The sequence below is a fragment of the Nonomuraea sp. NPDC049141 genome (genome assembly GCF_040648415.1).
Classification (GTDB): Bacteria; Actinomycetota; Actinomycetes; order Streptosporangiales; family Streptosporangiaceae; genus Nonomuraea.
The window spans coordinates 1-111,587 of record NZ_JBEZDR010000029.1 but is presented as its reverse complement, the minus strand read 5'-3'; the positions used below and the strand labels follow the sequence as shown (position 1 = coordinate 111,587).

Annotated in this window: 117 protein-coding genes and 4 pseudogenes (1 of these 121 running past the window's edge); 40 read left to right on the top strand and 81 right to left on the bottom strand. The window is 68.7% G+C overall.

The features are described from left to right. The 3 genes in view from AB0B91_RS55040 to AB0B91_RS55030 are tightly spaced (at most 22 nt apart) and all read left to right on the top strand, a layout consistent with a single transcriptional unit that may run on beyond the window. Positions 1–1,373, top strand: partial view of a serine hydrolase domain-containing protein gene (locus AB0B91_RS55040; protein WP_358339604.1) — the 3' portion only. The gene continues 151 nt to the left of window position 1, outside the view; the window shows 1,373 of its 1,524 coding nt (coding positions 152–1,524); its start codon lies beyond the left edge, outside the window; its stop codon occupies positions 1,371–1,373. A gap of 22 nt (positions 1,374–1,395) precedes the next feature. Then, a complete protein-coding gene (locus tag AB0B91_RS55035) occupies positions 1,396–2,472 on the top strand; it encodes a histidine kinase (RefSeq protein ID WP_358339602.1) in 1,077 nt (358 codons plus the stop codon). Continuing rightward, positions 2,469–3,122 carry a response regulator transcription factor gene (locus AB0B91_RS55030; RefSeq protein WP_358339600.1) on the top strand — a complete coding sequence of 218 codons (654 nt, stop codon included), beginning with the start codon at positions 2,469–2,471 and terminating at the stop codon, positions 3,120–3,122. Before AB0B91_RS55035 ends, AB0B91_RS55030 begins: the two co-directional genes overlap by 4 nt. Before the next feature lie 111 nt (positions 3,123–3,233). Here the strand turns inward: AB0B91_RS55030 and AB0B91_RS55025 are convergent, their stop codons facing one another. The 4 genes from AB0B91_RS55025 to AB0B91_RS55010 form a co-directional block, all read right to left on the bottom strand. Next, positions 3,234–3,539, bottom strand: coding sequence for a hypothetical protein (locus AB0B91_RS55025; RefSeq protein WP_358339599.1), 306 nt, complete (start codon positions 3,537–3,539; stop codon positions 3,234–3,236). Between the two features lie 358 nt (positions 3,540–3,897). Then, on the bottom strand, positions 3,898–4,896 hold the full coding sequence (gene hemC / locus AB0B91_RS55020; protein ID WP_358339597.1) for a hydroxymethylbilane synthase: 999 nt from the start codon (positions 4,894–4,896) through the stop codon (positions 3,898–3,900). Positions 4,897–4,937: 41 nt separating this feature from the next. Then, complete coding sequence (locus tag AB0B91_RS55015; RefSeq protein ID WP_358339595.1) at positions 4,938–5,828, bottom strand: GNAT family N-acetyltransferase; 891 nt, start codon at positions 5,826–5,828, stop codon at positions 4,938–4,940. 134 nt (positions 5,829–5,962) lie between these two features. Beyond that, positions 5,963–6,121 (bottom strand): hypothetical protein, encoded by a 159-nt coding sequence (locus AB0B91_RS55010; protein WP_358339593.1) that lies wholly within the window; start codon positions 6,119–6,121, stop codon positions 5,963–5,965. Positions 6,122–6,294: 173 nt separating this feature from the next. Here AB0B91_RS55010 and AB0B91_RS55005 point away from each other — a divergent pair, with 173 nt between their 5' ends. Further along, the gene (locus AB0B91_RS55005) at positions 6,295–7,542 is read left to right on the top strand and encodes a serine hydrolase domain-containing protein (protein WP_358339591.1); all 1,248 of its coding nucleotides are present in this window, start codon (positions 6,295–6,297) and stop codon (positions 7,540–7,542) included. 249 nt (positions 7,543–7,791) lie between these two features. On the opposite strand, the gene AB0B91_RS55000 is transcribed toward AB0B91_RS55005, so the two are convergent. Then, positions 7,792–8,091, bottom strand: a complete 300-nt coding sequence (locus AB0B91_RS55000) for a helix-turn-helix transcriptional regulator (protein WP_103956704.1) — start codon at positions 8,089–8,091, stop codon at positions 7,792–7,794. Then, positions 8,091–8,327 (bottom strand): type II toxin-antitoxin system RelE/ParE family toxin, encoded by a 237-nt coding sequence (locus AB0B91_RS54995; RefSeq protein WP_358339772.1) that lies wholly within the window; start codon positions 8,325–8,327, stop codon positions 8,091–8,093. The genes AB0B91_RS55000 and AB0B91_RS54995 overlap by 1 nt, the downstream gene beginning before the upstream one ends. Positions 8,328–8,916: 589 nt before the next feature. Here AB0B91_RS54995 and AB0B91_RS54990 point away from each other — a divergent pair. Next, positions 8,917–10,254: a cytochrome b N-terminal domain-containing protein gene (locus AB0B91_RS54990; protein WP_358339589.1), complete on the top strand. Its 1,338-nt coding sequence runs from the start codon at positions 8,917–8,919 to the stop codon at positions 10,252–10,254. A gap of 187 nt (positions 10,255–10,441) precedes the next feature. Here AB0B91_RS54990 and AB0B91_RS54985 read toward each other — a convergent pair whose 3' ends face one another. The 5 genes and pseudogenes from AB0B91_RS54985 to AB0B91_RS54965 form a co-directional block, all read right to left on the bottom strand. Then, a complete protein-coding gene (locus AB0B91_RS54985) occupies positions 10,442–11,791 on the bottom strand; it encodes a nitrilase-related carbon-nitrogen hydrolase (RefSeq protein WP_358339587.1) in 1,350 nt (449 codons plus the stop codon). 36 nt (positions 11,792–11,827) lie between these two features. After that, positions 11,828–12,514 (bottom strand): response regulator transcription factor, encoded by a 687-nt coding sequence (locus AB0B91_RS54980; RefSeq protein WP_358339585.1) that lies wholly within the window; start codon positions 12,512–12,514, stop codon positions 11,828–11,830. 5 nt (positions 12,515–12,519) lie between these two features. Beyond that, the gene (locus AB0B91_RS54975; protein WP_358339583.1) at positions 12,520–13,623 is read right to left on the bottom strand and encodes a histidine kinase; all 1,104 of its coding nucleotides are present in this window, start codon (positions 13,621–13,623) and stop codon (positions 12,520–12,522) included. A gap of 595 nt (positions 13,624–14,218) precedes the next feature. Continuing rightward, positions 14,219–14,689 (bottom strand): hypothetical protein, encoded by a 471-nt coding sequence (locus AB0B91_RS54970; RefSeq protein WP_358339581.1) that lies wholly within the window; start codon positions 14,687–14,689, stop codon positions 14,219–14,221. Between the two features lie 172 nt (positions 14,690–14,861). Continuing rightward, a pseudogene (locus AB0B91_RS54965) lies at positions 14,862–14,957 on the bottom strand (peptide-methionine (S)-S-oxide reductase); the annotation flags it as partial. Positions 14,958–15,250: 293 nt separating this feature from the next. On the opposite strand from AB0B91_RS54965, the gene AB0B91_RS54960 reads away from it, so the two are divergent. Both AB0B91_RS54960 and AB0B91_RS54955 read left to right on the top strand, forming a co-directional pair. Further along, positions 15,251–16,186, top strand: a complete 936-nt coding sequence (locus tag AB0B91_RS54960) for a hypothetical protein (protein ID WP_358339579.1) — start codon at positions 15,251–15,253, stop codon at positions 16,184–16,186. After that, positions 16,164–17,006 carry a hypothetical protein gene (locus AB0B91_RS54955; RefSeq protein WP_358339577.1) on the top strand — a complete coding sequence of 281 codons (843 nt, stop codon included), beginning with the start codon at positions 16,164–16,166 and terminating at the stop codon, positions 17,004–17,006. The genes AB0B91_RS54960 and AB0B91_RS54955 overlap by 23 nt, the downstream gene beginning before the upstream one ends. A 138-nt stretch (positions 17,007–17,144) precedes the next feature. Here AB0B91_RS54955 and AB0B91_RS54950 read toward each other — a convergent pair. The 9 genes and pseudogenes from AB0B91_RS54950 to msrA form a co-directional block, all read right to left on the bottom strand. Further along, positions 17,145–17,252 (bottom strand): annotated as a pseudogene (locus AB0B91_RS54950) (peptide-methionine (S)-S-oxide reductase); the annotation flags it as partial. Between the two features lie 21 nt (positions 17,253–17,273). Next, entirely contained in the window at positions 17,274–17,792 is a 519-nt protein-coding gene (locus AB0B91_RS54945) for a type II toxin-antitoxin system RelE/ParE family toxin (RefSeq protein WP_358339575.1), read from the bottom strand. A gap of 3 nt (positions 17,793–17,795) precedes the next feature. Next, positions 17,796–18,104, bottom strand: coding sequence for a type II toxin-antitoxin system prevent-host-death family antitoxin (locus AB0B91_RS54940; protein ID WP_358339573.1), 309 nt, complete (start codon positions 18,102–18,104; stop codon positions 17,796–17,798). 195 nt (positions 18,105–18,299) lie between these two features. Next, the gene (locus tag AB0B91_RS54935; protein ID WP_358339571.1) at positions 18,300–18,716 is read right to left on the bottom strand and encodes a PIN domain-containing protein; all 417 of its coding nucleotides are present in this window, start codon (positions 18,714–18,716) and stop codon (positions 18,300–18,302) included. Further along, a complete protein-coding gene (locus tag AB0B91_RS54930) occupies positions 18,692–19,003 on the bottom strand; it encodes a hypothetical protein (protein ID WP_358339570.1) in 312 nt (103 codons plus the stop codon). Before AB0B91_RS54930 ends, AB0B91_RS54935 begins: the two co-directional genes overlap by 25 nt. 213 nt (positions 19,004–19,216) lie before the next feature. Further along, complete coding sequence (locus AB0B91_RS54925; protein ID WP_358339568.1) at positions 19,217–19,684, bottom strand: NUDIX domain-containing protein; 468 nt, start codon at positions 19,682–19,684, stop codon at positions 19,217–19,219. A 10-nt stretch (positions 19,685–19,694) separates the two neighbouring features. Next, a complete protein-coding gene (locus AB0B91_RS54920) occupies positions 19,695–20,078 on the bottom strand; it encodes a hypothetical protein (protein WP_358339566.1) in 384 nt (127 codons plus the stop codon). A 39-nt stretch (positions 20,079–20,117) separates the two neighbouring features. Beyond that, positions 20,118–20,480, bottom strand: a complete 363-nt coding sequence (locus tag AB0B91_RS54915; RefSeq protein WP_358339564.1) for a hypothetical protein — start codon at positions 20,478–20,480, stop codon at positions 20,118–20,120. A gap of 119 nt (positions 20,481–20,599) precedes the next feature. After that, entirely contained in the window at positions 20,600–21,265 is a 666-nt protein-coding gene (msrA, locus tag AB0B91_RS54910) for a peptide-methionine (S)-S-oxide reductase MsrA (protein ID WP_358339562.1), read from the bottom strand. Between the two features lie 116 nt (positions 21,266–21,381). On the opposite strand from msrA, the gene rarD reads away from it, so the two are divergent. Beyond that, positions 21,382–22,302, top strand: a complete 921-nt coding sequence (rarD, locus tag AB0B91_RS54905; RefSeq protein WP_358339560.1) for an EamA family transporter RarD — start codon at positions 21,382–21,384, stop codon at positions 22,300–22,302. On the opposite strand, the gene AB0B91_RS54900 is transcribed toward rarD, so the two are convergent. The 17 genes from AB0B91_RS54900 to AB0B91_RS54820 form a co-directional block, all read right to left on the bottom strand. Then, positions 22,270–23,259, bottom strand: coding sequence for a polyprenyl synthetase family protein (locus AB0B91_RS54900; RefSeq protein ID WP_358339559.1), 990 nt, complete (start codon positions 23,257–23,259; stop codon positions 22,270–22,272). The two genes, rarD and AB0B91_RS54900, sit on opposite strands and share 33 nt — an antisense overlap. Before the next feature lie 9 nt (positions 23,260–23,268). Next, positions 23,269–24,855, bottom strand: a complete 1,587-nt coding sequence (gene nuoN, locus AB0B91_RS54895; RefSeq protein WP_358339557.1) for an NADH-quinone oxidoreductase subunit NuoN — start codon at positions 24,853–24,855, stop codon at positions 23,269–23,271. Continuing rightward, positions 24,852–26,411 (bottom strand): NADH-quinone oxidoreductase subunit M, encoded by a 1,560-nt coding sequence (locus AB0B91_RS54890; protein WP_358339555.1) that lies wholly within the window; start codon positions 26,409–26,411, stop codon positions 24,852–24,854. The genes nuoN and AB0B91_RS54890 overlap by 4 nt, the downstream gene beginning before the upstream one ends. After that, complete coding sequence (gene nuoL / locus AB0B91_RS54885; protein ID WP_358339770.1) at positions 26,411–28,288, bottom strand: NADH-quinone oxidoreductase subunit L; 1,878 nt, start codon at positions 28,286–28,288, stop codon at positions 26,411–26,413. Before nuoL ends, AB0B91_RS54890 begins: the two co-directional genes overlap by 1 nt. Before the next feature lie 52 nt (positions 28,289–28,340). After that, a complete protein-coding gene (gene nuoK, locus AB0B91_RS54880; RefSeq protein WP_214640635.1) occupies positions 28,341–28,637 on the bottom strand; it encodes an NADH-quinone oxidoreductase subunit NuoK in 297 nt (98 codons plus the stop codon). Next, entirely contained in the window at positions 28,634–29,434 is an 801-nt protein-coding gene (locus tag AB0B91_RS54875) for an NADH-quinone oxidoreductase subunit J (RefSeq protein ID WP_358339553.1), read from the bottom strand. The genes nuoK and AB0B91_RS54875 overlap by 4 nt, the downstream gene beginning before the upstream one ends. Further along, complete coding sequence (nuoI, locus tag AB0B91_RS54870) at positions 29,427–29,942, bottom strand: NADH-quinone oxidoreductase subunit NuoI (protein ID WP_214640637.1); 516 nt, start codon at positions 29,940–29,942, stop codon at positions 29,427–29,429. The genes AB0B91_RS54875 and nuoI overlap by 8 nt, the downstream gene beginning before the upstream one ends. Then, on the bottom strand, positions 29,929–31,284 hold the full coding sequence (gene nuoH / locus AB0B91_RS54865) for an NADH-quinone oxidoreductase subunit NuoH (RefSeq protein WP_358339552.1): 1,356 nt from the start codon (positions 31,282–31,284) through the stop codon (positions 29,929–29,931). Before nuoH ends, nuoI begins: the two co-directional genes overlap by 14 nt. Continuing rightward, positions 31,281–33,668: an NADH-quinone oxidoreductase subunit G gene (locus tag AB0B91_RS54860; RefSeq protein ID WP_358339550.1), complete on the bottom strand. Its 2,388-nt coding sequence runs from the start codon at positions 33,666–33,668 to the stop codon at positions 31,281–31,283. The genes nuoH and AB0B91_RS54860 overlap by 4 nt, the downstream gene beginning before the upstream one ends. Next, entirely contained in the window at positions 33,665–34,954 is a 1,290-nt protein-coding gene (gene nuoF / locus AB0B91_RS54855) for an NADH-quinone oxidoreductase subunit NuoF (RefSeq protein WP_358339548.1), read from the bottom strand. Before nuoF ends, AB0B91_RS54860 begins: the two co-directional genes overlap by 4 nt. Beyond that, on the bottom strand, positions 34,951–35,607 hold the full coding sequence (gene nuoE / locus AB0B91_RS54850) for an NADH-quinone oxidoreductase subunit NuoE (protein WP_358339546.1): 657 nt from the start codon (positions 35,605–35,607) through the stop codon (positions 34,951–34,953). The genes nuoF and nuoE overlap by 4 nt, the downstream gene beginning before the upstream one ends. Next, on the bottom strand, positions 35,604–36,929 hold the full coding sequence (locus AB0B91_RS54845; RefSeq protein WP_358339544.1) for an NADH-quinone oxidoreductase subunit D: 1,326 nt from the start codon (positions 36,927–36,929) through the stop codon (positions 35,604–35,606). The genes nuoE and AB0B91_RS54845 overlap by 4 nt, the downstream gene beginning before the upstream one ends. 40 nt (positions 36,930–36,969) lie before the next feature. Further along, on the bottom strand, positions 36,970–37,614 hold the full coding sequence (locus tag AB0B91_RS54840; protein ID WP_358339768.1) for an NADH-quinone oxidoreductase subunit C: 645 nt from the start codon (positions 37,612–37,614) through the stop codon (positions 36,970–36,972). A 50-nt stretch (positions 37,615–37,664) separates the two neighbouring features. Next, a complete protein-coding gene (locus AB0B91_RS54835) occupies positions 37,665–38,216 on the bottom strand; it encodes an NADH-quinone oxidoreductase subunit B (protein ID WP_219529166.1) in 552 nt (183 codons plus the stop codon). A gap of 2 nt (positions 38,217–38,218) precedes the next feature. Continuing rightward, the gene (locus tag AB0B91_RS54830; protein WP_214640645.1) at positions 38,219–38,614 is read right to left on the bottom strand and encodes an NADH-quinone oxidoreductase subunit A; all 396 of its coding nucleotides are present in this window, start codon (positions 38,612–38,614) and stop codon (positions 38,219–38,221) included. Between the two features lie 76 nt (positions 38,615–38,690). Beyond that, entirely contained in the window at positions 38,691–39,926 is a 1,236-nt protein-coding gene (locus tag AB0B91_RS54825; RefSeq protein ID WP_358339766.1) for a geranylgeranyl reductase family protein, read from the bottom strand. Positions 39,927–40,412: 486 nt separating this feature from the next. Further along, positions 40,413–41,129, bottom strand: a complete 717-nt coding sequence (locus tag AB0B91_RS54820) for a demethylmenaquinone methyltransferase (protein ID WP_358339542.1) — start codon at positions 41,127–41,129, stop codon at positions 40,413–40,415. 77 nt (positions 41,130–41,206) lie between these two features. On the opposite strand from AB0B91_RS54820, the gene AB0B91_RS54815 reads away from it, so the two are divergent. After that, positions 41,207–42,418, top strand: a complete 1,212-nt coding sequence (locus tag AB0B91_RS54815) for a hypothetical protein (RefSeq protein WP_358339540.1) — start codon at positions 41,207–41,209, stop codon at positions 42,416–42,418. Here AB0B91_RS54815 and AB0B91_RS54810 read toward each other — a convergent pair. Beyond that, the gene (locus AB0B91_RS54810) at positions 42,415–42,633 is read right to left on the bottom strand and encodes a DUF4229 domain-containing protein (RefSeq protein ID WP_219529163.1); all 219 of its coding nucleotides are present in this window, start codon (positions 42,631–42,633) and stop codon (positions 42,415–42,417) included. The two genes, AB0B91_RS54815 and AB0B91_RS54810, sit on opposite strands and share 4 nt — an antisense overlap. A gap of 257 nt (positions 42,634–42,890) precedes the next feature. Between AB0B91_RS54810 and AB0B91_RS54805 the strand changes: the two genes are divergently transcribed. Then, the gene (locus AB0B91_RS54805; RefSeq protein WP_219529162.1) at positions 42,891–43,109 is read left to right on the top strand and encodes a BldC family transcriptional regulator; all 219 of its coding nucleotides are present in this window, start codon (positions 42,891–42,893) and stop codon (positions 43,107–43,109) included. Positions 43,110–43,220: 111 nt separating this feature from the next. Here the strand turns inward: AB0B91_RS54805 and AB0B91_RS54800 are convergent, their stop codons facing one another. After that, positions 43,221–43,463: a hypothetical protein gene (locus AB0B91_RS54800; protein ID WP_219529161.1), complete on the bottom strand. Its 243-nt coding sequence runs from the start codon at positions 43,461–43,463 to the stop codon at positions 43,221–43,223. Between the two features lie 10 nt (positions 43,464–43,473). Next, the gene (locus tag AB0B91_RS54795) at positions 43,474–44,685 is read right to left on the bottom strand and encodes a hypothetical protein (RefSeq protein WP_358339538.1); all 1,212 of its coding nucleotides are present in this window, start codon (positions 44,683–44,685) and stop codon (positions 43,474–43,476) included. 170 nt (positions 44,686–44,855) lie between these two features. Between AB0B91_RS54795 and AB0B91_RS54790 the strand changes: the two genes are divergently transcribed. Next, a complete protein-coding gene (locus tag AB0B91_RS54790) occupies positions 44,856–45,161 on the top strand; it encodes a PLDc N-terminal domain-containing protein (RefSeq protein WP_358339536.1) in 306 nt (101 codons plus the stop codon). Position 45,162: 1 nt separating this feature from the next. Here the strand turns inward: AB0B91_RS54790 and ccsA are convergent, their stop codons facing one another. The 13 genes from ccsA to AB0B91_RS54725 all read right to left on the bottom strand — a co-directional run bounded on the left by ccsA (position 45,163) and on the right by AB0B91_RS54725 (position 58,279). After that, positions 45,163–46,113 (bottom strand): cytochrome c biogenesis protein CcsA, encoded by a 951-nt coding sequence (gene ccsA / locus AB0B91_RS54785; RefSeq protein ID WP_358339534.1) that lies wholly within the window; start codon positions 46,111–46,113, stop codon positions 45,163–45,165. Continuing rightward, positions 46,103–47,644: a cytochrome c biogenesis protein ResB gene (locus AB0B91_RS54780; RefSeq protein ID WP_358339532.1), complete on the bottom strand. Its 1,542-nt coding sequence runs from the start codon at positions 47,642–47,644 to the stop codon at positions 46,103–46,105. Before AB0B91_RS54780 ends, ccsA begins: the two co-directional genes overlap by 11 nt. Continuing rightward, on the bottom strand, positions 47,644–48,366 hold the full coding sequence (locus tag AB0B91_RS54775) for a cytochrome c biogenesis protein CcdA (RefSeq protein ID WP_358339530.1): 723 nt from the start codon (positions 48,364–48,366) through the stop codon (positions 47,644–47,646). Before AB0B91_RS54775 ends, AB0B91_RS54780 begins: the two co-directional genes overlap by 1 nt. Next, on the bottom strand, positions 48,359–48,925 hold the full coding sequence (locus AB0B91_RS54770) for a TlpA disulfide reductase family protein (protein WP_358339528.1): 567 nt from the start codon (positions 48,923–48,925) through the stop codon (positions 48,359–48,361). The genes AB0B91_RS54775 and AB0B91_RS54770 overlap by 8 nt, the downstream gene beginning before the upstream one ends. A 55-nt stretch (positions 48,926–48,980) precedes the next feature. Then, positions 48,981–49,619, bottom strand: a complete 639-nt coding sequence (locus AB0B91_RS54765; RefSeq protein WP_358339526.1) for a histidine phosphatase family protein — start codon at positions 49,617–49,619, stop codon at positions 48,981–48,983. Between the two features lie 84 nt (positions 49,620–49,703). Then, positions 49,704–50,627 (bottom strand): LysR family transcriptional regulator, encoded by a 924-nt coding sequence (locus AB0B91_RS54760; protein ID WP_358339524.1) that lies wholly within the window; start codon positions 50,625–50,627, stop codon positions 49,704–49,706. Between the two features lie 191 nt (positions 50,628–50,818). Continuing rightward, positions 50,819–52,120, bottom strand: a complete 1,302-nt coding sequence (gene hemL / locus AB0B91_RS54755; protein WP_358339522.1) for a glutamate-1-semialdehyde 2,1-aminomutase — start codon at positions 52,118–52,120, stop codon at positions 50,819–50,821. A 31-nt stretch (positions 52,121–52,151) separates the two neighbouring features. After that, positions 52,152–52,781, bottom strand: coding sequence for a bifunctional DNA primase/polymerase (locus tag AB0B91_RS54750; protein WP_358339520.1), 630 nt, complete (start codon positions 52,779–52,781; stop codon positions 52,152–52,154). Between the two features lie 129 nt (positions 52,782–52,910). Beyond that, a complete protein-coding gene (hemB, locus tag AB0B91_RS54745; RefSeq protein WP_358339518.1) occupies positions 52,911–53,894 on the bottom strand; it encodes a porphobilinogen synthase in 984 nt (327 codons plus the stop codon). After that, on the bottom strand, positions 53,891–55,435 hold the full coding sequence (locus AB0B91_RS54740) for a bifunctional uroporphyrinogen-III C-methyltransferase/uroporphyrinogen-III synthase (protein WP_358339516.1): 1,545 nt from the start codon (positions 55,433–55,435) through the stop codon (positions 53,891–53,893). Before AB0B91_RS54740 ends, hemB begins: the two co-directional genes overlap by 4 nt. Beyond that, positions 55,432–56,337 carry a hydroxymethylbilane synthase gene (gene hemC, locus AB0B91_RS54735; RefSeq protein WP_358339514.1) on the bottom strand — a complete coding sequence of 302 codons (906 nt, stop codon included), beginning with the start codon at positions 56,335–56,337 and terminating at the stop codon, positions 55,432–55,434. The genes AB0B91_RS54740 and hemC (AB0B91_RS54735) overlap by 4 nt, the downstream gene beginning before the upstream one ends. Beyond that, the gene (locus tag AB0B91_RS54730) at positions 56,334–57,605 is read right to left on the bottom strand and encodes a glutamyl-tRNA reductase (RefSeq protein ID WP_358339512.1); all 1,272 of its coding nucleotides are present in this window, start codon (positions 57,603–57,605) and stop codon (positions 56,334–56,336) included. Before AB0B91_RS54730 ends, hemC (AB0B91_RS54735) begins: the two co-directional genes overlap by 4 nt. Further along, positions 57,602–58,279: a redox-sensing transcriptional repressor Rex gene (locus AB0B91_RS54725; protein WP_358339510.1), complete on the bottom strand. Its 678-nt coding sequence runs from the start codon at positions 58,277–58,279 to the stop codon at positions 57,602–57,604. Before AB0B91_RS54725 ends, AB0B91_RS54730 begins: the two co-directional genes overlap by 4 nt. A gap of 116 nt (positions 58,280–58,395) precedes the next feature. Between AB0B91_RS54725 and AB0B91_RS54720 the strand changes: the two genes are divergently transcribed. Further along, on the top strand, positions 58,396–58,632 hold the full coding sequence (locus AB0B91_RS54720; RefSeq protein ID WP_358339509.1) for a glutaredoxin family protein: 237 nt from the start codon (positions 58,396–58,398) through the stop codon (positions 58,630–58,632). Here AB0B91_RS54720 and AB0B91_RS54715 read toward each other — a convergent pair. Beyond that, a complete protein-coding gene (locus AB0B91_RS54715) occupies positions 58,629–60,149 on the bottom strand; it encodes an antibiotic biosynthesis monooxygenase (protein ID WP_358339507.1) in 1,521 nt (506 codons plus the stop codon). The two genes, AB0B91_RS54720 and AB0B91_RS54715, sit on opposite strands and share 4 nt — an antisense overlap. A gap of 178 nt (positions 60,150–60,327) precedes the next feature. On the opposite strand from AB0B91_RS54715, the gene AB0B91_RS54710 reads away from it, so the two are divergent. From AB0B91_RS54710 to AB0B91_RS54700, 3 genes are all read left to right on the top strand, one after another. Continuing rightward, the gene (locus AB0B91_RS54710) at positions 60,328–60,966 is read left to right on the top strand and encodes a sigma-70 family RNA polymerase sigma factor (protein ID WP_214640665.1); all 639 of its coding nucleotides are present in this window, start codon (positions 60,328–60,330) and stop codon (positions 60,964–60,966) included. Between the two features lie 71 nt (positions 60,967–61,037). Then, complete coding sequence (locus tag AB0B91_RS54705; protein WP_358339505.1) at positions 61,038–61,694, top strand: DUF5667 domain-containing protein; 657 nt, start codon at positions 61,038–61,040, stop codon at positions 61,692–61,694. A 14-nt stretch (positions 61,695–61,708) separates the two neighbouring features. Continuing rightward, positions 61,709–62,587 (top strand): HAD-IB family hydrolase, encoded by an 879-nt coding sequence (locus tag AB0B91_RS54700; RefSeq protein ID WP_358339503.1) that lies wholly within the window; start codon positions 61,709–61,711, stop codon positions 62,585–62,587. Here the strand turns inward: AB0B91_RS54700 and AB0B91_RS54695 are convergent. The 10 genes from AB0B91_RS54695 to AB0B91_RS54650 all read right to left on the bottom strand — a co-directional run bounded on the left by AB0B91_RS54695 (position 62,584) and on the right by AB0B91_RS54650 (position 70,941). After that, positions 62,584–63,570 (bottom strand): LCP family protein, encoded by a 987-nt coding sequence (locus AB0B91_RS54695; RefSeq protein WP_358339501.1) that lies wholly within the window; start codon positions 63,568–63,570, stop codon positions 62,584–62,586. The genes AB0B91_RS54700 and AB0B91_RS54695 overlap by 4 nt on opposite strands. A gap of 2 nt (positions 63,571–63,572) precedes the next feature. Next, a complete protein-coding gene (locus AB0B91_RS54690; protein WP_358339499.1) occupies positions 63,573–64,154 on the bottom strand; it encodes a sigma-70 family RNA polymerase sigma factor in 582 nt (193 codons plus the stop codon). Positions 64,155–64,224: 70 nt separating this feature from the next. Further along, positions 64,225–65,019, bottom strand: a complete 795-nt coding sequence (locus AB0B91_RS54685; protein WP_358339497.1) for an SDR family NAD(P)-dependent oxidoreductase — start codon at positions 65,017–65,019, stop codon at positions 64,225–64,227. 51 nt (positions 65,020–65,070) lie between these two features. Next, entirely contained in the window at positions 65,071–66,138 is a 1,068-nt protein-coding gene (locus AB0B91_RS54680; RefSeq protein ID WP_358339496.1) for a ThiF family adenylyltransferase, read from the bottom strand. A 147-nt stretch (positions 66,139–66,285) separates the two neighbouring features. Next, positions 66,286–67,155 carry a lysophospholipid acyltransferase family protein gene (locus tag AB0B91_RS54675; protein WP_358339764.1) on the bottom strand — a complete coding sequence of 290 codons (870 nt, stop codon included), beginning with the start codon at positions 67,153–67,155 and terminating at the stop codon, positions 66,286–66,288. Positions 67,156–67,178: 23 nt separating this feature from the next. Beyond that, the gene (locus tag AB0B91_RS54670) at positions 67,179–68,174 is read right to left on the bottom strand and encodes an NAD-dependent epimerase/dehydratase family protein (RefSeq protein WP_358339494.1); all 996 of its coding nucleotides are present in this window, start codon (positions 68,172–68,174) and stop codon (positions 67,179–67,181) included. A 22-nt stretch (positions 68,175–68,196) separates the two neighbouring features. Next, positions 68,197–68,295 carry an AURKAIP1/COX24 domain-containing protein gene (locus AB0B91_RS54665; RefSeq protein ID WP_018654693.1) on the bottom strand — a complete coding sequence of 33 codons (99 nt, stop codon included), beginning with the start codon at positions 68,293–68,295 and terminating at the stop codon, positions 68,197–68,199. A 175-nt stretch (positions 68,296–68,470) separates the two neighbouring features. Further along, positions 68,471–68,674, bottom strand: a complete 204-nt coding sequence (locus AB0B91_RS54660; RefSeq protein WP_026214222.1) for a helix-turn-helix domain-containing protein — start codon at positions 68,672–68,674, stop codon at positions 68,471–68,473. A gap of 312 nt (positions 68,675–68,986) precedes the next feature. Further along, positions 68,987–69,769 (bottom strand): phosphatase, encoded by a 783-nt coding sequence (locus tag AB0B91_RS54655; RefSeq protein ID WP_358339492.1) that lies wholly within the window; start codon positions 69,767–69,769, stop codon positions 68,987–68,989. 8 nt (positions 69,770–69,777) lie between these two features. Next, the gene (locus AB0B91_RS54650) at positions 69,778–70,941 is read right to left on the bottom strand and encodes an acetoin utilization protein AcuC (protein ID WP_358339490.1); all 1,164 of its coding nucleotides are present in this window, start codon (positions 70,939–70,941) and stop codon (positions 69,778–69,780) included. 129 nt (positions 70,942–71,070) lie between these two features. On the opposite strand from AB0B91_RS54650, the gene AB0B91_RS54645 reads away from it, so the two are divergent. From AB0B91_RS54645 to AB0B91_RS54630, 4 genes are all read left to right on the top strand, one after another. After that, positions 71,071–72,330 carry a histidine kinase gene (locus AB0B91_RS54645; protein WP_358339488.1) on the top strand — a complete coding sequence of 420 codons (1,260 nt, stop codon included), beginning with the start codon at positions 71,071–71,073 and terminating at the stop codon, positions 72,328–72,330. Continuing rightward, complete coding sequence (locus AB0B91_RS54640) at positions 72,327–72,986, top strand: response regulator transcription factor (protein ID WP_358339486.1); 660 nt, start codon at positions 72,327–72,329, stop codon at positions 72,984–72,986. Before AB0B91_RS54645 ends, AB0B91_RS54640 begins: the two co-directional genes overlap by 4 nt. Before the next feature lie 80 nt (positions 72,987–73,066). Then, positions 73,067–73,957 carry an ABC transporter ATP-binding protein gene (locus AB0B91_RS54635; RefSeq protein ID WP_358339484.1) on the top strand — a complete coding sequence of 297 codons (891 nt, stop codon included), beginning with the start codon at positions 73,067–73,069 and terminating at the stop codon, positions 73,955–73,957. Next, positions 73,954–74,694: an ABC transporter permease subunit gene (locus AB0B91_RS54630; RefSeq protein ID WP_358339483.1), complete on the top strand. Its 741-nt coding sequence runs from the start codon at positions 73,954–73,956 to the stop codon at positions 74,692–74,694. Before AB0B91_RS54635 ends, AB0B91_RS54630 begins: the two co-directional genes overlap by 4 nt. On the opposite strand, the gene AB0B91_RS54625 is transcribed toward AB0B91_RS54630, so the two are convergent. From AB0B91_RS54625 to AB0B91_RS54605, 5 genes are read right to left on the bottom strand one after another with little or no spacing between them, the layout of a single operon-like run. Next, on the bottom strand, positions 74,695–75,879 hold the full coding sequence (locus tag AB0B91_RS54625) for an ABC transporter permease (protein WP_358339481.1): 1,185 nt from the start codon (positions 75,877–75,879) through the stop codon (positions 74,695–74,697). Next, positions 75,876–76,589 carry an ABC transporter ATP-binding protein gene (locus AB0B91_RS54620; RefSeq protein WP_358339479.1) on the bottom strand — a complete coding sequence of 238 codons (714 nt, stop codon included), beginning with the start codon at positions 76,587–76,589 and terminating at the stop codon, positions 75,876–75,878. The genes AB0B91_RS54625 and AB0B91_RS54620 overlap by 4 nt, the downstream gene beginning before the upstream one ends. Beyond that, positions 76,586–77,953, bottom strand: a complete 1,368-nt coding sequence (locus tag AB0B91_RS54615; RefSeq protein ID WP_358339477.1) for an efflux RND transporter periplasmic adaptor subunit — start codon at positions 77,951–77,953, stop codon at positions 76,586–76,588. Before AB0B91_RS54615 ends, AB0B91_RS54620 begins: the two co-directional genes overlap by 4 nt. Before the next feature lie 51 nt (positions 77,954–78,004). Then, entirely contained in the window at positions 78,005–78,799 is a 795-nt protein-coding gene (gene proC / locus AB0B91_RS54610) for a pyrroline-5-carboxylate reductase (protein ID WP_358339475.1), read from the bottom strand. Between the two features lie 17 nt (positions 78,800–78,816). After that, positions 78,817–79,698 carry a proline dehydrogenase family protein gene (locus AB0B91_RS54605; protein WP_358339473.1) on the bottom strand — a complete coding sequence of 294 codons (882 nt, stop codon included), beginning with the start codon at positions 79,696–79,698 and terminating at the stop codon, positions 78,817–78,819. A gap of 92 nt (positions 79,699–79,790) precedes the next feature. On the opposite strand from AB0B91_RS54605, the gene AB0B91_RS54600 reads away from it, so the two are divergent. From AB0B91_RS54600 to AB0B91_RS54565, 8 genes and pseudogenes are all read left to right on the top strand, one after another. Then, positions 79,791–80,249 (top strand): hypothetical protein, encoded by a 459-nt coding sequence (locus AB0B91_RS54600; protein ID WP_358339471.1) that lies wholly within the window; start codon positions 79,791–79,793, stop codon positions 80,247–80,249. Positions 80,250–80,418: 169 nt separating this feature from the next. Then, on the top strand, positions 80,419–82,290 hold the full coding sequence (gene dnaK / locus AB0B91_RS54595) for a molecular chaperone DnaK (protein WP_358339469.1): 1,872 nt from the start codon (positions 80,419–80,421) through the stop codon (positions 82,288–82,290). Further along, a complete protein-coding gene (gene grpE, locus AB0B91_RS54590) occupies positions 82,290–82,886 on the top strand; it encodes a nucleotide exchange factor GrpE (protein WP_358339467.1) in 597 nt (198 codons plus the stop codon). Before dnaK ends, grpE begins: the two co-directional genes overlap by 1 nt. A gap of 23 nt (positions 82,887–82,909) precedes the next feature. After that, positions 82,910–84,091 (top strand): molecular chaperone DnaJ, encoded by a 1,182-nt coding sequence (gene dnaJ / locus AB0B91_RS54585; RefSeq protein ID WP_358339465.1) that lies wholly within the window; start codon positions 82,910–82,912, stop codon positions 84,089–84,091. Between the two features lie 3 nt (positions 84,092–84,094). Then, positions 84,095–84,397, top strand: a pseudogene (locus AB0B91_RS54580) (helix-turn-helix transcriptional regulator); the annotation flags it as partial. Between the two features lie 54 nt (positions 84,398–84,451). Next, the gene (gene clpB / locus AB0B91_RS54575) at positions 84,452–87,022 is read left to right on the top strand and encodes an ATP-dependent chaperone ClpB (RefSeq protein WP_358339463.1); all 2,571 of its coding nucleotides are present in this window, start codon (positions 84,452–84,454) and stop codon (positions 87,020–87,022) included. 153 nt (positions 87,023–87,175) lie between these two features. Further along, positions 87,176–88,405 (top strand): transposase, encoded by a 1,230-nt coding sequence (locus AB0B91_RS54570; protein WP_358339461.1) that lies wholly within the window; start codon positions 87,176–87,178, stop codon positions 88,403–88,405. Between the two features lie 133 nt (positions 88,406–88,538). Continuing rightward, positions 88,539–89,285, top strand: a complete 747-nt coding sequence (locus tag AB0B91_RS54565; RefSeq protein WP_358339459.1) for a hypothetical protein — start codon at positions 88,539–88,541, stop codon at positions 89,283–89,285. 222 nt (positions 89,286–89,507) lie between these two features. Here AB0B91_RS54565 and AB0B91_RS54560 read toward each other — a convergent pair whose 3' ends face one another. Next, a complete protein-coding gene (locus AB0B91_RS54560) occupies positions 89,508–90,038 on the bottom strand; it encodes a tetratricopeptide repeat protein (RefSeq protein ID WP_358339457.1) in 531 nt (176 codons plus the stop codon). Between the two features lie 170 nt (positions 90,039–90,208). On the opposite strand from AB0B91_RS54560, the gene AB0B91_RS54555 reads away from it, so the two are divergent. Beyond that, entirely contained in the window at positions 90,209–90,559 is a 351-nt protein-coding gene (locus AB0B91_RS54555; protein ID WP_358339455.1) for a hypothetical protein, read from the top strand. A gap of 66 nt (positions 90,560–90,625) precedes the next feature. Here the strand turns inward: AB0B91_RS54555 and AB0B91_RS54550 are convergent, their stop codons facing one another. The 4 genes from AB0B91_RS54550 to AB0B91_RS54535 form a co-directional block, all read right to left on the bottom strand. After that, entirely contained in the window at positions 90,626–91,267 is a 642-nt protein-coding gene (locus AB0B91_RS54550) for a TetR family transcriptional regulator (protein WP_219529509.1), read from the bottom strand. Between the two features lie 43 nt (positions 91,268–91,310). Next, positions 91,311–93,146, bottom strand: a complete 1,836-nt coding sequence (locus AB0B91_RS54545; protein WP_358339453.1) for an SDR family oxidoreductase — start codon at positions 93,144–93,146, stop codon at positions 91,311–91,313. A gap of 41 nt (positions 93,147–93,187) precedes the next feature. Further along, positions 93,188–94,270 carry a CapA family protein gene (locus tag AB0B91_RS54540; protein WP_358339451.1) on the bottom strand — a complete coding sequence of 361 codons (1,083 nt, stop codon included), beginning with the start codon at positions 94,268–94,270 and terminating at the stop codon, positions 93,188–93,190. Between the two features lie 71 nt (positions 94,271–94,341). Next, entirely contained in the window at positions 94,342–95,175 is an 834-nt protein-coding gene (locus tag AB0B91_RS54535) for a helix-turn-helix transcriptional regulator (RefSeq protein ID WP_358339450.1), read from the bottom strand. A 137-nt stretch (positions 95,176–95,312) separates the two neighbouring features. Between AB0B91_RS54535 and AB0B91_RS54530 the strand changes: the two genes are divergently transcribed. Both AB0B91_RS54530 and AB0B91_RS54525 read left to right on the top strand, forming a co-directional pair. Beyond that, positions 95,313–96,689, top strand: a complete 1,377-nt coding sequence (locus AB0B91_RS54530) for an MFS transporter (protein ID WP_358339448.1) — start codon at positions 95,313–95,315, stop codon at positions 96,687–96,689. A gap of 211 nt (positions 96,690–96,900) precedes the next feature. After that, a pseudogene (locus AB0B91_RS54525) lies at positions 96,901–98,341 on the top strand (catalase). 219 nt (positions 98,342–98,560) lie between these two features. On the opposite strand, the gene AB0B91_RS54520 reads toward AB0B91_RS54525, so the two are convergent. Then, positions 98,561–98,788, bottom strand: a complete 228-nt coding sequence (locus tag AB0B91_RS54520; protein ID WP_219529118.1) for a DUF397 domain-containing protein — start codon at positions 98,786–98,788, stop codon at positions 98,561–98,563. Between the two features lie 55 nt (positions 98,789–98,843). Continuing rightward, positions 98,844–99,707 (bottom strand): helix-turn-helix transcriptional regulator, encoded by an 864-nt coding sequence (locus AB0B91_RS54515; protein WP_219529117.1) that lies wholly within the window; start codon positions 99,705–99,707, stop codon positions 98,844–98,846. Positions 99,708–99,990: 283 nt separating this feature from the next. Between AB0B91_RS54515 and AB0B91_RS54510 the strand changes: the two genes are divergently transcribed. The 7 genes from AB0B91_RS54510 to AB0B91_RS54480 all read left to right on the top strand — a co-directional run bounded on the left by AB0B91_RS54510 (position 99,991) and on the right by AB0B91_RS54480 (position 105,996). Beyond that, positions 99,991–100,212 (top strand): hypothetical protein, encoded by a 222-nt coding sequence (locus AB0B91_RS54510; RefSeq protein ID WP_358339446.1) that lies wholly within the window; start codon positions 99,991–99,993, stop codon positions 100,210–100,212. Positions 100,213–100,384: 172 nt separating this feature from the next. Then, entirely contained in the window at positions 100,385–100,600 is a 216-nt protein-coding gene (locus AB0B91_RS54505) for a hypothetical protein (RefSeq protein WP_358339444.1), read from the top strand. A 1-nt stretch (position 100,601) separates the two neighbouring features. Then, positions 100,602–101,243: a hypothetical protein gene (locus AB0B91_RS54500; RefSeq protein WP_358339442.1), complete on the top strand. Its 642-nt coding sequence runs from the start codon at positions 100,602–100,604 to the stop codon at positions 101,241–101,243. Positions 101,244–101,383: 140 nt separating this feature from the next. After that, positions 101,384–103,573, top strand: coding sequence for a molybdopterin-dependent oxidoreductase (locus AB0B91_RS54495; protein ID WP_358339441.1), 2,190 nt, complete (start codon positions 101,384–101,386; stop codon positions 103,571–103,573). A gap of 1 nt (position 103,574) precedes the next feature. After that, a complete protein-coding gene (locus AB0B91_RS54490) occupies positions 103,575–104,186 on the top strand; it encodes an HD domain-containing protein (RefSeq protein WP_358339439.1) in 612 nt (203 codons plus the stop codon). 63 nt (positions 104,187–104,249) lie between these two features. Then, positions 104,250–105,128: a Rieske 2Fe-2S domain-containing protein gene (locus tag AB0B91_RS54485; RefSeq protein WP_358339436.1), complete on the top strand. Its 879-nt coding sequence runs from the start codon at positions 104,250–104,252 to the stop codon at positions 105,126–105,128. A 28-nt stretch (positions 105,129–105,156) separates the two neighbouring features. Then, positions 105,157–105,996, top strand: coding sequence for an NAD(P)H-binding protein (locus AB0B91_RS54480; RefSeq protein WP_358339434.1), 840 nt, complete (start codon positions 105,157–105,159; stop codon positions 105,994–105,996). A gap of 30 nt (positions 105,997–106,026) precedes the next feature. Here AB0B91_RS54480 and AB0B91_RS54475 read toward each other — a convergent pair whose 3' ends face one another. From AB0B91_RS54475 to AB0B91_RS54465, 3 genes are read right to left on the bottom strand one after another with little or no spacing between them, the layout of a single operon-like run. Then, complete coding sequence (locus AB0B91_RS54475; RefSeq protein WP_358339433.1) at positions 106,027–106,245, bottom strand: hypothetical protein; 219 nt, start codon at positions 106,243–106,245, stop codon at positions 106,027–106,029. 30 nt (positions 106,246–106,275) lie between these two features. Then, entirely contained in the window at positions 106,276–107,031 is a 756-nt protein-coding gene (locus AB0B91_RS54470; protein ID WP_358339431.1) for a sulfite exporter TauE/SafE family protein, read from the bottom strand. Between the two features lie 32 nt (positions 107,032–107,063). After that, positions 107,064–107,987 (bottom strand): SPFH domain-containing protein, encoded by a 924-nt coding sequence (locus tag AB0B91_RS54465; protein ID WP_358339430.1) that lies wholly within the window; start codon positions 107,985–107,987, stop codon positions 107,064–107,066. Positions 107,988–108,136: 149 nt separating this feature from the next. On the opposite strand from AB0B91_RS54465, the gene AB0B91_RS54460 reads away from it, so the two are divergent. Together AB0B91_RS54460 and AB0B91_RS54455 are read left to right on the top strand one after the other, a co-directional pair. Next, on the top strand, positions 108,137–108,925 hold the full coding sequence (locus tag AB0B91_RS54460; RefSeq protein WP_358339428.1) for a metalloregulator ArsR/SmtB family transcription factor: 789 nt from the start codon (positions 108,137–108,139) through the stop codon (positions 108,923–108,925). Between the two features lie 30 nt (positions 108,926–108,955). Beyond that, a complete protein-coding gene (locus tag AB0B91_RS54455; protein WP_358339426.1) occupies positions 108,956–109,462 on the top strand; it encodes a hypothetical protein in 507 nt (168 codons plus the stop codon). Here the strand turns inward: AB0B91_RS54455 and AB0B91_RS54450 are convergent. After that, a complete protein-coding gene (locus AB0B91_RS54450; protein WP_358339425.1) occupies positions 109,459–110,247 on the bottom strand; it encodes an ABC transporter ATP-binding protein in 789 nt (262 codons plus the stop codon). The genes AB0B91_RS54455 and AB0B91_RS54450 overlap by 4 nt on opposite strands. A 70-nt stretch (positions 110,248–110,317) precedes the next feature. On the opposite strand from AB0B91_RS54450, the gene AB0B91_RS54445 reads away from it, so the two are divergent. Beyond that, positions 110,318–111,151: a hypothetical protein gene (locus AB0B91_RS54445; RefSeq protein ID WP_358339423.1), complete on the top strand. Its 834-nt coding sequence runs from the start codon at positions 110,318–110,320 to the stop codon at positions 111,149–111,151. A 73-nt stretch (positions 111,152–111,224) separates the two neighbouring features. Here AB0B91_RS54445 and AB0B91_RS54440 read toward each other — a convergent pair whose 3' ends face one another. Further along, a complete protein-coding gene (locus AB0B91_RS54440) occupies positions 111,225–111,419 on the bottom strand; it encodes a DUF397 domain-containing protein (RefSeq protein ID WP_358339421.1) in 195 nt (64 codons plus the stop codon). Positions 111,420–111,587: the final 168 nt, after the last annotated feature.

Genomic DNA, 111,587 nt, shown 5'->3' with positions numbered 1-111,587 from the left:
CCGACAAGACTGGCTACCCGGGCATCGCAGTCGCGATCACCAAGGGCGACAAGGTCCTTTATGCGGGCGGGTACGGTCATGACTCATCCGGCGCCGCCGTGACCGCGACGACGCCGATGCCGGTGGCGTCGGTCAGCAAGTCGTTCACCGCGCTCAGCGTGATGCAGCTCGTCGAGGCGGGGAAGGTCACGCTGGACGCGCCGGTGCGCGACTACCTGCCCGATTTCCGGATCGCCGACCCTCGGGGAACGCGGATCACGGTACGCGAGCTGCTGAACCAGACCTCGGGGATCACCGACGGCACGCTTCCGGAGAAGAGCCTGCCGCAGCCGGATTCGCCGACGGGCGCCGTGGCGCGAGCTCATGCCGCGACGCTGGCCACCGAGCCCGGCACGAGGCACTCCTACACGAACACGAACTACCACCTCGCCGCCCGGCTGGTGGAGGTCGTGTCGGGCGAACCGTTCACGGACTATCTGCGGCAGCACGTGTTCGAGCCCATCGGTATGCGGGCGACCACCGCGATCGGCCAGGCTCCGCGCGATCTACCGCACGACGTACGCGAAGGGCATATCTACGCCTACGGGGCGTCGATTCCCCTCCCCGAGCCGAAACGGTTCGTCAGCGGCTCCGACGGCGTGATCACCACGAGCGCCGACATGGCCCAGTGGCTGATCATTCAGAACAACGCGGGCCGGGCCGCCAACGGCAAGCAGTTGATCTCGGCGGCGAGCATCGCGGCCATGCACACCTCGTCGGACCGGCGGTGGTCGTACGGGATGGGCTGGGACACCGACCAGAAGGGCAGGATCTACCACGGCGGCATCTGGTTCACCTACGCGGCCGAGCAGCTTCTGCTCCCCGGCGGCTACGGAATCGCGGTCGTCGGCAACAGCGGCGTCGGCCTGGGCAACGACGGCATCAGCCCACTGGCGGACGAGCTGGCCGTCCTGGTGACCGGCGGCGGGCCCTCGACCAGCGCCCCACCGCGGCTGCTCATCAACCTGACGCTGGCCGGCCTCACCCTGCTGAGTCTGTTCTTGGGCATCCGCAACCTGCGGCGTACGCGGGCGTGGGCGGACCGGCTCGCCACCCGGCCGCCCTGGTGGCGTGTCCTGCGCCTTCTGCCCAGACTCATCCCCCTCGCCCTGCTCGTGAGCCTTCCGGACCTGGGCGGGCTCGTCGGCGGCGGGCGGGACCTCACCTTCATCCAACTCTGCTACTACTCGGTGGCGCTGGTCACCTGGACGGCGGTCGCGGCCGTGATGAACATCAGCGTCCTGGTCATCCGTGTCGCGGCGTTGGCCCGGCCGCGCCGTTCAGCCGGCAGCCCGTCCGTACGGGACGCGTTCGCTCAGGTCGGCGAGAGATAGTGTCGGCACTGTGAGGAGGCGGTTGACGAGGTGGCCCGCCCCGCCGTGGGCGCTGAGCATACTGGCGCTACTGCTCGCGGTCGTCGCCCTGTCGTACGCCGAGTTACCGGCGTGGGCATGGGCCGGGGCCTTGCTGGCGCCTGTCGCGGCCGTGGCGCTGCTGGCGACGTACCCGGTGATCTCGCTGGGGGTGTGCGCGGCCACGAGCATCATGACGGCGCTGGGCATGGGCGATGCCGTCCCAGTGTGGAGTGTCGCGGTCGTCGCGGCCAGCTTCCTGATCAGCCTGCTGGCCGGCCGCCGGATGCCCCGGCCGGCCCCGGCGCTGAGCGTGTTCGTGGCGGGGGCTGCGCTGAACGTCCCGCTCGGCCTGGTCGCTGGTGATGCTTGGGGCATCGGGCTCCTGTTGCTCGGTCTGACGGTGGTGTTGCCGTGGGTGCTGGGCCGCTCCATCCGCCAACAGACCGAACTGCTCGCGACCGCCGCCGAACGGGCCCGGTTGCAGGAGCGGAACCGCATCGCCCACGACATGCACGACACGCTCGGGCACGAGTTGAGCCTGCTGGCGCTGCGCGCCGGAGCTCTCGAGATGGCACCCGATCTCGATGACCGACATCGGAAGGCCGCGACGGAACTGCGGGCCGGTGCCGGGCTGGCGACCGAACGGCTGGCCGCGATCCTCACCGTGCTGCGCGCCGATGAGCCCCCGCCCCTGCGGCCGGTGCCGGACCGTATCGAGGACCTCGTCGATCGGGCGGCCCGGGCCGGCCTGGCGGCATCGCTGGAGTGGCACGGCGTACGGCATCTTCCGCCGGTGGTCGACCTGGCCGCGCAGCGTGTCGTACAGGAGGCGCTGACCAACGCCGCCAAGCACGCGGCCGGGGCGGCTGTGCGGGTACGGCTGTCCACGGCGGACGGCACCACCGTGATCACCGTGACCAACGCCCTGTCACGGAATGCGCAGCGGGGTACGGGAGGACGCTCTGGTCTGACCGGACTACGGGAGCACGTCCGGCTCGTCGGCGGAACCCTCCACGCCGGGCCACGTGATCAGGAGTTCGAGGTCGTGGTCACGTTGCCACACCTGGAGGAATCATGATCAGAGTCCTGTTGGCCGACGACGAGGTGATGATCCGGGCCGGAGTGCGTGCCATCCTCACCACCGATCCGGACATCGACGTGGTGGCCGAAGCCGGGGACGGGCGGGAGGCCATCGAACTGACCCTTGCGCACCGCCCCGACGTGGCGCTGCTCGACATCCGCATGCCCATCCTCGACGGCCTCGCCGCCGGCGCCGAGATCACCCGCACGGCGCCCACGGTCGCCGTCGCCATCCTCACCACCTTCGGTGAGGATGCCTACCTGGCCCGAGCACTCGACGACGGCGCCCGCGGCTTCCTGCTCAAGTCCGGCGACCCACGCGAGCTGATCGCCGGCGTCCACGCGGTCGCCGGCGGCGGCGCCTATCTGTCCCCGAAAATAGCCGCACGGGTGATCGGCCAACTTCGATCCAGCGGACTCCGCCGCGCCTCAGCAGCACGCGCCGGGGTGGGCGCGCTGACTGACCGGGAACGCGAAGTGCTGGCCCTGCTCGGCGCTGGACTGTCCAACAGCCAGATCGCCAACCGGTTGGGCCTGGTCGAGGGGACGGTCAAGGGCCACGTCAGCGGCATCTTCACCCGGCTCGACCTGCGGAACCGCGTACAAGCGGCCGTCCTCGCCCACGAGGCCGGTCTCATAACGGAGTGACGCTCTCACCACCGTTTCCCACCCGAATGTGGCAGCCGGCGGTGGCACCGTAACCCGATCTCCGCGCTTCGGGCTCATGCCGATACTGCTGGTGATAGCAGTTTGTTTGACCTACCGCGTTTGCGACCGGAAGTCAGCCCACAGATCGACCGCCTCTTCGAGATCGAGAGCGGCAACGTCCTCGCGGGACATTCCAACCGTGTAGATCAACCGGTCCGCGAGCCAGTCAGGGACCGGCTCTCTACGGGACGCTTCAGCCACCTGGATGTGATCAGCCAGGGCGCCGAGGCGCTCGATCACCCGACCGAGCTGGACAACCTCCAGACGATCGCCACCTGCCCCGCGTACCCTCGCCGTCGCCTCCGCGTACACTTCATCGGCTCGCTCACCGACGGCCCACACCTCACAGATCTCCACCGACTTGTGCTCAGTGATCCGGTAGACGACCCGCCAAGTGTTCCGAGACGGGCACCTTCCGGCACGTTGAGCGCCGCATCACCTGGCGCGGCCCCTACGAGGAGATCGACCTGACCGGCGCATCCGTTCGATCCTGGCGGGAACTCGAGCAGTCGGAACGGAAAGAGGTGCGGCCGTACTCGATGTACGTGGCGCTCCTCTGCGTCCATCCCGAGCTCGATGACTTCGAGTTGACGGCGGCGCCGGATGACCTGTATGTCGTGGCCGAACTGCTCGGCCCCGAAAAATGACCGCTACCCCACCATCCGGACTACGACCTCAGGAATGCCGCCCTGGAAGCCATGCCCAGGCCCGCTGCCTATTTCCGAGTCTCGGTGATCAGTTGGTGGGCGCCCTGGTGGAGCAGGTCGGAGGCAACGCGGGAGCCGAGGGTGGCCGGGTCGCCCGGATCGCCCCACAGGTGGGCGCGGACGAACCGGGAGCCGTCGCCGTTGAACACCATCCCGTACAGCGACATCTGCCCGTCCGGCGTGGTGGAGGCGTGTCCGGCGATGGGGCTGTTGCAGTGGCCGCGCAGCATGTGCAGCATCGTGCGTTCGGCCAGGATGTGCGCGGCGGTCGCGGGGTGGTTGAGCTCGTCGAGCAGCCGCATGACGGAGTCGTCGGCGGTGCGGGCCTGGATGCCGATCACGCCTGCGCCGACGGCGGGCACCATGGAGACGATCCCGCTGTCCGCCGGGTGGAACTCCAGCGGCAGAACCTCATAGTGCCGGTCCAGGGCGTCGATCCGGCCGAGGCCGGCGCGGGCGAGGATGAGCGCGGCGTACTTGGTGTCCCCGTCCAGCTTGGCCAGGCGGCTGTTGACGTTGCCTCGGATGGGTTCGGTCCGCAGGTCGGGCCGGTACATGTGGAGTTGGGCATGGCGGCGGACGGAACTCGTGCCGATGATGGAGCCCTGGGGGAATTCCGCGAGGGGCGTGCCGTCGCGGGTGACGACGACATCGTGGACGTCCTCGCGTTCGAGGTAGGCGCCGAACGCGGTCCCTTGAGGCAGCGGCACGTCGCCGGGGACGTCCTTCATGCAGTGCACGGCGATATCGACCTGAGCCGACGTCAGGGAGCGGTCGATCTCCTTGGTGAAGTTGCCCTTCCCGCCCAGTTCGGCCAGGTCGCCGGGCCACAGGTCGGCGCTGGTGGTCATCGCCACCAGCTCGACGTCCAGGCCCGGTACCCGCTGGTGGATCCGGTCGCGTACGTCGTTGGCTTGGTACAGAGCCATGGGTGAACTGCGGGTGCCGACCCGCAACGGCCGGTCGCGGAACGCGTCGTGCAGCAGGTTGATCAAGGCGTCGGTCATGATGATCTTCCGGTCGGTCGAGGTAGACGGCGAGCCAGTCCTTAGGACTGGAGGTCGTTGGAAAGGTTGATCCGGATCTCCGTGTTGCGGTATCCGGCGCGCAGGAACGCGGCCGCCATCGGCGCGTTGCCCACGTCGGTGGTGGCGGTGACGCGCGGCTCTCCGTTGGCCGCGTGCATGCGGGTGATCTCGGCGAGTACCTCGTCCACATATCCGCGCCCCCGGAACTCCGGGACCACCCCGAGATACCCCACGTTCACGCTGTACGGCGTCGCCGAGGGGATCGCCATGCCTGCCACCTCGCCCTCGTGCGTATACGCGATCCGCCACCACTCCCGCTTGCCCGGCGCTCCGAGATAGAAGTCCATCTCTTCGCGCGCGGTCGCGTCCACGCCCTTGGCCGCCACGTTCGTCCGGGTCTGGAAGTCCAGGCTGCCCTCGGCGATTCTCGCGAACACCTCCAGGAACTCCTCATCGGACGCCTCGGCGAACCGCAACGCCCCGGCCGCCGTGGGCACTCCGTCGGCCGGCGCCCACTCGAACTGCAGCCGCTCCACCTCCCGGGTGAGGCCGGCCGCGTGTGCCGCCGCTCGCCGCCATTCCACGGCCGCCGAGATGGCCGGATCGTCACGCCAGCCGCCGGCCGCCTTGATCGCGTACTGCACCGGCCGTGGGAACACCGCCAGCGCGGCCCTGATCAGTTCGGCGGCGACTGCGGTGCGCTCACCCAGCGCGGGATCCACGTCGAGGCAGTCGAGCGCGACCGGGTACGCGCTGTCCCTCGGCCCCCACCACAGCGCCCGCCCCACGACCCGGTCGCCGACCTCGGCGATCCACGTCCACTCCGGCCGGTACATGTTCTCGGCCAGTTCCGCGAGGTAGCGGTCGGCCGGGATCCAGCCGACGGGCTCGGTCACGACCCACGCGGTCACACGGTCGAGCTCCGCAGGGACAATCGCACGGTAGGAAATCACCTGAGGAGGTTAGCGAACCTTTCTTCCCACCCGTGGGCTGAATGTCCGATGCCAGCGGAGCTGACGCCGCGCGTGTCAGGGGGCGCACGCTCCTAGCCGTAGTTCTTCTCCGCCTGCTCATAGCCTCGGAGGATCGGCCGGTTGTCGCGAAGCCAGGCTGGGTCGTTTTCCTTGAGGAACGTCGAGTCCTTGGGCCTGGTCTCCACCTCGTCGACCATCTTGCGGAACTCGGCGAGGCTCGCGTCGGTCACCAGCAGGCTCTTTGATCTGCTTGGGCATCATGCGGTGGACGTCGAGGAACTCGATCGAAAAAATGATAAAATTGTCCCGTTTTGTCCTCATTGGTCGTACCGCATCGCCCTGGCCGCGGTACTGAACCGCCAAGCACGGGGGCGGTGATGTCAGCATGAGGACCGCCCGCCGCATGGCACTGCTGGCAGCGGGCGCAGCCCTGCTGATCGCGAGCTGCGCCTTGCCCTCGGAGGCGAGTCTCACGGCCCTCTCCGACGTGTCGGCCACGCATGAACCGACGGCAAGCGCCACTCCGCCGGCGCTGAAGCCCATCGATCCGGCCGCGTTCCAGTCCACCGTCGAACGTGCGGCGAAGAAGCTCATGGTTCCCGGTGCGCTGGTCCTGCTCCGCACCCCACAGGAAATTTTCCGGGCGACTGTCGGCACAACCGAGCTGGGGACGGCCAAACCGCCCACCACGGGCGACCACTTCCGAATCGCCTCCAACACCAAGACCATGACCTCGGCGCTGATCCTCCTCCTCGCCCAGGACGGCGAACTCCGGCTGAGCGACCCGGTGTCCGCCTACGTTCCCGGAGTGCCCAACGGCGAACACATCACCATCGCCGAGCTGCTGAAGATGCGCAGCGGACTCTACAACTACACCGACGCCCCCGAACTCGCGGCGACCATGGACGCCGACCCGGGCAAGGCCGTGACGCCGCAGGCGATGCTGGACATCGCGTTCCGGCACCCGCCGAACTTCGCACCCGACAGGTCCTACGAGTACAACAACACCAACTACGCGCTGCTGGGCCTCGTCGCCGAGAAGGCGGGCGGCCACCCGCTGGCCCAGCAGTTCCGGGACCGGCTGTTCGCCCCGCTCGGACTGGCCGGGACCTCACTGCCCACCGCCGCCGACCTGTCCCTCCCCACCCCCTATTCACACGGCTACATGTACGGCGGATCGGCCTACGCGCTGGTCGACCGGCCCTACCCCGCCGACGTACAGGCGGCGGCCCGGTCCGGAAAGCTCCTGCCGACGGACTACACCCACCAGAACCCCTCCTACGCCACCGCCGCCGGAGGCGCCATCTCCACCGCGGACGATCTGGCCACCTGGATCCGGGCCCTGGTTACGGGCAAGGTCCTCAACCCCGCCTTCCAGCAGCAGTGGCTCCACAGCCCGCAAGCCGAGGACCCGGCCGCTCCCGGCGGCAAGAAGTACGGGTACGGCATCGCCTACCAGCGTTTCGGTCCGAACGCCTCGATGTACTACCACGGCGGAGAGCTGCCCGGCTTCAACTCCTTCATCGGCCACGACCCGGACAACGAGGTCACGCTCGTCATCTGGACGAACCTGACCCTGTCGCCCGACGGCAAACCCACGGCCCAAGCCCTGCTTCCCACCGCCCTCAACCAGATCTACGCCGGCCTCTGACGGCATCGCTGGTGCGGAACCGGACGTCCCACTCATCATTCAGGGGTGGCACCGTAATCCGATCCCCGCGCTTCGGGCTCAAATCGAAACCTCTACCGCCACTCGTCGCCTTGCGTGCCTCCGCTTAGTGTGCGGGGTCAGCCTTGATCCGCGCGGCTGCCCTCCAGCCCGCCCGGGCAGGCCACGCCCGTGCCGCCGATCCCGCAGTACCCGTTCGGCACCTTGAACAAATCGTGCGATAAATCAGGCTCAGGCTGCGGGAGCACGTGGACTGATTCGCACCTCCAGCTCGGCGTCCAGAGCCCTGGCCAGTCGCTCGAGGACCGGCAGCGTCGGCACGGTGCCTCCTCCTTCGAAACGGGCCACCGCTGACTGCGTCATGTCAGCCGCACGAGCCAGCTCACTCTGGCTCCAACCACGAGATTCCCGCATCTGTCGTACTGCCCGACCGAGTTCGAAGGCGAGACGAGCCGCATCGTATGCCTCGGCCGCCCCGGGCTCGGACAGTCGTCGGTCACGGAGATCAGCCCAATCGGTCCGCTCGGTCATCACCACTCCTCGTCCGCCGAGTGTGCCTTGTCCTTGCAACGGGACAACGCCCGCCGCGCCCGGTCCACTTCTCGATAGCTGATCCGCATTGTCAGATCATCAAGGTAGAACCGCAGCTCGCGCAGCTTGCCATCGAGCTGTCGCGTGTACGGCTCTCCCAGCAACGGGCCTTCCGCCGCCAGCAGATCGATGTAGAAAGCCGCTCGCGCGAACGACTCTGCCGAGAGCTTCTCCAGCCACTCCCGAACTTCCGGTTCCAGCTCTACGCTACCCAGACCATAGCAACGATGCTATGGCGGCAAGATTCCGCGATCAGGTGATCGCAGAAATTTGACCACTCAAAGTGATTTCGCAACTACCTGCAACCACTCCGGCGGACAGAAGAGGCAACGCGAATGCCCTCGAGACTCCGATGGCGGAGAGATGCCCGGCTTCAATTCCTTCATCGGCCAGGACACGGACCATGAAGTCACACTGGCGATCTGGACAAACCTGACTTTGTCGCCCGGCGGCCGGACCACAGCCCAAGCCTTGCTGCCCACCGTCCTCAACCAGGTCTACGCCGACCTCTCGCTCCCCACCGGCGTCGACCAGTCGGTGTCCTTCGGGTACCCAGGCGGGTCTGCGCCATTGCCCCGCGCAACCTGCCGCGCACCTCGCGTCGCCTGGATCCGATGGTAGTGACGCGAATCACCGTCACCGCCGCCCCATTTGGCGTCACACTCCCGGGTCCGATTCCGTCATATGAGTAGGCAAGGTTAGGGGGCCCAAATGCGTTCGCTATTGGCCAAAAACCGCTCGTTTCAGTTCTCTCACTGGTCGTTCATGTTCGCGGAAATCGCCATCTGGTCGTTCGTCGTTCTGGCGGTGACCGGGGCGGTGCTGATGGTGTTCTACAACCCCAGCATGTCCCAGGTGACCTATGACGGCTCGTACGGCCCTCTACGCGGACTCTTCGTCAGCAACGCCTTCGACTCGACCATGCATCTGAGCCTGGAGGTGCGCGGCGGCCTGCTCATCCGCCAGGTCCACCACTGGGCGGCGCTCGTCTTCGTGGCGGCCGTCGTGGTGCAGCTGCTGCGCATGTTCCTCACCGGCGCGTTCCGTCGCCCGCGCACCGGGCAGTGGCTGATCTGGGTGACGCTGCTGGCGCTGGGCATGGCCGCGGGCGAGACCGGTAACGCCCTGCCTGACGACATGCTGTCGGGCGGGAGCCTGTGGCTGATCATGTCGGTTGTGCAGTCCATCCCCGTAGTGGGAACCTGGGCGCTGTCGCTGCTGTTCGGCCCGGGCTTTCCCGGCGACAGGGTCATTCCGGTCATGTACGGGGGGCACCTGCTGATCGCGGTCGTCATGGTCGCGCTGTTGATCGCCCGCAACCTGCTGGTGCGGCGGCACGGCCACTCCCGATTCATCGCCTCGCTGCCGACGCGGCGGAGCGCACGCCCGATGATGGCGCTCGCGACGATCGGCATGCTGATCATTCTCGGGTTCGGGTTCCAGATCGCCCCTATATGGCTGTACGGCCCTGCCAAGCCGACGCAGATCTCGGCGGGCTCGGTTCCCGACTGGTACATGGGGTTCCTCGACGGCGCCCTCCGGATCATGCCCGGGTGGGAACTCACCGTCGGGGACTACACACTCAGCCTCGCGGTCCTCATCCCCACGCTGGTGATACCCGGGGCCTTCTTCACCGCCCTGGCCGCCTACCCCATGGCCGAGCGCTTCCTCCTCTCGCGACGCGGCCGCCGTGACGCGCTGGGCCGGCCCAAGGCCACGAGCCGCATGGCCCGCGAGACGTTCGCGCACGACCTGCTCGATCGCCCACGTGAGACCCCGGTGAAGACAGCCATCGCGGCCGTCGGCGTCACGTTCTACGGCCTGCTGTGGGCAGCCGCGGCCAACGACCAGATCGCCCAGCAGTTCCAGATGAACGTCAATGCTGTGACGATCTTCTTCAGGTTCGCCGTGGTCATCGGCCCCGTCATCGCCTTCGTCCTCACCCGGTGGATCTGCCTCGCACTTCAACAGACGGATCACCACGTGGCCGAGCACGGAGTGGAGACCGGGATCATCACGCGGTCCCCCGACGGCGGATTCCACGAACAGCTGGCGCCGGCGCAGCAAGAGCGCCGAGAGCCGGCGATCGCCTCGGGGAGATGACAGTGACACGCCGACGGCGCTCACGCCATCGTCCTTGAGGTACCCGTGAACCCGCGAGGGAGCTGAGGCGCGATCACGCACGGCCCATGTCGTACATGGCGGCCACGTCGCCGGCAAGCTCCACCCGCCCCCGAAAGACGTCGTCCGTCAGGCCCGCTCGGCACCTCATCCCGGAGATCGTCGCCGCCTACACCGAGCTCGGTGTCGACAGGCTTATCCTGGTCCCGCCGATCGGGCCCTCGCTCACCGAGTTGGAAGACTTCGTACGGGCCAGCACGCCGAGCGCGAGCAGCAGCAACCCGGCCGAGGCCCACGCGGCCCAATCACCCAGGGCGGTGTAGAGGGTGGCCGAGCCGTCCCGAGGCAGGGTGGCCGTGACCGTGGTCATGCCCGTCTTGTCGCTGTAGCGCTCGGTCACGATCCGGCCGCGGTTGTCGCTGACCGTCAGCCATCCCTCGCGTGCGGCACGGGCCACCGCCAGGCCGTTCTCCACGCCGCGCACCACCGCCATGCGGCTGTGCAGCCACGCGTCCTCGTCGAAGTCCCAGGCGGGCGCGAGCAGGGCGGCGACGCCGGCCTTGCCGTACTCCCTGACCAGGCCGGGGAAGTCGAGGTCCTTGCAGATGATGAGGCCGAGCCGATTGCCGTCGAGGAAGGCCAAGCTGGTGCCAGGCCGGAACTCGCGCTCCACCCCGGGGATCATGTGGTGTTTGTCGTAGCGCACGCCGGAGGGGTAGCTCACCGCGCTGTTGGTCTCCATGGCGATCCCCGCGACCACCTCCACGCCCGGGCGGGCGAACGGCAGGTCGGCGGTCTCGAAAACCTTCTCGGGCAGCACCACGATCTCCGCGCCGCGGGCCACCGCGGTGTCGATGGCCTCGCTGTACCGGCGGACAAGATCCTCGGAGTTGTCCGTCGCGACCAGCGCGACCTTCCGTCCTCCGGTGTCGGCGGGCGTCGCGAGCCGTACAAACCCATGGCCGAGCGTGAGCGCGACCAGCACGCCCGAGACCACCGCCGCGCGTGGCCGCAGGACCGCGATCGAGGCGGGCACGAACAGCAGGAGGAAGGTGATGCCCCAGACCCCGGCGACAGAGGCGGTCTGCAGCACGGGCAGGAAGTCGGCCTGCGTGTACGCCAGGCTCCACCAGGCCCCGTGCGGTCCGGCGAGGTTCATGACGTACTCAGTGGTTACCCAGACAGCCGGTACGGCTGCCGCCGCCAGGAGCGGCCTGCCGCGCACGAGCAGGGTGCGGAAGAGCAGCACGCCCAGGCCGTAGCAGAGCGCGGGGCCCGCGATGAGGGCGGCGGCCAGCGCGGGCGGCATCTCGAGGGGCTGGGTGAAGTACGGCCACATCTGCGCCTGGCCGACGAGCCAGACGAGCGTCCCAGCGGCGAAAGCCGTAGCCTTGCCCGCCCGGCGAGCCAGGAACAGGACGGGCAGCGGCGCGAGCCAGGTGAGCCACCAAACGGGGTGGAGACCGGTGCCGAAGTGCATCAGGACGGCGGAGGCGAGGGTGAGAAGGATGCGTTCCATGCCGACGATCGTGCTTCTCCCCACCCTGCCGGCGCGTCAGTCTCGAGTGTGATCTCCGTTGTCACTCTCACCGGCGACCACCAGCCCGGACTCATAGGCCAGCACCACGGCCTGGACGCGGTCCCGCAGGTCCAGCTTGGTGAGCATGCGGCTGACGTGCGTCTTGACCGTGTGCTCGGTTACCACGAGCGAGGCGGCGATCTCCGCGTTCGACAGGCCGCGCGCGACCAGCTTCAGCGTCTCGCGCTCGCGTTCGGTCAGTGCGTCCAGCCTGGCCGCCAGCCGGGGGGCGACGCCGTGGGCGGGCCTGCGTACCAGGTCCTCCAGCAGTCTCCTGGTCGCCGCCGGGGCGAGCAGGGCCTCACCCAAGGCGACGGTACGCACGGCGTGGGCGAGCTCGTCGCGCCGGATGTCTTTCAGCAGGAAACCGCTCGCTCCCGCCCGGACCGCGTCGTAGACGTACTCGTCGAGGTCGAACATGGTCAGCACGAGCACCTTGGCGGCGGTGGTGGCGCAGATCTCCCTGGTCGCCTCGATGCCGTTCTTGCCCGGCATGTGCACGTCCATCAGGACCACGTCCGGCTGGAGCCGCCTGGCCTCGATGATCGCCTCCTCGCCGTCGGCTGCCTCGCCGACCACCTCCATGTCCGGCTGCGCGTCCAGGATCAGCCCGAACCCCGCGCGGAACAGGTCCTGGTCGTCGGCGATGAGCACCCGTAACATGCGGGTTATTCAAGCAGAAATTCCGCTTCCACCAAGAAGCCCCCGTTTCGTCCCGCCCCGGCCCTAAGCGTCCCGCCACATGTCGCCGCCCGTTCCCGCATCCCAGCCAGCCCGTACCCGCCGCCCTCACCCGGCCCCCGCCCGTCGTCGGCGATCTCCACCGTCAGGCTCTCCCGCCAGGTCAGAGTGAGGCGTACGGCACGCGTACCGGCGTGCTTGCGCACGTTGGTCAGCGCCTCCTGAACGATGCGGTAGACGGCGGCCTCAACGCTTTCGGCGACCGGGCGCGGGGTACCGACGGTCGTGCTCACCACATCGAGGCCGCTGCGCTCGACCAGCGCCGGGAGGTTGGCCAGACGGGGCTGAAACAGGGACTCGCCGGCATGGCCCCACGCCGGTACGCCACCTTCCCCCGGGGACCGCAGCGCGGCGAGCACCCCCCGGAGCTCGGCCAGCGCCCCCCTTCCCGTGCCGGCGATCACATCGAAAACCGCCTCGGCCCTGTCTGGGTCGCTGCGCACCACCACCGGCCCGGCTTCGGCCTGAACCACCATCAGCCCAACGGAATGGGTGACGATGTCATGCATGTCGCGCGCGATCCGGGTGCGCTCCTCGGCCACCGCCGCGATGTGCTCCTGCTCCCGCCGCCGCGCCCGCTCGGCCAGCTCGGCAGCTCGCGAGCGGCTCGCCCTGGCACTGGTGCCCAGCGCGTAGGCGGCCACGAAGGCAGTCCCCATCAGCCGGAAGGTCTCGTCGTCCTCCCCCGGCAGCACCAGCGAGATGCCCACAGCCGCGACGATCACCGGAATCGCCGCCAGTCTCTTCCACGTGGGGCTCAGGTCGGCGATCGTGTAGACGGCCAGCAGCGGCCCGAAGGGCAGGAACGGCTTCTCCCACGTCACCATCACCGACATCGCCGCCCCGACCACCACCGCCACCACCATCGGCGCCCGCCTACGCCACCACACCGGCACCGACGCCAACAGCCCCAGTCCGATGATCCACCAAGGTTTGGGATCGGGCAGCAGAAGCGGCCCAACCGTAGCCAGGACCACGCCCACCGCGAGCGCCCCGTCAACCGCCCTACCAACCCGGCCCGCTGCGAACATCCGCCCATTATCAGGACTTATTAGCCCTCTGCCGTCACTCTCTAGAGTGAACATCCCGGGCTCCGCCGCGCCATCCGCCCTCTCCCTGGAGCTCGGGTGCGGATTCATGCTGCGAAACAGCTGCCGACACCCACTCGGACGGGTCACCTAGCTTGACGCTGGTGCCACCGATGCCGCAGTAGCCGTTCGGAACTTTGTGAAGGTACTGCTGGTGGTAGCGCTTCGACCAGGGCATCAATAGCCGCCTAATCGGTGTCCTTCGGGTGTCGAGGCGATGCGTAGACCACCCAGACAGTGCGAGAGACGTCATCTATGACATAGCGGACACGTCCACCGCTGGTGACCTCGAATTCCCACTGCTCCAGGTCCTTGCCATTGTGACGATGAGTCGCGAGATCGCCGCGTAGGCGATGCTGGCGGTCATGGCTTGAGCGTGAACGGGGACCAGCACGCAGGACCTCGAAGCATCGGCGCGTATTGGCCAAGGCATGACGACACAGTTCTTCCCATCCCCTGACCGCGTCGCTGGTACCGAACCGCACGTCCCACTCGTCATCCGGCGGTGGCACCGTAACGCGATCGCCGCGTTTCGGGCTCACGCTGAAACCTCCACCGGCCCGAAGTCACCTACGGTCGGCTTGCGGGCCTCGGCATAGCGTTCAGGGTCAGCCTTGATCCGAGCGGTTGCCCGCCACCCTGCGATGACCTCTTGAGTGGTGACATCAACGTCCAACTCCGCGGCATCGGAGAGCGCCTCAACCAGTTCCAAGGTAAAGGCGCGAAGCTCTTCCGGAGAAAGGTGGCGCACCCAGGGGAAGACCTCAGGCATGGCGAGGACCAATGCACGCGCGGCGGGATCGTGTTTGATCAAGGCAAGAAAGAGCCGGGACGCCGTGGCCAGCGTCTGGTCGCGCTCCTCCTCACGGTCTACCGCCGTGAGGTAGAAGTCGGGGGCGTCCCGATGCGTGACTCGGACACGTCCCAGGCGTGCCGCGCGCTCGGCAACGGCCCGGGGGTTTCTCGACAGGTCGGAGAACGTGACGGCGTCGGCATGGCTGGTGCTCACTCATCCAGGGTAAGTCAGAACACGATCTGAACACAGGCGATCAGGGAACACCGACGAGTCGCGGTGCAGCGCTAGGACGCCGGGGCGTGGGGCCGGAAGGCCCCACCCGGGGGTCTTGGGGGGCTCGGCCCCCCAATCAGGGAGGCCCCGCGCGAAGCGCGGGAATTTGCCTTTAGGTCAGGCCGACCGGGCAGGAAACACCGGTGCCACCGATGCCGCAGTAGCCGTTCGGAACTTTCTGAAGGTACTGCTGGTGGTAGCGCTCCGCCCCAGGCAACAACCCGCCAGGCGCAGGCGACCGGACTTCAGAGCGCCACGCCACAACCGCGTCCAGCGCGACTTGTTCGGGAAATCCTAACTCTCCGCCCACGACGGAGGTAAGGTATTTCCCGAACGCCAAGGGACTGGAGAGCGCTGATGGAGGCGAGGCCACAGCCTCAGAGCGAGGCTGAAGTTCTGACGGCCGGGATGGCTGTGCTAGGTGACCGGTTGCCGACAGGGTGGGACATCCAACCGCTGAGCCACAGACTGCCCAATGCCCGCTTCGACGCCCTCTGGAACGTGACAGCACCGGACGGCACCTCCGTCGTGCTGGTTGTGGAAGCCAAGCGCGTGGTGGAAAGACGTGACACCGCTACGCTGCTTCAGCAACTAGATGCCCAGGCGCAAGAGCTTCCAGGAAGCCGTGGAGTCGTCGTCTCCAGGTACCTGTCGCCACCCGTGCGTAAGCGGCTCTCCGATGTCGGCCTGTCCTACATAGACGCGACAGGCAACATAAACCTGAACGTCCCTCGGCCCGGTCTATATGTTGCAGACCGAGGGGCCGACCGTGATCCATGGCGTGGCCCTGGAAGACCGCGCGGAACGTTGAAGGGCGCTCCCGCAGCGAAGGTCGTGCGTGCGCTGTTGGACCATGACAGATCGTGGGCGATCCGCGAACTGGTTGATGTCGCCGAAGTATCTACCGGGTCGACCTATCGGGTGATCGAGTTCCTCGAAAGCGAGGATCTGGCAACGCGGAACAACTCGGGTGCAGTCGTAGTCTCCAACTGGGTTGCTCTGCTGAGGCGTTGGAGCGAGGACTACGGGTTCGTGCGGAACAGTCGCGTCACACGCTGGATAGCACCGAGAGGTCTATCGAACCTCATGCAGCGGGCGTCTGAAAATCCCACTCAGTACGTCGTAACCGGGACCTTGGCCGCGGCCACCTGGGCCCCCTACGCTCCCGCCCGCTCCGCAATGATCTACACGGCGGACGCTCAGCACAGCGCCCGACTCTGGGATCTTCGCCCTGCCGATGCCGGAGCGAATGTGATGCTGGCCGAGCCGGAAATCGACGTCGTCTTCACTCGCACCCTTACCGACACTTCCGGTCTCACGATCGCAGCACCATCCCAGGTCGCCGTCGATTTGATGACGGGCCCTGGACGCAGCCCTTCTGAAGCCGAAGAACTCATCGAATGGATGACGCGACATGAATCCTCCTGGCGTAGATAGTGGCGACATCCTCGTCCGATCTCGATCTGCGCTTCTTGATGCTTTGGCTGCACTCGATGCCCATCGCGACGCTGTGATCGTGATCGGGGCACAGGCGATTTACCTGCGCACTGCAGGAAGCTCTGTCGCGCTCGCTGAGACGACGAAGGACAGCGATCTCGCACTCGACCCGAGGATCTTGGAGGACGAACCGCTTCTGGAGAAGTCCATGAGCCGCGCGGGCTTCTACCGTGACCCCCTCGACGGACAGCCTGGCGCATGGCTCAACTCCGATGGCATCCCCGTCGACCTGATGGTGCCCGAGGCTCTCGCAGGACCAGGTACGAAGAACACACGGGGAGCTCGCATTCCGCCGCATGATCGCCGTGCAACCCGGCGCGCTCGAGGTCTCGAAGCTGCTGTCATCGACAACACGGTCATGGACGTCACCGCCCTTGACCCGGACGATGCCCGTACGTATCAAGTCAGAGTCGCGGGACCTGCTGCCTTGCTGGTGGCCAAGCTCCATAAGATCGCCGAGCGAGTTTCCGTTCCTCACCGGCTGAACGACAAGGACGCGCATGACACGTACCGCGTATTGATCGACGCCGACACCGCCGAACTCGCCGCCGCATTCAGGGCCCTACGTCGCGAGCCAATCAGCGGTGAGGTCACAAACCAGGCCATCGAATATCTGGCCACACTGTTCGCAGTGGGGCCGGACGCGCTCGGCGCGAGGATGGCCGGACGCGCAGAAGAGGGAATCGGCGAACCAGAGACGGTTGCCTTGGCGACATCCTTCCTCGCCGCTGATCTCGTGCGGGCCTTGGAGCGCGAGTGAGCCCTCCTGACCACGGAGAGGTCAGTCTCCGCCCCTCCGGATACTGGCGACGCTCGCGGTCAGCGGCCTCGCCGATCAGGAGGGACGGGCACTCTCGAACTCCGTGCACGCCAGCGAGATCTTCACCAGGAATCTGATTCACTCACCGGCCGACGCGATACCGACAGGGCAGGAAACACCGGTGCCACCGATGCCGCAGTAACCGTTCGGCACTTTGAACAAATACTGCTGGTGGTAGCGCTTCGCTTCCGGCAATAGATGTGCGACCTAATGAGACCTAGACCGGTACTCCGCCCACAGGTCGACGGCCTCTTGAAGATCAAGAGCGGCAACGTCCTCGCGGGCCATCCCGACCGTGTAGATCAACCGGTCCGCCAGCCAATCCGGAACCGGTTCTCTAGGGGGTGCTTCCTCAATCCGAAGATGATCGGCCAGCGTGCCGAGACGCTCGATCACCTGGCCGAGCTGGACAAGCTCAGGACGGGCAGCACCCGCCTCGCGAACCCTCGCTGTCGCCTCCGCGTACACTTCCGCGTCGGCACGCTCACCGACAGCCCACACCTCGCAGATCTCCACCGACTTGTCCTCAGTGATCCGGTAGACGACACGCCAGGTGTTACGGCCGACCACCAGCTTCCGAAAACCGGTCAGCTCCCCACCGAGCGGGTAACCGGCCTCAGGATTATCCAGCAGGAGAAGGATCTTCTTGAGCACCTTGGGCACCGCATCTGGGCCAATGCGTCGGAGGTCGTCGACCGCCGGCGCCGTGAAGACGACGTCGGACACGACTCACTCATCGTCCGGGATGGCGGCCAGCGACTCGCGAGTTTGCCCGAAGGCGGCAAGCACGTCATCGAGCGAAACCCGCTCCCCCGTGTCACCGACCGACCGAGCGAGCACAAGCGCAAGATCGCGCAGATCAGCCGCGGCCTCCTCCAACTCTTTGAGTCGGCGAATGCTCACCACGGCCGCCACTGGCTGATGCCGACGGGTGACCACCAGATCGGTCCCCTGCTCCGCATCAGCCACCAGGCGGGCAACGCCTCGCTGGGCCGCCTCTGTGACACTCAGCTCAGTAGCGTCGTGCAGAACAGTCATGCATCAACTGTATATCTTTCTGCACAGAACCGCGATCCCTGAGCGAGCACAGGCTCACGCCTCTCCGGATGTCAGACCGACCGGGCAGCTCACGCCCGTCCCGCCGATCCCGCAGTACCCATTAGGCACACTGCTGGTGGTGGAGGTTCGCCTCCCGCAACAGTTCCGGAGATTCCCGCTCGACCGCAAGCAGTCTCAGACACCGACCACCTGCACTGCTTTCCCGCACAGTTTGGTCATGTCGTCCTCGTCAGACGTCAGGACGATTGCAGGGCGCACCGAGCGCAGTGCGGTGGCCGCGACCACAGCGTCGATGGCGTACTTGTGACCGTGCAGGCGGGCATCTCGAAGAAGCTCGATCGCTCGCGACGAGATGTCCTCGGTCACCGGCTCGATCTTCAGCCGGGACAGGTACCACCTGAGACGATCGCTTTTGACGGTGATGTCTTGTGCCTCGATCGGCGTCATGGCGCTGACCACAACCCGAAAGTCGTTGTCCTGCGCCTCCCGCACAAACGCTGTCACCCGCTGGTCGGCCTCGCACCACTGCACGAGCCCCTCGCAATCGAGAACGACGGTGCCCGCGCTCAACCGGCTTCGTGCGCGCGCCATCCATCCTCCTCTTGGAGTTCGGGCGCCGACTTGACGCGGTGGAACAACTCCGCCGCCTCATCACGCAAAGACTGTGGGATCGGCCCACAAGCGGCCTCGTTCGCCTGCAGCGCCTCCTCCAAGAGATCCCGCTCGATCTGGCGCTCCACAGCGGCATCAACATAGGCGGAAAACCCGCGGGCCCCGACCCGCTCGCGGACAGCGCGAATGTTGCCCGCTCTCAGAGACACACTGACCTTGGCGGCCGGGCCGTCTCCCGGGGCGAAGTCTCGCTCTGGCATGCTCATAGGCTCAGTTTACTACTTCAAGTAGCAAAATGCCGGTCCTCGCCTTACCTGAGGACCGGCCGCTACGTATGCCGACGCGTCGCTGGACGTCAGTCCAACCGGACAGGAGACCCCGGGCCGCCGATTCCGCAGTTGGGCACTTTGTAAGGTACTGCTGATTGCAAGGCTTAACTCTATGCAACAATTCATGTGAGGAGGGTTACATGGGCAATGTCAGTCAACGTGGGGGTAGGCGCGTTCTAGGTAGTCGTTGATCTGCCGCCATTGAGTGGGATGGATGTCCAGCGATTGAAGGTCGCCCGGGTCTACCCAGCGGACGTCGCTGGCCTCGTCGTTGGCCCCTGGCCGACCGCCGACCGGACGGGCGATCAGCATCACCTCGTACTCCTGCCGGATCTCGCCGTCGGTGTAGGCCACGATGTGACCGGGGTCGGAGTAGATGCCCAGGATGCCCACCGGCTCGACGCGGACGCCGGTCTCCTCCTCGGTCTCCCGCACGGCGCACTGGGACGGTGTCTCCCCGATCTCCATCTTGCCCATGGGCAGAGCCCACTGACCGGTGTCGCGTCGGCGCTGCATCAGGATGCGCCCCGCGTCGTCCACCGTGACCGTCCCGCAGGCGGGTACCAGGCTGTTCGCCTTCGGTGCGTCCGGGTCGTTCCAGTACTCGACTCGTCCCATGAGCTGCCTTTCAGATCTCCGCACCGGACCACGGCACTGCACCGGCCCAGACGCGCTCGAACGATGACATGTAGTGGTCCGCAATCGTCCCGCCGTCCAGACGGCGGAAGTGGAAGGTCGGGTTGGCCGACGCCGGTTCACCGTACGCGTGCGGGTTGACCAGGACGTCATCGTCGTAGCGAAACAGTGAGACGTAGAGCGTGGTGGAATGTAGCCGCATCTCGCAACCGTCGAGATCGGGCAGTGCCCGGTAGTACGTCAGGGACGATCGGATCTTGGCCGCCAGAGTGCCACCAAGTCCCTCCTCACGGTCTCGCGTCAGGACGGCCTGAGCGTTCGGGTCGCCGAAGCACAGTCTGACCGAGACACCGCGTTGCGCTGTCTCGGTCAGCAATCGTGCGATCTTGGGCTGCGTCTGGGCAGCTACGAGCGACTACCAGCCCGGGGGAAGATCGTTCGGCCTTCGAGTCCACCACCATCGTGTCTCGTTCCCCTCTGCGAGGGGCCGCCAGTACTGCGCAAGCTCAGCGCCGCCGTCTTCGTGCGTCACGGCGCGATAGCGGTCGTCGAGGCGGTTCAGAGTGCTGGTGAGCTTGGTGCGAGCCATCCCTTGCAGAGCCTCGCAGTACTCCTCCAGACCATCCCGAATGGTCAGCTCATTGAGGTACTCGTAGACCGGGTAAAAGTCCTGGCCAGGCCACTCCTCCATGTCGTGGACCAAGTCCTCCCACCACTTGAGTGAGGAAAGAACGCCATAGGTCGGTTCCTCGAACTGCGCCGCACGTTCGGGCGCCATGCCCTCCTTCTCCAGGGCGAGGCGCTGAAGATCGAGGACACGGATCAGCTGACGTTCCTCGGGAGTGAGACTCCCGGCCAGCGCCTCCGTCTCACTCCCTCGCCGCGTACCGCGAATTATCACTCGCCGTCGCTGGTTGTCAGACCAACGGGGCAGGCCACGCCCGTCCCGCCGATTCCGCAGTACCCATTGGGCACTTTGTACAGATATTGCTGGTGATACTCCTCCGCGAAGAAGAACGGCCCCGCCGCAGCCAGCTCCGTGGTGATCTCGCCGTACCCCGCCCCCTTCAGGACCTCCTGGTACGCGTCCCGCGACGCCTCCGCCGCCTTCTGCTGCTCCGGGGAGTGCCAGTAGATCGCCGAGCGGTACTGGGTGCCGGCGTCGTTGCCCTGGCGCATGCCCTGCGTCGGGTCGTGGGCCTCCCAGAAGACGCGCAGCAGCTCCTCGTACGACACCTTCGACGGGTCGTACACCACCCGGACCGCCTCGGTGTGTCCGGTGAGGCCGCTGCAGACCTCTTCGTACGTCGGGTTGGGCGTGTAGCCGCCCTGGTAGCCGACCGCGGTCGTGACAACCCCGGGGGTCTGCCAGAATATGCGCTCGGCGCCCCAGAAGCAGCCCATGCCGAAGTCGGCGATCTCCGTGCCCGGAGGGTACGGCGGGGCCAGGGGCGCGTCCAGGACCGCGTGCCGCGCCGGGACCGGCATCTCCGCGGAACGCCCGGTCAGAGCGTCCGAGGGACCAACCATCGATGTCTTGTTGCCGCCGAACAGCCAACCCATCGTGCCACCTCCTGAGAGCTACGCTACAAGACCCTCAACCATTTAGGAGTCCTACATATTTCCGTACAGCAATACGCATTTGTGTTTAAAGGTGGTAATGCCCGAAAATGGGCTACATGCCTGACCTGAGGCGCGGTGTGCTGTTCGGGGCTGCCGCCTACACGATGTGGGGATTGTTCCCCCTGTACTGGCCGCTGCTCAAGCCGTCAGGAGCCGTCGAGATCCTCGCGCACCGTATGGCCTGGTCGCTGGTCGCCGTCCTCGCGGTGCTGGCCGTGCGGCGTCACTGGTCCTGGGTGAGAGGGCTGCTCAAGGAGCCCAGGAAGCTCGGGCTGCTGACGCTGGCGGCCGTCATCGTCACCGTCAACTGGGGCGTGTACATCTACGCCGTCAACACCGATCACGTGGTCGAGAGTTCCCTGGGGTACTTCATCAACCCGCTGATCAGCGTGCTGTTCGGGGTCGTGCTGCTCAAGGAGCGGCTGCGGCCGCTGCAGTGGGTGGCGGTGGGGTTCGGGACGCTGGCCGTGCTGGTGCTGACCATCGACTACGGCCGGCCGCCGTGGATCGCGATGGCGCTGGCCGTCAGCTTCGGGGTGTACGGGCTGGTGAAGAAGCAGGCGAACGTGGGCGCGGCCGAGAGCCTCACCGTCGAGACCCTGGTGCTGCTCGCCCCCGCGCTGGCCTACATCCTCTTTCTCGGGCAGACCGGGCAGTCCACGTTCGGGAGCGAGGGCCTCGGCCATGCGCTGCTCATGGCGGGGGCAGGGGTGATCACGGCGGTGCCGCTGCTGTGCTTCACCGCCGCCGCGATCAGGGTGCCGCTCAGCACGATCGGTCTGCTTCAGTACATCGCGCCGGTCCTGCAGTTCCTGTGCGGGGTGCTGGTCGCGAAGGAGACCATGCCGGCCAGCCGCTGGATCGGGTTCTCGATCGTGTGGCTGGCCTTGGCCATCTTCACCTACGACAGCATCCGTACGGCTCACGCCGCCCGGATCAGGAAATCACCCAGAACGCTGAGCAACGTAGTCACATAGCGCCAAAAATGCGTTCTTGGCGGGGATGTCTGGAAGGCCGGAAATGTCGGTACGAGCCCGGTCCACCCAGGCATCCAGCTCCGCCCGTGCCTGCCTCATCGCCGGGTGCGCCCGCAGCAGTGTCAGGGCCTCTTCCAGGTCCGACTCCGCCACCGGCCCGGACAGCAGTTCGGCCAGCCGCGACGAAGGCGCCGAGGCCAGCGCGTAGAGCACCGGCAGCGTACGGATGCCCTCCCGCAGATCGGTCCCCGGCGTCTTGCCCGACTCCGTCGAGGTGGAGGCCACGTCGAGCAGATCGTCCCCGAGCTGCCAAGCCACCCCGATCGCCTCACAGGCCCGGCTGAGCCGCTCCTCGACGTCGGTGGGCGCCCCCGACAGCAGCGCCCCGAACCGGCCGGAGGCCGCGATCAGCGACCCGGTCTTGTCCGCCAGCACGCTGATGTAGTGCGCCACCGGGTCCTCGTCACCACGCGGCCCGACGGTCTCACGGATCTGACCCTGTACGAGGCGGGAGAAGGTCTGGGCCTGGATGCGGATGAGCTCCGGCCCGAGGTCCGCCAGGAGGTCCGACGCCTGGGCGAACAGGTAGTCGCCGGTGAGGATGGCCACGGTGTTGTCCCACCGGGCGTTGGCCGACGGGGAGCCCCGGCGTACCGGAGCCTCGTCCATGACGTCGTCGTGGTAGAGCGACCCGAGATGGGTCAGCTCGATGACCACGGCGCCGGGCACGACGCCCGGCGCCGACGGATCCCCGAACTGGGCCGCGAGCAGCAGCATCAGCGTGCGGAAGCGCTTGCCGCCCGCCTCGATGAGGTGCTTGGACGCCTCCGTGACGAAGGCATCCTCACTCTCCACCGACGAGCGCAGTAGCTTCTCGACCGCGGCCAGTCCGTTGGCCACGTCCTGCGCCAACCGTTCGTCCTCAATGGGAAGGTCAACCACGGGAGGCGCGGACATACAGATCCCCTATCTGATGAACAGGCCGGATGCAGCCTGGTTGGCGAGGTCGAGCATGGGCTGCGGGAAGAGCCCCACTCCTACCGTAACCAGCAGCGAGATCGCGATGACGGCCACGGTCCCCATACTGGGCACCGCGATCGAGGGGCCGTCGGCCGCCGGTTCGCTGAAGAACATCAGGACGATGACGCGCACGTAGAAGAACGCGGCGATCGCGGAGGCGATGACGCCCAGCACGACCAGCCCGGTCATCCAGCCCCCGAGCGAGTCACCGGCCTCGGACCCGCTGGCCAGCGCGGCGGCGAACACGGCGTACTTGCCGAAGAAGCCGCTGGTCAGCGGGATGCCGGCGAAGGCCAGCAGGAAGAACGCGAAGATGCCGGCCAGGATCGGCGCGCGCTTGCCCAGCCCGGCCCAGCGGGACAGGTGGCCCGCCTCGCCTCCGGGATCGCGCACCATCGTGACCACCGCGAACGCGCCGACCGTGGTGATGCTGTAGACGAGCAGGTAGAACAGGATCGCCGAGAGCGACTTGGCGTTCTGCAGGCTCTTGTCGAACGTGGCCATGACGCCGATCAGCAGGAAGCCCGCGTGCGCGATCGAGGAGTAGGCCAGCATGCGCTTGATGTCGGTCTGCGTGATCGCCAGGATCGCGCCGACCACCATCGTCAGGGCCGCGACGGCCCACATGACCGGCCGCCAGTCCCAGTCCATGTTGCCCAGCGCCACCCAGAACACCCGCAGCACGGCGCCCACGGCCGCGACCAGCGTGCCGGAGGCCATGAGCGCGGTGATGGGCGTCGGAGCACCCTGGTAGACGTCCGGCTTCCAGGCCTGGAACGGCGCCGCGCCGATCTTGAACAGCAGACCGACACCGAGCAGCGAGAGCCCGAGCAGCAGGATCGGGTCGAGCAGCGAGCCGGTGGCCAGGGCCTTGCTGATGCCGGTGAACGACACCGTCCCGGCGTAGCCGTAGACCATGGCCGTGCCGTACAGGAAGAACGCCGAGGAGAACGCGCCCAGCAGGAAGTACTTCATCGACGCCTCCTGCGACAGCAGGCGGCGACGGCGGGCCAGGCCGCACAGCAGGTACAGCGGCAGCGACATGACCTCAAGGCCGACGAACATGGTCAGCAGGTCATGAGAGGCGGGGAAGAGCAGCATGCCGCCGACCGCGAAGAGCACCAGCGGGTAGACCTCGGTGTGCGAGCCACCGGCGGCCTCGGCCTCCTCCTCGTCGGCGCTGCCGGGCACGGCCGCCGCCGAGGCGACGAAGTGACCCTCGTCGTTGATCATCAGCACGCAGACGAACGACAGGACGAGGATGATGCCCCAGATGAACAGCGAGGGCCCGTCGACCGCGACCGCGCCCATGGCGACCGGGGCCGTCGGCACGGCGCCCTTGACCACCTGCAGGATGACCAGCGCGAACGCACCGGCCAGCGACAGCAGGGTGACGGGCACCTGGATCGACTTACGCAGGTACCGCGGCGCGAACGCCTCTACGAGCACGCCGACGACGGCCGCGCCGAAGACCAGCAGCATCGGCGCCAGCGTGCCGTATTCGATGGTCGGCGCCACGACAGCGTCGTTCACTGGCCGGCCCCCTTCTCAGCGATAGCCGGGTTGTCCACTTTCACGTTGACCAGCGTCTGGGTGACCGTGGGGTTGATCACGTCGAGCAGCGGCTTGGGGAAGAAGCCGAAGCCGATGATCAGCGCGACGAGCGGCGCGAGCACGACGATCTCGCGCACGTTCAGGTCCTTGAACGCCTTGACCGACTCGGCGGTCGGCCCGTTCATCGCCCGCTGCACCATCCACAGGATGTAGACGGCGGCCAGGATCACGGCGAGCGCGGAGACGATCGCCGCGACCGCGAGCGCGCCGGAGCCGAAGGCGGTGCTGGAGTAGGTGCCGATCATCACCATGAACTCGCTGACGAACGACGACAGCCCCGGCAGCGACAGCCCGGCCAGACCGGCGATCAGGAAGAAGCCGGCCAGCAGCGGGGTGACCTTCTGCACGCCTCCGTAGTCGGCGATGTGCGGCGAGCCGCGCCGGGCGATGAGGAACCCGGCGGCCAGGAACAGCGCGCCGGTGGCGAAGCCGTGGTTGACCATGTAGAGCGCGGCGCCGGACTGCGACACCTGCGACATGGCGAACACGCCCATCACGATGAAGCCGAAGTGCGAGATCGACGTGTAGGCGATGAGCCGCTTCATGTCGGTCTGCCCGATGGCCACGATCGCGCCGTAGATGATGCTGATGACCGCGAGCACCACGATCGGCATCGTGAACGCCTTGGCCGCGTCGGGGAACAGCTCCAGGCAGAACCGGAGCATGCCGAACGTACCCACCTTGTCGAGCACGCCCACGAGCAGGACGGCGGCACCCGCCGGAGCCTGCGCGGCCGCGTCGGGCAGCCAGGTGTGCACCGGCCAGAGCGGCGCCTTGATCGCGAAGGCGATGAAGAACCCGGCGAACAGCCACTTCTGCGTCGCGGGGTCCTGGATGGCGCCGACGAGCTCGGGGAACATGAACGTGTTCTTGCCCGCGACCACGTACAGCGCGATGACCGCGACCAGCATGAGCAGGCCGCCGAACAGCGAGTACAGCAGGAACTTGACGGCCGCGTACGACCGCTGCGCACCGCCGTACGACCCGATCATGAAGTACATCGGGATCAGCATGGCTTCGAAGAACACGTAGAACAGGAAGATGTCGGTCGCCGCGAAGACGCCGATCATCATCGCTTCCAGCACCAGCAGCAGCGAGAAGTACGTCTTGACCGACCGCTTCGGGGTGATCAGCGTGCCGTCGGCGCTCTGTGTGCCGTCGGCGTCGTGCCAGGAGGCGAGCACCACGATCGGCACCAGCACCGCCGACAGCGCGATCAGGACGAGCGCGATGCCGTCGACGCCGACCCCGAACTTCACGCCGAAGCTCGGGATCCAGTCGTAGACCGCCTGGAACTGGAACCTGGGGCCGCCGGTCTTGAACTGGACCGCCACCACGAGCGTCAGCGCCAGCACGACCAGGGACACCAGCAGCGTGACCTGCTTGGCCAGCTTGTCACTGCCCTTGGGAAGCAGGGCCACCACGATGGCGCCCAGGACGGGCACCGCCATGAGTATCGGGAGCCAGGGTGACATCAGATGTTCCCAACGAGGAGCAGGGCGCCTGCCAGGAGGGCAGCACCGAACAGGATGGACAGCGCGTAGGTTCTGGCGAAGCCCGTCTGGATCCGCCTGAGACGCCCCGAGGTCCCGCCGATGCCCGCCGCCAGGCCGTTGACCAGCCCGTCGATGCCGCGGTTGTCGAAGTACACCGCGAAGCGGGTCAGCCACTGGCCGGGACGCATGAACAGGGACTCGTTGAGCGCGTCGCCGTACAGGTCGCGGCGGGCGAACGTGGTGAGGAACGAACCGCGCGGCGCCACGGCGGGCACCTCGGCCCTGCCGTACCTGGCCCAGGCGAAGCCAGCCCCGATGGCGACCAGCGCCAGCGTGGCGAGACCGGCCGTGCTGAACGGGTCGAACTCCGGCCTCTCCGACAGCGGGGGCGCACCGACCGCCGGCGCCAGGAAGTCCATCAGCCGGTTGCTGATGATCAGGTAGCCACCCAGGAAGACCGCGCCGATCGACAGGATGATCAGCGGCCACGTCATGACCGCGGGCGACTCGTGCGGGTGCGCGTCCTTCTCCCACCGCTTCTCGCCGAAGAAGGTCATGAAGACCATCCGCGACATGTAGAAGCCGGTGATGCCCGCCCCCAGCACGGCCAGCCAGCCGAGCACCGGCGCGTGATGAACCGCGGTCTCGATAATGCCGTCCTTCGTGAAATATCCGGACAGCAGGGGGAACCCGATGATCGCCAGATAGCCGATGAAGAACGTCGCGAAGGTCGTCCGCATGTACTTGCGCAGCCCGCCGTACTTCCGCATGTCCACTTCATCGTTCATGGCATGCATGACCGACCCGGCCCCGAGGAACAGGTCGGCCTTGAAGAAGCCGTGCGTGATCAAGTGGCCGATCGCGAAGGCGTAACCCACCGGACCGAGGCCCGCGCCGAGCATCATGTACCCGATCTGCGACATCGTAGAGCCCGCCAGGCCCTTCTTGATGTCGTCCTTCGCGCAACCGATGATGGCACCGGCCAGCAGCGTGGCCGCGCCGACGATCGAGACGGCCAGCGCCTGCGGGGACCCCTCCGGGAAGAAGAACGCCCCGGAGCGGACCACCAGGTAGACACCGGCGGTGACCATGGTCGCCGCGTGGATGAGGGCGGAGACCGGGGTCGGGCCCTCCATCGCGTCGAGCAACCACGACTGCAGCGGGAGCTGCGCCGACTTACCGCAGGCCCCGAGGAGCAGCAGCAGGCCGATCGCGGTGACCGCGCCGCCGGACGGCGGGCTCTTGGCGATCTGCGCGCCCAGCTCGCTGAAGGTCAGCGTGTGGAAGGTGACCAGGATGACGAACATCCCGACCAGCAGCCCGAAGTCACCGACCCGGTTGACGATGAACGCCTTCTTGGCCGCGACCGCCGCCGAGGGCTTGAACTGCCAGAACCCGATGAGCAGGTACGACGCCAGACCCACGCCCTCCCAGCCGATGAACAGCCCCACGTAGTTGTGGGCCAGCACCAGCAGGAGCATCGCGGCGACGAAGAGGTTCAGATAGGAGAAGAACCGGCGCCGCTCCGGGTCGTGCGCCATGTAGCCGATCGAGTAGATGTGGATCAGCGATCCGACACCCGTGATCAGCAGCGCGAAGCTGATCGACAGCGGGTCGATCAGCAACCCCATGTCGACCATGCCGGGAATGAACTCATACAGATGTACGGCCTGGCGGCGCTGATCAGCCGGCAGACCGATGAGCTCCAGGAAGGTCAGCACCGCCACGACGAACGAGGCGAGGGACATGGCCACGCCCAGCAGATGGCCCCACCGGTTCGTCATGCGTCCGAGGATCAGCAGGATCGCCGCACCCAGCAACGGGAAGGCGATCATCAGCCAAGAGGCCCCGATCATGCCGCCGGCGGTGTGCTGGACGATCTCAACAGGAGATTCCACCAGTCACCTCTTAGTACTTCAGCAGGTTGGCGTCGTCTACCGACGCGGACCTGCGGGTTCGGAAGATCGTCACGATGATGGCCAGGCCGACCACAACCTCGGCCGCGGCCACCACCATCACGAAGAACGCGATGATCTGACCTTCGAGGTTGCCGTTCTGCCGGGCGAAGGCGACGAAAGCGAGGTTGCACGCGTTGAGCATGAGCTCGACGCACATGAACACCACGATCGCGTTACGCCGGATGAGCACGCCCATCGCGCCGATGGCGAACAGCAGGCCCGACAGGACGAGGTAATGGGTGGTCACTTGGACTCCTCCTCAACCGACTCAATCGACTCAGCCGAATCAGCCGACTCGACGGCGGCCCTGTGCTTGATGGCCTCGGCGAGCTTCGGGTCCTCGGGAAGATGACCCTGCTCGACGTCGTACCGCGCGATGTAGCGGTTGACCGAGCTCTCCGCGACCGAGCCGTCGGGCAGCAGCGCCGGCATGTCGATGGCGTTGTTCCTGGCGTAGGTGCCGGGTCCGGGCAGCGGCGACGGGCGGTCGCCGAGGAACCGGGCGCGGGCCAGGTCCTTCTGCGTGGGCCGTACGGTCAGCCGCTCGCGGTGTGCCAGCACCATCGCGCCGAGCGCGGCGGTGATCAGCAGCGCCGAGGTGATCTCGAAGGCGAAGACGTACTTCGTGAACAGCAGCAGCGCCAGCGCCCGGATGTAGCCGGCCTGCCCGATGGCCGAGGCCAGCCCCGTCTGGTTGGCGAAGACCGCGTTGCCGATGGCCAGGATGACCAGCGCGGCGAACCCGACGGCGGCGAGCGCGGCCCAGACGCGCTGGCCCTTCAGCGTCTCGACCAGCGAGTCGGAGGAGTCGACGCCGACCAGCATGAGCACGAACAGGAAGAGCATCATGACGGCGCCGGTGTAGACGATGATCTGCACCGCGGCCAGGAAGGGCGCGTCCTGCACGGCGTAGAGGACCGCCAGGCAGAGCATCACGGTGCCGAGCATCAGCGCCGAGTAGACGGCCTTGCGGTTGAACACCATGCCGAGCGCAGCGCCGACGGATACGACGGCGAGCACCCAGAACGTAATGGTCTCACCCATTGGTCCGTCCCAGCCGGTAGTAGTCCTCTTCGGTCTCCCCGAGCCGCATGGGGTGCGGAGGCTGCTCCATCCCCTGGGTCAGAGGCGCGAGCAGCATCTCCTTGGTGAAGATGAGGCTCTCGCGGTTGGTGTCGGCCAGCTCGTACTCGTTGGTCATCGTGAGGGCCCGGGTCGGGCACGCCTCGATGCACAAGCCGCAGAGGATGCACCGCAGATAGTTGATCTGGTAGGTGCGGCCGTAACGCTCACCCGGCGAGAAGCGCTCCGCGTCGGTGTTGTCGGCGCCTTCCACGTAGATGGCGTCGGCCGGGCACGCCCACGCGCACAGCTCGCAGCCGACGCACTTCTCCAGCCCGTCGGGCCAGCGGTTGAGCTGGTGCCGCCCGTGGAAGCGCGGCGCTGTCGGCCTCTTCTCCTCCGGGTAGTTGACCGTGACGGGCTTCTTGAACATCGTGTGGAAGGTGACCCCGAAGCCTTTGACGGGGTTCAGCCAATCAGTTAGTCCCACTGGGAATCTCCTTGTGCTGCACCCCGTGGTAGTGCGGCAGGTCGAGCGGCGGCACAGGGAAGCCACCGGCCGTTGGCTCGTCGGACAGCTCCTCGAACTCCGCCTCGACCTCCGCCTTCCTCGCTTCCTTGCGGCGCTGGTTCACGGTGTCGAACCGGGCCCAGATGCCGAGCGCGCCGACGATAACGATCACCGCGACCACCATGACGGGTGCCAGGGTGCCCTCGAAGCCGGCTTCGCCGTTCTTGACGTACATGACGGTCCGGATCGTGGCGACCAGCATGATCCACGCCAGGTTGACCGGGATGAGAACCTTCCACCCCAGCGACATGAGCTGGTCGTAGCGGACGCGCGGCAGCGAGGCCCGCACCCACACCACGAAGCAGAAGACCAGCACGAACTTGACGAAGAACCAGAGCAGCGGCCACCAGCCCTCGTTCGCCCCGGCCCAGAACCACGTGATCGGGAACGGCGCCCGCCACCCGCCGAGGAACAGCGTGATGGCCATCGCCGAGGCGACGAAGGTGTGCAGGTATTCGCCCATCATGATCAGCGCGAACTTCAGCGACGAGGAGTACTCGGTCTGGAAGCCACCGACCAGCTCGCCCTCACCCTCGGGCAGGTCGAACGGGATACGCGCGGCCTCACCGAAAGCGCAGAACACGTAGATCAGGAACGACGGCAGCAGCAGGACGACGTACCAGGAGGGCATCGACATACCCCACAGCTGGCCGCCGGACGCCTGCGACTTGACGATCTCCGACGTCGACAGCGTCCCCGCGAACAGGAACACGCCGACGAACGACAGACCCATCGCGATCTCGTACGAGACCACCTGCGCCGCCGACCGGAGCCCGCCCAGCAGCGCGTACGGCGAGCGCGACGACCACCCGGCCAGCACCACGCCGTAGACCGAGATGGCGCCCATGGCCAGCATGAACAGCACGGCCACCGGCAGGTCGACCAGCTGCAGCGGCGTCCGCACGCCGAACAGGTTGACCATCGGCCCGAACGGGGTGATCGAGAAGGCCAGGAAGGCCGGGATCACCATGATGACCGGGGCCATCAGGTAGAGCACCTTGTCGACGGTCCGCGGGAAGAGGTCTTCCTTCAGGCCCATCTTGATGCCGTCGGCCACCGACTGGAGCAGGCCGAACTTGCCCGCCCGGTTGGGGCCGAAGCGGTTCTGCATCCTGGAGATCAGCTTCCGTTCGAACCAGACGCCGAACAGGATGCAGAGCATCAGGAAAGCGAACAGCATCACGGCCTTGATGATCGTGATCCAGAGCGGATCCTTGCCGAAGTCGGCAAGGGTCGGATCAGTCGCGAGAACAGGGATCATGAGGCGCTCCCGATCGTGACGATGTCGCCGGTCGACGCGCCGAGATCGCGCGTGACCGAGCAGCCGCCGGAGTTCGCCGGCACCCAGACCACCCGGTCCGGCAGGTCGGCGACGCGTACCGGCAGCGTGACAGCGTTGGGACCTTGGCCGCCGACGACCAGCTTGTCGCCGTCGACGACACCGATCTCCGCCGCCGTGCTCTCCGAGACCAGCGCCTCCGCGGCGCGGGCGGTGCCCGCGAGGTACGGCTCGCCGTCCTGCAGGCGGCCTTCGTCGAGCAGCAGGTGCCAGGTCGCCAGCACCGCCTCGCCGGTCCGCGGCGCGGGCTGCGAGCGGGTGGCGGTGCTGGGCGCGGCGACGCGAGTGCCCCGCCAGGAGCCCATCGCGCTCAGCTCGCGCCGGGCGGCCGCGGCGTCGGGCAGGCCCAGGTGGACGTCCATCCGGTCGGCCAGGCTGCCGATCACGGCCAGGTCGCTCCGCAGGCCGGGCACCCGGAGCGGGGCCTCGAACGAGCGGCCCCTGCCCTCCCAGTTGACGAACGTGCCGTCCTTCTCCTGCACGGCGGCGACCGGCAGGACCACGTCGGCCCGGTCGGTGACCGCGCTGGCGCGGATCTCCAGGCTGACGATGAACGGGGTGTGCTCCAGCGCGGCCAGCGCGGCGCCCGGGTCGGCCAGGTCGTAGGGGTCGACACCGGCCACGACCAGCGCGTCGAGCTCCCCCTCCAGGGCCGCGAGCAGCATGCCCGTGGTGTCGCGCCCCGGCGTGTCGGGCAGTGCGCCCACGTTCCACGCCCTGGCGACCTCCGCCCTCGCGACCTCGTCGCCGACCGGGCGGCCGATGGGCAGCAGGTTGGGCAGCGCACCGGCCTCGACCGCGCCCCGCTCGCCGGCCCTGCGCGGGATCCAGGCGAACTTGGCGTCCGAGGCGGCGATGAGCCGTACCAGCGCGGACAGCGCGCCGGGGACCGTGGCGAGCCGCTCGCCGGCGAGCACGATCGTGCCCTCGGCAAGCGAGCCGACCAGGTCGCCGATCGCGTCGGCCTCCGCGCCCGGCGCGGTGCGGATGAGCGTGCCGCCCATCTTGGCCAGGCCGTTGGTGGCGAACGGAGCGATCGCCGTGACCTTGAGCCCCTTCTTCATCCACGCCTTGCGCAGGCGCAGGAAGACGATGGGCGACTCCTCCTCGGGCTCGAACCCGACCAGCAGCACGGCCGGGGCGCTCTCGAGGTCGCTGTAGGAGACCTCGATGCCCTTGCCGGCCACCGCGTGCGCCAGGAACTGCGTCTCCTCCACGGAGTGCGGCCTGGCGCGGAAGTCGATGTCGTTGCTGCCGAGGGCGAGCCGGGCGAACTTGGCGTACGCGTAGGCGTCCTCGACCGTCACCCGGCCGCCGACCAGCACACCGGCCTTGCCGCGCGCGGCGGCCAGGCCCTTGGCCGCGACGCTGAGCGCCTCCGGCCAGGAGGTGGGTTCGAGCACGCCCTCCTCGTTGCGGACCAGCGGCATCTTGAGGCGGTCGGGCTCCGTGGCGTAGGAGAACGCCCAGCGGCCCTTGTCGCAGTTCCACTCCTCGTTGACCTGCGGGTCGTTGCCCGCCAGGCGGCGGGTGACCCGGCCGCGCCGGTGGTCGGTGCGCAGGCTGCAGCCGGAGGCGCAGTGCTCGCACGCGCTCGGCGTGGAGATCAGGTCGAACGGCCTGGCCCGGAACCGGTAGGCGGCGCCGGTCAGCGCGCCGACCGGGCAGATCTGCACCGTGTTGCCGGAGAAGTAGGAGTCGAACGGCTTGCCGTCGGCGACGCCCACCTGCTCCTTGGCCCCGCGCTCGAAGAAGTCGATGAACGGGTCGCCGGCGATCTGGTCGGAGAAGCGGATGCAGCGCGCGCACTGGACGCAGCGCTCGCGGTCGAGCAGCACCTGGGTGGACAGCGGCAGCGGCTTGGGGAAGGTCCGCTTCTGCTCCTGGAACCTGGACTCGCCCTGTCCGTTGGACATCGCCTGGTTCTGCAGGGGGCACTCGCCGCCCTTGTCGCAGACCGGGCAGTCGAGCGGGTGGTTCATGAGCAGCAGCTCCATGGCCCCGCGCTGCGCCTTTTCGGCGACCGGCGAGGTGAGCTGGGTCTGCACCACCATGCCCTCGGCGACGTCGATCGCGCAGGACGGCTGCGGCTTCGGGAAGCCGCGGCCGTTGCCGGCGTCGGGGATGTCGACCAGGCACTGGCGGCAGTTGGCCGCCGGGTCGAGCAGCGGGTGGTCGCAGAAGCGCGGGATCTGGATGCCCAGCAGCTCTGCCGCCCTGATGATCAGGGTGCCCTTCGGGACGCTGATCTGGAACCCGTCGATGGTGAGGGTTACCAGACTGGTCTCTACGGCGGTTGTTGTCACTGGTCACCCCAGAGAGTGGACTTCTTCGCGTCGAACGGGCAGCCGCCGACCTCGAAGTGCTTGAGGTACTCGTCGCGGAAGTACTTCACCGAGGAGTGGATCGGGCTCGTCGCGCCGTCACCGAGCGCGCAGAACGAGCGGCCCAGGATGTTGTCCGCGATGTCGGTGATCGTGGACAGGTCCTCCTCGGTGCCCTGGCCCTTCTCCAGGCGCTTGAGCACCTGCTTGAGCCAGTAGGTGCCCTCGCGGCACGGCGTGCACTTGCCGCACGACTCGTGGGCGTAGAACTCCGTCCAGCGCAGCACCGTACGGACCACGCAGGTCGTCTCGTCGAAGATCTGCAGCGCCCGGGTGCCGAGCATGGAGCCCTTGGCGCCGACGGACTCGAAGTCCAGCGGCACGTCCAGGTGCTCATTGGTGAAGATCGGCGTGGACGAGCCGCCCGGGGTCCAGAACTTGATCTCGTGCCCCTCGCGGATCCCGCCCGCCATGTCGAGCAGCTCGCGCAGCGTGATGCCGAGTGGCGCCTCGTACTGGCCGGGCCGGGTGACGTGGCCGCTCAGCGAGAAGATGCCGAAGCCCTTGGACTTCTCGGTGCCCATCCCGGCGAACCAGTCAGCCCCGTTGGTCACGATTGAGGGAACACTGGCCACAGACTCCACGTTGTTCACAACAGTAGGCGAGGCATAAAGGCCCGCCACGGCCGGGAACGGGGGCTTGAGCCGCGGTTGACCTCTGAAGCCTTCGAGCGAGTCGAGCAGTGCCGTCTCCTCGCCGCAGATGTACGCCCCCGCGCCGCTGTGCACGACGAGTTCGAGGTCGTAGCCGGAGCCGAGGATGTCGCTGCCGAGGTAGCCCTTCTCGTACGCCTCGCGCACGGCCGCGTGCAGCCGGCGGATCACGTGCAGCACCTCGCCCCGCACGTAGATGAAGGCGTGGTTGGCCCGGATCGCGTACGCGGTGATGATGACGCCCTCGACCAGCGAGTGCGGGTTGGCCATCATCAGCGGGATGTCCTTGCAGGTGCCCGGCTCCGACTCGTCGGCGTTGACGACGAGATAGTGCGGCTTGCCGTCACCCTGCGGGATGAAGCCCCACTTCATGCCGGTCGGGAAGCCCGCGCCGCCGCGGCCGCGCAGTCCCGAGTCCTTGACGGCCTGGATGACCGCGTCGGGGTCCATCCCCAGCGCCTTCTTGGCCGCCTCATACTCGCCGTAACCGGCGAGGGTGAAGGAGTTGGCCTGGTCCCAGTTCGCGGTCAGGACCGGGGTGAGAGTCGTGCTCATGCCTCTGGGGCCTTCCATCCGTTGGCCTTGGCGACCTTGAGGCCCTCCAGCGAGGGGCCCGCCGCCGACGGGCCGTCGCCCGCCAGGTCGTCGGGCAGGCCCGCGAGCACTCGCGAGGCCTCCTTGAAGGTACAGAGCTTCTTCGGCCCCCTGGTCGGGCGTACGTCCTTGCCGTCACGCAGGTCGTCGACGAGCTGCTTGGCCGACTCGGGCGTCTGGTTGTCGAAGAACTCCCAGTTGACCATCATGACCGGCGCGAAGTCGCAGGCCGCGTTGCACTCGAGGCGTTCGAGCGAGACCTTGCCGTCGCTGGTCGTCTCCTCGTGGCCGACGCCTACGTGCTCCGACAGCTCTTCCCAGATCTGGTCGCCGCCCATGACGGCGCAGAGCGCGTTGATGCAGACGCCGACGTGGTAGTCGCCGGCCGGCTTGCGCTTGTACATGGTGTAGAACGTCGCGACGCCGACGACCTCGGCCTTGCTGATGCCCAGCAGCTCCGCGCAGAACTCCTGCCCGTCGTCGGAGACGTGACCGTCTTCGGACTGCACGAGATGGAGCAGCGGCAGCAGCGCCGACCGCGTCTTCGGGTAGCGCCCGATGATTTCCTTGGCGTCTCGTTCGAGACGCTCTCGGACTTCCGGTGAGTAAGTCACCGGTCCACACCTCCCATGACGGGGTCGATAGATGCCACCGCGGCGATGACGTCGGCGACCTGGCCGCCCTCCGCCATCGCGGGGAAGCCCTGCAGGTTGCAGAAGGACGGCTCGCGGAAGTGGACGCGGTAGGGGCGGGTGCCGCCGTCGCTCACCACGTGCGCGCCGAGCTCGCCCTTGGGCGACTCGATCGACGCGTACGCCTGCCCGGCCGGCACCCGGAATCCCTCGGTCACCAGCTTGAAGTGGTGAATGAGGGCCTCCATGGAGCTGCCCATGATGTGCGCGATGTGGTCGGGCGAGTTGCCGAACCCGTCGGGGCCCAGCGCGAGCTGCGCGGGCCAGCCGATCTTCTTGTCCTCGATCATCACGGGGTCGCCCTTGAGCGGCCCGGCGATGCGGTCGAGGGCCTGCTCGACGATCTTGAGCGACTCCTCCATCTCCCGCATCCGGACCAGGTAGCGGGAGAACACGTCGCAGCCGCGCTCGGTCGCCACCTCGAACTCGTAGGTCTCGTACCCGCAGTAGGGCTGCGACTTGCGCAGGTCCCACGGCAGGCCCGCGGACCGCAGGATCGGCCCGGTGATGCCCAGGGCCATGCAGCCGGTCAGGTCGAGGTAGCCCACGTCCTTGGTGCGGCGCAGGTAGACCGGGTTCTCGTCGAGCAGCTTGCGGATGTCCTTGATCCGCTGCGGCATGATCTTGAGGAACTCGCCGATCTTGTCGACCGCGCCCGCGGGCAGGTCCACGCTCACGCCACCGGGGCGGACGTAGGCGTGGTTCATGCGCAGCCCGGTGATGTACTCGAACAGGTCCATGATCAGCTCGCGGTCGCGGTAGCCGAACAGGAACGGCGTGGTCGCGCCCAGCTCCATGCCGAACGTGCCCATCGCCACCAGGTGCGAGGAGATCCGGTTGAGCTCCATCATCATCACGCGGATGGCCTGGGCCCGATCGGGGATCCGGTCCTCGATGCCGAGCAGCTTCTCGACGCCCAGGCAGTAGGCGGTCTCGTTGAAGATCGGCGAGAGGTAGTCCATGCGGGTGACGAACGTGGTGCCCTGGGTCCAGGTGCGGTATTCCAGGTTCTTCTCGATGCCGGTGTGCAGGTAGCCGATGACGCTGCGCGCCTCGGTGACCGTCTCACCGTCGAGGGTCAGCACCAGCCGCAGCACCCCGTGCGTGGACGGGTGCTGCGGGCCCATGTTGATGACCAGCCGCTCGTCCTCGGAGTCGCGGACACCGCTGACGACCTCGTCCCAGTCCGCGCCGGTGACCGAGTAGACCTTGCCCTCGGTCGCCTCGTCGTATCCGGTGGTCACGAGTCAACCTCACTTCGTTCGTCAACGCTCAGCTCGATGCTCACGCGTACGACCTCCTCTGGTCGGGCGCGGGAATCGTGGCGCCGCGGTATTCGACCGGGATGCCGCCGAGCGGATAGTCCTTGCGCTGCGGGTGGCCGTCCCAGTCGTCCGGCATCATGATGCGGGTCAGGCCGGGGTGGCCGTCGAAGATGATCCCGAAGAAGTCCCACGCCTCGCGCTCGTGCCAGTCGTGGCCCGGGTAGACGCCGACGGTCGAGGGAATGTGCGGGTCCTCGTCGGGGGCGCTCGTCTCGACGCGGACGCGCCGGTTGTGGGTGATCGAGCAGAGGTGGATGACCGAGTGCAGCTCCTCACCCTTCAGGTGCGGGTAGTGCACACCGGAGACGCCGAGCGAGAGCTCGAACCGCAGGGCGGGCTCGTCGCGGAGCTTCTGGCACACCTCGACGAGCCGCTCCCGCTTCACGTGCAGGGTCAGCTCGCCCCGGTCGACGACCACCCGCTCGATGGCGTCGTCCATGGCCAGCGTGTCGACCAGCTCGTCGAAGTAGCCGCCGTACGGGCGAGGCGTGGAGAGCTGGGGTGCCCGCCGTACGACGAGGCCGCCGTAACCGGAGGTGTCACCCGTGCCGGTCGCGCCGAACATGCCGCGCCGGGCCACGGGCGGCTCGGGGACCGCCGGCACCTCGGGGACCTCGGCGTTGGTGGGGACCTCGGGGAGGTTGTCGGGCGAGGTCACTTCGCGGCCCCCTGGTCGATCAGCGGCAGCGTACGCAGCGCCTGCAGTTCGAGCTCGTCGATCTGCTTGGCGCGGTGGGCGCCGAACTTCATGTTCTGGATCTTGTCGTGCAGCTTCACGATCGCGTCGATCAGCATCTCCGGCCGCGGCGGGCAGCCGGGCAGGTAGATGTCGACCGGGACGATGTGGTCCACGCCCTGCACGATGGCGTAGTTGTTGAACATGCCGCCGCTCGAGGCGCACACGCCCATCGAGATGACCCACTTGGGCTCGGCCATCTGGTCGTAGATCTGCCGCAGGACGGGAGCCATCTTCTGTGACACGCGTCCGGCGACGATCATCAGGTCGGCCTGGCGAGGAGACGCCGAAGCGCGCTCCATGCCGAAGCGCGCCAGGTCGTAGTGGGGGCCACCGGTGGCCATCAGCTCGATGGCGCAACAGGCGAGGCCGAACGTGGCCGGCCATACGGAGTTCTTGCGCGCCCAGCCCGCGGCCTGCTCGACCGTGCTGAGGATGAACCCGCTGGGGAGTTTCTCTTCAAGTCCCATTTCTAGTCCCAGTCCAGACCCTTGCGGCGCCACACGTACGCGTAGGCCACGAGCACGGTGACGATGAACAGCAGCATCTCGACAAGCGCGAACACCCCGAGGCCCGAGGAGAGCACGCTGCCCGCGTCGTTCTTCAGCGGCGCGAAGGAGACAGCCCAGGGGTAAAGGAAAATGATCTCGATGTCGAACACGATGAAGAGCATCGCGGTGATCATGTATTTCAGCGGGAACCGTCCGCCACCGACCGGCTGGGGCGTCGGCTCGATGCCGCATTCGTATGCGTCAAGCTTGGCGCGGTTCCAGCGCTTGGGACCGGTGAAGGGAGCGATGGCGACCGAGAAGATCGCGAAGCCCCCCGCGAGAACGGCGAGCACCAGGATGGGCACGTAAAGGTCCATCGCTACGCCTCCTCTGGAGTCGCCACGCGCGCGGGCGCGCAGCCTGATCTATGACTTTGCCGGGTGAGTGTGAGGTTCATGCTGGTGGCGCGACCTTCGAGAGTGCGTTTATGATCTTGTCCGACGCATCGCCTCGCCGGTCGGTGAGATTACCAAGGAGTTTGAGCGCGAAGCGCATCAGCCTCGGGTGTGGCAACCCGTGCCGCGTTCCGAAGCTCATCACCCCTGGCTTCCCGATCGCCTCGACGAACCACCGGCCAAGCGTGAAATATCCGCCGTAGGCGTCCTTCAACACTTGAGGATAGGTGCGCAGGATCCGTTCCTGCTGCGCGGGGGTGGTCCCGCGCAGCGCCTTGACGATGGTCTCGGCGGCGATCTCGCCGGTCTCCATGGCGTACGCGATGCCCTCGCCGTTGAACGGGTTGATCGCCCCGCCGGAGTCGCCGACGAGCACGAGGCCGCGGGTGTAGTGGGGCTGGCGGTTGAAGGCCATCGGGAGCGCGGCGCCGCGGATCGGGCCCGTCATGTTCTCCTCGGTGAAGCCCCACTCCGCGGGCATCGCCTTGCACCAGCGCTTGAGCAGATCGCGGTAGTCGATGCTCTTGAACTGGTCGCTGGTGTTGAGCAGGCCCAGCCCCACGTTCGCGGTGCCGTCGCCGACGCCGAACACCCAGCCGTAGCCGGGCAGCAGCGTGTCGCCGTCCCACAGCTCCAGCCACGTCTCCAGGTAGTCGTCGTCGTGGCGCGGGCTCTCGAAATAGGTCCGTACGGCCACGCCCATCGGGCGGTCCTCGCGCTTGTGCAGCCCCATGCCCAGGGCCAGCCGGGTGCTGTTGCCGTCGGCGGCCACCACCAGACGGCCGCGGTAGGTCACCCCGTCCTTGGTCGTCACCCCGACCACATGACCGCTGCGGTCGTCGAGCACGGGGCCGGTGACGTTCACGCCCTCCATCAGCCGCACCCCGGCCTTGACGGCGTTGGCGGCGAGGATCTGGTCGAAGTCCTGGCGCGTGCGTACGAGGCCGAAGTCGGGGAAGCGGTCGAGTTTCGGCCAGTCGAGCTCGAACCGGTGCCCGCCACCCACCACCCGCAGGCCCTTGTTCCTGATCCAGCCGGGCGCGTCGATGTCGACACCCATGTTGAGCAACTGCTTGACCGCTCTGGGGGTCAGGCCGTCGCCGCAGACCTTCTCGCGGGGGAACTTCGTCTTCTCCAGGAGCAGCACGTCGAACCCGGCGAGAGCGAGGTAAAAGGCGGTTGCGGAACCGGCGGGACCGGCGCCGACGACGATGACGTCGGCGTCAGCCTGCATGGCTGCTGGCACGGTCACTGGACTGTCCTGTCCTACACGCTCGAAGGCCTCGGGGTGTGGCGCCTTCGTTCTCTTGTGAACCCCTTCACAAACTTGTCGGCCCGCAGTCTAACGCTTTTCCTGGACAAAGTGTCAGCCGGGGGGCGGTCTTCGCACGAACGAAAACCCTCCGTCGGAGACGAAGGGCCCTGGGTGGTCGCCACGGGGAGATCAGACCTCGAACTCGCGGACGTGCACCGGGCGGACTCCTTCGTAGCGTCACGGATATATCGGAGCCTATCGTGCCGAATGTGACGTGCGTTACAACGACGGCGCCGAACACTGTCACACTCCGTAACCGAAACGCTACACCAGCCCGCCCGCGAATTACCTAGAACCATCCCCGTCCGGAGCCGCGTCGGCCCGAACAACGGCTAATTCCCGCGATAAGCGCTATCTCCCGGCGGTGATATCCGCAAGGCCGGCCCGAGAAGCATTAATGGCGACTCAGACGGGCTTGAACCCCCTGTGCACCGCGACGATGCCCATGGTGAGATTGCGCCACGCCACCCGCTCCCAGCCGGCTTCCTGAATGGTGCGCGCGAGCGTCGGCTGGTCGGGCCAGTCCCTGATCGACTCGGCCAGATAGGCATAGGAGTCGTCGTTAGACCCGAAGACCGTGGCCACCCGCGGCAGCAGCTTCATCAGGTATTCGCGGTAGACCAGGTCGAAGGCGCCGACCGTCACGTGCGAGAACTCCAGGATCACCAGCCGGCCGCCCGGCTTCGTCACGCGCAGCATCTCCCGCAACGCCTGCGCGGTGTCGTGCACGTTGCGCAGCGCCACCGAGATCGTCACCGCGTCGAAGGCGTCGTCGGCGAACGGCAGCCGCAGCGCGTCGCCCGCGATGAATGGGACCCCCGCCCCGCTCAGCGCGTTGCCACCGTGCCGGCGCACCCCTGTGCGCAGCATCCCGAGGGAGAAGTCCGAGGCGATCGCGCGGGCGCCGAGCGTGGTGAACGCGTCGGTGGACGTGCCGGTGCCGGCTCCCAGGTCGAGCACGATCTCGCCGGGCCCGGCGTCGACGGCGGCGGCCACCGCCTTGCGCCAGAACCGCACCTGTCCCAGGGAGATCACATCGTTGACCAAGTCATAGCGCCGGGCCGTGCGATCGAACATCGCGGCGACCTGATCCGGCTGCTTGTCCAGTTGAGCACGCGTCATGGCCCAAGCCTATGACCATCGCGACAATCGACGGAAAGTAGCCGCATGATTACCCACCGTCTGCTAGAAATTGCCGAATGTTTGTACGTGTCGCCCTCGCGGCGATCATCGCCACGGCCCCCGTCGCGCACCCGCGCGTCGTGTCGGCCGACCCGGTCGACACCACCCCGCACGTGCTCGACGGGATCGTCAACTCCATCACCCTGGTCGGCGGCACCGTCGTCGTGGGCGGCTCGTTCAGCGAGGTCGCCGACGCCTCGCGGACCCACACCTACACCCGCGACAACGTCTTCGCCTACAGCCTCGCCACGGGACACATCCTGCGCTACTTCGCACCGCAGGTCGACGGGACCGTCTACAGCCTGGCCCCCGGCGACGGCGGCACGGTCTACGTCGGCGGCGACTTCTCCTCGGTCGGCGAGACGCAGGCCACGGCGCTGACCAAGCTCAACCTCATCGACGGGTCGGTCATAAAGGACTTCGCGCCCGGCGTCTCCGGCGGGACGGTGACCACGCTGGCCAGGCGCGGCGGGCAGCTCTACGCGGGCGGCGACTTCACCCGGCCGCGCACGGCCCTGGCCAGGCTCGACGCGTCGAGCGGCGCGGCCGACCCGAGGTTCACGATCACACCGGGGACGCCGCTGGCGCCCAGGGTGAAGGTCTACGCGCTCGCCGTGACCGCCGAACGGCTCGCGGTCGACGGCAACTTCACCACGCTCGACGGGCTGTCGCGACCGCAGCTCGGGCTGATCGACGTACGCGGTGGCGGGGCCAAGGTGGCCGACTGGCGGACCGAGGCGTACGTCCCCAAATGCATGGAGGCCTTCCCCTCCTACGTACGCGGCCTGGATTTCGCGCCCGACGGCAGCTATTTCGCCGTCGTCACCACTGGCGGCCCGATAGGCGGCAAGCGGCTGTGCGACAGCACGGCCAGATTCGAGACGTACGGCAGCGGCGAGCGAATCACACCCACCTGGGTCAACAAGACCGGCGGCGACTCGCTCTACGCGGTGGCGGTGACCGGTGCGGCGATCTACGTCGGCGGGCACCAGCGGTGGCTGAACAATCCACTGGGCCACGACTCAGCCGGGCCGGGAGCGGTGCCCCGCGAGGGCATCGGTGCCATTCATCCGCGCACCGGAATGGCGCTGACTTGGAATCCTGGCAGGGAGCGCGGCATCGGGGTCAAGGCATTTCTGGTGTACAGCGGTGGACTACTCGTTGGTAGTGACACAACTCGACTCGGACGGGAGTACCATGCCCGGATTGGCATGTTCCCCCTGCCCTAGTCGCTCTGTGGCTTGGGTCGGTCGATCTTGTCGCTGATGCGTGTGCTTACGGCGTCACGCTGCTTCGACAGCAAGACGTAGCTGGCTATGCCACTGATCAAGAAAGTCACGATGATCAGCACCAGTGGATTTTGCAGGCCAAGCAGGCGCAGGACACCTAGCGTCACGACAAACAGACCGATCCGCGACGCGGTGTAAACGAGAACGGGATGCACAGGATCGAGGTTACTCGCCCTGTGTGGACGGTCGCTCTTCGCATCGGGCGCGGGCACTGCTAGTGTTCCCAGTTAGGATGTTTCGTAAAGAAACACCCACGAGAGCCCCAAAGAGGCTCTATCATATAACAATCGGGCAGTCAGCTGATAACAACCCGTGATCTTTGTCGAAAACCACGGATAAATCAGGCTTCGCTCGACACACTGGTTACCTGTCCGCCCGCTGGCAGGAAGCGGGATGCGAGGGGGAGAGATTGGTGGAGAGTAGCAGCGAGCGTCTGCTGACCCCAGGAGAGGTTGCCGCCCTCTTCCGGGTAGACCCAAAGACGGTTACACGCTGGGCCGCGGCAGGCCGCATCAGCAGTATCCGCACCCCCGGAGGGCATCGGCGGTTCCGCGAGTCGGAAGTGCACGCCCTTCTTAGAGGCGAGGACGTTCTAACGGCCGAGCGGTCGGCCGAGTCCCCGCGTTTTTGACGTTCCATCAGACGGTGGTCCTGCATGCAGGATCGCCGTCTCCCCCTGCCCAGGAAACGCCGGCTGAGCATCTCCCGGGGCCCTGGCACGGGCTCGGCCGCCGCCACCGCCCTAGGCGTCTTCCTGTTCGGCCTTGAAGGCCAGGAACTCCTGCTCCAGGTCGTCGTTGTCCGTCAGCCAGCGCTCCCGGCGTTCCGCCGCCTCCTCCTCCGTCAGGGACTCCGGTAGCCACGTGTCGTAGTCGGGATCGCCGGGTTCGAGTTCCACGTACGCGTTGCCGATGAGACGCCCGTCTTCGCTGGTCAGGCTCTGCGGCACGCGCAGGGTCCCGTCAGCGAGCCGGATGACGTACATGGCTGATCACCTAGATTCCGTAGCGCCGGTTGAAGAACAGCATGACGTTGAGCGCGGTGCGGGTGTCACCGCCCAGCATGTCGACGAGCGCCGGTCGCTGGCGCGAGGCGATCGCGGCGAACGCGTCGGCGAAGAACTCCTTGCGCCCCAGCCCGCCGCCCTGGCGATGGAAGGCGGAGACCAGGAGCGGCGTGATCTCCTCGTACAGCGTCGCGAACTCCCGGGAGTCGGACACCCAGTCCCCGTAAGCCGAGTCGACGTCGTCGATGGCGTGCCCGACCTCGTGCATCATCACGTCGGGCGTGGGCGAGGGGCGGTCACCCACCACGATCTTCCCGTCGCCGTAGGCTCCGGCGCAGATGTCCCACGAGGCCCGGCCGGACGGCAGCGGGGCGCCGCGCAGGTAACCCATGTCGTCCAGGTCCGGCACCCCGCCCGGGCCGACATAGATGCCTTCGAGGCCCTCGGCGAGCTTCGCCTTCAGCAGGTCGGGCAGCCTGGCCAGGCTCTCCACGGCCCGTACGACCTCCCGCGACGGCGGGCCCTCCCGGGCGTCCCACTGGCGGTGCAGGATGGTCTCCAGCTTGCCGCAGTGCTGCAGGCCGTCGCCGATCGAGGGCGCGTCGGGGCGGTTGGGCTGCGCTCTGGGCGCCACGTCGTCGAGCTCGAAGTCCTGCCAGGTGTACTGCGGGCGGTCGACCACCGCCGCCGACAACCGCTGCTCCCCCGCCTCCCACCGCCGCGGCTCCCCGGCCTCGGCGGCGTCCCACTGCTGGAACTCCCCGCCCTCCTGCCGCCCGCGTCGATCGCGCCCGCCCCAGGACCACCTGTCGGAATCACCGCCGCCGGCCTGGCGCCGCTCCCGGCCCACCCAGCCGAACAACGCGAAACTCCCCTCGCTCCCGATCGAGTCCCGCCCGGCGGGCTCCCGGCCCGGCCATCCGCGTCCCATGTGCCCGTACCGTTCGGACACCGGGCGACCCTTGGCCGCGTCTTTGGCACCGGCCCGCCATGGCCACACCGGCCGCCCGGAGCCGTCCTCACGTGCCCGGTCCCGCCGGTTGACCGGCCGTCCGGCCCTGCCGGGGAACGCGTGCCGGTCGTTCGTCCAGAAAGATCGGTCCGCGTCGGGGGGCGCCTCACCGCGACGGGAGAAGAGATACGAGCCGCGCCGCCACCAACGACCCCGCCGATGGCGGCCCTTGTCGTTAGAAAAGGCCATCGCACCCCTCAACGCCGTGGAACGCCCGCGCGCGAGGCGCCGCGATCGGCGGTCCCAGCGGGCGGACGCCGCTGAATCGTGTCCACCGTACGACGTAGGTCTCGCTGGAGTCATCCGAAATGGGACAACGGAAAAACACGATCACGACGCGAATGGCTTACAGTTCGGACATGGTAGGTGTCGTTATCGGCTTGGCCCTGTTGGCCTTCTGGCTGTACACGTTGTTCGACGTCATCACCACGCCGGAGGAAGAGGTTAGGAACGTACCAAAACCACTCTGGGTGCTCGTCGTCACGCTGGTGCCCCTGGTGGGCGGGGCCGTCTGGATGCTCCGCGGCCGTCCCCAGCCGGACCGAGAGGCCTGGCCGGTGACCCCGCAACCGGGCGCCCGCCGGCGGCCGGTCCCCAAGGGCCCGGACGACGACCCCGAGTTCCTGCGCGACCTCGACCGCCGCATGCGCGGCGAGGACGGTTAGCTCACAGCCCCGAGTAGCTGTGCAGGCCCGAGATGAACATGTTGACGCCCACCAGGTTGAACAGCAGGCAGCCGAACGCCACCAGTTGCACGATCGTCGCCGCGCGGCCACGCCATCCCGCGGTGACCCGGGCGTGAAGGTAGGCCGCGTAGGCCACCCACGTGATGAAGGCCCAGACCTCCTTGGGGTCCCAGCCCCAGTAACGGCCCCATGCCTTGTCGGCCCAGAGGGCGCCGGCGATGACGGCGAAGGTCCATACCGGGAAGGCGAAGACGATCGCGCGGTGGGCCACCCGCTCCAGGTCGGCTCGTGACGGCAGCCGTGACGCCCCGTCGCCGCGGATCAGGTAGAGGATGCCCGAGACCCCGGCCAGGACGAACAGTCCGCTCGCCAGGATCGCCGCCGTCACGTGGATGGCGACCCAGTACGAGTTGAGCGCCGGCACGACCGGCCCCGCCGCCGTGTAGAGGACCTTGACCGCGAAGCCGAGCCCCAGGGCGGCCGTCACCATGACGAAGGCGCCGAGGAAGCGGACGTTGTGCCGGAGCTGGGTGCCGAGGAAGGCGGTGACCGCGGCGAAGCAGATGGCCACCACGAACTCGTACATGTTGCCCCATGGCCACCTGTCCACGGCCAGGCCGCGGGTGACGATGGCGAACAGGTTCGCGGTCCAGCCGAGCCAGCCGAGTGCCATGGCCAGCCACCCGGCCTTGGGCGCCCAGTTCGGTGGCTCGACGGCCACCGGCCCGCCGCCGGGCTCCGCGGAGGCGTCCACAGGGCCGCCCGACGAACCGACTCCCACGGGCTGCCTGGCGCGGACGGCGGGCGATTCGGCGCTGGAGCGCCCGAAGGCCAGCTCCAGCGCGAACCCGATCATGGCGGCCAGGTAGAGCAGGACGGCGGCGACGATGAAGAGGTCGCTCACCCCGGCCAGTTGCTGTTCAGCGGGCATCCTTGCCTCCGGCTGATAGGACCTTGACGATGTCGGCGAACTCCTCGGTGAAGCCCGCCGCGGAGCCTTCGGTACGGGTCAGGCCGCCCACTTCGGCCACGCCGTCCTTGACCCGCACCCACACCCGGCGGCGGCGGATCATCAGCGAGCACACGATGCCGGCGACGGCCGCGGCCGCGGCGATCAGGGCGGGCAGCCGCCCCGGGTCGTAGGCGATCTGGAGCGTCATCCACTCCTTCACCCCGGTGAACTCCAGCTTCCCCGCGCCCTTGGGCAGGTCGAGGGATCCCCCGACCGAGAGGGGCGCGTGGCCGGTGCCCATGACCAGCGGTGTGAGCTTCCGCATCACCTCTGGCGGCGCGAGCTCGTAGACGGACTGCGGCTGGCCGGAGCGTACGCCCAGGTCGCCGGAGAAGGCCCCGAGGAGCTGGACCTGGGGGTTGAGCGCGCCGGGGAAGAGCGAGGCCCCGGCGCCGTCGCTCGTGGGCAGGAAGCGCAGCAGGAACCCGAGCTGCGACGGCTGGGCGTCGGGCACCTTGACCACGCAGCCCGAGGTGAGCGAGGGCTTGTCCTCGATCAGGCACGGCACGGGCCCTTCGAAGGCGACCTGCCCCTTGCCGTCGGTGACCTTGAAGACGGGCGCGTAGCCGTGACCGATGAGGTAGGTCTGGGTGCCGTTGATCTCCAGCGGCTCGTTGACCTTGAGCGTGTAGTCGCGCGCGGGCGACCCCGGCGAGTCGTTGACGCTCAGGAAGGCGGAGTAGTCGAGCTCCTGCCCCCTCTTCTCGCCTTCGACCTGGTAGCTCGCCTGGAAGTCCTTGAGCGTGAACGAGAACGGCTCCAGCGACTCAGCCGACACCTGGGTGCCCGGGATGAACCGGTCGTAGGCGGCGACCGTGTTGGCGAAGCCGTCGCCCTCGGCCACCAGCACGTTGCCGCGGTAGCCGTACAGGGAACCGAACCCGACCGCGACGAGCAGTCCCAGCAGGGAGACGTGGAAGAGCAGGTTGCCCGTCTCGCGTAGATAGCCCTTCTCCGCGGCCACCCAGCCGTCGCCGACGTCGACGCGGAAGCGGAGCCGGCGCAGCCGGCTGGCGGCCTCCTCGACGGTCAGCGGGTCGTCCAGGCGCGAGAAGTAGGGCAGGCGCGACAGGTTGCGCGGCGCGGCCGGTGGACGGCGGCGCAGCTCGCGCACGTAGGTGGCGGTGCGCGGCAGGACACAGCCGATCAGCGAGGTGAACAGCAGCAGGTAGATCGCGGCGAACCAGGCCGAGGTGAAGACGTCGAAGAGCTGGAAGCGGTCGTACCACTCGGCGAGCGCCGGGTCGCTCTGGAAGAGCTGGGCCACCTTGTCGGGATCGACGCTGCGCTGCGGCACCAGCGAGCCGGGCACGGAGGCCAGCGCGAACAGGAAGAGCAGGATCAGCGCCGTCTTCATCGCGGTGAGCGTGCGCCAGGTCCACCGCAGCCAGCCCACGGGCCCCATGCCGGCGGGTCGCTTCTGCTCCTTTTCGAGCTCGTCGACGGTCATCAGATCACCGGCCGGAAAGCGCCGATCAGACCCTGCATGGTGGCGATCATCTCACCCCAGAGGCCGGTCACCAGCAGGATGCCGACGGCCACCATCATGCCGCCGCCGATCCTGGTGATCAGCCGTGAGTGCTTGCGGATGGCGCGGAAGGTGCGCAGCGCCTTGCTGTAGGCGAGGGCGGCGGCCACGAAGGGCAGCCCGAGCCCCAGCGCGTACGCCACGGCGAGCAGCGCGCCGCGCCCGGCGCTGCCCTCGTTCAGCCCGAGCGCGAGCACGACGGCCAGCGTGGGCCCGATGCACGGCGTCCAGCCCAGCCCGAACACCACGCCCAGCAGCGGCGCCCCGGCCAGCCCCGCGGCGGGCAGCTTGTGGATGCGGACGTCGCGCATCAGGCCGGGCAGCACGCCCAGGAAGGCCAGGCCGAGCAGGATCGTCAGCACGCCGAGCACCCGCGTGATCTTCTCCGCGTTGCCCAGCATGACCGAGCCGAGCCCGCCGAACAGCGCGCCGCTGAGCACGAACACCAGCCCGAACCCGGCCACGAACAGCACCGTGCCGAGCACCAGCCGCCCGCGCTTGGGGTCCTCGCTCATGCCCGTCACGTACGACAGGTAGCCCGGGACGAGCGGCAGCACGCACGGCGACAGGAAGGACACCACCCCGGCCAGCACCGCGATGGGCACGGCCAGGAGCAGCGAGCCCGAGGCGACGACGTCATTCATCGCGCACCTTGGTCACCGCGTTCATCAGGTCGGTGTACTTGACCGCGCCCAGCGCCCTGGCGGCGATCTTGCCCTGCTCGTCGATGATCAGCGTGGACGGGATGGCCGCGGGCGGCACCGTGCCCTGGAAGGCCAGCGCGACCTTGCCCGGCTGGTCGAAGATGCTCGGGTAGCCGGTCTGCTCGGTGCGTTCGAACGCCTGCGCGTCGGCCTTGCGGTCCTTGAAGTCGACGCCGAGGAACTCCACGCCGCCCTTGGTCTTGGCGGCGACCTCCTTCAGCACCGGCGCCTCCGCCCGGCACGGCCCGCACCACGACGCCCAGAAGTTGAGCACCACGACCTTGCCCTTGTGCGCGGCGAGTGACGCGGTCGCGCCGTCGAGGGTCTCCCCGCTGATCGCGGGAGCCGCCTTGCGGTCGGCCGCACCGAACACCTGCATCTTCCCGTCGCCCGCGACGAAACGGGTGTCGCCGGCCTGTGGCTGGCCGGACTGGTTGGTGCCCGCGCAGCCCGCGACCAGCACGGCCAACAACAGGAGGGTGGTGGACTTGGCGCGCACGGAGGAAGATCTCCTTGTACTACAACCGGTAGAGCTTGCAACTCTACCGGCGAGGTCAGGCGCCCGGGACGGTGGGGCCGGTCGCCAGTGATCCGGCGGGCTCGCTGTAGCCGACGCTCACCAGGCGGTCGCCGTCGAAGGTGAGCGTGGTGACGCTGGCCAGCCCGCACTGCCTGCGCCGTGGGTCGTGCCAGAGCCGGCGGCCCTCGGCCGCCATCCTGATCGACCAGATCGGCAGCTGGTGGCTGACCAGCAGCGCCTCGTGCCCGCGCGCCTCGGCCCTGGCCTCATCGATGATCGAGCGCATCCGCTTGACGATCACCGGGTACGGCTCACCCCAGGAGGGGCGCAGCGGGTTCCAGAAGTAGCGGTAGTTCTTCGGGTCGCGCAGGATCGCCATCCCCTGGCCGACCTTGCGGCCCTGGAGCATGTTGGCGGCCTCGATCAGCCGGTCGTCGGTGCGTACCGGCAGCTCCAGCAGCGCGGCCAGGGGGGCGACGGTCTCCTGGGCGCGTTCGAGCGGCGAACTGTAGAGGGCGACGATGTCGCGGCCCGCCACCGACTTGGCGACCGTCTCGGCCATCAGCCTGCCGTTCTCGGACAGGTGGTAGTCGGGCAGCCGGCCGTACAGGACGCCTTCGGGATTGTGCACCTCACCGTGGCGCATCAGGTGAACTACGGTGGTTTCAGCCATGGTGTGCCACAGCCTATCCGTTCCGCCTGCTCCGAGATCTCAGGCGGGTCTGTTCGCCGGGTTCCCGCTGGTCATCGGCGCGGCTCAGGCGAGGGCCCAGGCGTTCTCCTGTGTACGGCTGGCGTCGGCGAGCGCCTCGACCGCGGCCCTGATCGCGGGGCGGCGGGCCGCGTCGGTCCGCCAGATCACATAGATGCGGCGTGACTGCCGGGGCCTGAGCGGCACCACGGCCACCCCGTCGGGCACGCAGTCGCGCCCCAGCCGGGGGATGATCGCGCAGCCGAGACCGGCGGCCACCAGCGCCATCTGGGTCGGGTATTCGTCGGCCATGCAGGAGATCTCGGGCTCCAGTTGCGCGCTGCGCAGCGTGTAGACGAGCCAGTCGTGGCAGACGGTGCCGGGCGAGGAGCTGATCCACCGCTCGTTGGCGGGCAGCTCGGACAGCGCTATCTCCCTGCTGCCGGCCAGCGGATGGTCCGCGGGGAGCACGACGTCGGCGATGTCGTCGAGCAGCGTCGTCCTGGACAGCCCCTCGGGCAGGGCCATCGGCCGGTTCAGCCAGTCCTGGATGACGCCCAGGTCGAGCTCGCCCCTGGCCACGTCGCGCACGATGCGCTCCGGCTCGCGCTCGGAGAGCTGGATGTGCAGGTCGGGATGGCGCCGCTTGAGCGCGGTCAGGGCGGCGGGCATCAGCCCGCGGGTCGCCGTCGGGAACGACGACATGTTCAGCCGCCCCACGACCTCGCCGCGCAGCGCCTCGAAGTCCGCCTCCGCGGTCTCCACCAGCGCCAGGATCCGCTCGGCGTGGTCGGCGAGCAGCCCGGCCGCGTCGGTCAGCCGCACCCCGCGCCCGTTGCGCTCCATGAGCCGGGCGCCGGTCTCGCGCTCCAGCTTGGCGATCTGCTGCGACACGGCCGACGGCGTGACCATCAGCGCGTCGGCCGCGGCGCCCACAGATCCGTAGATGTGCACAGCGTGAAGGGCCTTGAGGCGGTTCAAGTCCAACATGTAAGCCAGTCTAAAGGGTTTAGCGTAGAAAGTCTCGCTTGTGCTTGACTCTTTAGCAGGAGAAAATACATGCATGAGAAACAACAAGGCGCAGAAGCAGCAGCAGACCAGCATCTCCTACCTCAAGACCCTCGCCGAGCAGGCCCGTGACCTGCGCGTCCGCTACCAGAAGCCGGCCGCCAAGTAAGCAGCTAGAGGACCGCCGCGGCAGCCTTGGCGGCTGCCGGCAGCGCGTCGGCGACCCGGCCGAGTGCCTCGTCGTCGTGAGAGGCCGACAGGAACCAGGCCTCGTACGCGGAGGGCGGCAGGTAGACCCCGCGATCCAGCATCGCGTGGAAGAAGGCGGTGTAGACCGAGGTGTTCTGGGCCCGAGCGTCGTCGAAGTTCGTCACCGGCGCATCCGTGAAGAACACCGAGAACAGGCTCCCCGCCCGCTGCAACCGGTGCGGCACTCCTGCCGCGGTCAGCGCGTCGGAGGCGGCCTGGCCGACAGCCAGCGCCGCCGCGTCCACCTTGGCGTAGGACTCGGCGTCGAGCGCGCGCAACGTGGCCAGGCCCGCGGCGCAGGCGAGCGGGTTTCCCGACAGCGTGCCCGCCTGGTAGACCGGTCCTTCCGGTGCCAGGCAGGACATCACGTCGGCCCGCCCGCCGAAGGCCGCCGCCGGCAACCCGCCGCCCATGACCTTGCCGAACGTCATCAGGTCGGCGTCGACCGGGTCGAGGCCGTACCAGCCGGCGGGCGAGACGCGGAACCCGGTCAGCACCTCATCCATGATCAGCAGCGCGCCGTTGGCCGTGCAGAGCTCGCGCAGGCGGGCGTTGAAGCCGTCGAGCGGCGGCACCACACCCATGTTGGCCGGGCAGGCCTCTGTGATGACACAGGCGATCCCCCCGGCGTTGTCAGGTGATGTGAACGCCTGCTCCACCGCGTTGATGTCGTTGTACGGCAGCACGATGGTGTCGGCCGCCGACGCCCCCGTCACGCCCGGCGTGTCGGGCAGCCCGAACGTGACCACGCCCGACCCCGCCGAGGCCAGCAGCGCGTCGACATGACCGTGGTAGCACCCGGCGAACTTGACCACCTTGGACCGCCCGGTGAACCCGCGGGCCAGCCGCACCGCGCTCATCGTCGCCTCGGTGCCCGAGCTGACCAGGCGCAGCTTCTCCACGGGCGCCACCCTGGCGACCATCTCCTCGGCCAGCTCCACCTCGCCCGGCGTGGCGGTGCCGTAGGAGAGGCTGTGGGAGAGCGCCGACGAGACGGCGTCGATGACGGCGGGATGGCGGTGGCCGAGGATCATCGGCCCCCACGAGCAGACCAGGTCGACGTAGCGGTTGCCGTCGACGTCGGTGAGGTAGGGGCCCTGTCCTGAGACCATGAAACGCGGGGTGCCGCCGACCGCGCCGAACGCGCGGACCGGGGAGTTGACGCCACCCGGCACGATGGCGCGGGCGCGGGCGAACAGGTCCTCGGAGTTCTGTGTACGGCTCACGCGAACCAGGTTAGTCCTGGAATATGACGGTCTAGTCGGCGAGCCAGTCGAGGATGCGCAGCGGGTCGGGCAGCGGGCGGCCGTCGGGCGGGCGCAGCCAGGAGACGGGCTGACCGGTGGGGAGCGTGGAGGGCGGCGCCAGGACGTAGCTGTCGCGGCAGTGCCAGCGCAGGCCCGGATTGTCCTCGATGGTGCCGGGGTCGCAGTCGAGCTGGCAGGACCACCACTCGTCCTCGTCGTCCGGATTGCCGCGCGTGGCCACATAAAACAGAACCCGGTCGCCGTTGGCGGCGACCGGGCCTGAATGCGCTGCGGCGCCGTCGATCCGGGTGAGGGCCGACAGGCCGGTGTCGAGCGGTACATCGAAGACATCGAACACGCGGCCGGTCGGCAGGATCACGTTGGCGTCGGGATCGGCCTGCCACCAGCGCGTGAGCTGGGTGGCGTCCAACGTGGCCTGCACGTTCCAGGCGGGGGACAAGGGGTGCGCGCCCGGGTCGGGACACCCGAGGCGGTCACAGGAGCAGGAGCGGGCGCCTTCGCGCAGCGGGTGGGCACCCGGCACACTCGGCCATCCGAGAGCGGCGTAGCCCAGCACGGAGTCGATCCGTGTCGGGCGCGACCGTTTTCTGGTACGCCGAGCGAGTGGTACCCCCACCATGGTGTCTCCCGTCGAGTCCAAGTGCCTGAAGAGGTCCCGGCTCCTGGCTGCTAGCACACGCGGGACACACCAGCACTTGTCACCTCAGTCTAACGCACGGGTCCCAGGGGCGACGGGAAACCCTCTGGTTCACAGACGTCGTGCCACCTCAGTGGCCCAATAGGTGAGGATCAGGTCGGCGCCCGCGCGCTTGATCGAGACCAGCGACTCCATGATCATCCGGTCGCGGTCGATCCAGCCGTTGGCCGCCGCGGCCTCGATCATCGCGTACTCGCCGCTCACCTGGTAGGCCGCCACCGGCACGTCGACCTCGTCGCGGAAGCGCCTGATGACGTCCAGGTAGGCCAGCGCCGGCTTGACCATCACGGCGTCGGCGCCCTCGGCGAGGTCGAGCCGCACCTCGCGCAGCGCCTCCTCCAGCGGCCCGGCCGGGTCCTGCTGGTGGGTGCTGCGGTCGCCGAACTGCGGCGCGCACTCGGCGGCCTCGCGGAAGGGGCCGAAGAAGGCGGAGGCGTACTTGGCGGTGTAGGCGAGGATCGGCAGGTCACGGAAGCCGTCGGCGTCGAGCGCCGCCCTGATGGCCCCGACCTGGCCGTCCATCATGCCGCTCGGCGCGATCATCTGGGATCCGGCCCTGGCCTGGGCGACCGCGATCGACGCGTAGCGCTCCAGCGTCGCGTCGTTGTCGACGTCGCCGGAGGCGGTCAGCACGCCGCAGTGACCGTGGTCGGTGAACTCGTCGAGACAGGTGTCGGCCATGACCACCACCGCGTCACCCACCTCCTCGTTCACCTCGCGGAGCGCGACCTGCAGGATGCCCTCGGGGTCGTCGGCCGCCGAGCCACGCGCGTCCTTCACGGCGGGGATGCCGAACAGGATCAGCCCCGACACCCCGGCGTCGGCCGCCTCGTGGGCGGCCTTGCGCAGCGAGTCGCGGGTGTGCTGGACCACGCCGGGCATCGAGGCGACCGGCTGCGGCTGGTCGATGCCCTCCTTGACGAACATCGGCAGGATCAGGTCAGCGGGATGCAGCCTGGTGCCCGCCACCATGCGCCGGACCGCGGGACTGCGGCGGAGCCTGCGCGGGCGGGCGACAGGATATTCGGCACTCACTTGGCTCTCCTTCTGGCGCCTCTGCGGTTCTGCGACGGCCGCCGTGGGCTGTCGCCCGCGGCCAGGGCCGCCTGGCGTTGCTTGGCGCCGTACGCGGCCACCGCGGCGGCCAGGGCGGACGCCGACGGCCTGTCGGCCATGACGTCGACTCGCAGCCCGAACTCCTCGGCGGTCTTCGCGGTCTGCGGCCCGATGACCGCGATCACGGTGACGTTGTGCGGCTTGCCGGCGATGCCCACAAGGTTGCGCACGGTCGAGGAGGAGGTGAAGAGCACCGCGTCGAACCCGCCGCCCTTGATCGCCTCGCGGATCGCGGCGGGGGGCGGTGCGGCTCGTACGGTGCGGTAGGCCGTGACGTCGTCGCACTCCCAGCCTAGCTCGGTGAGTCCGGCGACGAGGGTGTCTGTGGAAATGTCGGCCCGCGGCAGGAGCACCCGGTTGATCGGGTCGAGCATCGAGTCGTACGGCGGCCACTCGGCCACCAGGCCCTCCGACGACTGCTCGCCCGAGGGCAGCAGGTCGGGCTTGACCCCGAACTCGACCAGGGCCCGCGCGGTGGCGTCGCCCACGGCGGCCACCTTCAGCCCGGCGAAGGCGCGGGCGTCGAGGCCGTACTCCTCGAACTTCTCGCGTACGGCCTTGACCGCGTTGGAGCTGGTGAACGCCACCCACTCGTAGCGTCCGGTGACCAGGCCCTTGATCGCGCGGTCCATCTGCTGCGGCGTGCGCGGCGGCTCGACCGAGATGGTCGGCACCTCTTCCGGCACGGCGCCGTAGGAGGCCAGCTGCTCGGACAGGCTCTTGGACTGCTCCTTGGTGCGCGGCACCAGCACCCGCCAGCCGAACAGCGGCTTGGTCTCGAACCACGACAGCTTGTCGCGCTGCCCGACCGCGTCGCCGACGACGATCAGCGCGGGCTCGGTGAAGCCGGCGTGCTTGAGGTCGGCCTGCAGCCTGGCCAGCGTCGAGACGACGGTGTACTGCTCGGTCGTGGTGCCGCTGCCGCTGACCGCGACGGGCGTGCTGTCGGGCTTGCCGCCCGCCACCAGCGCCTTGCCGATCGAGACGGCCCCGGCGATGCCGTTGTAGATGACCAGCGTGCCCTTGCAGGCGGCGTGGGCGGCCCAGTCCTGCTCGAGCGCGGCGTCGACGATCCGGAACTCCGGCAGGCCCGTCGCCGCGGGGATGCCGGCATAGGTGAGCACGGCGGTCGCGGGCGGCACGCCGGGCACGATCTCGAAGTCCACCTCCGCCGCGGCGGCCGCGGCGACCTCCTCGGTGATGGAGGAGAACAGCATCGGGTCGCCCTCGCACAGGCGTACGACGAACTGCCCGGCCTTGGCGCGCTTGACGAGGTCGCCGGAGGTGACCTCCACGCCTTCGCGGCAATGGCGCAGGAACGAGCCGAACAGCTCCTCGTCGAGCGCGACCGCGTCGGCCTTGGCGAGCAGTTCGGCGCCGCGGAGCGTGAGAAGGTTCGGATCGCCGGGGCCCGCGCCCACGAACGCGAGGAACCCGGAGGTTGGACTATCGGAGCTCAACGGGATTGCTCCCCCATCAATCTGTCGGCCCCTTCGGAGATCATCTCGGCCGCGAGGAGCTGGCCGAGATTCACAGACTCGGAAGGAGAGCCGGCGGCGGACTTGCGCACCGCCTCCTGGCCGTCGAGAGAGACGACCACGGCGGTGAGGTTCAGGGTCTGCCCGTCATCGACGGCGAAAGCACCCACGGGGGCCGAGCAGCCGGCCTCGAGAGCGGACAGGACGGCGCGCTCGGCCGTCACCGCGGAGCGCGTCCGCGGGTCGTCGAGCACGCCGAGGAAGGAGATCAGGTCGGCGCGGTCGGAGAGACACTCCACGGCCAGGGCGCCCTGCCCCGGGGCGGGCAGCAGCTCCTCGACCTCGAAGATCTGCGCGATCTCCGCGTCCCTGCCGATCCTGGTCAGGCCCGCCGAGGCGAGCACGACCGCGTCGAGCTCGCCGGCGGTGACCTTGCCGATCCGGGTGTCGGCGTTGCCGCGGATCGGGACGTACTCGAGATCGGGCCGCAGCGCCCTGAGCATGGCGATGCGGCGCGGCGATCCGGTGCCGACCCTGGCCCCGGTGGGCAGGTCGGCGAACTTGGCATGGGCGACCAGCGCGTCGCGGTGGTCGTGCCGGGCGGGGATGGCGGCCAGTGTCACCCGCGGGTCCTGCTTGGTCGGCAGGTCCTTCAGCGAGTGGACGGCGAAGTCGATCTCACCCTCGATCAGCTTGTCACGCAGCGCGCTGACGAACACGCCCGTGCCGCCGAGCTGCGCCAGCTGAGCCTTGGTCACGTCACCGAACGTGGTGACGCCGACCAGCTCGACCGCGCGCCCGGTGCGTTCGGTGTAGGAGTCGGCGACCATCTGCGACTGTGTGGTCGCCATCAGGCTGCGCCGGGTGCCCAAGCGCAGTGTCACAACTCCACCTCCCTGACGGCATCGGGCATCTTCGGATCGAGGTCGAACAGCTCACGCAGCGCTTCGGCATAATGATCGCCTCCCGGGCTGGTGGCGAGCTGTTTGACACGCACAGTGGGCTCGTGAAGCAGCTTGTCGACCACCCGCTGGACGGTCTGCGCCACCTCGTCCCTGGCCTTGCGGTCGAGGTGGGGCATGCGCATCAGAAGCCTGCCCAGCTCGGCCTCGACCACGGTCGCCGCCTTGCTGCGCAGCGCCACCACGGTCGGGGTGACCTTGGCGGCCCGCTCAGCGGTGAGGAACCCGGCCAGCTCCTCGGCGACGAGCCTGCGCACCGAGTCGACCGTGTCGCCCTCCCGCCAGCCTATGCCCGATTCCTGGATGGTCTCCAAGTCGACCAGCGTGACTCCGGGCACCTCGCGTACGGCGGGGTCGATGTCGTGCGGCAGCGCCAGGTCCAGCAGGAACACGCCCCTGCCCGTCATGTGGGCGGCCACGATGTCGGGGGTGACGACGTGCCGCCCGCCGCCCGTGCAGGTGATGACGATGTCGGCCGCCGCCAGTTCTCGGGGAACCGCGGAGAACTCCACCGCCCGGCCGCCGACCGAGGCCGCCAGCCGTACGCCGCGCTCGAAGGTGCGGTTGGCCACCACGATGTCGGTCACGCCCGCGCGGGCCAGCGTGGTGGCGGCGAGCGAGCTCATCGAGCCCGCGCCGACCACCAGCGCCCGGCGCCCGGCCAGGTCGCCCGCCAGCGCCAGACCGGCCGTGACGAGCGAGGCGCCCGCCTGGTCGATGTCCGTGTCGGCGTGGGCGCGCTTGCCGACCCGTAGCGCCTGCTGCACCAGCTCGTTGAGGGTGGCGCCGACCGTGCCCTGCTTCTGCGCCAGCGTGAGCGCCCTGCGGACCTGACCGAGGATCTGGCCCTCGCCGACGACCATGGAGTCGAGGCCGCACGCCATCGAGAACAGGTGCTCGATGGCCTGGTCTTCGTAGTGGACGTACAGGTGCGGTGTCAGCTCCTCCACGGGAACGCCCGAGTGGACGCTCAGCAGCCGGCTGATCCCGGTGAGGGCGCCGTGGAAGCGGTCGACGGCGGCGTAGATCTCGACCCTGTTGCAGGTCGAGACCACCATCGCCTCAGAGACGCACGCGTCCTGCTGAACGTCGTGCAAGAGCTTGACGAGCGCCTCGCCGGATACGGATACGCGCTCGAGCATGGACACCGGAGCTGTCCGGTGGCTGATGCCGACGGTGAGAACACTCATTGACTGTCCACGGCCATAAGTGGCCCCCCTGCTTTGCGCTGCTCGTGGAACGCAAGAATCTGCAGTTCTATTGATAGGTCAACTTTACGGACATCCACGCCATCTGGTACAGAAAGCACTACCGGCGCAAAGTTCAGGATGCTGGTCACCCCGGCCGCCACCACGCGGTCGCAGACTTCCTGCGCCGCCATCGCGGGTGTCGCCAGAACCACGATCGAGACTCCACGCCGTTCGATGACGGTTTCAAGGACGTCGATGTGCTCAACATTCAACCCCGCTATGTCGTCGCCCACGACTTCGGGGTCGGCGTCGAGCAGCCCGGCGACACGGAAGCCCCGGGACACGAAACCGCCGTAGTTGGCCAGTGCCCGGCCCAGGTTGCCGACTCCGACGATGGCGACCGCCCAGTCCTGGGTCAGGCCCAGCTCGCGGGAGATCTGGTAGACGAGGTATTCGACGTCGTAGCCGACGCCTCGTGTGCCGTACGACCCGAGATGGGACAGGTCCTTACGGAGCTTGGCGGAGTTGACTCCGGCGGCCATGGCCAGATCCTCGGAGCTGACGGTCGCGACACCGCGTTCGGCCATCCCGTTCAACGCCCGCAAGTACAACGGGAGCCGGGCGACCGTTGCCTCGGGGATCCCGCGGTCACGGGATTGGGACGGGCTCTTCACGTGCCGGAGCTCCAGGGGACGAGCGGCCTCCCGGCCGCGTGAATGGGATCGAACCGCCTTTCAGGTTAATCCCTTTGTGAAGCGATGCACAAAGTCGGAGCGATACGGTTGCGTGCATGCACCGCATCACGCTGCTCGGCAGGCCGGGCTGCCACCTCTGCGACGACGCGCGTGAGGTCATCTCACGCGTGGCGGGAGACCTTGGCGTGCCGTGGGAGGAGGTCGACATCGACTCCTCCGAGGAGTTGCGGGAGAAATACTGGGAGATGATCCCGGTCACACTTGTCGACGGGGTCCAGCACGACTTCTGGCGGGTCTCCGAAGACCGGCTGCGCGCCGCGCTGAGCGGCTAGTACATCGCGGTCGGGAGCGGCACGACCTTGGCGGCGTTGACGTTCAGCTCGATGATGTTGGTGGCCAGCACCATGGCCTGCCGCTCGTTGACGAACCGCTCGACGTGCGGCTGGCGCTGGTGGTCACGGTAGGCCACCTCGTCGCGGTAGAGCTCGTAGACGATGCGCTGGAGCGGGGCCGACTTGACCGCGTGGCAGGCGTAGATGAGCGTGTCGGGCTCGCCCCTGCGTACGGCCTCGACGGTGAGCTCGGCCAAGCGGTCGAACGCCTCGCCCGAGCCGTCCATGAGGGTGAAGACGGTCAGCATGCCGTAGATGCTGGGTGAGGGCCTGCTGGAGGCCGCCTGCTGCTGGGGCTGGGGCTGGGGCTGCGGCGCCTGTGGGATGTGCTGGGCCTGAGGGGGCTGCTGAGCCTGTGGCGGCTGCTGGGGCGCGCGGGAGCCGGGGGAGAACACATCGGCGCCCGGATATACCGCGCCGGTGGCGGGCATCCCGAAGTCCTGAGGGCCCGTCTGCGGCCCGCCGCCGTGCCTGCCGTTCATGATGTAGCCGGTCGAGGGGCCCTGGTCGGGCGGCGCCATCCGGGCGGCGTAGTCGACCGGCTGGTCGCCCGCCCGGTATTCGGCCACCAGGTCGCCCAGGCCCGACCTGCGAGGCTGGCCGGGGGGCAGCGGCTGCTGCTGCTGTTGCTGGGGCGGCGCCTGCATCGGCGACTCGGCGACGGGCTGGGGGAAGGGATCCTGCTCCCGCATGGCCCGGCGGCCATGGGCGGCCCGCTCGGTGGACCGCTCGGCGGAGCGCTCACCGCGGTGGCTCTCGAACGCGTCGTCCTCGTCGTCGTCCTCGTACGGCGCGAGCGGGCGGAGCACGGCGTACCAGATGCCCGCGGCGGCCACCACGAACAGCGCGGTGGCGAAGACGCCCGGCACCGCGAACCGCATCGCGCCGATGATCGCGATGCCCGAGGGCGCGATGACCATGACGGCGTGCAGGTTGTCGGTGTCGAGTTCGTCACCGTTGCGCCAGCGCAGCCCCGCGATCACCACGGCTGCCAGCATGATCAGCCCGGCGATGGAGTGCGCGCCGTCCAGCAGGTAGCGGGGGATGACGTCCCAGTGCCCCTCGGCCACGGGGAGCACCTTGCCCATCTCGTCGGCCTTGCTGACCGGGTCGAAGATGAGCACCACCGTGGAGACGATGGTGAACGCGATCCCGAACAGCCAGGCGGCGAATTTCGGCGGCACCTTCTCCGACAGGAGTTGGACCAGCCCGATGCCCAGCCAGAAGGGCGCGAGGAGGGATCCGGTCAGTTGGTAGACCTTGAAGGTGGCGACCCCGAACCCCATCAGGTAGCCGACGCCGATCGCGCCGAGCGTCAGGCAGAGCGCGACGGCTGAAACGGTCCAGGCGATCAACCACCCCTCCACCTCCTCGCGCAACCGGCGGACCAGGGCGACTGCGGCGATCGCGGCGAGGAGGGCACCGACAAAGGCTAGGACAGCAACGAGGATCTCCATGGTGACTCCAATGCTGCCGGACTATGCCTCCCAGCCGGTAGCCGAAGAGGGAACGGGTCGGTCCACACGGTATCGGCCGATTACGGCTAGTCATGCCTTCGGGAAGCGGATTGTGGAATTTCCGGTTGATTTCTAGAGTGTTCGAGCACGCCGCACCCCTTACCCCTAGGGATACCGGATGCCTGACTCGTGGCCGTTCGCCGGGCTACTCACACCAGCGGTCGCTGGTCCCGCCCGGACGAGCGAGCTTGCCGTGCGCGAAGAGATTCCCGATGACCTCCGCATGCTCGTGTTACATGCCAAGACCGGAGACACGGATGCCTTTGGCACGCTCTATGACCGCTATGTCGATCTGGTCTATCGCTACATCTACTTCCGCGTCGGTTCCCACCCGCTGGCCGAGGATCTCACCAGCGAGACCTTCTTACGCGCGCTTCGCCGGATCACCGACTTCACTTGGCAGGGCCGTGACTTCGGCGCCTGGCTGGTGACCATCGCCAGGAACCTGGTCGCCGATCACTTCAAGTCCGGCCGCTATCGCTTGGAGATTCCGACCGGAGAGGTGATCGACGTCCCACTCGATGGGCCGCACATTCCGGAGAACGCCGTCGTCACGGCCATCATCAACGACCGGATGCTGCGCGCCGTCCAGGATCTGAATCCCGAGCAGCAGGAATGCGTGGTTCTGCGGTTCCTGCACGGCCTGTCGCTCGCCGAGACCGCGTTGATCATGGGGAAGAAGAGTGGAGCGATCAAAGCGCTGCAATTCCGCGCGATCCGCGCATTGGCCAGGGCACTCAAACACGACTTGGCGTAACCTCCGCCGACCAGGCGTCGTTAGGCAGGTGTCACGACCGGGTCTTTTCTCGGGGGCGTCAGGGAGCTGTCATGGGTAGGGGCCGCAGATCGCGGGAGCGCGTGCTCGGTCACCTCACGGAGCTGCGCAGGCTCCCGCTCGGCGGGGGGCCGGCCGCCGCCTTCCGGGAACGTCTCCGCGCCGAGCTCCTGTCCGCGCACCCCGCCATCCTGTCCGCGCACCCCGCCGCCGATCCCGTACGGCCGGCCCGCCGCTCCCGTCGCCGCCGGGCACGGCGGCTCTCCTGGCTCTCCCAGATCGCCACGTTCGGCCTGACGGCGGCCATGACGCTGTCGGCGTTCGCCACCTACCAGGCACTCCCCGGCGACACTCTCTACCCCCTCAAGCGCGCCGCGGAGAGCACGCTGGTCCGGCTCAGCGCCGACGACGTGCAGCGGGCCGAGCGCGAGCTGATCTCGGCCAAGACCCGGGCGTCCGAGGTCGCCCGGCTGCTCGGCTCGTCCGGCGACGGGCCGCTGGTCACCAAGACGCTCACCGAGATGGAGGAGTCGACCCGCTCGGGCATCAGCAGGCTGGAGCGGGCCGAACCGCGCTCGCCGAAGATCAACCGGTTCGCGCGTGACCAGAAGAACATGGTCGAGCCGATGCTCGAACGGATGGACGGCGACCAACAGGACAAGGCCACCGGATACCTCGACTACATCGACGGGCTCGTGGCACCGAGATAGGTAAGCTGAGGCGCATGTGGCGGCTAATGCGACGACGGCACGAGGTGGAGGCGGAGCTCGCCGGCGAGGCCGCAGCGGCGGCCGCGGTGGCGGTGACCCCTACGGAGCCCGACCAGCGGGCGGCCGCCTTCTTCGACGTCGACAACACGATGATGCGCGGCGCCTCCATCTACCACTTCGCCAGGGGCCTGGCCACCCGTGGCCTGTTCACCACCTCCGACCTGTTCAAGTTCGCCGTCGGCCAGGCGGTGTTCCGGCTGCGCGGCAACGAGAACCCCGAGCACATCGCCGTGGCCCGCGAGACCGCGCTGGCGTTCGTGGCGGGCGCGAAGGTCGACGACGTGATCCGGCTGGGCGAGGAGATCTACGACGAGGTCATGTCCGACCGCATCTGGGGCGGCACCAGGGCGCTCGCGCAGAGCCACCTCGACCGCGGCCAGCGCGTCTGGCTGGTCACGGCCACGCCGGTCGAGCTGGCCCGGGTCATCGCCCAGCGCCTCGGCCTGACCGGCGCGCTCGGCACCGTGGCCGAGACCAGCAACGGCATCTACACCGGGCGGCTGGTCGGTGACCTGCTGCACGGCCCGGCCAAGGCCGAGGCGATGCGGGCACTGGCCCGCAGGGAGGGCCTCGACCTCACCCGGTGCACCGCCTACAGCGACTCGGCCAACGACCTGCCCATGCTGTCGCTGGTCGGGCAGCCGGTGGCCATCAACCCCGACAGCGAGCTGCGTGAGCACGCCAGGAAGCACAACTGGCCGATCAAGGACTTCCGCACCGGCAGGAAGGCGACGCTGACCGCCCTGCCGATCGCCGCGGGCGTCGGAGCGGTGGCCGGCGGCATCGCCGCCGGCATCGCGCTGCGCAGGCACTACCGCTCGACACAGGACTAGCGCAGGGTGGCGAAGAGCTGATTCGCATCCGGCTGCTTCCACACGAGCCGGTTCTTGTCCTCCGGATCAGGTAGCCAGGGCACCATGACGAAGCGCACCTTGCTCTTGTCCAGCGTGCCGGCGATGCCGAGCATGGTGTCGAGGTCGAACTCCGCGTCTGTCTTGATCGACTTGCTGGCCGTGGCGAGGAAGTCGCGCATGGCAGCCGGATCCTTCAGCCGCTGCTTGGCCTTCTTCAGCATCGACATCATGAGCACCTGCTGGCGCTTGATGCGGTGGATGTCGGACCCGTCGCCGTAGCGACGCAGCCGGAGATAGCCCAGCGCCTGCTCGCCATTGAGCACGTGCTTGCCCGCGCTGAGCTTCAGCTTCGTGTTCCTGTCGTCCACCGCCTCCGGCAGCGTGACCTCGACGCCGCCGAGGGCCTCCACGACGGCCTCGACCCCGGAGAACTCGAGCTCCATCATGTGGTCGACGCGGACCTTCGTCAGAGACTCGACCGTCTTCACCGAACAGGCGAGACCGCCGACGTTGTACGCCGAGTTGATCATGCCTCTCCTGGCCGCCTGCGACCCGCACGCGGGGATCTGCACCATCGAGTCTCTGGGGAAGGCGACCACGGTGACGTTCTTCCTGTCGGCCGGCAGGTGCAGCAGCAGGAGAGTGTCGGAGCGGGCGCCGTTGTCGAACCTCTCCGAACCCGCCTGGCTGTCGCTGCCGACCAGGAGCACGTTCAACGCGCCACTCACGTTGGCCGGGCGGGCGCCCGTCGGCGGGGCGACGGTCTGGCGTCCGCTCAGCAGCAACGTGGGCACGGCGACCGCGGCCATCGTGGCCACCACGACGAGCCCCGTCATCAGCCACGTCACGCGCCTGCGCCTCGGTCTGGCCTGGAGCAGGCGCTGCCGCTGGCGCACCAGCGTCGCCGGAGGCTGGTGTTCGAGCTCCCGGCCGAAGTCCCGGAGCATCTTCAGGTCGTCCATCGTCACTCCTCCTCCAGCATCGGGTTGGTGTCGCCGAGCGACGCGCGTACCTTCCGCCTGCCCCTGTTGAGGCGGGAGCGCACGGTGCCGATCGGGATGCCGAGCGCCCGCGCGACCTCGTCGTACGTCAGATCGCCCCACGCGATCAGCAGGAGCACGTCGCGGTCCTTGGCGGGCAGGGCGGCCAGGGCGCTGGCCAGTCCGGGGCGCGACGCCTGCGCGGTCACCCCGGCGGCCACACGGTCGGCCGGAGATTCCACGTCGGCGTCGACAGGGGCGCGCTGCAGGGCGCGATATCGGGCCGCCTCGCTGCGGTGGTGGCGGGAGAGGAGTTTGGTCAGGATGCCGAAGAGCCACGGCCTGGCGTCTGGGTAGCTCGGGTCGTAGCTTCTCCTGCGGGAGAAGGCGACCAGGAACGTCTCGCCGACGATGTCCTCGGCCGGTTCGGGGCCGAGTCGCTTGGAGACGTACCTGTAGAGCATGGCGGAGTAGCGGTCGAAGAGCTCGGCGAACGCTTCAGGATCGGTTAAGGAAGCGCTCACCAGCTCGGCGTCCGCACCCCTGGTGGCGGGTTGCGTGATCATCTCCGCCCTTCTGCGGGGAAGTCGGTCACGGATGTATCACCACAACCCGCCAATGAGGTTCACGGTGGGTTTACAGCTCCTTGAGGCAGCCTCCGTCGATCACCAGGTCGGCGCCCGCCGTGCTGCCGGAGCGCGGCGAGACGAGCAGGGCGATCGCGTCGGCGACCTCCTGCGGGGCGACCAGGCGGCCGGTCGTCAGCTTCATCATCTCAGGGGCCACCTGGGTGATCACGCTGTCCCTGTCGGAGCCGACCATGCCCGCGAAGACGTCCGCCGCGCCGCCCTCGTCGGTCCACCAGGGAGTGAGCACGGGCCCGGGAGAGACCGTGTTCACCCGGATGCCCTGCGGGCCGTACTCCTCGTCGACCGCCTTGCTGACGAAGGTCAGGGCCGACTTGGCCGCGCCGTAGTCCATGTTCATCGCCGACGGCTGCCTGGCGCTGACCGAGGAGACGTTGACGATCGAGCCGCCGCCGCCCTCCAGCATGACCGGTACGGCGGAGCGGATCATGCGGATGACGGAGAACAGGTTGAACTCGAACATCGCCCGCCAGGTAGCGTCATCCGAGTTCATGAAGCCGGCGTGCGGCAGCGTCACGCCGGGCGGCGGCCCACCGGCGTTGTTGACCAGGATGTCGACCCGCCCGAACTCCTCGACCGCGCGGGCCACCACCTCGGCGGGCGCCTGCGGGTCCATCAGGTCGACCGGCACGTGCACCGCCTTCTCGGGCAGTTCGGGGGTGCGGGTCCTGGAGGCCGCGACGACGTGTACGCCTTCCTCGATCAACGTGGTGGTCACGGCCAGGCCGATGCCCTTGGACGCCCCGGTGACGATGGCGACGCGGCCCGCGAGTTGCAGATCCATGGTGTTCCTTCGCTTCTGGTGTTCTTACGTCTGGAGAACACCGCGAGCGCGCTACCGGTTGCAGGAGCAGCGACGGGGACCGTCGAGGAAGTGCAGCTCGCCATGGGCGAAGTCGAGATGGGCGCGGCGGTTGAGCGTGTGGCACTCGGACGTGGCGGCGTACTGGACGATGTCATGCACCGCCCAGGCCGCGACGACCGTGCTGGTGGCGCCGAACGACCACGGCGTGGGCCCGTGGCCGCCCTCCGGCGGCCTCTCCCGCGACAGCCCGGCCTCGCGTTCGAAGCAGCCGCGGCAGTGCCCGTGGCGGGGAGACAGCAGCGGCCCCCAGTAGCCGTGTCCATCACCGACCGCCACGCCGCTCATGGCCACGCCCCGCTCACGGCACCACCGCCAGACCACGTCGCCCAGCCCGGCGGGCCCGTCAGCCGGCCCGGCGGATTCGTCGGCCGGCTCGGCGGGCTCGTCAGCCGGCCCGGCGGATTCGTCGGCCGGCTCGGTGGGCTCGTCGGCGCCGATGAGGACGAGGTCCACCTGCGGCAGGCCGTCGAGGTCGGCGCCACTGGCGACGCGCCGCCGTACGGGCACCACCTCGGTCTCGGGCGCGAAGCCGCGCAGCCACCCGCTGAGCGCCTCGACCTTGGGCGTGCCCACGGCTGTCATCGGGTACGGCGGTTGCCCGTTGAGGTCGTGCGGCTCGACCACGCCGGGATCGACGGCCACGATGCGGCCGACTCCGGCGGCGACGAGGTGCTGGGCGGCGACCGCACCGATGCCGCCCACGCCCAGGAGCATGATCGAGCACGCGGCGATCCGCGACTGGAGCTCGGGCGCGCCGGGGGCGAAGAGCGTCAGGTAGCCGGGCCGGCCGGTGGACTCGGCCGGCGTCCGCCGCGGCTCCGAGGTGAGCCAGCCCATGTGCGTCAACGCCGCCACCAGGTCGGCCGGCACCCGGTCGGCGTTGATCTCGCTGTCGTCGACGCCATCGCGGAGCAGCGTCACCGCCCGCTCGACACGGTCGAGGTCGCCCCGCAGCGACAAACCGTCACACGAGCCGGTCGACAGGATCACCCGGTCGCCGGCGTTCGTGACGAGCACGGAGTCGACGAGCCGTCTCATGCGCGCTCCCTAGGCGTCGAAACCCATGGGTATCCAGCGTTCCGCAACGGACCGTTCCATCGGGACGGCCACGTCCGAACCGGGTCGGGCCTTACTCGGTTTCCCCATCCTTGATCGCTTGACCAAGCCTGTCAAGATCTGTCGAGGTCAGAAGAAAGGCGGGAAGGCGGGGCCGCGGCGCAGCCTCAGCTCGTTCAGCATCTGCTGGATGACCTCGCGGACATGGTCCGTGAGGTTGAACACCAGCACCGGGTCGTCGGCGTCCGACGCGTCGTACTCGTCGGTACGGATGGGCTCCCCGAACTGGATCATCCACTTCGACGGCAGCGGCACCAGGCCGAGCGGGCCGAGCAGCGGGAAGAGCGGCGTGATCGGCAGGTAAGGCAGGCCGAGCAGCCTGGCCAGCGACGGCAGATCGCCGATCTTGGGGTAGATCTCCTCGGCGCCCACGATGGCGGTGGGCAGGATCGGCACCCCGGCGCGGATCGCCGACGCGACGAACCCGCCGCGCCCGAAGCGCTGCAGCTGGTAGCGCTCGGAGAACGGCTTGCCGACGCCCTTGAAGCCCTCGGGGAACACCCCGACCAGCTCGCCCTTGCGCAGCAGCCGGTCGGCGTCCTCGCGGCAGGCCAGCGTGTGGCCGGTCTTGCGCGACAGGTGGGCGAGCAGCGGAAGCTGGTAGACCAGGTCGGCGCCGAGCAGCCGCAGCGGCCGGTCCGCCTCGTCGTGCAGCGCCACCTGCATCATCAGCGCGTCGACCGGCAGCGTGCCCGAGTGGTTGGCCACGACCAGCGCGCCGCCCTCGTCGGGAACGTTCTTCAGGCCGACGGTCTCCACCCTGAACCAGCGGTGGTAGAGGGGCCTGATCAGCTCCAGCAGCACCTTGTCGGTCAGCTCGGCGTCATAGCCGAACTCGTCGACCTCGTAGTCGCCGGTGATGCGCCTGCGGATGAAGGCCAGCAGCCTGGCGAGGGGCTCCGGCTCCTCGAAGGACGGTGCCGCGCTGATGGGAATCACGCGGGCCTCGTCGTCTGGGACGGTCAATGCCGCACACCTCCGAGCGGGTGCAGCCCCCGCGAGAGCAGAAAGTCGTCGAAAGCCGCTCCGGTGGTGAACTTCGGCTTCCAGCCCAGCTCGGCCTCCAGCCTGGAGCAGTCGACCACCCGGCCGTAGCTCATCAACCGGACCTGCTCGGGCGAGTAGTCGACCAGACCGGCCCGGCGCGCGGAATCGCCCAGCAGGCGGAAGGCGGGCGAGAACAGCGGCAACGTCGGCCGCCCCGCCCGGCGCGCGCACTGCGACAGCAGCAACACGCCTGCCCCGGCCACGTTGAACGTGCCGGGGTGATCTTCGGTCGCCATCCGGCGCAGCACCTCGACGGCGTCGTCCTCATGGACGAACTGCAGCCGCGGATCGAAGCCGAACACGGTCGGCAGCACCGGCTGGGTGAAGTAACGAGTCAGCGGCGAGTCGACACCCGGACCCATGAAGTTGGCGAACCGCAGCAGTGACACGGCCATGTCGGGTCGACGGCGCGCGAAACCACGCACATAGCCCTCGACCTCGACCGCGTCCTTGGCGTAGCCGTGGCTGGGGCCCTCGTGCGACTCCAGGTCCTCGGTGAACACCGCCGGATCCCGTGGCGACGAACCGTAGACGGCGGTGGTCGAACGGACCACCACACGCCGCACGGTCGTCGACCGCTGGCAGGCACCGAGCAACTGCATGGTGCCGATGACGTTGTGCTCTTTCATCACGGCCCTGCCCGCGCCCCTCGACGGAGCGCTGACCAGGCTCATGTGCACAACGGTGTCGATGTCGGCAGCCGCGATCACCTGAGCGATGTCAGGGCTGCGCAGATCGACCCGGACGAACTCCGTCCGGCCGAGGGAGATGCCGCCATCTCGCGTCAGCGAGGGCGGCGGCACGGTGTCTACTCCGATGACGCGGCTGATGTCCGGGTCTGCGGCGAGAACACTCGCCAGCCGGGCGCCCACGTGGCGCGAGACCCCGGTGACGAGCACGGTGTGGGTCATCAGCGCCTCGCAGCTGCGTCTGTTACTTCTTGTTACGCCGCTGGATGCGCGTCTTCTTGAGCAGCTTGCGGTGCTTCTTCTTGGCCATCCGCTTGCGGCGCTTCTTGATCACAGAGCCCACGGGACCCCCAGGTACTGATAGCAAGTCTGATCGATGCGCGAGCGCACACCGGCTCACAGACTACCGGCGATCGCCTGTGGATCGCGCCCTGGGGGGTGAGCCCGGCCGCTCAGCGGCGGCCGGGCGTCGCCCACGACGGCATTCACGGCGTGTGGCATACGCCGCTACCTCAGTCTTAGCCTGCCTCGATGTAGGCCTCCCGCAGATAGTCGTGGACCGCCTGCTCGGGCACCCTGAACGACCGGCCGACACGGATGGCCGGCAGCTCGCCAGAGTGCACCAGGCGGTACACCGTCATCTTGGACACCCGCATGACCGTGGCCACTTCCGCCACGGTCAGGAACTTCACCTCGCTGAGAGGTCTTTCGCCTGCACCCATCGGACGCCTCTTCCGCACGTGTTTACGGGTTATCCCCACTGGTGCCATTGCTCACGCACGTGTACTGCCGTCAGCGTAAGTCGGGACTCCGATAGCGCAAACCCCCTATTTTCTCAGTTGACGGAGCCACCTGTCAGCCGAACCAGCAAAGATGCTGGTTAACCACTGGCTTGAGCACCTCGCCTAGACGTTGGAACTGTCCAACTTGTCACACATAAGAGTCGCCCAGGGTGCCTCAAAAGTTGGCAAAGGGACTGCGAGCCTCTTGGAATGCAGGCGCGAAAAGACCGTATGGGGATGACCGAATTGAACTCAAGGGGTCTGAGAGGCGCGTGTGACCAGATGAGCGGTCAACGGAGCGTAGTGGCGCGGTAGCACGTTGTCGTCCAGCGGGACGACGACGTCGATCTTGCCCTCCGCCTCACCCAGGAAGAGCCCGGGGTCGTTGCTGTCGGCGAACGCCACCGTCGGCACGCCCGCCTCTCCGGCCGCCCCTGCCCACCCGTGGTCGGCGATGACGAGGTCCGGCGAGGCGTCTCCCAGCACGGTGAGCATCCGCTCCATCGGGGCCGAGTCGTGGGTGTGCACGAACCCGCCCTTGTCATCGAGCATCGCGATGTCCTGGAGATAGCGGATCTTGCGCGCGCGTCCGAAGCCCGACCCCGAGTAGGTCCATCCCTCGGCCGGTGTCAGCAGCGTCGCCCCGTGCTCGACGGCGAACCGGGCGAGCGGCAGGTGGACGGCGAGCAGGCCCGTGGGGTGCCCGGTGGCGAACAGCAGCCGCGGGTTCTCCCGCGACAGCACGCCGGCGATCCGGTCGGCCATGGCGTCGAGTGCGTCGATCGTCAGGTCGGGGTCGATGGTGTCCTGGCCCCAGCGGTGTCCCGGATCGGCTTTCACCCCCGCCGACTTGGCCATCTGCGCGAGGACGTCGCGGAACGACCACGGCTGTTCGAGGGTCAGTCCCAGCAGGTAGTACGGGTCGCGGTTGGCCGCCGAACTGTAGTGGTCGAGGTTGTTCTCGCGCGAAGTCGCGACCTCGCCGGCGATCCTGGTCCGGATCAGGTGTTCACGGAGTTGGTCGCGGCTGAGCACAGCTCTCCCTAGGGCATCGGGTCGAGGCCGTGCAGGGGGAAGACCGCCTGTCGGGTCGCCATGACCGCACGGTCGATGGGGTCTGCTGGGTCATAACCACCCGACAGGTCGCGAAATTCCGGACTTCTGCCATCCGTCATGGTCAGCGGGGCCGTCTCCCCCGTCCGCTCCCGTACGAAAGCCCGCCATTCCGGGGGTGTCTGGGTGGCCGGATCGAGCGGATGCCCGGACAGCTCGGCGATCAGGTGCGTCCAGGCCCGCGGCACCACCTGGACCAGTTCGTAGCCGCCGCCGCCCGTCGCGATCCACCGGCCGCCGGCCGTCTCGTGGGCCAGCCGGTGCAGGTACGCGTACGCGGCGCGCTGCCCGTCGACGCTGAGCATCAGGTTGGCGAGCGGGTCGAGCGCGTGGCTGTCGCAGCCGTGCTGGGTCACCAGGATGTCCGGCCGGAACTCACGCAGCAGCGGCGGCACGATCGAGTCGAAGGCCCGCAGCCAGCCCGCGTCCCCGCAGCCCGCGGGCAGCGCCACGTTGACCGCCGAGCCGCCGGCGCCGGTCTCCCCGGGGAACCCGGTGCCGGGGAACAACGTGCGCGGGCTCTCGTGCAGGCTGATCGTCAGCACCCGGGGATCGTCGTAGAACAGCGCCTGCACGCCGTCGCCGTGGTGCACGTCGACGTCCACGTACGCGATGCGGCCGGCCCCCTGCGCGAGCAGCCAGGCGATGGCCAGCGCCGGATCGTTGTAGACGCAGAAACCGCTGGCGCAGCCGGCCATCGCGTGGTGCAGGCCGCCGGCGATGTTGACCGCGTGCTCGGCCGTGCCCTCCCAGACCGCGCGGGCGGCGGCCAGGGTGGCGCCCGCGATGAGCGCGGAGGCGTCGTGCACGCCCTTGAAAGCGGGATTGTCGGACGTGCCGAGCCCCGCGGACAGGTCGGGGCCGCCCGAGGCCGAGACGCGCTTGACCGCCTCGATGTAGTCGCGTTTGTGCACCATGGCCAGCTCGTCGTCGGTGGCGGGCACGCAGCCGGCCACCTCGATCTTGTCGAGCACGCCGAGCTCGCGGGCCAGCGCCATCGTCAGCTCCACCCTGACGGGCGCCAGGGGATGGCCCGGCCCGAAGTCGTAGGAGATGAGAGCGTCGTCCCAGATGGCCCGTGCCGTCGAACTCATGCCCGCTCCCGTCGCCTCGCCCCTTGAGGCGACGTTACCGCAGCGTCAGCGAACCACGTCCATACGGTGACGTCGGCTACTCCGGCGAAATATCGTCACTTTTCAAGAATTGAAACATAGGGTTGGATCATGCGCTTCATGCGTCGGATCACGGCCGCATGGCGATTCTTCAAGCGTCCGCGTGTCTTCGACACCACGCTGGTGGCCGTGCTCGCCATCGGCGCGGGCATCGGCCTGTACTCCACGTTGCGCAGCGGCTACCCGGACGTCGCCCAGGGCGCCGGTCTCTTCATCCTCTGCACGTTCCCGCTGCTGTTACGGCGGAGCAGGCCGATCGCCGTCGCCGCGATCGAGTCGGTCGCCGACGTCTTCGGCATGACCGCCGGCATCCTGCCGAACAACTCCCTCACCTCGATGATCGCCTTCTACAGCGTGGGCCGCTACACCCCGGGCAGGACCGCCGCGCTCACCGCCGCCGGCGGCAGCGTGGTCTACGGGGTGGCGACCTTCCTGACCAGGCCGGAGGCCGGCTCCTGGATCGCGGGGATGATATATCCGCTGATCACCATAGGCGTCGGGCAGTTCGTCAGGATGCGCGCCGAGCTCAGGGAGCGCGGCCGGCGGGAGGCGGCCGAGAGCGCGGTCCGCGCCGAGCGGCGGCGCATCGCCAGGGAGTTGCACGACGTCGTGGCCCACCACATCAGCGTGATCAACGTGCTGGTCGGCGGCGCCAGGGCCACCCTGCCGCCGAGCGAGGACGTCGCCCTCGACGCCCTGGCCGGCGCGGAGCGGACCGCCCGCCAGGCGCTGGCCGAGATGCGCGAGCTCCTCAACGTGCTCAGGGCCGACGACCCGATCAGGACGGGCGACATGCTCACCACCGACGGCCTGCTCAGGGCCGGCGGCGTGCTCACCACCGACGGTCTGCTCAGGGCCGGCGGCGTGCTCACCACCGACGGTCTGCACAGGGCCGAGGGGGGCGCCGACGCGGCGACCGGGGTGGGCGCGGCCCGGCTGCCCGCGCTGGTCCAGGAGGCCGAGACCGCCGGGCTGCCCGCGAGCCTGACCGTGACCGGCGAGCCCGTCACGCTGCCCGCCGCCGTCGACCACGCCGTCTACCGGATCGTGCAGGAGGCGCTGACCAACACCCGCAAGCACGCCTCGGGGGCTCGGGCGAGCGTCCGCCTGGCGTACGGGAGCGAGGCCGTCGAGGTCGAGGTCATCGATGACGGCCTGCCCGCGCCGACCGGTCGGACGGCTCCCGCGCCGGGGTTCGGGCTGGACGGGATGGCGGAGCGCGTGGCACTGTGCGGCGGCCTGCTGCGCACGGGTCCCCGCCTGGAGGGCGGCTTCGTCGTGCACGCCCGGATCCCCCTGGAGAGAACATGATCGCCGTACTGCTGGCCGACGACCACGCGCTGGTGCGCAAGGGCTTCCAGCTCATGCTCGACGCCCAGCCGGACATGCGCGTGGTGGGCCAGGCGGCCGACGGCGCGGAGGCGGTCGTGCTGAGCAGGCGGCTGCGCCCCGACGTGGTGCTCATGGACCTGCACATGCCCGGCCTGGACGGGGTACGCGCGACCGAGTGGATCACCGGCGAGCTGCCCGACGTACGGGTGCTCGCGCTGAGCACGTTCGACCTGGACGAGAACGTGGTCGCGGCCCTGCGGGCGGGCGCCGCCGGGTTCCTGCCCAAGGACGTCTCTCCCGAGGAGCTGGTCGAGGGCGTCCGCGTGGTGCACCGCGGCGAGTCCGCCGTGGCGCCGCGGCTGCTGACCCGGCTGATCGGCACGTTCGTACGGGCGTCACGACCGCGCAGGCAGGCGGTTCCCACGCGGCTGGGCGGGCTGACCGAGCGCGAGCGCGAGACGCTCGTCCTGATCGCCCGCGGCAGGTCCAACGCGGAGATCGCCGAGGAGCTGGACGTCTCCCCCTCGACCGTCAAGAACCACGTGACCAGCGTGTTCGCCAAGATCGGCGCCCGGGACCGGGCGCAGGCGGTGATCGTGGCCTACGAGGCGGCGCTGATCACCCCTGGAGAGTAGGAGCAGGGTCCCAGAGACCGCGCGCGCGAACGGTCCCCCAGCAGGAAGAGAAACCGGCGGACCACGGCCACGCTGGAGTCATGACCGCAATTCGGGCAACCAACCTGACCAAACGCTACGGCGACACCGTGGCCGTCGCGGACCTGTCCTTCGACGTCGAACCCGGTCAGGTGACCGGATTCCTGGGTCCCAACGGCGCGGGCAAGTCGACCACCATGCGCATGATCCTCGGCCTGGACCACCCGTCGGGCGGCTCGGTCCTCGTGGACGGCACGCCGTACACCGAACTGCGGCATCCGCTGCGCAAGGTCGGCGCGCTGCTGGACGCCAAGGCCGTGCACGGCGGGCGCAGCGCCCGCAACCACCTGCTGGCCATCGCGCAGACCAACGGCATCCCGGCCTCCAGGGTTGAGGAAGTGCTGGAGGTGGTCGGCCTGGCCAAAGTGGCCAAGCGGCGGATCGGCGGCTTCTCGCTCGGCATGTCGCAGCGGCTCGGCATCGCCGCCGCGCTGCTCGGCGATCCGGAGATCCTGCTCTTCGACGAGCCGGTCAACGGGCTGGACCCGGACGGCATCCTGTGGATCCGCACCTTCATGCGGAAGCTGGCGGCCGAGGGGCGCACGGTGTTCGTCTCCAGCCACCTGATGAGCGAGATGGCGCAGACGGCCGACCACCTGGTGGTGATCGGCAAGGGGGCGCTGATCGCCGACACGAGCGTGTCGGAGTTCATCGGGCGCAGCTCCCAGGCGTACGTACGGGTGCGCTCGCCACGGCTGGCCGAGGTGGCCGAGCTGATCAGGGTCGGCGAGCCGCACGGCGACCACCTGCGGGTGACCGGGGTGACGCCGCTGGAGATCGGCACGATCACCGCGCGGGCCGGGTTGCCGCTGGAGGAGCTGACGCTCGTCCAGCCCTCGCTCGAAGCGGCCTACATGGAGCTCACCAAGGACAGCCTGGAGTACTCGTCATGATGGACATCCTCAGGTCCGAGTGGACCAAGATCCGATCCGTCCGGTCCACCGTGTGGACGCTGGCCGTCACCGCCGGGCTGATGCTGGGCCTCTCCGCCCTCATCGGCATCGCGGCCAAGAGCACGGCCGACGGGCCGGTCCCGGGCGATCAGGCGATCACGATGAGCCTGACCGGTTCGATGATCGCCGCGCTGTCCATGGCCACCCTGGGTGTTCTGGTGATCTCCAGCGAGTACCGCACCGGGGGCATCCGCACCTCGCTCATGGCCGTGCCCAAGCGCATGCGCCTGCTGACCGGCAAGATCGTGGTGTTCGTCGCGATCTCGCTGGTCGTCTGCGTGGTCGCGTCGGCCGGCGCGATCGGCGTCGGCGTGGCGATCTTCCAGCCGCCGTCGATCGAACTGGGCGAGGTGGTCCGGTCCGCGCTCGGGTCCGGTCTCTACCTGACCGCGTGCGGGCTGTTCGGGCTGGGACTGGGCACGCTGGTCAGACACACGCCGGGCGCGATCGTGTCGGCCATCGCGCTGATCATGGTGCTGCCAATATTCGCGAACCAGCTCCCGGGCGACTGGGGCAAGACCGTGGCCGAGTACTTCACCACGAACGCCGGCCTGCTGGTCGTGTCCGGCCAGAGCAACGGCTCCCTGGGCCCGTGGAGCGGGTTCGCGGTCTACCTCGTCTGGGTGGCCGTCGCCGTGCTCGCGGGTGCCGTGCTGATGCGGCGGCGCGACGCGTGATCACTCGGCACGGAGGGCGATGACCGGGTCCAACCGGCCCGCCCTCCGCGCGGGGGCGACGCCGAAGAACACGCCCACCGCCGCCGACACCCCGAACGCGAGCGCGACCGACCACCAGGTGACCGAGGCGGGCACCGGCGTGAGCGCCTGGATGGCGAACGCGCCGCCCACGCCGAGCAGGATCCCGATGACGCCGCCGATCGTCGTCAGCAGCACCGCCTCGATCAGGAACTGGGCCAGCACGTCCCGCTGCTTGGCCCCGAGCGCCTTGCGCAGCCCGATCTCGCGGGTCCGCTCCCGGACGCTGACCAACATGATGTTCGACACGCCCACGCCGCCCACCAGCAGCGAGATGCCGGCGATCGCGGCCAGTACGCCGGTGAGCATGCCGAGCACGCTGCCGATCGTGCCGAGCAGCTGGGTCTGCGTGACGGCCGAGAACTTCTCCCCCGGGTACCTCTCGGTCAGCGCCGCCACGACCCGCTCCTGGAGCGGCTCGATCTCGTCGGGCCCCGAGGCGCCCACCGCGATGCCGTTGACCCTGGCGATGCCGAGCAGCCGCTGGGCCGTCGTCACCGGAATGTGCACCTCCTGGTCGCGCGAGACCCCGAAGGTCTGGCCGATCTTGGCGTAGACGCCGACGACCCGGAACCGCGCCCCGGAGACGGTGAGCTGCCTGCCGATCGGGTCGAGGTCGCCGAACAGCTTGTCGGCCACCTCGGAGCCGAGCACGGCGACCCTGCGCCGGGTGTCGACGTCGGTCTCGCTCAGGTGGCGGCCCTTGTCGAGCGGGCGCTCGAAGATGTTGGTGAGGTTCTGGTCGGTGCCGACGATGGTGACGAACGCCTCACTCCCGCCGACCCGCACGGTCTCGCCCGACTGCAGCGACACCGTCACCTTGGCCGGGTCGCCGACCACGCGCCGCACGTAGGCGACGTCGGCCAGGTTGAGCTTGCTCTGGGTCGGCGCCGCGCCCACGCTGAGCCGGCCCGGGACGACCAGGATGATGTTCGTCCCGAGGCCGGAGATCTCCTTCTCCACCGCGTCCTTCGCGCCGGTGCCGACGGCCACCAGGATCACCACGGCGAGCACGCCGATGATGACGCCGAGCATGGTCAGCACGCTGCGCAGCCGGTTGACCCGCAGCGCCTCCAGCGCCATCCCGAACGCCTCGCGCCCTCTCACTCCGGGTTACGCTCCGCGGTGTCGAGCTCGATGAGCCCATCGCGTACGTGGATCTGCCGCCGGGCGTGCCCCGCGACCTCCGGCTCGTGCGTGACCAGCACCACGGCCACCCCGCTGTCGCTGTTGAGCCGGTCGAGTATGGCCATGACCTCGGCGCCGTTGCGGGTGTCGAGGTTGCCCGTCGGCTCGTCGGCCAGCAGCACCTTGGGCTCGCCGACCAGCGCCCTGGCGATCGCCACGCGCTGCTGCTCGCCGCCGGACATCTGCGAGGGCCGATGCTCCATCCGGTGCCCGAGTCCCACCGACTCCAGCGCCGCCCGCGCCCTGGACAGGCGCTCGGCCTTGCCGATCCCCCGGTAGACCAGCGGCAGCGCCACGTTGTCCAGCGCCGTGGTCCTGCCCAGCAGGTGGAACGACTGGAACACGAACCCGATGGTCTTGTTGCGCAGCTCGGCCAATTCGGTGTCGGACAGCCGCGACATCTCCACCCCGTTCACCCGGAGCCGCCCGGAAGTGGGCCGGTCGAGGCAGCCGAGCAGGTGCATCAGCGTGGACTTGCCGGACCCGGACGGCCCGATGATGGCCACGAACTCGCCGCGGCCGATGCGGAGCGACACACCGCGCAACGCCTCCACGGCTAGGCCGTCGAGCTGGTAGCGCCTGGTGAGGTCGACGGCTTCCAGGGCGGCTGCCAAGGCGGTGGTCGTCATGGCAGTCGCTGCCCCTGTCGTACCGAGTCCGCGCCCTTGACCACGATCCGGTCACCGACCGACAGCCCGTTCAGCACCTCGACCACCGCCTCTCCCTGTGCGCCGAGCTTGACCACGCGGCGCTCCGCCGTACCGTTCCTGACCACCCAGACCACGCTCTCGCGCCCGCTGGAGACGATCGCCGAGGCCGGGGCCGCGATGGCGGCCGGCGACTCGCGGACCGTCAGCCGCGTCACCGCGCTCATACCCGGTTTCGGAGTGGGCGCCTCGGCTCCGTCGTCGAACCTGCCCGCGCCGAGCGTGAGCTGCACCGGGTAGCTGACACCGCCCGTCGTGCCCGCCAGCGGCGTCACGCCGACGCCCGTCACGCGCGCCGTGTAGCCCGCGCCGGGGACCGCGTCGAGCTCGACCGTCGCCTGGGTGCCCTTCTTGACCAGCAGCACGTCGGTCTCGTCGATGTCGGCGGAGAGCGTGAGCTCCGAGACGTCCGTGACGGTGACGATCGGGTCGCCCGCCGACACGGGGACGCCCGTGGCCACCGGCGTGCCGCCGCTCGCGGAGCCGCCCGAGGTGTCGGCGGGCAGTTGCTGGCCGCCGGTGGGCAGCTGGCTGAGCAGGCCGTTGAGGCTGCTCGCGGCGCCGCCGCCGGTGGGCCGGCCGAGCGTGACCACCCCGCCGAACGGCGCCTTGACGGTGAGCGACTTCACCGTGCTCTCCGCCGCCTTGACCGCGGCCTTCGCCTGGGACTTGGAGGCCGCCTGCAACGACGCCATGGACGACGTCAGCCCGCCGAACCCGCTGGTGACGCCGGCCAGCACGCTGTTGATCGACCGGTTGAGCTGGGCGGTGATCGACTTCAGCGCCCTGGTCTGCGCCTTGTGCTGGGCCTCGGCCAGGCCGATGGCGCTGAGCAGTTGCCGGCGGGCCTGGGCGTCGTCGATCTTCTTGGCCTCCCTGCGCGCCCTGGCGAAGTGCCTGGCCACCTTGCGGTCGAACGCGCCGGTGTCGAAGGAGGCGAGCCGGACGTTCGGGCGGCCCAGGCTCGGGGTGGCGGGCGAGGCCGACTTCGACGCCTGCCGAGCCTGTTTGAGCTGGTCCTGGGCCTGTGGTGAACGGATCTTGGCCACGATCTGGCCCTTGCGCACGTGGTCGCCCTCGCGTACGTAGAGCTTGGCGATCGTGCCCTGGGCGGGTGAGCGGAGGGTGGCCGTGGCGCGGGCGCCGATCGTGGCCGGTGCCTCGACGACCTCGGTGACGGGGGCGCGTTTGACGTCGGCCAGTTGTACGGCGGCCGGTTCCTCGGACGAGCAACCGGTCAGCGCGAGCAGGACGAGCAGCGGGGGGATGCCGCGACGGATCGTCACCCGACCCATCGTAGGAGCAGGGCGGTCCGGGCGGCTCTGGGCCTCCCGGGCTCAGCCCGAGGCGAGCTCGCGGCTGCGGTCGCGGGCGGCCTCGATGGCGGCCAGGAAGGCGGCGCGGACGCTGTGCCGTTCGAGCTCGGCGATCGCCGCGATCGTGGTGCCGCCGGGAGAGGTGACCGCCTCGCGCAGGATAACCGGGTGCTCGCCCGAGTCGCGCAGCATCACGGCGGCGCCCACGATCGACTGGGTGACCATGTCGAGCGCCGCGGCCCTGGGCATGCCGAGCAGGATCCCCGCGTCGACCATGGCCTCGACCAGGTAGAAGAAGTAGGCGGGCCCGCTGCCCGACAGTGCCGTGGCCGCGTCCTGCTGCGACTCGGGCATGCGCAGCACCTTGCCGACCGGCTTGAGCAGGTCCTCGGCGTGCTTGAGGTGCTCCTCGCCCGCGTGGGCGCCCGCCGAGATCACGCTCATCGCCTCGTCGAAGCGGATCGGCGTGTTGGACATGACCCTGACCACCGGCACCTCGACGCCGAGCCGCTGCTCGACGAAGGCGGTGGTGATGCCAGCGGCGGCGGTGATCACCAAGCGGTCGGCGGGGACGTAAGGGGCGATCTCCGCCAGCAGCGTCGCCATGTCCTGCGGCTTGACCGCCAGGATGAGCGTCTCGGCGGCCTTGGCCGCCTCGGCGTTGGTGACGGTCCGCACGCCGTACGCCTCACGCAACGCCTGCGCTCGCTCCGGTCTGCGGGCCGTCGCCATGATGTCGCCCGAATCGAACCCTGCCCGAAGTAGACCAGACAGGAGGGCTTCGCCCATCTTGCCCGTGCCCAGAATCGCAATCACGCCGGTAGCCTACCTAGCTAGTGCCTGCTCACCAGCGACCGGGCGAAGAAGGCCAGGTTGCGCGGGCGCTCGGCGAGGCGGCGCATGAGGTAGGCGTACCAGTCGGTGCCGTAGGGCACGTAGACGCGCACCTGGGCGCCGAGCCCGGCCAGGCGGGCCTGCTCGGCGGGCCGCACGCCGTACAGCATCTGATACTCGAAGCCCGTCGCGTCCCGCCCGGTCAGCACGGCCAGCGCCGAGGCGATCTCCACCAGCCGGGGGTCGTGCGTGGCGACCATGGGATAGCCGGTGCCGTTCATCAGCACCTTGAGGCAGCGCACGAACGAGCGGTCGATGTCGGCCGGAGCGGTATGGGCGCCGGGCGCGGTGTAGGCGCCCTTGCACAGCCGCACCCTGGCCCCTTCGAGCCGCTCGCAGCGCTCGCGGGCGTCCGGCAGGTATGCCTGCACCACGACGCCCACGTCGGGATGCTCCTTGCGCAGCGTGGCGTGCACGGAGTGGAGCGTGGGGATCGTGTCGTGCTCCTCGGCGTCGAGGGTGATCGTCACTCCCCTGGCCGCGGCGGCCTCGCAGATGGTGGCCGCGTTGTCGAGCGCGAGCTGCTCGGAGAGCCGCAGCCCCAGCGCGGTCAGCTTGATCGACACGTCGGCGTGCTGAGGCAGCCGGCCGAGCAGCGCGAGGTGGTCCTGGACCGAGCGCTCGGCCCGCGCCCGGTCGGTGACGTCCTCGCCCAGGTGGTCGACGGTGACGAGCAGCCCGTCGCGGGTCAGCCGGGCGATGACCGCGTCGACGTCGTCGGCGACATAGCGCCTGACCACGTCCCTGGTCAGCGGCGATGTGGTGACGACCCGCTCGGCGAGGTCGCTCCTGGAGACGGCCAACAGGGCCTGACGCAGCACGTGTTCAACCCTAACTTCACCGGCGCGGTTTCCGCCGGATCCCGGCGGCTGAACCTCCGAGGCGTCCCATTCGTCCAAGAAGTATGCGCACAATGACAGCGACTCTTCTGGCCGGATGTCTGGTGCTTGCGACGAGCTGCGGGGCCCCGGCGCCTGCCAAGCAGGCCCCCGCCTCCGCCCCTCAGGTGCCGGTCACCACTGACCCCGTGGCGAGCGGACCCGCCGAGACGACTCCCACGAAGTCTCCGAAACCGGTCAAGCCCACGGGCGACACGATCAACACGCACAAGGTCCGCTGGACCAAGGCGCAGCCGACGTCCCACGGCCGCAAGCTCAAGCTGACCTGGTGGTCGGGCGTGGCGCCGTGCAGCGTCCTGGACCGGGTCAAGGTCAAGGAGACGGGCAAGCGCGTCACGGTCACGCTCTACGAGGGCACCGCCCCCAAGGCCAAGGACGTCGCCTGCATCATGATCGCGGTGGAGAAGACCACGACGGTCAAGCTCAAGTCGCCGCTCGGCAAGCGCAAGATCGTGGACGGCGCCAAGCCCTGAACCTCCGCTATGAGACCTCCGGCACATGTGTCGGAGGTCTCGTCTTGCAGGGGGGAATGCGAGTGCTCGGGCTGGGGTTGAGTCGGGTAGGCTCAAGCTGTTTGACAAACGGTTCGGGCATTCGTACGTTGAGTCCAACCGACTCAACTTTAACTACAGGGACGTACTCATGGCACGTGCGGTAGGTATCGACCTTGGGACGACCAACTCCGTCGTCTCGATCCTCGAGGGCGGTGAGCCCACCGTCATCGCCAACGCGCAGGGCTCGCGGACCACGCCGTCCGTGGTCGCCTTCGCGAAGAACGGCGAAGTCCTGGTCGGCGAGGTCGCCAAGCGACAGGCCGTCACCAACGTGGACCGGACCATCCGCTCTGTCAAGCGCGAGATGGGCACCAACTGGTCCCAGGAGATCGACGGCAAGAAGTTCTCCCCCCAGCAGATCAGCGCCTTCGTCCTGCAGAAGCTGAAGCAGGACGCGGAGGCCTACCTGGGCGAGAAGATCACCGACGCGGTGGTCACCGTCCCGGCCTACTTCAACGACGCGCAGCGCCAGGCCACCAAGGAGGCCGGCACGGTCGCGGGCCTCAACGTGCTCCGCATCATCAACGAGCCGACCGCGGCGGCGCTCGCGTACGGGCTCGACAAGGAGCAGGACCAGACGATCCTGGTCTTCGACCTCGGCGGCGGCACCTTCGACGTGTCCCTGCTCGACGTCGGCCAGGAGGACGGCCACGGCTTCGTCGAGGTCAAGGCGACCTCCGGCGACAACCACCTCGGTGGTGACGACTGGGACCAGCGGGTCGTCGACGAGCTGGCCAACCGGTTCAAGAACGCGCACGGCGTCGACCTGTCCAAGGACAAGATGGCCCTCCAGCGCCTGCGTGAGGCGGCGGAGAAGGCCAAGATCGAGCTGTCCAGCCAGGCCGAGACCAACATCAACCTGCCCTACATCACCGCTTCGTCCGAGGGCCCGCTGCACCTCGACGAGAAGCTGACCAGGGCCGAGTTCCAGCGGCTGACCGCCGACCTGCTCGAGCGGACCAAGGGCCCGTTCCACCAGGTCATCAAGGACGCCGGCATCAAGGTCTCCGACATCGCCCACGTGGTGCTCGTCGGCGGCTCGACCCGCATGCCCGCCGTCTCCGAGCTCGTCAAGGAGCTGACCGGCGGCAAGGAGCCCAACAAGGGCGTCAACCCGGACGAGGTCGTCGCCATCGGCGCCGCCCTGCAGGCCGGCGTGCTCAAGGGTGAGGTCAAGGACGTCCTGCTGCTCGATGTGACCCCGCTGTCGCTGGGCATCGAGACCAAGGGCGGGATCTTCACCAAGATCATCGAGCGCAACACGACGATCCCGACCAAGCGCTCCGAGGTCTTCACCACGGCCGAGGACAACCAGCCGTCGGTGCAGATCCAGGTCTACCAGGGCGAGCGCGAGATCGCCTCGTACAACAAGAAGCTGGCCACGTTCGAGCTGACCGGCATCGCCCCGGCGCCGCGCGGCATCCCGCAGATCGAGGTCACCTTCGACATCGACGCCAACGGCATCGTCAACGTCTCCGCCAAGGACCTGGGCACGGGCAAGGAGCAGACGATGACGATCACCGGCGGCTCCGCGCTGCCGAAGGACGACATCGAGCGGATGATGCGCGAGGCCGAGTCGTACGCCGAGGAGGACAAGAAGCGCCGCGAGGAGGCCGAGGTCCGCAACAACGCGGACGGGCTCGCCTACCAGACGGAGAAGTTCCTCCGCGAGAACGACGACAAGGTCCCCGGCGAGATCAAGACCGAGGTCAACGACGCGCTCGCCGAGCTGAAGAAGGCTCTTGAGGGCACCGACACCGACGTCATCCGCAACTCGGCCGAGAAGCTCGCGACTGTCAGCCAGAAGATGGGCTCGGCGATCTACGCGCAGAGCCAGGGTCAGCAGGCCGACGGCGAGGGCGCTCCGCAGGACGCCGCGGCCGGCGAGCAGCAGAAGGCCGACGAGGACGTGGTCGAGGCCGAGATCGTCGATGAAGACCAGCCGAAGAAGGACAAGTGATGCCGACGCGTGACAACGGGCACGACGAGCCGGTGATCCGCGACAACCGTAAGATCGACCCGGAGACGGGCCAGGTGCGCGAACGTCCGCAAGACCAGGAGGCCCCCGCTCCCCCCGCCCCCACCGAGGTGGCGGCGCAGGACGGGGACCTGCTGGGGCAGCTCTCCGAGCGGACGTCCGACCTGCAGCGCCTCCAGGCGGAGTACACCAACTACCGCAGGCGGGTCGAGCGTGACCGGGTCGCGGTTCGCGAGCAGGCCGTCGCGAGCGCCCTCCAGGAGCTCCTGCCCGTGCTCGACGACATCGGCAGGGCACGTGATCACGGCGAGCTCACCGGTGGCTTCGCGAAGGTGGCAGAGTCACTGGAAGCGGCGGTCACCAAGCTCGGCCTCAACTCCTTTGGGCAGAAGGGCGACCCGTTCGACCCGACCGTTCACGAGGCGCTGATGCACAGCTACTCGCCGGACGTCACCGAGCCGACCGCGGTCGAGGTGCTACAGCCCGGTTACCGGATGGGTGACCGGGTGCTCCGCCCGGCACGGGTGGCCGTGGCGGAGCCAGAAGACGCCCCTCCGGCGTCCGACGACGACAACTGACGAAGAAGAACGAAGGGCGATAGATGAGCACCAAGGACTACCTGGAGAAGGACTACTACGCCGTCCTTGGTGTGCCCAAGTCAGCCACCGCCGAAGACATCAAGAAGGCCTACCGCAAGCTGGCCCGGCAATACCACCCCGACACCAACCAGGGCGACGTGACCAAGGAGACCAAGTTCAAGGAGGTCTCCGAGGCCTACGACGTCCTGTCCGACGGCAAGCGCCGCAAGGAGTACGACGAGGCGCGCACGCTGTTCGGGTCGGGGGTGGGCGGCCAGCGTCCCGGCAGTGGCGGCTTCCCGTTCGACTTCGGCGACCTGTTCGGCGGCACCGCCAGCCAGCAGCAGCAGGGCCACGGTGCGGGTGAGCGGCTCGGCGACCTGTTCGGCGGGCTGTTCAACCGCGGCGGCGGCTCGGCCCGTACGACCAGCACCACCAGGCCGCGGCGTGGGCAGGACATCGAGTCCGAGGTCACGCTCACGTTCACCGAGGCGGTCGAAGGCTCCACGGTGTCGCTCCGGCTGACCAGCTCGGCCGCCTGCACGGCGTGCAGCGGCACCGGGGCCAAGGCCGGCACCACCCCGCGGGTCTGCCCGACCTGCGAGGGCACCGGGGCGGCCAGCCGCAACCTGGGCAACTTCGCCTTCTCCGAGCCCTGCCGCGACTGCAAGGGCCGTGGCCTGCTCGTGGACGACCCCTGCCCCGTGTGCGAGGGCAGCGGCCGGGCCAAGAGCACCCGCAACATCCAGGCGCGCATCCCCGCGGGGGTGGCCGACGGCCAGCGGGTCAAGCTCAAGGCCAAGGGCGCCCCGGGCGAGAACGGCGGCCCGGCCGGCGACCTCTACATCCTCGCGCACGTCAAACCACATGCCGTGTTCGGCAGGACGGGCGACAACCTGACGATCACCGTGCCGGTGACGTTCTCCGAGGCCGCGCTCGGCGCCGAGATCAAGGTGCCGATTCTCAAGGGCCTGCCGGTCACGCTGCGCATTCCGACGGGCACCCCCAACGGCCGCACGTTCCGGGTTCGCGGCAGGGGCGTCGCCCGCAAGGACGGCACCAAGGGCGACCTGCTCGCCACCGTCGAGGTGGTCGTCCCCAAGACGCTGGACGACAAGTCCCGCGAACTCCTCACGGAGTTCAACACCGCGACCGCGGGCGAGGACCCGCGGGCTGATCTCATACAGAGAGCCAGAAGCGAGTAGCCGATGGACGCCAACTATTTCGACCTGTCAGACGAAACACCGGTCTATGTGATCTCGGTTGCCGCGCAACTGTCGGGTCTCCACCCGCAGACGCTGCGGCAGTACGACCGGCTCGGACTGGTCTGTCCAGGCCGTACGGCGGGGCGCGGCCGCCTCTACTCCACCCGCGACATCATCCAGCTCCGCGAGGTCCAGCGGCTCTCCCAGGAAGAGGGCATCAACCTCGCGGGCATCAAGCGGATTCTCGAGCTCGAGAACGAGGCTCTGCGGCTGCGTGAGGAGGTTCACCGCCTCCGCGCCGAGATGCAGATGGTCAGGGCGCTGATCCGCTACGAGCTGCCACCGGGGGCCTAGAAACACATGGACTACAAGCTCACCCAGAAGAGCCAGGAAGCTCTCTCCGGGGCCATGCGGCGTGCCGCCGCGGAGGGCAATCCGGAGATCGCGCCCGCGCACCTGCTGACCACCCTGCTCGCCCAGACGGGCGGCACCGCCGTTCCGCTGCTCGAAGCCGTCGGCGCCGACTGGAAGACGCTGCGCGCCAAGGCCGAGGAGCAGCTCGCCGCGCTGCCGAAGGCCCAGGGCTCCACCGTGAGCGCGCCGTCGAGCTCCCGCCAGCTGCTGACCGTGATCAACACCGCCGCGCAGCGGGCCAAGCGGCTCGAGGACGAGTACGTCTCCACCGAGCACCTGCTCGTCGGCCTGGCCACCGACGGCGGCCAGGTCGCCGAGCTGCTGAAGTCCCAGGGGGCGACCCCGCAGGCGCTGCTCGACGCCTTCGAGAAGGTACGCGGCCACGCCCGCGTCACCAGTGAGACGCCCGAGGACACCTACCAGGCGCTGGAGAAGTACGGCGTCGACCTGACCGAGCGGGCCCGCAGCGGCAAGCTCGACCCGGTCATCGGCCGCGACTCCGAGATCCGCCGGGTCGTGCAGGTCCTGTCCCGGCGCACCAAGAACAACCCCGTGCTGATCGGCGAGCCCGGCGTCGGCAAGACGGCCGTCGTCGAGGGCCTGGCCCAGCGCATCGTGGCCGGCGACGTGCCCGAGTCGCTGCGCAACAAGCGGCTCATCTCGCTCGACCTGGGCGCGATGGTCGCGGGCGCGAAGTACCGCGGCGAGTTCGAGGAGCGGCTCAAGGCCGTGCTCTCCGAGATCAAGGAGAGCGACGGGCAGATCGTCACGTTCATCGACGAGCTGCACACGGTCGTCGGGGCGGGCGCCGCCGAGGGCGCGATGGACGCGGGCAACATGCTCAAGCCCATGCTGGCCCGCGGCGAGCTCCGCATGATCGGCGCCACCACCCTCGACGAATACCGCGAGCGCATCGAGAAGGACCCCGCGCTGGAGCGCCGCTTCCAGCAGGTCTACGTCGGCGAGCCCACGGTCGAGGACACGATCGCGATCCTGCGCGGGCTCAAGGGCCGCTACGAGGCCCACCACCAGGTCCAGATCGCCGACAGCGCGCTGGTCGCCGCCGCCGCGCTCTCCGACCGCTACATCACCAACCGCTTCCTCCCCGACAAGGCCATCGACCTGGTCGACGAGTCCGCCTCCCGGCTGCGCATGGAGATCGACTCGCGGCCCGTCGAGATCGACCAGCTCCAGCGCAACGTCGACCGGATGAAGATGGAGGAGCTGGCCCTGTCCAAGGAGACCGACGAGGCCTCCATCCAGCGGCTCGAACGCCTCCGCAAGGAGCTGGCCGACCGCCAGGAGGAGCTCAACGCCCTCGTCGGCCGCTGGGAGACCGAGAAGGCCGGCCTGAACAAGGTCGGCGAGCTCAAAAAGCAGCTCGACGAGGCCAGGAGCAGCGCCGAGCGGGCGCAGCGCGACGGCGACTTCGAGGCCGCGTCCCGGCTCATGTACGCCGAGGTGCCACGCCTGGAGCAGGCCCTGCGGGCCGCCTCCGAGGCCGCCACCCCCGACAACGCCATGGTCAAGGAGGAGGTCGGCCCCGACGACATCGCCGAGGTCATCTCGTCCTGGACGGGCATCCCGGCGGGCCGCCTGCTGGAGGCTGAGACGGCCAAACTGCTGCGGATGGAGGAGGAGCTGGGGCGGCGCCTCATCGGGCAGCAGCAGGCCGTACAGGCCGTCTCCGACGCCGTACGACGGAGCCGGGCCGGGATCTCCGACCCCGACCGGCCCACGGGCTCGTTCCTGTTCCTCGGCCCGACGGGTGTCGGCAAGACCGAGCTGGCCAAGGCGCTGGCGGAGTTCCTGTTCGACGACGAGCGGGCGATGACTCGCATCGACATGAGCGAATACTCCGAGAAGCACAGCGTCGCCCGGCTCGTCGGCGCGCCTCCCGGCTACGTCGGCTACGAGGAGGGCGGCCAGCTCACCGAGGCCGTCCGGCGGCGGCCCTACACGGTCGTGCTGCTCGACGAGGTGGAGAAGGCCCACCCCGAGGTCTTCGACATCCTGCTGCAGGTGCTCGACGACGGCCGGCTGACCGACGGCCAGGGCCGTACCGTCGACTTCCGCAACACGATCCTGATCCTCACCTCCAACATCGGCTCGCAGTTCCTGGTCGACCCCAAGCTGGCCAACGGCGCCAAGCGCGAGGCCGTCCTGGGCGCGGTGCGCAACGCGTTCAAGCCGGAGTTCCTCAACCGGCTCGACGACGTGATCCTGTTCGACGCGCTCGGCTCGGAAGAGCTGACGCGCATCGTCGACCTCCAGGTCGAGCGCCTGGCCCAGCGACTGGCCGACCGCCGGCTGACGCTGGAGGTCACCGACGCGGCCCGCGAGTGGCTGGCGCTCACCGGCTACGACCCGATGTACGGGGCGCGCCCGCTGCGCCGCCTGGTGCAGTCGGCGATCGGCGACAAGCTGGCCAAGTCGGTGCTGTCGGGTGAGGTCGTGGACGGCGACCGCGTCCTGGTGGACCTCGGCGACGACGAGCTCACCATCGCCCGCGGCTGACCCCGCGCTCGCGACGCCCCGGAGACCGGCTGGTTTCCGGGCGTCGGCGTTTCATGACACGGGCCACCCCCCCTTTCGAAAACAGCATGGAAAGACTCGGTCACGTTCGGTAATGTGTGCGGTGGGTGAGGACGCTGTGACAGGAGGTGCGCGATGGCGATCCGCCGTTCCGCCGCCAAACGGCATGGCCTGCCCTCGATCGTGCAGTTGCGGCTCACGCCGACACCGGCTCAGGCCGACGCGCTGGCGGCAGCGGTGCTGGTGTGTAATCAGGCTGCCACCGTCGTGTCCCGGCTGGCCTGGCAGCACCGCGTCTTCACGGTGGTGGAGTTGCACCGGCTGGCCTATTACGCGGTGCGGGCGCAGGTGGCCGGGCTGGGCGCGCAGGCGGCTGTGCGGGCTATCGCCCGGGTCGCCAGCGCCTACGCCAACCGGCGCTCCACCAAGAAACGCGCTCACATCTTCCGCCCGCACGGCGCCGTCCCCTACGACGCCCGGCTGATGAGCTGGAGTCGCGATGCCCGGACGGTGTCGTTGTGGACCCCCACCGGCCGCGTTACCGTCCCCTACACCGGCCGGCCAGAAGACCTCAAGGCCGTGGATACGCTGCCGATGGGGGAGGCAGACCTGATCTGTCGACGCGGGGTGTGGCTGCTGCAGGTCGCCCTCACCCTGCCCAAGCCAGCGGTGCGTGAGCCGGTCGGCGGCTTTGTGGGGGTGGATCAAGGGGTGGCGAACCTGGCGGTCACCTCCGACCGGGTCGTGCTGCCCGGCCCCGCCCTCCCTGGCCAGATCAGTGGCAACGGCCACGTCCGCACCCTGCGGGAACGGCGGCACCGGCAACGCCGACGCCTGCAGAAGAAGGGCACCCCGGCGGCGCGTCGGGTGCTGCGCCGCCTGTCCGGGCGTGAGCACCGGATGACGACCGACCTCAACCACCAAATCAGCACATACGTGGTGCGTGAAGCCGAACGCACCGGCCGTGGTGTCGCCCTGGAAGATCTTCAGGGTATCCGCGGCCGGGTAAGGGCTTACCGGTTCCAGCGGCGCACCCTGCACGGCTGGGCGTTCGCCCAGCAGATCGCCTTCACCCGCTACAAGGCCGCCCGCGCCGGAGTCGCTTTCCTGCTGGTCGACCCCGCGTATACCTCGCAGGCGTGTCCGGAGTGCGGGTGCGTGTCCAGGGCGAACCGGCCGGCGCGGGGCCGGTTCGTCTGCACCCGGTGTGGCCTCGCTGGGCACGCCGACCACATCGCGGCCCGCAACATCGCCACACGCGGCATAGCGGGCTGGGCTGCCATCAACCAGCCACACGCTACCGGCCTCCCTTCACCCAGACGGGACCGCGAGAGCAAACCATCAGCTTCAACCGGTGGTAGTTGATGGCACGGTCAACGGCGGCCCTCCGTCGTCAAGCGTTGCGCCACCCTTCCGGCAAGCCGGTACGCGGCGGAGGCGGTCGTGGCTAGCTTCGGCTCTCGTCGCATCACCGAAAGCCGAAGCAGGAGGACGTGCAGTGTCATCTCGGAAGTTCCGCGGCATCCTCGCAGTGGCCACGCTGACCGTGGCAGTGAGCGGGGCAGTGAGCTGGATGGCCACGGGCCCCGCAGGCGCCTACGCCTCCTCCGACGCCTCGGATGCCTGTGGCGGCCCGTCGGCGGATGTGACGGCGTCCGTGTCCACGTCCACGTCCACGTCCACGTCCGTATCCGCGTCCACGGTCCGTGTCTGCGACGACAGCACGGATCTCGTGGTGCCGGCCGGGTCGCAGAGCGGCACGATGGCCCGTTCGGCCGGCGACCGCCTGTCCATGGCCGCGGTACGCCTGGCCGACCGGCTCGGCGTCACCGGCCTGGCGACGGGCCATTCGGTGATGAACATCGCCGACCAGGGCGGGATGGCCGCCACCACGGGCGCCTCGACGCTCCCCGGCGGCATCCCCGGCGCGGCGGGCCTGGCGGACGTGTCGAGGCTGGCGGAGGCACCCGACCTCCCCATGCCGCGGCGCCTGCCGCACACCGGCAAGCCCACCGTGGACATGCCCGGCGACGCGACCGCGGCCGGCTCACGCATCGTGGGCACCGTGGCCGAGTCTCCCGTCGGCCCGCTCCGGCCCGTCGACCCGCTCCGGCCGGTCAACGCGCTCCCGCCCGTCGATCAGGTGAAGCGCGAGACCGTCGCCCCCGTACTGCCGGAGGTGCCCGAGCACGCCCCCGCCGTCGACGGCGTCAACGGCCTGATCCAGAGACTGGCCCTGGACTGACGCCTCGCGCCCCCGCACGCTCACGCCCCCACCCACCGGACAGCGCGCAGCACTCACCCACGGAACGGCTCGCGCCACCCGCCCAACAGGACAGGCCGCGCCATGCACCAGAGGAGACGGCCCGCGCAACCCATCCGCGGATCACGCCATGCGCCCAGCAGAACAGACCGCGCCGCCCTCCTACAGGGGGCGGATCGCGTCATCTGCCCACGGCCTCCCTCGTCAGGAAACCAGGGCGTCCAGGTCGTCCTCCGGCAGGCCGAGGTCCACCCGGATGCGGTAGCGGGTGCGCAGCAGGGCCACCTGCTCGGGGTCGTTCTCCTCGCAGGCCAGCACCGCCTGGGTCGCCCACTCGTGCCCCGCCCTCAGGTCACCGTAGGCCACCAGGGTCTCGGCGATCGTGTGAGCGGTCGCCGTGGTGACACGGCCCTCCGCGCGGATGGTCTCGATGACCTCCCTTGCCTCGTCCGGTCTGTCGAGCTCGAAAAGCGTGTCGGCTATGCCGGCTCGCGGGTCGATGCTCGACTCGCCACCGTCTTCCATCGCACGCTGGAAGCACTCCATCGCACGTGCGGGTTGTCCCGCCGCTCGCCATTCCTCGGCGGCCAGGACCAGGATGGATGCCCTGGAAACGTCGCCCGACGAATAGCCGAGCGCGACGTCGTACAGCCGCTTCGCCAGCGAACCGTGGTCGTCGGCCAGCAGTGCCTGCTCTAGCAGGCGATCAAGGTGCTCACGGGTCACATGCGCCACACCGCGAGACTACCGAGCCGCTTGCGGTTTTGCCCGGTCAATGCACATCGCGGATCTCGCACGGGTTCGGCAACGTAGCGTTAAAGTATGACTACAGTCAGCGTGTCTGTGCTGGTCGGAGGGGATATAACCGTCGCGCTCGTCCGCTAGTGGAGGGAGTCGCGATGGGCATGTCCAAGCAGATGACCTTCGTCTTGGTCTGCGTCATCGTGCTGTCGGCCGTGATTCCGGGGGCGGTCGGCTACCTTTCGGCCCGACTGGAGGCCATCGAATCGGCTGAGCGAAACCTCCATGCGCTGGAAGCCAGGCTGCACACCAGGATGGCGAGGGAGGCACGCGACGCACGACCGGTGACGCTCCCGGCACCGTGCGTGCCGGGCACCGGCCCGTCGCGGACCCAGCCGCACCAGCCGCCCGCCGCCGCGCTCGTCCCGGAATCGAACGACCAGGCACAGCACCAGCACGGCTCGACTCCCGCCTGGCTCCCCGAACTCCTCAGGGAGCTACACGAAACCGAGTAGCCGCCCAGAACGCCTCCAGGAGGACTTGGGCACCCTGCAGAGAGCCTGGAACGTGACCCGGGCTCCTCAGGGGGACCAGGACTTGAGCTGGCGGGACAGGAAGCCGCGGATCAGCTGCTTGGCCGCCTCGATGATCTCCGGCGACCCGTCGGGATCGCGGCGGAAGGCCAGCTTCAGCACCGCGTCGCCCGCCTCGACGGCGACCAGCACGGCCAGGTCGAGCTCCTGGCTGTCGGCCAGCCCGAACTCCTTCAGCAGCAGTCCGCGCAGCCGTCCGGCGATCACCATGTTGTTGTCGGAGTCGGAGTCGAGCAGGTTGAGGTCGACCACGTCGCCGAAGCGCAGGTTCCTGAATCCGGGCACGGTCCGATGCATGTCGACGAACTCGTCGATGATCGCGTCGACCGCCTCCCACCAGCCGCGGTAGTCCTCTTCGAGGAACCTGCGGCCGACCCGGGAGACGAACTGCTCGACGTTGCGCCGGGTCAGCTCCTGCGTGATGGCTCGCTTGTCGGGAAAGAACTGGTAGACCGACCCGATCGCGACGCCGGCTCGCTCGGCGATGCGGGTGGTGGACAGACCCTCGTAGCCCATCTCGTCGAGCAGCTCGGCGCACGCGTCGAGCATCCGCTCGACGCGGCGGGCACTGCGGCGCTGCGTCGGCCGTCGCCGGAGCGATTTGGGCGGCGCGCAGCCGTCTTCAATCATCGGGGAGGACACGGGTTCCATCTTCCCCCCAAGTGCACGATCGTTACCTGGCGAATGGCGGAATTGCTGTGACGCCGGTCACTCGTGCCAGTCGCCGCAGCGCTCCCGGCGAGATCCTCGACAGCGCGTAGCCGATCTTCCCTTCCGCATTGACCGGCACGACGGCCTGGTCACGGTGTACGGCCCGCAGGATGTGGGCGGCGACGCGCTCGGGCGGGTAGCCGCGGCGGGCGAGCCGCTGTTCGGCCGTCTCCCTGATGTCCGGTCCGACGTACGTGGCGTTGCGCGCGATGGGCGTGGACACGAAACCGGGGCAGATCACGGTGACCCCGATGCCCCGCTCGGCGACTTCCGCCCTGAGGCAGTCGCTCAGCATCTTCACGGCCGCCTTCGAGGTGGAGTAGGCGGGTAGCAGCCGCGACGGTACGAACGCGGCCAGCGAGGCGATGTTGACGATGTGGCCGCCCTCTCCCCGCTCGACCATCTGAGCGGCGAACAGGCGGCAGCCGTGGATGACGCCCCACAGGTTGACGTCGAGGGTCCGGCGCCAGTCGTCGACCGAGTGGTCGAGGAATGGCCCGCTGACCGCGATCCCGGCATTGTTCACCACAATGTCCGGCACTCCATACTCAGCGCGGATATTTCCGGCGAAGTCTTCCATCTGGGTGGTGTTGGCGACATCGACCCGTACGGCGTGGGCCGTGCCGCCGAGGTCCTTGGCGATGCCGTCGGCCGTGCGCGTCGCCGTTTCGAGATCGAGGTCCGCGCAGACGACCTCGGCCCCATGCGCCGCGAAGGCGCGTGCGGTGGCGCGTCCGATGCCGCTGCCGGCGCCGGTGATCACCACCAGTTGCCCGTGGAAGGCCTTCTGTCCCTTCTCGACGCGTGCTCCGCGCAGGCTTCTGGTGGGCGCGCCGCCGTCGGTGTGGGTGGCGAACTCGGCGATCATTCTGGCGATGACCTGGGGATGGCTGCGCTGGGCCCAGTGACCGGCCGCGATCATGCGGTGCCAGAACTTCGGGACCCCCTGCCCGAGGGAGGCCAGCAACGCCGGGGTGACGAACGGGTCCCGCGTCGGCTCGATGAGCTGGACGGGCACGGCGACGGTCGGACCGCCACCACGACCGGCGTCACCACGACCGGCGTCACCACGGCCGGCGTCACCACGGCCGGCGTCACCACGGACCGCCTCGCCACGGACCGCCTCGTCGACGCGGGATCGGCCGGACGCGTCACCGCCGGGCCGGTCGGCCATGTTGCCGCGGTAGAGCCGCAGACCGTTGCGGGCGTCACTGACCAATGTCTCGGCCGGGTGGCCCGGCCTGGGCTCGATGCCCTCGTTCAGCCGCATCGTCCGTTCCAGGACCCGCGGCATGAACGTGCTCCAAGCCACCTCGGGCAGCACCGGAAGCTGGAAGACGCCGATGTACCAGGATCTGGCCCGCTGTGCCAGCACGTCGCGCCGCCGGCCGTGCCTCATGAAGTGGCGCCACTGCGCGAGACCCGGGCCGCCGAAGCTGGTGAAGGAGGCCACCCGGTCGCGGAGTCCGGGCCGGGTCACCGCGTCCCAGCCCTGCAGCGAACCCCAGTCGTGCCCCACCAGATGGACCCGCGGCTTGCCGATCGCGTCGAGCACCGCCGCCAGGTCGGCGGCGAGCCGGTCGAAGACGTAGTCGCGGGTGTGGCGCGGGGCCGTCGAGGAGCCCGCGCCGCGTACGTCGTAGCGGACCACGTGGAAGCGGTCGCGCAGCAGCTCGGCGACCTCGTCCCAGACCCGGTGCGTGTCCGGGTAGCCGTGCACGAGCAGGATCGTGGGGTCGCCGGGATCGCCTTCCTCGAAGACCGCCAACCGCACGTCATCGGACTCGACCCAGCGCATCGCGACCTCCTATTAGACGTAGAGTCCAATGATAGCTCCCGTCAAGGACGGGCGGCCAGCCCTGTACAGGACCGCAGAGCCTTCCAGTCGGCCACCGCCTGTGTCTTGGCCGTGCCCGTCATGGGGATCGGTACTCCCCCCTGGATCGTGGCCGGTGTCCACTGGTCCTTGAGCACCTTGCGACCCTTGATGGTGAGCGTCAGCACGCCGGTCTTGCCGGTGGTGCCGGGCGAGGAGTTGTAGAAGACGAAGTTGCCCAAGCCGTAGCTGACGTACCCGTTGCCGATGTACCCGGCGCCGAGCAGGATGTGCGCGTGCCCGCCGACCACCACGTCGGCGCCCGCCTTGATCAGCTTCGGGCCGAGCGCGAGCTGCGCCGGGTTGGGGCACTTCTGCATCTCGGTGCCCCAGTGCAGGTGCACGATGACGGTGTCGGAGTTCTTGCGAGCCTGCCGTACGGCCTGGAGCAGGCGCGGCTCGTCCTTGGCCGACGCGAGCCCGCCCTTGTCGGGCGTCGCCGTCCACGCCTGGATGAACTCGGCGTCGAGCACCTGCGTGGCGCCGATGATGGAGACCCGGTTGCCGTTGACGGTCTTCCTGAATGGTTTGTAGGCCTGCGTGGAGTTCGCCCCGATGCCCACGATCGGGAACTTGCTCTGCTTGATCGCCGCCAGCGAGTCGGCGAGCCCGGTCTCCATGTAGTCCATGCCGTGGTTGTTGGCCATCGAGGCCACGTCCACCCCGGCGGCCTTCAGCGCGGCGAACGCCGTGGCGGGCGCCCTGAAGGTGAACTCCTTGCCGGGCGCGGGCGTACCGCCGGTCGTGATCGCCGTCTCCAGGTTGACCATCGCGAGGTCGGCCTTGCGCAGCACCTCCGCGATCGGCCCGAGCGCCGTGCGCGGCGCGGCGAGCCTGTTGCGCAGCCCACCCTCGAAGTGCACGTCCCCGCCGAACGAGATGGTGTACGGCCGCCGGGCTGGGGTGGCGGAGACCTTCGCCTCTTTCGGTTCCTCCGCCGCCTGTTCGGTCTTCGGCGGCTGCTCCGGCTCGGCCGCCGTGCATGCGGCGACAGCGGCCAGTGTGACGGCGAGGGGCGCCGAGAGTAGGGGACGGGGGAGTCTCATGTGCGGTCGCTTCCGCTCGATCCTGACTTTCAGCCATCGAGCATGGCATGAGCGGATGAACCACGGCGATTCTAGCTAAGCTGACCTTCTGTCATGAGACGAGTCATGGCATCGAGGCACCCCTGGTCCAGCGGCGTGTAGACGATCATGCGAGTCTCGGGCGCCGACGAGAGGTTGAAGCTCGTCGTCCTGAAGCTGATCCGGCCCATCTGCCGGTGCTCGAACGTCTTCACGCGCGGCCCGGGCTCGGCCACGTCCTGCCTGGCCCAGAGCCGGGCGAACTCGGCGCTCTCCGCGGCGAGCCGCCGGACGAAGTCCTGCCAGCACGGGTCGTCGGAGTGGCGGCTGTAGGCGCCCCTGAAGACGGCGACGGTACGGGGCAGCTCCTGACCGCGGTTGACCAGCATGGTCGTCCAGGATGGCTTGACGAAGGTCTGCCAGAGCGAGTTGCGCTCGCACTCCGGAGCGTCGACGGTCTCGGGGAAGATCGTGGCATAGGCGGAGTTCCAGGCCAGCAGGTCGCAGCGGCTGTTCGTGATGCACGCGGGCATCGCGCCGAGCTGGTCGAGTATGGCCTGCATCTCCGGCGTCACCGGCGTGGAGTCGTCGAGGATGGGTGTGCCCGACTGGCCCGCGAGCCGGTAGAGGTGCTGCCGCTCGGCGGTGTCGAGCCGGAGCGTGCGCGAGATCGCGTCGAGCACCTGACTGCTGGCGTTGATCGGCCGCCCCTGCTCCAGCCACGTGTACCAGGTGACGCCCACCCCCGCGAGCTGGGCGACCTCCTCGCGGCGCAAGCCGGGCGTGCGCCTGCGGGGACCCGGCGCCAGATCGACCATCTCGGGGGTGATCCGCTCGCGCCGGGTGCGGAGGAATGCCGACAGATCGGAGCGCCTTGCTTCTGTCACGGTCACTCCTCAACTATGGGAGAGCGGGCGTCAGTGATCCAGGTAGCGTTAATACCAGTATAAAGGGGCTCTCGTTACTGGTACTGGATTGCCGCCACACTTGACTTATGACCCAATCTGCTCCTCTTGCTCCTCCTATGCCGGTTCAACAGCCGGAGAAGAGCAAGGCCAGCGGGCTGCTCCTGGCGGTCATCCTCGTGGGGCAGTTCCTGGCCATCCTGAACGTCAACATCGTCAACGTGGCCACCCCGACCATCGAGGCCGATCTGCACTCATCCGGTGCCGGGCTGCAGATGATCGTCGCCGGCTACACCATTGTCTACGCCGTCCTGTTGATCACCGGTGCCAGGCTCGGCGACCTGTTCGGCTACCGCCAGGCCTTCCTCATCGGGCTCGCCTTGTTCACGCTCACCACGCTGGGGGCGGGGCTCGCGCCCACGACCGGCACGCTGGTCGCCGCCCGGCTCGCCCAGGGCGCCGGGGCCGCGCTGATGATGCCCCAGGTCATGACATTGATCCAGCACAACTACCAGGGCGCGGCCAGAGGCCGGGCGCTGGGTTTGTGGTCGGCGGTGGTGAGCGGCGGCATCGTGGTCGGCCAGGCGCTCGGCGGGATCCTGCTCGGGCTCGGCGCCGGCTGGCGGATCGTCTTCCTCGTCCTGGTGCCGATCGGTGTCCTGCTGTTGATCGCGGGCCCGCGCGTCCTCCCCGCCGACCAGGGTGGCGGCCAGGGCGGGCTCGACCCGTGGGGTCTGGTGAGCCTGTCGGCCGCCGTGTTGCTGTTCGTGGTCCCGCTCGTGCTCGGCAGGGACCTCGGCTGGCCGTTGTGGGGCTGGGCTTCGATGGCGCTGAGTGTGGTGCTCTTCGTGGTGTTCGTCCGCGTTGAGCGCTGGGTGACCAACCGCGGCGGGCGCCCGCTGGTGAACGCGCGCGTGCTGCGCGCGCCCGGCATGCGGCCGGGGCTCGCCGTGCTGCTCCTCGGGCCGGCGACCTGGGGCGCGTTCCTGTTCACCTCGGCGCTGCACCTGCAGGGCGACCTGAAGCTGTCGCCACTGGCCTCGGGCATGATGCTGGTACCGTGCGCGCTGGCGTTCGCGCTCGTGGGGCTCGGCTGGCCGCTGCTGCCGCCCCGCCGCCAGCGCTCGTTCGTGCCCTTCGGTTACGTGGTGGCCGCACCCGCCTACGTGGGTCTCGGGCTCGCCGCCGGTGGCGGCGTGGCGTACGCGGTCATGAGCGCGCTCATCGGCGCCGGGCTCGGCGTGCAGGTCGCGGTGACCAACCTGGCCACCACCCACGTCGACGACGTCTACGCCGCGGACGCGAGCGGGGCGCTCCTCACCGTGATGCAGCTCGGCCAGGTGATCGGGGTCTCTACGGTGGGCACGCTGTTCATCTCCCTGAGCCAGGGCGGCGGCACCGGGTCCGCCTCGATGGTGACCGCCGTGGCGCTCGCGGCGCTGGCCGTGCTGGCCGGGTTGAGCTCGATCTTCCTGGTACGGCTCCGCATGAGCTGAAGCTTGCACCATTCCTTTACTTGAATCGTTCAGGTTTAGCGCATAGCGTGTCCGGATATGGGGTCTATGACCTAATTCGTCGGGCGGGCTGCGGATGACCGCGGCCCGCGTGGCGATCACGCAGACCGTACGCGATGTCGTGGACGCAGCCGATGTCACGTACTGGAGCGTCTGCCTGAGCCATCAACGATGATCGCGAAGGACCACGCTTATGACGAACAGGCCCATCTCCACCGACGACGCGGGCATTCCCGCGCCGAGTGACGAGCACTCGCTCTCCGTCGGCCCCAACGGCCCTCTTCTCATGCAGGATCACTACCTGATCCAGAAGATGGCGCACTTCAACCGGGAACGTGTTCCCGAGCGCGTCGTGCACGCCAAAGGCGGCGGCGCCCATGGCTTCCTGCGGATCACCGAGGACGTCAGCCAGTTCACCAAGGCCGGCCTCTTCCAGAAGGGCAAGGAGACCCCGCTCTTCCTGCGCTTCTCGACCGTCGCCGGTGAGCTCGGCAGCCCCGACACCGCTCGCGACCCGCGGGGGTTCGCGATCAAGTTCTACACCGAAGAGGGCAACTACGACCTCGTCGGCAACAACACGCCGATCTTCTTCATCCGGGACCCGCAGAAGTTCTCCGACTTCATCCACAGCCAGAAGCGCCGGGCCGACACCCACCTGCGCGACAACAACATGCAGTGGGACTTCTGGACCCTGTCACCGGAGTCGGCGCACCAGGTCACGTTCCTCATGACCGACCGCGGCATCCCCGCCTCGTGGCGGCACATGCACGGCTTCGGCTCGCACACCTTCCTCTGGTACAACGCCGGAGGCGAGAAGTTCTGGGTGAAGTACCACTTCAGGACCGAGCAGGGCATCGAGAACTACACCGGCGACGAGGCCGCCGCGCTGCTCGTCGACCCCGACCACCACATCCGCGACCTGCACACGGCCATCGAGGCGGGCGACCACCCGTCGTGGCTGGTGAACGTCCAGATCATGCCGTTCGAGGCCGCGGCCGACTACCGGTTCAACCCGTTCGATCTGACCAAGGTGTGGCCGCACAGCGACTACCCCGAGATCACGATCGGCACGTTCACCCTGAACCGCAACCCGGCCAACTACTTCGCCGAGGTGGAGCAGGCCGGCTTCGAGCCGTCGAACCTGGTGCCCGGCATCGGCACCTCACCGGACAAGATGCTGCAGGGCCGGCTCTTCTCCTACCCCGACACGCACCGCTACCGCATCGGCCCCAACTACCTGCAACTGCCGATCAACCAGCCCCGGACCGCGGTCAACTCCTACAACTTCGACGGTCCGATGACCTTCACGAACCAGCGGGACCCGGTGTACGCCCCCAACAGCGTCAACGGCCCGGCGGCGGACCCCTCGCTGTACGAGGGCGAGAACTACCAGGTGCGAGATCATCCGGTCGGCGTACACCAAGCACGCCGAGGACGACGACTACGTCCAGCCGCGCGCCCTCTGGGAGAACGTGCTGTCCGAGACGGACCGCGAGCACCTGGTGAGCAACATCGTCGGCCACGCCTCGGCCCCCGAGGTCACCTCGGACATGAGGCAGCGGGTCGTGGAGTACTGGAGCAACATCCACAAGGACCTCGGCCAGGGCGTCGCCCGCGGCCTCGACCTCGCCTGACACAGAGCACGTGAAACTGCCCGCGTCCCTGTGAGGGCGCGGGCAGTTTCACGTGGAGCCTGTTGGGGGCGGTCCAAGTGGAGCAGTGGGTGAGTCGCTAGTTGATCTCCAACGCACTTCAGGCCAAGATATGGGGATCTTCGGTTCTCGCGAAAGATGACGAGCTGGAGTCGCGGCGGCCCTGATGGTGTTGTGCTAGCAACCTGCCAGGGCCGTTATTCATGACGCGGTAGCGGCAAGCGAGGTCAGGTCGAACTCGCCATCACGAACCCCGGCCGTGAAGGCAGCCCACTCACTCGGCGTGAAGACCAGGACAGGTCCGTCCTGCTCCTTGCCGTCTCGCAAGGCGACGTTTCCGTCGGCAAGCGGCGCGACTTCGACGCAGCTGCTCGCGCCGTTGCAGAAGCTACTCTTCTGCCAGGTCGCTGCCACGGGATCGATGTACATTTTCTCCCCAAACGGGCGAAAGGGGCACCGTTGCCCCTTGTTGTGATCTTTGTCGCTAGCCTCGCCACATCATGGCCTTGCGCTGGATGAGCACACGTGACTCGTCCTCGTCCAACGCTTGGGACTTGATGTAGTCGAAGGCTTCCTCATATCCAGCCACTCGTTCGAGATCATCGACGAAGTGAGCAGTGTAGAGCTGCTCCAGATATACAACATCGTCGAATTCCGCGAACTTCAGATGGATGAAAGCCCCCGTGTTGACGGGGTGCAGCGCATCCATCACCAGCACCTGCACACTGACGTGTGGCAGCAGCGACATCTCAAGGAGATGCTCCATCTGTTCCCGCATGACCGAGGGCTCACCGAAACGGCGCATCAGCGCCGGTTCGTCGAGCACGAAACATAGCTGGGACGGCTGCGGACGGTGCAACACCCGCTGCTGCCGATCCATGCGCGCCTCGACCCGGCTCCGGACACCGCTGTGCGTGATGCGCGAGATGCCGCGGACGGAGAGGACGACCTCCCGTGCATAGTCCTCAGTCTGGAGGAGACCAGGCACGATCTGGGGTTCCCAGTTGCGCTGGAATGTCGCCTCCGCCTCCAACCCGAGGAATCTTGTGTATTCCTCAGGTAGGGCGTCTTCGTAATCTTCCCACCACCCACGCTGATCCGCATCCCTCAGCAGGGCGAAGAGTTCGTCACGTTTACCACTGTCGATCTTGTAGAGCTCTGCCAGTGCCTTGATGTCCTCGGCGCTTGGCACAGTCTTGGCCGCTTCGATCCGGCTTATCTTGCTGGCGCTCCAGCCGAGATCCTTGGCCGCCCTGGCCCCCGTCAGCTTCTTTCGTTCGCGTAGGAGGCGTAGCTCCTGACCGAGTCTGAGCCTGCGAACAGTCGGACTGCCCTGCTGCGATGGCACCGTCCACTCTCCTCGGTCGGGAATGAAGGTGTAACGGGAAAGGCCGTTTGGCCGTTCAGCCAATCTTACACTGCAACTTGCACGAGCATTGCTGCTGAGGCTTGCCGTAAGGGTTTCACGTAGTGAGCGCAAGGTGCAAGAGGGGCTCGACCTGGGGCGGCAGGCATACGGCGGTTCCCCCTCGTGTACTCGGACCCCAGGAACACCTGATAGTTGGCGTGCAAGTTGCACCAACAGATGCGCCACAAACTTCAAGCAAGGACCAAGAAAACAAAATCTTCTCTTGCTGAACGTATTGCACCAGGCGGTTCCGGGAGAGACGATCGAGCCCTGGAAGGTTGCCGACGGATGGGAGGCCGAGATGACGACACGGCCGAACACACCGGGCCTACCGCTTCTGATCGCTGGCGGCCACGCGGGCCGCACCACCGGCAACGTCGCCGTCCCGGATCTGAATCTCTGCCCCAGGGAGGCCGCTTGCCGGAAGGACCCCGCATTCATCTGATCGACCGCCGCGAATGTCGCTCATTCGAGCACGGAGAACCACAGATAAGCCGGACCCAGGCTGACCACCTCATTGCCGCTCAAAAGGGCTGCCACCCTGCGGCGACACCGGTCATCAGCCTGCGATCCGGCGCAAGAACCCACCTCGAGTAATGCCGCGAAAGAGGTGTTCCATGTACTCACAAGGTACCAAGGGACTCAGCCGAATCAAGACCCGGATCCAGGAACTCATCGCGTGGGCGGATCGAGAGATCTGCATGGAGCCGGACGAGTTCGCGTACCGGCGCGGCTGGACCGTCGCCAAGGCCGGATTCGGCGCACGTCGCTACCGCGACCCCCGATTCGACCAGCTCAAGGTTCCCTCCCGAATCGTCGAGGAGGTGTCCTGAGATGTCGAGGAACCCACGTAACCAGATCTACCCGGCCAACGAGGACCTGCCGGCCGCCGGTTCCGGACTGCTCGCCAGGCTGTGGCGGATCCGCACCGAGCTGCTGCTGATCGGGGCGCTCACCCTGTTCGTGCTGACGCTGCTGGGCGCCACCCAGCAGGGCCGGTGGTGGCCGTTCATCATGCTGACCAGCGCGGTCTCGGTGCCGGCGGTGACCAGGACCGGCCGTAACTGGGTGGCGGCGCACTTCTGGTGCCTGGCGACCAGGCACCGGCTGCAGAAGACCTGCCTGGAGACCACGATGCACACCCGGGCGGGCCGGATCCCGCTGGTGTTGTGGATCACTCCCACCCGCACGGGTGAGAAGGCCCTCGTCATGACCAGAGCGGGCATCTCCGCCGCGGAGTTCGAGGCTTACGCCGAGGAGATCGCCGCGGCGTGCTGGGCCAGGAGCGCCAACGTCTACCGGCACCGCAAATGGGCGCACCTGCTGATCGTTGAGGTCGTCCGGCGTGACGAGCTGCCCGGCGCGGCCTCCCCCGGGCTCGCCCGGCTCTACGGCCATGCCTGGATCTCCTTGCGGAGCGACCTTGAGGAGCCCCCTGATCTGGCCAGGCCGTTCGCGCTGACGCAGGTCGGCTGACGGCCCGCCGATGACCTGGGGAGCGCCTCGGGCCTGAGGTGCTCCCCAGTACAAGCCCCGGAGACCGCGGGGGCTCCGGGGCTTCCCCATGCGTGCCGTACGGGCCAAGATGAGTTCAACTGACGAACTCAGGAGCCGAGATGACGTCGACCGTCCACCGGACCTGTCCCCTGTGCGAAGCCGTCTGCGGCCTGACGCTCACCCTCGACGAGGGCGGGCACGTGACGAGCGTGCGGGGCGACAAGGAAGACCCGTTCAGCAAGGGCTTCATCTGCCCCAAGGGCGCCAGCCTGGGCCGCCTGGACGAGGACCCCGACCGGCTGCGCAGGCCGCTGATCAGGGAGGGCGAGCTCTGGCGCGAGGTCGGCTGGGACGAGGCGTTCGCCGCCGTCAAACAGGGCCTCGACCAGGTCACGGAGCGGCACGGCCGTCAGTCGGTCGGCGTCTATCTCGGCAACCCGAACGTGCACAACATGGCGGGCCAGCTCTACGGCACGCCGCTGCTCAAGGCCCTCGGCACGCGCAACATCTTCTCGGCCAGCACCGCCGACCAGATGCCCAAGCACGTGGCCAGCGGGCTGATGTTCGGTCACCCGCTCGCCGTCCCGGTGCCGGACCTCGACCGGACCGACTACCTGCTCATGCTGGGCGCCAATCCGCTGGAGTCCAACGGCTCGCTGTGCACCGCGCCCGACTTCCCGGGCAGGCTCAAGGCGCTGCGCGCTCGCGGCGGCCGGCTGGTCGTGGTCGATCCGCGCCGCACCAGGACCGCCGGCCTGGCCGACGAGCACGTGTTCGTCCGGCCGGGGACCGACGCCTACCTGCTCTTCGGGATCGCGCACACGCTTTTGGCCGAGGACCTAACCACGGTGGCGCACGAGGTGAACGGCCTGGACGAGGTACGCGAGGCGGCCAAGCACTTCCCGCCCGACGTGGTGTCCCGCCGCACGGGCGTGCCCGCCGAGGTGATCGTCCGGTTGGCCAGGGAGCTGGCGGCGGCCAGGACGGCGGCCGTCTACGCCAGGATCGGCACCTGTACGGCCGAGTTCGGCACGCTGGCCCAGTGGCTGGTGGACGTGCTCAACGTGCTCACCGGCAACCTCGACCGGCCCGGCGGCGCCATGTTCGCCAAACCCGCCACCGAGTTCGGCCTGGCCCGCAGGCCGTACACACTGGGCCGGTGGAAGAGCCGCGTCAGGGGCCTGCCCGAGGCGAACGGCGAGCTGCCGGTCGCCACGCTCGCCGACGAGATCGAGACGCCCGGCGACGGGCAGCTCCGGTTCCTGGTCACCGTGGCGGGTAATCCGGTGCTCTCGGCGCCGCACGGCGCCCGGCTCGACGCGGCCTTCGGGCAGCTGGACTTCATGGTCAGCGTCGATCCGTACCTGAACGAGACCACCAAGCACGCGAACGTCATCCTGCCGCCGCCGCGGGCGCTCCAGTCGGGGCACTACGACTTCGCCCTGCTCAATTTCGCGGTACGCAACTACACCCGTTACTCGCGCCCGCTGCTGCCGCTGGACGGGCAGCCGTCGGAGGCGCAGATCCTGGCCCGACTCACCATGATCGCGTCCGGGCTGGAGGGTGACCTCGACGAGTTCGTCATCGACCAGATGCTGCGCAAGGCCGTCGACCTGCCGGGCTCCGGTGTGGAGGGGCGCGACGTGGCCGAGCTGCGGGCCGCGCTCGACGGCGATTCGGGGGCCGAGCTCCGGCTCGACCTGATGCTCAAGCTGGGCCCGTACGGCGAGTGGGCGGGCAAGGGCGACCTGTCGCTGCGCAAGCTGCTCGACAACCCGCACGGACTGGATCTCGGGCCGCTGGAGCCCCGGCTGGCCGAGGTGCTGAGGACCGCCTCCGGGGTGATCGAGCTCGCGCCGCCGCAGCTCATCGAGGACGTCGAGCGGCTGCGCGCCGGGCTGGAGCAGGAGCCGCCGGAGATCGTCCTGATCGGGCGGCGCCATCTGCGCTCCAACAACAGCTGGCTGCACAACGTGGGCTCGCTGGTCGGCGGCAGCAACACCTGCACGCTCCAGATCAACCCGGCCGACGTGGCCAGGCTCGGACTGGACGGCGAGGCGCTGATCCGCTCGGCCAAGGGAGAGCTCAGGGTGCCGCTCGAACCCACCGACACGATCATGCCGGGCGTGGTCAGCCTGCCCCACGGCTGGGGACACGGGGGCAGCGCTCAGACGATCGCCGCCGAGCACGCGGGGGTCAGCGCGAACGAGCTGACCGATGAGTCGGCTATCGACGTTCCGTCGGGAAATGCCGTGTTCAATGGGGTCCCCGTAACAATTCTGCCAACCAGTGTGATCACCGCACATTAGGGTGTCGCGCGTGACTATCGCACCAGAAGAGGACCGCCTGACCGCCCAGATCGCCTTCGCCGTCGAGATCGACAAGTTAAAGCGGATCATCCGCCGCAACCATCTCATGGACGGCTCACGGCGAGAGAACGACGCAGAGCACTCCTGGTACGTAGGCATGCTGGCCATGGTCCTGGGTGAGCACGCGCCACCGGGGACCGACATCCAGCGGGTGGTGGCGATGCTGCTCGTGCACGACCTGGTCGAGATCGACGCCGGTGACACGTTCGTCTACGACACGGCCGCGGTGGCCGCCCAGCCCGACGCGGAGCGGGCCGCCGCGGACCGCATCTTCGCACTGCTCCCGGGCGAGCAGGGGGCGGGGATGCGGGCGCTCTGGGATGAGTTCGAGGCTCGGGAGACGCAGGAGGCGAGGTTCGCCAGAGCGCTCGACCGTTTCGCGCCGATCCTGGCCAACCATCACACGGAGGGCGGCACCTGGTCGCTGTTCAAGGTGACGGCCGCGCAGGTCAAGGAGAAGGTACGGCTCATCGAGGACGGCTCGCCGTCGCTCGGGGCGTACGCGCTGGAGCTGGTCGAGCTCTCCGTGGCCAGGGGGCACCTGTCCGAGTGATGCCCTCATGCCCGGGGTAGGGGACTTGTCGTGAAAGAGATAGTGCGAGCTAACCGGCGGTATTTGCGGCGTTTCGCGGGGCCGGTCGATCTGGCCGACCGGCTTGAGCGGTCCAAGGCCATGGACCGGCCGATCCGGGTGCTGGCCAAGGCCGTACGCGACCGGATCCGGCCGGGACGGCTGCGCGACTGGCTGCACGGCGTGCCCACGGGCAAACCGCTGCATCCGCCGCTCGCCACCTTCAGCCTGGGCTGCTGGATGTCCACCGCGGTGCTCGACTGGACCGACGCCGACCCCCGGGCCGCGCGGCTGCTGCTGGCCACCGGCCTCGGCAGCGCGCTGCCGACCGCGGCCGCCGGCCTGACCGACTGGTCGTCTCTCCACCGCGAGCAGCAGCGCGTCGGGTTCGTGCACATGCTGGCGAACGTGACCGCGCTGGGGCTCTTCTCCGCCTCGCTGCTGGCCCGGCTGCGCGGGGACGAACGCGCCGGCAAGGTGCTGACCGTCGCCGGGCTCAGCGCCGGCAGCCTCGGCGCCTACCTGGGCGGGCATCTGGCCTACCGGCAGGCGGCGGGCGCCAACCACGCGCCCCAGGTCACCCATCTCGTGCCGCTGGGCTGGCACGACCTGTGCCTGGTCAACGACCTGCCCAAGGGCCGTCCCGTGTCGCGGCGACTCGGCTACATCCAGCTCTTCGTGCTGCGGCACACCGAGGGCGTCACCGTGCTCGCCGACCGGTGCTCACACCTCGCGGGCCCGCTCCACCAGGGCCGGCTCGTCGTGGAGAACGGCGAGGCGTGCGTGGTCTGCCCCTGGCACGGCAGCACGTTCCGGCTGGCCGACGGCTCCGTCAAGCATGGTCCCGCGACCGCGCCCGCGCCCACCTTCGAGACCCGGATCCGGAGCGACGGCACGATCCAGGTACGGCCGAGCTTGACCTGAACATTGGTTTAAGTTCTACGGTCCGACCATGAGCAGAATTCTGGTGACCGGAGCGACCGGCAACGTAGGCAAGCACGTCGTCTCCCAACTGGCCGGGGCGGGCCTCCCGGTCCGCGCCCTGGTCCGCGACCCCGGCCGGGCGAGGCTGCCCGAAGGCGTCGAGGTGGTCAAGGGCGATCTGTCCGCCCCCGAGACCCTGGAACCGGCGCTGAAGGACGTCGAGTCCGTCTTCCTGATCTGGCCCGGCTTCGCGGCCGAGACCGCCGCACCCGTGGTGAAGGCCATCGCCGCCCACGCGCGCCGCGTCGTCTACCTGTCGGCCGACGTCGAGGATCTGGCCGACGGGGAGGAGGCGACGCTGTTCCACCAGGAGGTGGAACGGCTGATCCGGCATACCGGGATGAGCTGGACGTTCCTGCGGCCGGTCGGTTTCGCGGCCAACACGCTCGGCTGGGCCGACCAGGTCAGGCAGGGCGTGGTGCGCTGGCCGTACGGGGAGGCGCGCCGGGCGCTGATCCACGAGAAGGACATCGCGGCCGTGGCCGTGCACGTGCTCACCTCGGCCGGGCACGGCGGGGCCAAGTACACCCTCAGCGGGCCGGAGCAGCTGTCGCAGGCCGAGCAGGCGCGGATCATCGGCGAGGCGGTCGGACACGAGGTGCGGTGGGCGGAGTTGCCACTGGAGGCCGCCCGCGAGCAGTTGCTGGCCGCGTGGGGCGACGCGCGGTTCGTCGACGGCGCGCTCGCGGGCTGGGGAGCGTTCGTGGACACGCCGGAGCGGATCACGGACACGGTGCCGAAGCTGCTCGGCCGGCCCGCGCTGACGTTCCGCGAGTGGGCCGCCGACCACGCGGCCGACTTCCGCTGACGTTCCGCGCCGCTGTTGGGGAGCGCCGGCTCAGCTCTCGTCGGCCGGGTGTTCCACCAGGGCCAGGATGCGGCTGGACATGAATCGCGCGGTACGTACCGCGGTGCCGCTCCTGGTCACCTCACTGACCTCGACCACCCCGCGCCCCGTGGCCACCTCGACGCGGCGGCCGGCGCGGGTGGCGGCGATCTCGTAGGTGCGCGGGGAGCCGCCCGCATCGATGACGATCTCGACCCGATCACCCTTCATGTACGGATTTATACCCAGAATGCCGGGTATTTATCCGTACACTAGTTTGATAATCGCCACAATTCCCACGCACACGATGATGCCGCGCAGCACCGGAGCGGGGATGCGGCGCCCGAACGTGCCCCCGATGAACCCGCCCAGCGTGGCACCCACCGCCACCGCCAGCACCGCCCACCAGTCCACGTGGGCGATGAGGATGAACAGCACGGCCGCGGTCCCGTTGACGACCAGCGCCAGGACGTTCTTGGCCGCGTTCACCCGCTGCAGGGGTTCGGTCAGGAAGCTGCCGAGCAGCCCGATCAGCAGCACGCCCTGCGCCGCGCCGAAGTAGCCGCCGTAGATCCCCGCCCCCAGCACACCGAGCCAGAGCACGACGCCGCCGTGGGGGTCGGCCTCCTCGCGCCGGGCCGACAGCCAGCCGCTGAGCTTGGGCTGCACCACGACCAGCACGCAGGAGAGCCCGATCAGCACCGGGACCACGACCTTGAAGACACTCGGGTCGAGGAACAGCAGCAGGATCCCGCCGATCAGCGAGCCGATCGCCGAGGCGGGCCCGAGGCGCAGCAGCCGTTCGCGCTGCCCGGCCAGCTCGGCGCGGTAGCCGTACGCGCCGGTGAAGGAGCCGGGGACCAGGCCGATGTTGTTCGAGACGTTCGCCACAACCGGGTCGATGCCGACTGCCACGAGTGCGGGAAAGGTGACCAGTGAGCCCGATCCGACTACCGCGTTGATGGCTCCGGCCGCGATTCCGGCCGCGAACACCGCGACGGCCTCCCAAATTGTCACCCGACAGAGCTTAGAGGTGGACCATTTCCCGGTTACCGGTCGGGGTCATCCTTGGGCGGCGCGAAAAGACCGCCGAGATTCTCCAGTGCCCGGCCCATCTCCGACGGGACGATCCAGATCTTGTTGGCGTCACCCTTGGCGATCTCCGGGAGCATCTGCAGGTATTGGTAGGCCAGCAGCCGCTGGTCCGGTTTGCCCTCATGGATCGCCTTGAACACCATCCCGATCGCGTCGGCCTGCCCCTTGGCCCGCATGGCTTGGGCCTCGGCCTCCGCCTGGGCGCGCAGCACGGCCGCCTCCGCCTCGCCGCGGGCCCGCAGGACCGCCGCCTGCTGCTCACCTTCGGCCGTCAGGATCGCCGCCTGCCGCTGCCCCTCCGCGGCCAGCACCGCGGCCCGTTTGTCGCGGTCGGCGCGCATCTGCTTCTCCATCGAGTCCTGGATGGAGGACGGCGGGTCGATGGCCTTGAGCTCGACCCGGTTGACCCGGATGCCCCACTTGCCGGTCGCCTCGTCGAGGACGCCGCGCAGCTCGGTGTTGATCTCCTCGCGGGAGGTCAGCGTGCTCTCCAGGTCCATGCCGCCGACCACGTTACGCAGCGTGGTGACGGTCAGCTGCTCGACTCCGACCAGGAAGTTCGCGATCTCGTACGTGGCCGCCTTCGGATTGGTCACCTGGAAGTAGATGACGGTGTCGATCGAGACGACCAGGTTGTCGGAGGTGATCACCGGCTGCGGCGGGAACGAGACGACCTGCTCGCGGAGGTCGATCAGGTCCTTGATCCGGTCGATGAACGGCACCACCAGGTTGAGCCCCGGTTTCAGGGTGCGGTGATAGCGGCCGAGCCGCTCGATGATCGCCGCGGTCGCCTGGGGAATGATGCGGACCGTACGCGCCACCCCCAACCCCACCGCCGCGACCACAACGAGGGCGACGATGAGCTGCGACGTGGACATGGCACGCTCCGAGGCCGAGGGGATCGCCTTCGTTGATCCTACTGGCCGTTCACCGGATAGAAGCGATCTACGGCGGGCGTCTCATGACCCAGTTGACATTAGGCAGGTAAATACCTGCATAATGGAGCGTGAGCCTCGAAGCGACAGCGATGGACTCGATTTTCAAAGCGCTGGCCGACCCGACCCGGCGACTCCTGCTCGACCGGCTACGGGAGAAGAACGGCCAGTCGCTGCGCGAGCTGTGTGACCGCCTGGACATGGCACGCCAGTCGGCGACACAGCATCTCGGGATCCTTGAGCAGGCCAACCTCGTGACCGTCGTCCGGCGCGGACGGGAGCGGCTGCACTATCTCAACCCGGCGCCGATCCACGAGATCGAGGAGCGCTGGATCTCGGGCTTCGACAAGCCCCGGCTGCAAGCGATCAGTGCCATCAAGAACAAGGCAGAGGAGTACGCCATGACCAACGAACCCACGCCCGTACCGACCTACGTCTACGTCACCTACATCCGCGCGAGCGCGGAGCAGGTGTGGCAGGCCCTGACGGACGCGGATCTGACGGCGCGCTACTGGGGGCACGCCAACATTTCGGACTGGCAGCCGGGCTCGGCCTGGGAGCACCAGCGCGTCGACGGATCAGGCGTCGTCGATGTCGTCGGTCAGGTGCTCAAGGCCGAGCCCCCGACGCGCCTGGTCATCACCTTCGACGACGCCCCTGACCCCGAAGCGCCAAGAGAGCCGTCGGTCGTCACCTTTCTCGTCGAACCGCACCAAGACATCGTCCGCCTCACCGTGACCCACGAGAATCTCGCCAACCTGGCCATGCTCAACGGCATTTCGAACGGATGGCCGGCCGTGCTGGCGAACCTCAAGTCGCTGCTCGAGACCGGAGACGTCCTCCCGCAGGCCCCATGGGAGATGCATAACGCGCACGCCTGAGACGGCCACACAACTGATAAGGAAGACGACATGCTGGACACCACCCCGCTCCGGGATGCCTATCGCGCGCTGCTGGACGCCGCCGCCGCTGTGGCCGACTCCGGCGACCCGAGCCCCGCCCCGCCGACCGGCGAATGGAGCGCTGAGCAGATTCTGGGCCACGTCGTCATCGTCAACGCCGCCACCATCACCGCCGTCTCCTCGATCGCCTCGGGAGCGAACACGACGTACGACAACCGCATGGCGCTCGACACCTGGACCATCGAACGGGTCATCGCGCGCTCCGGCGGCAACACGGGGCTCCGGGACCGCATCCGCCACCAAGGAGACGCCCTCTGTGCACTCGGCGGACCGATGCTGAGCGAGGCCGAGCTCGACACACTGGTGCCGACCCTGCTTCTGTCCAACGGCACAGTCCTGGTCGATCAGCCCATGCCGCTGAGGGATCTCATTACGGGCCTGGCAGAAGTGGAACTGCCCGGCCACGCGAAACAACTCCTGGCGCTACTGCCGGAGCCACTTAGAACAGGCACTTAGTGCGCGCGGGCGTACCAGCGTCCTTCGGCGCTGCGGTCCAGCGACAGCGGCACCCCGAACGTCTGTGACAGGTGGTCGGCCGTCATCACGTGCTCCAGCGGCCCCTGGGCCACGACCGAGCCGTGCTTGAGCAGCAGCCCGTGAGTGAACCCGCTGGGCACCTCCTCCACGTGATGCGTGACGAGCACCAGCGTGGGCGAGCGGAGGTCGCCCGCGAGCACCGACAGGCGGCGCACCAGGTCCTCCCGGCCGCCCAGGTCGAGCCCGGCCGCCGGTTCGTCCAGCAGCAGCATCTCGGGGTCGGGCATGAGCGCGCGGGCGATCTGCACACGTTTGCGCTCACCCTCGGACAGGGTGCCGAACCTGCGCCTGATCAGATGCGCGGCACCCATCATGTCGATCAGCTCGACGGCCCGGGTGACATCGTTGGAGTCGTACTCCTCGGTCCAGCGGCCCATGATCGCGTAGGACGCCGTCAGAACCAGGTCGATGACCTTCTCCTCCGGCGGGATCCGCTCGGCCAGCGCGGCGCTCGCCAGACCGATGCGCGGCCGCAGATCGAAGACGTCGGCCTGGCCCAGCCGCTCGCCGAGCACCTCCACGATGCCCTCGCTCGGATAGAGCAGCGTCGCGGCGACCTGCAACAACGTCGTCTTGCCCGCTCCGTTCGGCCCGATGACGACCCACCGCTCGTCCTCATTGACCGTCCAGTCGATGCCGCGCAACAGGGCCGCCCCGTCGCGCCTGACGGCGACGTCCTGGAGCCGCAGCACCTGACCACCCATCCCCGGATCCCTCCTTTAGGAGTAACGCTCGGGACAAACCTATTGCAGGGCGAGCGCATATCGTGGACCGGTGCTCCCTGAATCACCTGTCTCCCCTCCGCTGGTCGCCTGGGGCAACGCCTGGCTCGCCGGTCACGTCGGCCTTGACGAGGCCGTCGACCGGGTCGAAACCGCCTCGGGTCCGGCCGTCGTGGGGCCCCCCGACGTGCCGGATTCCGCTGCCGACGCCTCGGCCACCCCAGCCGACGTCCTGGGCACCCCGGCCGACGTCCCGAGTTCCGCTGCCGACGTCCCGGGTTCCGCTGCGGTGGGCGACGTGCCGTTGCGGGCTTACCTCGCCGGGCTACGGTCCGACGGACTGACCGAGTTCCGGCTGGCGCTGCCCGCGCCCGGCGACCCGCTCGGGCTCTCCGGCCCGCCCGCCTTCAACGCGGCCGCGGTGGACGCCGGCCAGGCCGTCATCGCAGTGCTCTCCGACCGGTGCCTCGGGCTGGTGCCCTCGCTCGACCTGCGCGGGTCGTCCTATGTCGGAGTACGACTGGCCGTACACCCGTCGGGCCCCGTACGCGTGGACCTGCCGTCCGTGGCCGAGGCGGAGCGGGAGCTGGCGATCGCGATGCGGTCGGCGACCGAGACGCTGGCCGCGGCCGGCGGACCGGCACAGGAGTGGCCCGAGCGGCTGGGGCGGCTCGGCGGCGAGCTGGCACCTGGCTACCCGGCACGGGCGCACCGCGTCTCCGCCCTGGCCACGCGCCTGACCGCGGTGCTGCGACTGGCCGACGAGCGGGGCCTGACCGCCGGGGAGATCGCCGCCCGCGGCGCCGCCCTGCGAGACCTCGACCGGGCCGTACGACGGGCCCTGGTGGCGGCACACCACGCCATCTTCGAGCCGGTCAAGCAGTAGGAGCCCCGCCCGAGACCTCCGGCGGCAGGCTGCCCGGACGCCTACGCACGGGCGTCGGTGTTTGGCCCAGCTCCTAGATCTTGCCTGCCTTCACCTGCGCGATGAAGTCGGCCCACACCTCGGGTGCGAACACTAGAGCTGGGCCGCTGGGGTCCTTACTGTCGCGGACGGCAACGATGCCGGGGAGGTTGGTGGCCACCTCGACGCAGTCACCACCATTGCCGCCACTGTGGCTGCTCTTGAACCAATGGGCGTCCGTCAGGTTCATGATCCCGTCGCCTTCTCAATCAGGGCCACCGACGCGGCCTGTGGCAGAGCGCACGCCCGAAGCGCGTCAACAGTGAACCCATTTCAACCTCACGCGGTCTGGGCGACGCGATGGTTTTGAAGGACGGCAATGGCCTTACAGAGGTGGCCGGCCTTGGACGGGCTGCAG

Coding starts and splice junctions, on each gene's coding strand:
- AB0B91_RS54720 (WP_358339509.1), top strand. CDS start 58,396: ATGCACCGCATCACGCTGCTCGGCAGGCCGGGCTGCCACCTCTGCGAC.
- AB0B91_RS54640 (WP_358339486.1), top strand. CDS start 72,327: ATGATCGCCGTACTGCTGGCCGACGACCACGCGCTGGTGCGCAAGGGC.
- AB0B91_RS54500 (WP_358339442.1), top strand. CDS start 100,602: ATGTCGAGGAACCCACGTAACCAGATCTACCCGGCCAACGAGGACCTG.
- AB0B91_RS54670 (WP_358339494.1), bottom strand. CDS start 68,174: ATGACCCACACCGTGCTCGTCACCGGGGTCTCGCGCCACGTGGGCGCC.
- AB0B91_RS54480 (WP_358339434.1), top strand. CDS start 105,157: ATGAGCAGAATTCTGGTGACCGGAGCGACCGGCAACGTAGGCAAGCAC.
- AB0B91_RS54550 (WP_219529509.1), bottom strand. CDS start 91,267: ATGATTGAAGACGGCTGCGCGCCGCCCAAATCGCTCCGGCGACGGCCG.
- AB0B91_RS54695 (WP_358339501.1), bottom strand. CDS start 63,570: ATGGACGACCTGAAGATGCTCCGGGACTTCGGCCGGGAGCTCGAACAC.
- AB0B91_RS54925 (WP_358339568.1), bottom strand. CDS start 19,684: ATGGGACGAGTCGAGTACTGGAACGACCCGGACGCACCGAAGGCGAAC.
- AB0B91_RS54710 (WP_214640665.1), top strand. CDS start 60,328: ATGCCTGACTCGTGGCCGTTCGCCGGGCTACTCACACCAGCGGTCGCT.
- AB0B91_RS54900 (WP_358339559.1), bottom strand. CDS start 23,259: ATGTCCGCGCCTCCCGTGGTTGACCTTCCCATTGAGGACGAACGGTTG.
- AB0B91_RS54570 (WP_358339461.1), top strand. CDS start 87,176: ATGGCGATCCGCCGTTCCGCCGCCAAACGGCATGGCCTGCCCTCGATC.
- AB0B91_RS54955 (WP_358339577.1), top strand. CDS start 16,164: ATGAATCCTCCTGGCGTAGATAGTGGCGACATCCTCGTCCGATCTCGA.
- AB0B91_RS54990 (WP_358339589.1), top strand. CDS start 8,917: ATGTTCGCGGAAATCGCCATCTGGTCGTTCGTCGTTCTGGCGGTGACC.
- AB0B91_RS54935 (WP_358339571.1), bottom strand. CDS start 18,716: ATGGCGCGCGCACGAAGCCGGTTGAGCGCGGGCACCGTCGTTCTCGAT.
- AB0B91_RS54540 (WP_358339451.1), bottom strand. CDS start 94,270: ATGAGACTCCCCCGTCCCCTACTCTCGGCGCCCCTCGCCGTCACACTG.
- AB0B91_RS54875 (WP_358339553.1), bottom strand. CDS start 29,434: ATGGGTGAGACCATTACGTTCTGGGTGCTCGCCGTCGTATCCGTCGGC.
- AB0B91_RS54825 (WP_358339766.1), bottom strand. CDS start 39,926: ATGCAGGCTGACGCCGACGTCATCGTCGTCGGCGCCGGTCCCGCCGGT.
- AB0B91_RS54730 (WP_358339512.1), bottom strand. CDS start 57,605: ATGAGTGTTCTCACCGTCGGCATCAGCCACCGGACAGCTCCGGTGTCC.
- grpE (WP_358339467.1), top strand. CDS start 82,290: ATGCCGACGCGTGACAACGGGCACGACGAGCCGGTGATCCGCGACAAC.
- AB0B91_RS54985 (WP_358339587.1), bottom strand. CDS start 11,791: ATGGAACGCATCCTTCTCACCCTCGCCTCCGCCGTCCTGATGCACTTC.
- AB0B91_RS55000 (WP_103956704.1), bottom strand. CDS start 8,091: ATGACCGAGCGGACCGATTGGGCTGATCTCCGTGACCGACGACTGTCC.
- nuoH (WP_358339552.1), bottom strand. CDS start 31,284: ATGATCCCTGTTCTCGCGACTGATCCGACCCTTGCCGACTTCGGCAAG.
- AB0B91_RS54975 (WP_358339583.1), bottom strand. CDS start 13,623: ATGTTCGCAGCGGGCCGGGTTGGTAGGGCGGTTGACGGGGCGCTCGCG.
- AB0B91_RS54600 (WP_358339471.1), top strand. CDS start 79,791: ATGACAGCGACTCTTCTGGCCGGATGTCTGGTGCTTGCGACGAGCTGC.
- AB0B91_RS54790 (WP_358339536.1), top strand. CDS start 44,856: ATGGTAGGTGTCGTTATCGGCTTGGCCCTGTTGGCCTTCTGGCTGTAC.
- AB0B91_RS54930 (WP_358339570.1), bottom strand. CDS start 19,003: ATGAGCATGCCAGAGCGAGACTTCGCCCCGGGAGACGGCCCGGCCGCC.
- AB0B91_RS54650 (WP_358339490.1), bottom strand. CDS start 70,941: ATGAGTTCGACGGCACGGGCCATCTGGGACGACGCTCTCATCTCCTAC.
- rarD (WP_358339560.1), top strand. CDS start 21,382: ATGCCTGACCTGAGGCGCGGTGTGCTGTTCGGGGCTGCCGCCTACACG.
- AB0B91_RS55030 (WP_358339600.1), top strand. CDS start 2,469: ATGATCAGAGTCCTGTTGGCCGACGACGAGGTGATGATCCGGGCCGGA.
- AB0B91_RS54795 (WP_358339538.1), bottom strand. CDS start 44,685: ATGGCCTTTTCTAACGACAAGGGCCGCCATCGGCGGGGTCGTTGGTGG.
- AB0B91_RS54440 (WP_358339421.1), bottom strand. CDS start 111,419: ATGAACCTGACGGACGCCCATTGGTTCAAGAGCAGCCACAGTGGCGGC.
- AB0B91_RS54700 (WP_358339503.1), top strand. CDS start 61,709: ATGTGGCGGCTAATGCGACGACGGCACGAGGTGGAGGCGGAGCTCGCC.
- AB0B91_RS54820 (WP_358339542.1), bottom strand. CDS start 41,129: ATGACGCGTGCTCAACTGGACAAGCAGCCGGATCAGGTCGCCGCGATG.
- clpB (WP_358339463.1), top strand. CDS start 84,452: ATGGACTACAAGCTCACCCAGAAGAGCCAGGAAGCTCTCTCCGGGGCC.
- AB0B91_RS54835 (WP_219529166.1), bottom strand. CDS start 38,216: ATGGGACTTGAAGAGAAACTCCCCAGCGGGTTCATCCTCAGCACGGTC.
- AB0B91_RS54680 (WP_358339496.1), bottom strand. CDS start 66,138: ATGAGACGGCTCGTCGACTCCGTGCTCGTCACGAACGCCGGCGACCGG.
- AB0B91_RS54830 (WP_214640645.1), bottom strand. CDS start 38,614: ATGGACCTTTACGTGCCCATCCTGGTGCTCGCCGTTCTCGCGGGGGGC.
- ccsA (WP_358339534.1), bottom strand. CDS start 46,113: ATGCCCGCTGAACAGCAACTGGCCGGGGTGAGCGACCTCTTCATCGTC.
- dnaK (WP_358339469.1), top strand. CDS start 80,419: ATGGCACGTGCGGTAGGTATCGACCTTGGGACGACCAACTCCGTCGTC.
- nuoF (WP_358339548.1), bottom strand. CDS start 34,954: ATGAGCACGACTCTCACCCCGGTCCTGACCGCGAACTGGGACCAGGCC.
- AB0B91_RS54520 (WP_219529118.1), bottom strand. CDS start 98,788: ATGTACATCGATCCCGTGGCAGCGACCTGGCAGAAGAGTAGCTTCTGC.
- AB0B91_RS55005 (WP_358339591.1), top strand. CDS start 6,295: ATGGCACTGCTGGCAGCGGGCGCAGCCCTGCTGATCGCGAGCTGCGCC.
- AB0B91_RS54915 (WP_358339564.1), bottom strand. CDS start 20,480: ATGGCGCCCGAACGTGCGGCGCAGTTCGAGGAACCGACCTATGGCGTT.
- AB0B91_RS54620 (WP_358339479.1), bottom strand. CDS start 76,589: ATGACGACCACCGCCTTGGCAGCCGCCCTGGAAGCCGTCGACCTCACC.
- AB0B91_RS54660 (WP_026214222.1), bottom strand. CDS start 68,674: ATGGGTGCAGGCGAAAGACCTCTCAGCGAGGTGAAGTTCCTGACCGTG.
- AB0B91_RS54505 (WP_358339444.1), top strand. CDS start 100,385: ATGTACTCACAAGGTACCAAGGGACTCAGCCGAATCAAGACCCGGATC.
- AB0B91_RS54495 (WP_358339441.1), top strand. CDS start 101,384: ATGACGTCGACCGTCCACCGGACCTGTCCCCTGTGCGAAGCCGTCTGC.
- AB0B91_RS54530 (WP_358339448.1), top strand. CDS start 95,313: ATGCCGGTTCAACAGCCGGAGAAGAGCAAGGCCAGCGGGCTGCTCCTG.
- AB0B91_RS54890 (WP_358339555.1), bottom strand. CDS start 26,411: ATGTCACCCTGGCTCCCGATACTCATGGCGGTGCCCGTCCTGGGCGCC.
- AB0B91_RS54475 (WP_358339433.1), bottom strand. CDS start 106,245: ATGAAGGGTGATCGGGTCGAGATCGTCATCGATGCGGGCGGCTCCCCG.
- AB0B91_RS54455 (WP_358339426.1), top strand. CDS start 108,956: ATGCTGGACACCACCCCGCTCCGGGATGCCTATCGCGCGCTGCTGGAC.
- hemC (WP_358339597.1), bottom strand. CDS start 4,896: ATGACCGACGCCTTGATCAACCTGCTGCACGACGCGTTCCGCGACCGG.
- AB0B91_RS54450 (WP_358339425.1), bottom strand. CDS start 110,247: ATGGGTGGTCAGGTGCTGCGGCTCCAGGACGTCGCCGTCAGGCGCGAC.
- AB0B91_RS54705 (WP_358339505.1), top strand. CDS start 61,038: ATGGGTAGGGGCCGCAGATCGCGGGAGCGCGTGCTCGGTCACCTCACG.
- AB0B91_RS54715 (WP_358339507.1), bottom strand. CDS start 60,149: ATGGAGATCCTCGTTGCTGTCCTAGCCTTTGTCGGTGCCCTCCTCGCC.
- AB0B91_RS54635 (WP_358339484.1), top strand. CDS start 73,067: ATGACCGCAATTCGGGCAACCAACCTGACCAAACGCTACGGCGACACC.
- AB0B91_RS54815 (WP_358339540.1), top strand. CDS start 41,207: ATGTTTGTACGTGTCGCCCTCGCGGCGATCATCGCCACGGCCCCCGTC.
- AB0B91_RS54940 (WP_358339573.1), bottom strand. CDS start 18,104: ATGACTGTTCTGCACGACGCTACTGAGCTGAGTGTCACAGAGGCGGCC.
- AB0B91_RS54760 (WP_358339524.1), bottom strand. CDS start 50,627: ATGTTGGACTTGAACCGCCTCAAGGCCCTTCACGCTGTGCACATCTAC.
- nuoL (WP_358339770.1), bottom strand. CDS start 28,288: ATGATCGGGGCCTCTTGGCTGATGATCGCCTTCCCGTTGCTGGGTGCG.
- AB0B91_RS54555 (WP_358339455.1), top strand. CDS start 90,209: ATGTCCAAGCAGATGACCTTCGTCTTGGTCTGCGTCATCGTGCTGTCG.
- AB0B91_RS54690 (WP_358339499.1), bottom strand. CDS start 64,154: ATGATCACGCAACCCGCCACCAGGGGTGCGGACGCCGAGCTGGTGAGC.
- AB0B91_RS54980 (WP_358339585.1), bottom strand. CDS start 12,514: ATGTTACGGGTGCTCATCGCCGACGACCAGGACCTGTTCCGCGCGGGG.
- AB0B91_RS54775 (WP_358339530.1), bottom strand. CDS start 48,366: ATGAATGACGTCGTCGCCTCGGGCTCGCTGCTCCTGGCCGTGCCCATC.
- AB0B91_RS54545 (WP_358339453.1), bottom strand. CDS start 93,146: ATGCGCTGGGTCGAGTCCGATGACGTGCGGTTGGCGGTCTTCGAGGAA.
- AB0B91_RS54685 (WP_358339497.1), bottom strand. CDS start 65,019: ATGGATCTGCAACTCGCGGGCCGCGTCGCCATCGTCACCGGGGCGTCC.
- AB0B91_RS54750 (WP_358339520.1), bottom strand. CDS start 52,781: ATGGTGGGGGTACCACTCGCTCGGCGTACCAGAAAACGGTCGCGCCCG.
- AB0B91_RS54765 (WP_358339526.1), bottom strand. CDS start 49,619: ATGGCTGAAACCACCGTAGTTCACCTGATGCGCCACGGTGAGGTGCAC.
- AB0B91_RS54645 (WP_358339488.1), top strand. CDS start 71,071: ATGCGCTTCATGCGTCGGATCACGGCCGCATGGCGATTCTTCAAGCGT.
- AB0B91_RS54800 (WP_219529161.1), bottom strand. CDS start 43,463: ATGTACGTCATCCGGCTCGCTGACGGGACCCTGCGCGTGCCGCAGAGC.
- AB0B91_RS54465 (WP_358339430.1), bottom strand. CDS start 107,987: ATGTCCACGTCGCAGCTCATCGTCGCCCTCGTTGTGGTCGCGGCGGTG.
- msrA (WP_358339562.1), bottom strand. CDS start 21,265: ATGGGTTGGCTGTTCGGCGGCAACAAGACATCGATGGTTGGTCCCTCG.
- AB0B91_RS54460 (WP_358339428.1), top strand. CDS start 108,137: ATGGACTCGATTTTCAAAGCGCTGGCCGACCCGACCCGGCGACTCCTG.
- AB0B91_RS54780 (WP_358339532.1), bottom strand. CDS start 47,644: ATGACCGTCGACGAGCTCGAAAAGGAGCAGAAGCGACCCGCCGGCATG.
- dnaJ (WP_358339465.1), top strand. CDS start 82,910: ATGAGCACCAAGGACTACCTGGAGAAGGACTACTACGCCGTCCTTGGT.
- AB0B91_RS54630 (WP_358339483.1), top strand. CDS start 73,954: ATGATGGACATCCTCAGGTCCGAGTGGACCAAGATCCGATCCGTCCGG.